The 112,672-nt window shown below is 71.2% G+C and carries 112 protein-coding genes and 1 pseudogene (1 of these 113 cut by a window edge); 46 read left to right on the forward strand and 67 right to left on the reverse strand.

The window, feature by feature from the left end:
• Positions 1-305: 305 nt before the first annotated feature.
• The 5 genes from B0I31_RS08205 to B0I31_RS08225 form a co-directional block, all read right to left on the reverse strand.
• On the reverse strand, positions 306-1,460 hold the full coding sequence (locus B0I31_RS08205) for a sensor histidine kinase (protein WP_425444358.1): 1,155 nt from the start codon (positions 1,458-1,460) through the stop codon (positions 306-308).
• Positions 1,457-2,143 carry a response regulator transcription factor gene (locus tag B0I31_RS08210; protein WP_073895327.1) on the reverse strand — a complete coding sequence of 229 codons (687 nt, stop codon included), beginning with the start codon at positions 2,141-2,143 and terminating at the stop codon, positions 1,457-1,459. Before B0I31_RS08210 ends, B0I31_RS08205 begins: the two co-directional genes overlap by 4 nt.
• 133 nt (positions 2,144-2,276) lie before the next feature.
• Complete coding sequence (gene dxs, locus B0I31_RS08215; RefSeq protein WP_106614755.1) at positions 2,277-4,175, reverse strand: 1-deoxy-D-xylulose-5-phosphate synthase; 1,899 nt, start codon at positions 4,173-4,175, stop codon at positions 2,277-2,279.
• Between the two features lie 74 nt (positions 4,176-4,249).
• Positions 4,250-5,479 carry a class I SAM-dependent RNA methyltransferase gene (locus tag B0I31_RS08220; RefSeq protein WP_106614756.1) on the reverse strand — a complete coding sequence of 410 codons (1,230 nt, stop codon included), beginning with the start codon at positions 5,477-5,479 and terminating at the stop codon, positions 4,250-4,252.
• Positions 5,476-7,485, reverse strand: coding sequence for an APC family permease (locus B0I31_RS08225; protein ID WP_106614757.1), 2,010 nt, complete (start codon positions 7,483-7,485; stop codon positions 5,476-5,478). The genes B0I31_RS08220 and B0I31_RS08225 overlap by 4 nt, the downstream gene beginning before the upstream one ends.
• Here B0I31_RS08225 and B0I31_RS08230 point away from each other — a divergent pair.
• Together B0I31_RS08230 and B0I31_RS08235 are read left to right on the forward strand one after the other, a co-directional pair.
• Positions 7,394-8,230 (forward strand): potassium channel family protein, encoded by an 837-nt coding sequence (locus B0I31_RS08230; RefSeq protein WP_425444354.1) that lies wholly within the window; start codon positions 7,394-7,396, stop codon positions 8,228-8,230. The genes B0I31_RS08225 and B0I31_RS08230 overlap by 92 nt on opposite strands.
• Complete coding sequence (locus B0I31_RS08235) at positions 8,230-8,886, forward strand: potassium channel family protein (protein ID WP_106614758.1); 657 nt, start codon at positions 8,230-8,232, stop codon at positions 8,884-8,886. Before B0I31_RS08230 ends, B0I31_RS08235 begins: the two co-directional genes overlap by 1 nt.
• Positions 8,887-8,961: 75 nt before the next feature.
• On the opposite strand, the gene B0I31_RS08240 is transcribed toward B0I31_RS08235, so the two are convergent.
• Together B0I31_RS08240 and B0I31_RS08245 are read right to left on the reverse strand one after the other, a co-directional pair.
• On the reverse strand, positions 8,962-9,726 hold the full coding sequence (locus B0I31_RS08240) for a DUF3159 domain-containing protein (protein WP_106614759.1): 765 nt from the start codon (positions 9,724-9,726) through the stop codon (positions 8,962-8,964).
• On the reverse strand, positions 9,723-10,100 hold the full coding sequence (locus B0I31_RS08245) for an OB-fold nucleic acid binding domain-containing protein (RefSeq protein ID WP_106614760.1): 378 nt from the start codon (positions 10,098-10,100) through the stop codon (positions 9,723-9,725). Before B0I31_RS08245 ends, B0I31_RS08240 begins: the two co-directional genes overlap by 4 nt.
• 105 nt (positions 10,101-10,205) lie before the next feature.
• Here B0I31_RS08245 and B0I31_RS08250 point away from each other — a divergent pair, with 105 nt between their 5' ends.
• Positions 10,206-10,889, forward strand: coding sequence for an alpha/beta fold hydrolase (locus tag B0I31_RS08250; RefSeq protein WP_106614761.1), 684 nt, complete (start codon positions 10,206-10,208; stop codon positions 10,887-10,889).
• Here the strand turns inward: B0I31_RS08250 and B0I31_RS08255 are convergent.
• A complete protein-coding gene (locus B0I31_RS08255; RefSeq protein WP_106615371.1) occupies positions 10,886-11,518 on the reverse strand; it encodes a DUF3710 domain-containing protein in 633 nt (210 codons plus the stop codon). The two genes, B0I31_RS08250 and B0I31_RS08255, sit on opposite strands and share 4 nt — an antisense overlap.
• A 5-nt stretch (positions 11,519-11,523) precedes the next feature.
• Positions 11,524-11,991: a dUTP diphosphatase gene (gene dut, locus B0I31_RS08260; protein WP_106614762.1), complete on the reverse strand. Its 468-nt coding sequence runs from the start codon at positions 11,989-11,991 to the stop codon at positions 11,524-11,526.
• 24 nt (positions 11,992-12,015) lie between these two features.
• On the opposite strand from dut, the gene B0I31_RS08265 reads away from it, so the two are divergent.
• Positions 12,016-12,480: a DUF3093 domain-containing protein gene (locus tag B0I31_RS08265; RefSeq protein ID WP_245949762.1), complete on the forward strand. Its 465-nt coding sequence runs from the start codon at positions 12,016-12,018 to the stop codon at positions 12,478-12,480.
• Between the two features lie 167 nt (positions 12,481-12,647).
• Here B0I31_RS08265 and B0I31_RS08270 read toward each other — a convergent pair whose 3' ends face one another.
• The gene (locus B0I31_RS08270) at positions 12,648-12,947 is read right to left on the reverse strand and encodes a DUF4193 domain-containing protein (protein WP_053717171.1); all 300 of its coding nucleotides are present in this window, start codon (positions 12,945-12,947) and stop codon (positions 12,648-12,650) included.
• Positions 12,948-13,377: 430 nt separating this feature from the next.
• Between B0I31_RS08270 and cei the strand changes: the two genes are divergently transcribed.
• On the forward strand, positions 13,378-14,091 hold the full coding sequence (cei, locus tag B0I31_RS08275) for an envelope integrity protein Cei (protein WP_106614764.1): 714 nt from the start codon (positions 13,378-13,380) through the stop codon (positions 14,089-14,091).
• A 193-nt stretch (positions 14,092-14,284) separates the two neighbouring features.
• Here the strand turns inward: cei and B0I31_RS08280 are convergent, their stop codons facing one another.
• Positions 14,285-15,085, reverse strand: coding sequence for an inositol monophosphatase family protein (locus B0I31_RS08280; protein WP_106615372.1), 801 nt, complete (start codon positions 15,083-15,085; stop codon positions 14,285-14,287).
• Positions 15,086-15,180: 95 nt separating this feature from the next.
• On the opposite strand from B0I31_RS08280, the gene ppgK reads away from it, so the two are divergent.
• From ppgK to B0I31_RS08305, 5 genes are all read left to right on the forward strand, one after another.
• Positions 15,181-15,942: a polyphosphate--glucose phosphotransferase gene (ppgK, locus tag B0I31_RS08285; protein WP_106614765.1), complete on the forward strand. Its 762-nt coding sequence runs from the start codon at positions 15,181-15,183 to the stop codon at positions 15,940-15,942.
• A 170-nt stretch (positions 15,943-16,112) separates the two neighbouring features.
• Positions 16,113-17,441, forward strand: a complete 1,329-nt coding sequence (locus tag B0I31_RS08290) for an RNA polymerase sigma factor (RefSeq protein ID WP_211363475.1) — start codon at positions 16,113-16,115, stop codon at positions 17,439-17,441.
• A gap of 181 nt (positions 17,442-17,622) precedes the next feature.
• On the forward strand, positions 17,623-19,116 hold the full coding sequence (locus B0I31_RS08295) for a vanadium-dependent haloperoxidase (RefSeq protein ID WP_106614766.1): 1,494 nt from the start codon (positions 17,623-17,625) through the stop codon (positions 19,114-19,116).
• A gap of 415 nt (positions 19,117-19,531) precedes the next feature.
• The gene (locus tag B0I31_RS08300) at positions 19,532-19,711 is read left to right on the forward strand and encodes a DUF7455 domain-containing protein (RefSeq protein WP_015800348.1); all 180 of its coding nucleotides are present in this window, start codon (positions 19,532-19,534) and stop codon (positions 19,709-19,711) included.
• Positions 19,712-19,850: 139 nt separating this feature from the next.
• Positions 19,851-22,004 (forward strand): tetratricopeptide repeat protein, encoded by a 2,154-nt coding sequence (locus tag B0I31_RS08305; protein ID WP_146173781.1) that lies wholly within the window; start codon positions 19,851-19,853, stop codon positions 22,002-22,004.
• Here the strand turns inward: B0I31_RS08305 and B0I31_RS08310 are convergent.
• The 5 genes from B0I31_RS08310 to B0I31_RS08330 form a co-directional block, all read right to left on the reverse strand.
• Positions 21,897-23,069 carry an ROK family transcriptional regulator gene (locus B0I31_RS08310; protein WP_106614768.1) on the reverse strand — a complete coding sequence of 391 codons (1,173 nt, stop codon included), beginning with the start codon at positions 23,067-23,069 and terminating at the stop codon, positions 21,897-21,899. The two genes, B0I31_RS08305 and B0I31_RS08310, sit on opposite strands and share 108 nt — an antisense overlap.
• A gap of 1 nt (position 23,070) precedes the next feature.
• Entirely contained in the window at positions 23,071-24,498 is a 1,428-nt protein-coding gene (locus B0I31_RS08315; protein WP_106614769.1) for a sugar ABC transporter permease, read from the reverse strand.
• A 35-nt stretch (positions 24,499-24,533) separates the two neighbouring features.
• Positions 24,534-25,307 carry an ATP-binding cassette domain-containing protein gene (locus B0I31_RS08320; RefSeq protein WP_106614770.1) on the reverse strand — a complete coding sequence of 258 codons (774 nt, stop codon included), beginning with the start codon at positions 25,305-25,307 and terminating at the stop codon, positions 24,534-24,536.
• A gap of 122 nt (positions 25,308-25,429) precedes the next feature.
• A complete protein-coding gene (locus B0I31_RS08325; protein WP_106614771.1) occupies positions 25,430-26,566 on the reverse strand; it encodes a sugar ABC transporter substrate-binding protein in 1,137 nt (378 codons plus the stop codon).
• 179 nt (positions 26,567-26,745) lie between these two features.
• Positions 26,746-28,458, reverse strand: a complete 1,713-nt coding sequence (locus B0I31_RS08330; protein ID WP_106614772.1) for a DEAD/DEAH box helicase — start codon at positions 28,456-28,458, stop codon at positions 26,746-26,748.
• Between the two features lie 186 nt (positions 28,459-28,644).
• Between B0I31_RS08330 and B0I31_RS08335 the strand changes: the two genes are divergently transcribed.
• Positions 28,645-29,793, forward strand: coding sequence for a YihY/virulence factor BrkB family protein (locus tag B0I31_RS08335; protein WP_106614773.1), 1,149 nt, complete (start codon positions 28,645-28,647; stop codon positions 29,791-29,793).
• A gap of 22 nt (positions 29,794-29,815) precedes the next feature.
• On the opposite strand, the gene B0I31_RS08340 is transcribed toward B0I31_RS08335, so the two are convergent.
• A complete protein-coding gene (locus B0I31_RS08340) occupies positions 29,816-30,064 on the reverse strand; it encodes a DUF3039 domain-containing protein (RefSeq protein WP_106614774.1) in 249 nt (82 codons plus the stop codon).
• A gap of 31 nt (positions 30,065-30,095) precedes the next feature.
• Between B0I31_RS08340 and B0I31_RS08345 the strand changes: the two genes are divergently transcribed.
• Both B0I31_RS08345 and B0I31_RS08350 read left to right on the forward strand, forming a co-directional pair.
• Positions 30,096-31,004 carry a pseudouridine-5'-phosphate glycosidase gene (locus tag B0I31_RS08345; protein WP_106614775.1) on the forward strand — a complete coding sequence of 303 codons (909 nt, stop codon included), beginning with the start codon at positions 30,096-30,098 and terminating at the stop codon, positions 31,002-31,004.
• Positions 31,001-31,894, forward strand: a complete 894-nt coding sequence (locus B0I31_RS08350) for a carbohydrate kinase family protein (RefSeq protein ID WP_106614776.1) — start codon at positions 31,001-31,003, stop codon at positions 31,892-31,894. Before B0I31_RS08345 ends, B0I31_RS08350 begins: the two co-directional genes overlap by 4 nt.
• Here the strand turns inward: B0I31_RS08350 and B0I31_RS08355 are convergent.
• The gene (locus B0I31_RS08355; protein ID WP_106614777.1) at positions 31,876-32,190 is read right to left on the reverse strand and encodes a DUF3099 domain-containing protein; all 315 of its coding nucleotides are present in this window, start codon (positions 32,188-32,190) and stop codon (positions 31,876-31,878) included. The two genes, B0I31_RS08350 and B0I31_RS08355, sit on opposite strands and share 19 nt — an antisense overlap.
• A gap of 83 nt (positions 32,191-32,273) precedes the next feature.
• On the opposite strand from B0I31_RS08355, the gene B0I31_RS08360 reads away from it, so the two are divergent.
• The 4 genes from B0I31_RS08360 to B0I31_RS08375 all read left to right on the forward strand — a co-directional run bounded on the left by B0I31_RS08360 (position 32,274) and on the right by B0I31_RS08375 (position 37,038).
• The gene (locus tag B0I31_RS08360; RefSeq protein WP_106614778.1) at positions 32,274-33,767 is read left to right on the forward strand and encodes a PucR family transcriptional regulator; all 1,494 of its coding nucleotides are present in this window, start codon (positions 32,274-32,276) and stop codon (positions 33,765-33,767) included.
• A gap of 166 nt (positions 33,768-33,933) precedes the next feature.
• A complete protein-coding gene (locus B0I31_RS08365; protein WP_106614779.1) occupies positions 33,934-35,421 on the forward strand; it encodes a DUF7782 domain-containing protein in 1,488 nt (495 codons plus the stop codon).
• Positions 35,418-35,843 (forward strand): D-aminoacyl-tRNA deacylase, encoded by a 426-nt coding sequence (dtd, locus tag B0I31_RS08370; RefSeq protein ID WP_106614780.1) that lies wholly within the window; start codon positions 35,418-35,420, stop codon positions 35,841-35,843. Before B0I31_RS08365 ends, dtd begins: the two co-directional genes overlap by 4 nt.
• Positions 35,844-36,045: 202 nt before the next feature.
• A complete protein-coding gene (locus B0I31_RS08375) occupies positions 36,046-37,038 on the forward strand; it encodes a sigma-70 family RNA polymerase sigma factor (RefSeq protein ID WP_106614781.1) in 993 nt (330 codons plus the stop codon).
• A 191-nt stretch (positions 37,039-37,229) separates the two neighbouring features.
• Here B0I31_RS08375 and B0I31_RS08380 read toward each other — a convergent pair whose 3' ends face one another.
• Entirely contained in the window at positions 37,230-38,150 is a 921-nt protein-coding gene (locus B0I31_RS08380) for a phosphotransferase family protein (RefSeq protein WP_106614782.1), read from the reverse strand.
• A gap of 103 nt (positions 38,151-38,253) precedes the next feature.
• On the opposite strand from B0I31_RS08380, the gene B0I31_RS08385 reads away from it, so the two are divergent.
• Positions 38,254-39,912, forward strand: coding sequence for a fumarate hydratase (locus B0I31_RS08385; protein WP_106615374.1), 1,659 nt, complete (start codon positions 38,254-38,256; stop codon positions 39,910-39,912).
• A 12-nt stretch (positions 39,913-39,924) separates the two neighbouring features.
• Here the strand turns inward: B0I31_RS08385 and B0I31_RS08390 are convergent, their stop codons facing one another.
• Positions 39,925-40,113 carry a DUF397 domain-containing protein gene (locus tag B0I31_RS08390; RefSeq protein WP_106614783.1) on the reverse strand — a complete coding sequence of 63 codons (189 nt, stop codon included), beginning with the start codon at positions 40,111-40,113 and terminating at the stop codon, positions 39,925-39,927.
• Positions 40,110-40,958, reverse strand: coding sequence for a helix-turn-helix domain-containing protein (locus B0I31_RS08395; RefSeq protein ID WP_106614784.1), 849 nt, complete (start codon positions 40,956-40,958; stop codon positions 40,110-40,112). Before B0I31_RS08395 ends, B0I31_RS08390 begins: the two co-directional genes overlap by 4 nt.
• 107 nt (positions 40,959-41,065) lie before the next feature.
• Between B0I31_RS08395 and B0I31_RS08400 the strand changes: the two genes are divergently transcribed.
• Entirely contained in the window at positions 41,066-41,320 is a 255-nt protein-coding gene (locus B0I31_RS08400) for a hypothetical protein (protein WP_106614785.1), read from the forward strand.
• Between the two features lie 4 nt (positions 41,321-41,324).
• Here the strand turns inward: B0I31_RS08400 and B0I31_RS08405 are convergent, their stop codons facing one another.
• The 6 genes from B0I31_RS08405 to B0I31_RS08430 form a co-directional block, all read right to left on the reverse strand.
• The gene (locus tag B0I31_RS08405) at positions 41,325-42,638 is read right to left on the reverse strand and encodes a jacalin-like lectin (protein WP_106614786.1); all 1,314 of its coding nucleotides are present in this window, start codon (positions 42,636-42,638) and stop codon (positions 41,325-41,327) included.
• 86 nt (positions 42,639-42,724) lie between these two features.
• On the reverse strand, positions 42,725-43,249 hold the full coding sequence (locus B0I31_RS08410; protein ID WP_106614787.1) for a hypothetical protein: 525 nt from the start codon (positions 43,247-43,249) through the stop codon (positions 42,725-42,727).
• Between the two features lie 85 nt (positions 43,250-43,334).
• A complete protein-coding gene (locus B0I31_RS08415) occupies positions 43,335-43,814 on the reverse strand; it encodes a hypothetical protein (protein ID WP_106614788.1) in 480 nt (159 codons plus the stop codon).
• Positions 43,815-44,037: 223 nt separating this feature from the next.
• A complete protein-coding gene (locus B0I31_RS08420) occupies positions 44,038-45,159 on the reverse strand; it encodes a hypothetical protein (protein ID WP_245949765.1) in 1,122 nt (373 codons plus the stop codon).
• Between the two features lie 14 nt (positions 45,160-45,173).
• Positions 45,174-46,430: a glucarate dehydratase family protein gene (locus B0I31_RS08425; protein WP_106614790.1), complete on the reverse strand. Its 1,257-nt coding sequence runs from the start codon at positions 46,428-46,430 to the stop codon at positions 45,174-45,176.
• Positions 46,427-47,329 carry a 5-dehydro-4-deoxyglucarate dehydratase gene (locus tag B0I31_RS08430; protein WP_106614791.1) on the reverse strand — a complete coding sequence of 301 codons (903 nt, stop codon included), beginning with the start codon at positions 47,327-47,329 and terminating at the stop codon, positions 46,427-46,429. The genes B0I31_RS08425 and B0I31_RS08430 overlap by 4 nt, the downstream gene beginning before the upstream one ends.
• Before the next feature lie 735 nt (positions 47,330-48,064).
• On the opposite strand from B0I31_RS08430, the gene B0I31_RS08435 reads away from it, so the two are divergent.
• The 5 genes and pseudogenes from B0I31_RS08435 to B0I31_RS41615 form a co-directional block, all read left to right on the forward strand.
• Positions 48,065-48,847 (forward strand): IclR family transcriptional regulator, encoded by a 783-nt coding sequence (locus B0I31_RS08435; protein WP_073895339.1) that lies wholly within the window; start codon positions 48,065-48,067, stop codon positions 48,845-48,847.
• A gap of 25 nt (positions 48,848-48,872) precedes the next feature.
• Positions 48,873-49,694, forward strand: coding sequence for an NAD-dependent epimerase/dehydratase family protein (locus tag B0I31_RS08440; protein WP_106614792.1), 822 nt, complete (start codon positions 48,873-48,875; stop codon positions 49,692-49,694).
• A complete protein-coding gene (locus B0I31_RS08445; RefSeq protein WP_106614793.1) occupies positions 49,691-51,187 on the forward strand; it encodes an aldehyde dehydrogenase (NADP(+)) in 1,497 nt (498 codons plus the stop codon). Before B0I31_RS08440 ends, B0I31_RS08445 begins: the two co-directional genes overlap by 4 nt.
• A 508-nt stretch (positions 51,188-51,695) precedes the next feature.
• Positions 51,696-52,433, forward strand: coding sequence for a GntR family transcriptional regulator (locus tag B0I31_RS08450; RefSeq protein WP_106614794.1), 738 nt, complete (start codon positions 51,696-51,698; stop codon positions 52,431-52,433).
• 51 nt (positions 52,434-52,484) lie between these two features.
• Positions 52,485-52,606, forward strand: a pseudogene (locus B0I31_RS41615) (succinate--CoA ligase subunit alpha); the annotation flags it as partial.
• Between the two features lie 6 nt (positions 52,607-52,612).
• Here the strand turns inward: B0I31_RS41615 and sigJ are convergent.
• The 7 genes from sigJ to B0I31_RS08490 all read right to left on the reverse strand — a co-directional run bounded on the left by sigJ (position 52,613) and on the right by B0I31_RS08490 (position 59,395).
• Positions 52,613-53,548 carry an RNA polymerase sigma factor SigJ gene (gene sigJ, locus B0I31_RS08460; protein ID WP_106614795.1) on the reverse strand — a complete coding sequence of 312 codons (936 nt, stop codon included), beginning with the start codon at positions 53,546-53,548 and terminating at the stop codon, positions 52,613-52,615.
• 10 nt (positions 53,549-53,558) lie between these two features.
• The gene (locus B0I31_RS08465) at positions 53,559-54,749 is read right to left on the reverse strand and encodes an NAD(P)/FAD-dependent oxidoreductase (protein WP_106614796.1); all 1,191 of its coding nucleotides are present in this window, start codon (positions 54,747-54,749) and stop codon (positions 53,559-53,561) included.
• Between the two features lie 108 nt (positions 54,750-54,857).
• A complete protein-coding gene (locus tag B0I31_RS41620; protein ID WP_181320063.1) occupies positions 54,858-55,160 on the reverse strand; it encodes a fatty-acid--CoA ligase in 303 nt (100 codons plus the stop codon).
• 781 nt (positions 55,161-55,941) lie between these two features.
• A complete protein-coding gene (locus B0I31_RS08475) occupies positions 55,942-57,135 on the reverse strand; it encodes an ABC transporter permease (RefSeq protein WP_106614797.1) in 1,194 nt (397 codons plus the stop codon).
• Positions 57,128-57,793, reverse strand: a complete 666-nt coding sequence (locus B0I31_RS08480; RefSeq protein WP_106614798.1) for an ABC transporter ATP-binding protein — start codon at positions 57,791-57,793, stop codon at positions 57,128-57,130. Before B0I31_RS08480 ends, B0I31_RS08475 begins: the two co-directional genes overlap by 8 nt.
• Positions 57,790-58,809 carry a peptidoglycan-binding protein gene (locus B0I31_RS08485; protein ID WP_181320064.1) on the reverse strand — a complete coding sequence of 340 codons (1,020 nt, stop codon included), beginning with the start codon at positions 58,807-58,809 and terminating at the stop codon, positions 57,790-57,792. Before B0I31_RS08485 ends, B0I31_RS08480 begins: the two co-directional genes overlap by 4 nt.
• Before the next feature lie 115 nt (positions 58,810-58,924).
• Positions 58,925-59,395 carry a hypothetical protein gene (locus tag B0I31_RS08490; RefSeq protein ID WP_106614800.1) on the reverse strand — a complete coding sequence of 157 codons (471 nt, stop codon included), beginning with the start codon at positions 59,393-59,395 and terminating at the stop codon, positions 58,925-58,927.
• A gap of 106 nt (positions 59,396-59,501) precedes the next feature.
• Here B0I31_RS08490 and B0I31_RS08495 point away from each other — a divergent pair, with 106 nt between their 5' ends.
• Both B0I31_RS08495 and B0I31_RS08500 read left to right on the forward strand, forming a co-directional pair.
• The gene (locus B0I31_RS08495; protein ID WP_181320065.1) at positions 59,502-60,158 is read left to right on the forward strand and encodes a response regulator transcription factor; all 657 of its coding nucleotides are present in this window, start codon (positions 59,502-59,504) and stop codon (positions 60,156-60,158) included.
• Positions 60,158-61,288, forward strand: coding sequence for a sensor histidine kinase (locus B0I31_RS08500; RefSeq protein WP_106614801.1), 1,131 nt, complete (start codon positions 60,158-60,160; stop codon positions 61,286-61,288). Before B0I31_RS08495 ends, B0I31_RS08500 begins: the two co-directional genes overlap by 1 nt.
• Here the strand turns inward: B0I31_RS08500 and B0I31_RS08505 are convergent.
• Positions 61,266-61,442: a DUF397 domain-containing protein gene (locus B0I31_RS08505; RefSeq protein ID WP_106614802.1), complete on the reverse strand. Its 177-nt coding sequence runs from the start codon at positions 61,440-61,442 to the stop codon at positions 61,266-61,268. The two genes, B0I31_RS08500 and B0I31_RS08505, sit on opposite strands and share 23 nt — an antisense overlap.
• The gene (locus B0I31_RS08510) at positions 61,439-62,386 is read right to left on the reverse strand and encodes a helix-turn-helix domain-containing protein (protein ID WP_245949766.1); all 948 of its coding nucleotides are present in this window, start codon (positions 62,384-62,386) and stop codon (positions 61,439-61,441) included. Before B0I31_RS08510 ends, B0I31_RS08505 begins: the two co-directional genes overlap by 4 nt.
• Before the next feature lie 111 nt (positions 62,387-62,497).
• On the opposite strand from B0I31_RS08510, the gene B0I31_RS08515 reads away from it, so the two are divergent.
• The 6 genes from B0I31_RS08515 (at position 62,498) to B0I31_RS08540 (ending at position 67,737) form a co-directional block, all read left to right on the forward strand.
• Positions 62,498-63,832: an AAA family ATPase gene (locus B0I31_RS08515; RefSeq protein WP_106614804.1), complete on the forward strand. Its 1,335-nt coding sequence runs from the start codon at positions 62,498-62,500 to the stop codon at positions 63,830-63,832.
• Complete coding sequence (locus B0I31_RS08520; protein ID WP_073895196.1) at positions 63,829-64,569, forward strand: HNH endonuclease; 741 nt, start codon at positions 63,829-63,831, stop codon at positions 64,567-64,569. Before B0I31_RS08515 ends, B0I31_RS08520 begins: the two co-directional genes overlap by 4 nt.
• Before the next feature lie 81 nt (positions 64,570-64,650).
• On the forward strand, positions 64,651-65,643 hold the full coding sequence (locus tag B0I31_RS08525; RefSeq protein WP_106614805.1) for an ATP-binding cassette domain-containing protein: 993 nt from the start codon (positions 64,651-64,653) through the stop codon (positions 65,641-65,643).
• The gene (locus B0I31_RS08530; protein ID WP_106614806.1) at positions 65,640-66,443 is read left to right on the forward strand and encodes an ABC transporter permease; all 804 of its coding nucleotides are present in this window, start codon (positions 65,640-65,642) and stop codon (positions 66,441-66,443) included. The genes B0I31_RS08525 and B0I31_RS08530 overlap by 4 nt, the downstream gene beginning before the upstream one ends.
• 98 nt (positions 66,444-66,541) lie before the next feature.
• On the forward strand, positions 66,542-67,093 hold the full coding sequence (locus tag B0I31_RS08535) for a hypothetical protein (RefSeq protein ID WP_106614807.1): 552 nt from the start codon (positions 66,542-66,544) through the stop codon (positions 67,091-67,093).
• Entirely contained in the window at positions 67,090-67,737 is a 648-nt protein-coding gene (locus B0I31_RS08540; RefSeq protein WP_106614808.1) for a hypothetical protein, read from the forward strand. The genes B0I31_RS08535 and B0I31_RS08540 overlap by 4 nt, the downstream gene beginning before the upstream one ends.
• A gap of 81 nt (positions 67,738-67,818) precedes the next feature.
• Here the strand turns inward: B0I31_RS08540 and B0I31_RS08545 are convergent, their stop codons facing one another.
• The 5 genes from B0I31_RS08545 to B0I31_RS08565 form a co-directional block, all read right to left on the reverse strand.
• A complete protein-coding gene (locus tag B0I31_RS08545) occupies positions 67,819-68,145 on the reverse strand; it encodes a hypothetical protein (RefSeq protein ID WP_106614809.1) in 327 nt (108 codons plus the stop codon).
• 237 nt (positions 68,146-68,382) lie between these two features.
• Positions 68,383-69,156 carry a GntR family transcriptional regulator gene (locus tag B0I31_RS08550; protein ID WP_106614810.1) on the reverse strand — a complete coding sequence of 258 codons (774 nt, stop codon included), beginning with the start codon at positions 69,154-69,156 and terminating at the stop codon, positions 68,383-68,385.
• 58 nt (positions 69,157-69,214) lie between these two features.
• Positions 69,215-70,048: a glutamate ABC transporter substrate-binding protein gene (locus tag B0I31_RS08555; RefSeq protein ID WP_106614811.1), complete on the reverse strand. Its 834-nt coding sequence runs from the start codon at positions 70,046-70,048 to the stop codon at positions 69,215-69,217.
• 135 nt (positions 70,049-70,183) lie between these two features.
• Complete coding sequence (locus B0I31_RS08560; RefSeq protein WP_106614812.1) at positions 70,184-72,847, reverse strand: bifunctional acetate--CoA ligase family protein/GNAT family N-acetyltransferase; 2,664 nt, start codon at positions 72,845-72,847, stop codon at positions 70,184-70,186.
• A gap of 4 nt (positions 72,848-72,851) precedes the next feature.
• Positions 72,852-74,027 carry an acetoin utilization protein AcuC gene (locus tag B0I31_RS08565; protein ID WP_106614813.1) on the reverse strand — a complete coding sequence of 392 codons (1,176 nt, stop codon included), beginning with the start codon at positions 74,025-74,027 and terminating at the stop codon, positions 72,852-72,854.
• A 162-nt stretch (positions 74,028-74,189) separates the two neighbouring features.
• Here B0I31_RS08565 and B0I31_RS08570 point away from each other — a divergent pair, with 162 nt between their 5' ends.
• Positions 74,190-74,810 (forward strand): DUF3558 domain-containing protein, encoded by a 621-nt coding sequence (locus B0I31_RS08570; protein ID WP_106614814.1) that lies wholly within the window; start codon positions 74,190-74,192, stop codon positions 74,808-74,810.
• Between the two features lie 50 nt (positions 74,811-74,860).
• Here the strand turns inward: B0I31_RS08570 and B0I31_RS08575 are convergent, their stop codons facing one another.
• Positions 74,861-75,697, reverse strand: coding sequence for a sulfurtransferase (locus B0I31_RS08575; RefSeq protein ID WP_106614815.1), 837 nt, complete (start codon positions 75,695-75,697; stop codon positions 74,861-74,863).
• A gap of 61 nt (positions 75,698-75,758) precedes the next feature.
• On the opposite strand from B0I31_RS08575, the gene B0I31_RS08580 reads away from it, so the two are divergent.
• The 4 genes from B0I31_RS08580 to B0I31_RS08595 are packed head-to-tail and all read left to right on the forward strand — an operon-like array spanning position 75,759 to position 80,668.
• Entirely contained in the window at positions 75,759-76,451 is a 693-nt protein-coding gene (locus B0I31_RS08580) for an iron-dependent transcriptional repressor DtxR (RefSeq protein WP_106614816.1), read from the forward strand.
• Entirely contained in the window at positions 76,448-77,608 is a 1,161-nt protein-coding gene (galK, locus tag B0I31_RS08585; protein WP_106614817.1) for a galactokinase, read from the forward strand. Before B0I31_RS08580 ends, galK begins: the two co-directional genes overlap by 4 nt.
• Positions 77,609-77,653: 45 nt before the next feature.
• Positions 77,654-78,616: a UDP-glucose 4-epimerase GalE gene (gene galE / locus B0I31_RS08590; protein ID WP_106614818.1), complete on the forward strand. Its 963-nt coding sequence runs from the start codon at positions 77,654-77,656 to the stop codon at positions 78,614-78,616.
• A complete protein-coding gene (locus B0I31_RS08595) occupies positions 78,617-80,668 on the forward strand; it encodes an alpha/beta hydrolase family protein (RefSeq protein ID WP_106614819.1) in 2,052 nt (683 codons plus the stop codon).
• 371 nt (positions 80,669-81,039) lie between these two features.
• Here B0I31_RS08595 and B0I31_RS08600 read toward each other — a convergent pair whose 3' ends face one another.
• The 4 genes from B0I31_RS08600 to B0I31_RS08615 form a co-directional block, all read right to left on the reverse strand.
• Positions 81,040-82,086 (reverse strand): DUF4192 domain-containing protein, encoded by a 1,047-nt coding sequence (locus tag B0I31_RS08600; RefSeq protein WP_106614820.1) that lies wholly within the window; start codon positions 82,084-82,086, stop codon positions 81,040-81,042.
• Positions 82,087-82,202: 116 nt separating this feature from the next.
• Positions 82,203-82,970, reverse strand: coding sequence for a M23 family metallopeptidase (locus B0I31_RS08605; RefSeq protein WP_106614821.1), 768 nt, complete (start codon positions 82,968-82,970; stop codon positions 82,203-82,205).
• A 129-nt stretch (positions 82,971-83,099) separates the two neighbouring features.
• Positions 83,100-83,612 (reverse strand): M23 family metallopeptidase, encoded by a 513-nt coding sequence (locus B0I31_RS08610; protein ID WP_106614822.1) that lies wholly within the window; start codon positions 83,610-83,612, stop codon positions 83,100-83,102.
• A gap of 92 nt (positions 83,613-83,704) precedes the next feature.
• Positions 83,705-85,546 (reverse strand): Xaa-Pro dipeptidyl-peptidase, encoded by a 1,842-nt coding sequence (locus B0I31_RS08615; RefSeq protein ID WP_106614823.1) that lies wholly within the window; start codon positions 85,544-85,546, stop codon positions 83,705-83,707.
• Positions 85,547-85,705: 159 nt separating this feature from the next.
• Here B0I31_RS08615 and add point away from each other — a divergent pair, with 159 nt between their 5' ends.
• Positions 85,706-86,707, forward strand: coding sequence for an adenosine deaminase (add, locus tag B0I31_RS08620; RefSeq protein WP_106614824.1), 1,002 nt, complete (start codon positions 85,706-85,708; stop codon positions 86,705-86,707).
• Here add and B0I31_RS08625 read toward each other — a convergent pair.
• Together B0I31_RS08625 and B0I31_RS08630 are read right to left on the reverse strand one after the other, a co-directional pair.
• Complete coding sequence (locus B0I31_RS08625) at positions 86,664-87,827, reverse strand: MFS transporter (protein WP_106615376.1); 1,164 nt, start codon at positions 87,825-87,827, stop codon at positions 86,664-86,666. The two genes, add and B0I31_RS08625, sit on opposite strands and share 44 nt — an antisense overlap.
• Complete coding sequence (locus B0I31_RS08630; RefSeq protein ID WP_106614825.1) at positions 87,827-88,723, reverse strand: alpha/beta hydrolase; 897 nt, start codon at positions 88,721-88,723, stop codon at positions 87,827-87,829. Before B0I31_RS08630 ends, B0I31_RS08625 begins: the two co-directional genes overlap by 1 nt.
• 71 nt (positions 88,724-88,794) lie before the next feature.
• Between B0I31_RS08630 and B0I31_RS08635 the strand changes: the two genes are divergently transcribed.
• Positions 88,795-89,661, forward strand: coding sequence for a LysR family transcriptional regulator (locus B0I31_RS08635; RefSeq protein ID WP_106614826.1), 867 nt, complete (start codon positions 88,795-88,797; stop codon positions 89,659-89,661).
• Positions 89,658-90,878, forward strand: a complete 1,221-nt coding sequence (locus B0I31_RS08640; protein WP_106614827.1) for a 6-phospho-beta-glucosidase — start codon at positions 89,658-89,660, stop codon at positions 90,876-90,878. Before B0I31_RS08635 ends, B0I31_RS08640 begins: the two co-directional genes overlap by 4 nt.
• On the opposite strand, the gene B0I31_RS08645 is transcribed toward B0I31_RS08640, so the two are convergent.
• From B0I31_RS08645 to B0I31_RS08660, 4 genes are all read right to left on the reverse strand, one after another.
• Positions 90,866-91,498: an endonuclease V gene (locus tag B0I31_RS08645; protein WP_106615377.1), complete on the reverse strand. Its 633-nt coding sequence runs from the start codon at positions 91,496-91,498 to the stop codon at positions 90,866-90,868. The genes B0I31_RS08640 and B0I31_RS08645 overlap by 13 nt on opposite strands.
• Positions 91,495-92,427 carry a DUF3500 domain-containing protein gene (locus B0I31_RS08650; RefSeq protein ID WP_106615378.1) on the reverse strand — a complete coding sequence of 311 codons (933 nt, stop codon included), beginning with the start codon at positions 92,425-92,427 and terminating at the stop codon, positions 91,495-91,497. The genes B0I31_RS08645 and B0I31_RS08650 overlap by 4 nt, the downstream gene beginning before the upstream one ends.
• Before the next feature lie 9 nt (positions 92,428-92,436).
• Complete coding sequence (locus tag B0I31_RS08655) at positions 92,437-92,877, reverse strand: hypothetical protein (protein ID WP_106614828.1); 441 nt, start codon at positions 92,875-92,877, stop codon at positions 92,437-92,439.
• 67 nt (positions 92,878-92,944) lie between these two features.
• Positions 92,945-93,595, reverse strand: a complete 651-nt coding sequence (locus tag B0I31_RS08660) for a maleylpyruvate isomerase family mycothiol-dependent enzyme (RefSeq protein WP_106614829.1) — start codon at positions 93,593-93,595, stop codon at positions 92,945-92,947.
• 62 nt (positions 93,596-93,657) lie between these two features.
• Between B0I31_RS08660 and B0I31_RS08665 the strand changes: the two genes are divergently transcribed.
• Positions 93,658-94,188, forward strand: a complete 531-nt coding sequence (locus B0I31_RS08665; protein ID WP_219910647.1) for a CGNR zinc finger domain-containing protein — start codon at positions 93,658-93,660, stop codon at positions 94,186-94,188.
• Positions 94,189-94,227: 39 nt separating this feature from the next.
• Here the strand turns inward: B0I31_RS08665 and B0I31_RS08670 are convergent, their stop codons facing one another.
• From B0I31_RS08670 to B0I31_RS08700, 8 genes are all read right to left on the reverse strand, one after another.
• A complete protein-coding gene (locus B0I31_RS08670; RefSeq protein WP_106614831.1) occupies positions 94,228-94,656 on the reverse strand; it encodes a CBS domain-containing protein in 429 nt (142 codons plus the stop codon).
• Between the two features lie 100 nt (positions 94,657-94,756).
• Positions 94,757-95,926: an MFS transporter gene (locus B0I31_RS08675; RefSeq protein ID WP_106614832.1), complete on the reverse strand. Its 1,170-nt coding sequence runs from the start codon at positions 95,924-95,926 to the stop codon at positions 94,757-94,759.
• Positions 95,923-96,462, reverse strand: a complete 540-nt coding sequence (locus tag B0I31_RS08680; protein WP_106614833.1) for an NADPH-dependent FMN reductase — start codon at positions 96,460-96,462, stop codon at positions 95,923-95,925. Before B0I31_RS08680 ends, B0I31_RS08675 begins: the two co-directional genes overlap by 4 nt.
• A gap of 49 nt (positions 96,463-96,511) precedes the next feature.
• The gene (locus B0I31_RS42520; RefSeq protein WP_106614834.1) at positions 96,512-99,151 is read right to left on the reverse strand and encodes an ATP-binding protein; all 2,640 of its coding nucleotides are present in this window, start codon (positions 99,149-99,151) and stop codon (positions 96,512-96,514) included.
• Between the two features lie 35 nt (positions 99,152-99,186).
• A complete protein-coding gene (locus tag B0I31_RS08690) occupies positions 99,187-99,378 on the reverse strand; it encodes a hypothetical protein (RefSeq protein WP_106614835.1) in 192 nt (63 codons plus the stop codon).
• Between the two features lie 32 nt (positions 99,379-99,410).
• Complete coding sequence (locus B0I31_RS40475) at positions 99,411-99,563, reverse strand: hypothetical protein (protein WP_181320066.1); 153 nt, start codon at positions 99,561-99,563, stop codon at positions 99,411-99,413.
• Positions 99,564-99,736: 173 nt separating this feature from the next.
• Positions 99,737-100,066, reverse strand: coding sequence for a hypothetical protein (locus B0I31_RS08695; protein WP_219910648.1), 330 nt, complete (start codon positions 100,064-100,066; stop codon positions 99,737-99,739).
• Between the two features lie 31 nt (positions 100,067-100,097).
• Complete coding sequence (locus tag B0I31_RS08700) at positions 100,098-100,796, reverse strand: EcsC family protein (protein ID WP_106614836.1); 699 nt, start codon at positions 100,794-100,796, stop codon at positions 100,098-100,100.
• Between the two features lie 48 nt (positions 100,797-100,844).
• Between B0I31_RS08700 and B0I31_RS08705 the strand changes: the two genes are divergently transcribed.
• The gene (locus B0I31_RS08705; RefSeq protein ID WP_146173783.1) at positions 100,845-101,936 is read left to right on the forward strand and encodes an Rv2629 family ribosome hibernation factor; all 1,092 of its coding nucleotides are present in this window, start codon (positions 100,845-100,847) and stop codon (positions 101,934-101,936) included.
• A 57-nt stretch (positions 101,937-101,993) separates the two neighbouring features.
• On the opposite strand, the gene B0I31_RS08710 is transcribed toward B0I31_RS08705, so the two are convergent.
• The 4 genes from B0I31_RS08710 to B0I31_RS08725 all read right to left on the reverse strand — a co-directional run bounded on the left by B0I31_RS08710 (position 101,994) and on the right by B0I31_RS08725 (position 105,262).
• Positions 101,994-102,842, reverse strand: coding sequence for an amino acid ABC transporter permease (locus B0I31_RS08710; protein WP_106614838.1), 849 nt, complete (start codon positions 102,840-102,842; stop codon positions 101,994-101,996).
• Positions 102,839-103,513: an amino acid ABC transporter permease gene (locus tag B0I31_RS08715; RefSeq protein WP_106614839.1), complete on the reverse strand. Its 675-nt coding sequence runs from the start codon at positions 103,511-103,513 to the stop codon at positions 102,839-102,841. The genes B0I31_RS08710 and B0I31_RS08715 overlap by 4 nt, the downstream gene beginning before the upstream one ends.
• A gap of 70 nt (positions 103,514-103,583) precedes the next feature.
• Positions 103,584-104,471, reverse strand: a complete 888-nt coding sequence (locus tag B0I31_RS08720; RefSeq protein ID WP_106614840.1) for a glutamate ABC transporter substrate-binding protein — start codon at positions 104,469-104,471, stop codon at positions 103,584-103,586.
• Positions 104,472-104,533: 62 nt separating this feature from the next.
• A complete protein-coding gene (locus B0I31_RS08725) occupies positions 104,534-105,262 on the reverse strand; it encodes an amino acid ABC transporter ATP-binding protein (protein ID WP_181320118.1) in 729 nt (242 codons plus the stop codon).
• Between the two features lie 161 nt (positions 105,263-105,423).
• Between B0I31_RS08725 and B0I31_RS08730 the strand changes: the two genes are divergently transcribed.
• A complete protein-coding gene (locus B0I31_RS08730; RefSeq protein ID WP_073886595.1) occupies positions 105,424-106,095 on the forward strand; it encodes a response regulator transcription factor in 672 nt (223 codons plus the stop codon).
• Positions 106,096-107,475: a sensor histidine kinase gene (locus tag B0I31_RS08735; RefSeq protein WP_106614842.1), complete on the forward strand. Its 1,380-nt coding sequence runs from the start codon at positions 106,096-106,098 to the stop codon at positions 107,473-107,475.
• Between the two features lie 18 nt (positions 107,476-107,493).
• Here B0I31_RS08735 and B0I31_RS08740 read toward each other — a convergent pair whose 3' ends face one another.
• Positions 107,494-108,417, reverse strand: coding sequence for a YVTN family beta-propeller repeat protein (locus tag B0I31_RS08740; RefSeq protein WP_106614843.1), 924 nt, complete (start codon positions 108,415-108,417; stop codon positions 107,494-107,496).
• Positions 108,418-108,676: 259 nt separating this feature from the next.
• Entirely contained in the window at positions 108,677-109,624 is a 948-nt protein-coding gene (locus B0I31_RS08745) for a TAXI family TRAP transporter solute-binding subunit (protein ID WP_245949767.1), read from the reverse strand.
• 57 nt (positions 109,625-109,681) lie between these two features.
• On the opposite strand from B0I31_RS08745, the gene miaB reads away from it, so the two are divergent.
• Positions 109,682-111,148 carry a tRNA (N6-isopentenyl adenosine(37)-C2)-methylthiotransferase MiaB gene (miaB, locus tag B0I31_RS08750; RefSeq protein ID WP_181320067.1) on the forward strand — a complete coding sequence of 489 codons (1,467 nt, stop codon included), beginning with the start codon at positions 109,682-109,684 and terminating at the stop codon, positions 111,146-111,148.
• The gene (locus tag B0I31_RS08755; RefSeq protein ID WP_106615380.1) at positions 111,148-111,624 is read left to right on the forward strand and encodes an Rv2732c family membrane protein; all 477 of its coding nucleotides are present in this window, start codon (positions 111,148-111,150) and stop codon (positions 111,622-111,624) included. The genes miaB and B0I31_RS08755 overlap by 1 nt, the downstream gene beginning before the upstream one ends.
• A gap of 431 nt (positions 111,625-112,055) precedes the next feature.
• On the opposite strand, the gene B0I31_RS08760 is transcribed toward B0I31_RS08755, so the two are convergent.
• Positions 112,056-112,672, reverse strand: the 3' portion of a protein-coding gene (locus B0I31_RS08760; protein WP_106614845.1) for a DUF349 domain-containing protein. The gene runs 718 nt beyond the window's last position; 617 of the gene's 1,335 nt are visible here — the last part of the coding sequence; the start codon falls outside the window, past its right edge; the stop codon is at positions 112,056-112,058.

A 112,672-nucleotide genomic window follows, 5' to 3' on the forward strand; every position in this document is an offset into this window, starting at 1 on the left:
AGTTGTCCAGTAACAATCTCAAAGGAAACCTCTTGACGAGGTTCATAAATTTACTGGCTATTCGGCACGCTGTTGAGTTCTCAAAGAACACGCGCTCACCGTCACTCGTCACCGGGAGGTGATTCGATCTGGGGCTTGATGTCCGCCGCGCTCCGTTCCGGTCTCTCTCCGGCCCGTTCCGCGCTGGCAGAGAGAAAGTTACACCCCGCCCAACGCGGAGACAAATCGGGGGTCCGGAGGCACGTCTTCGCAGGTAGTACCCCCTGAGGCGACCCTCAAACCGGATCATGTGTGATCGGGACCACTCAGACGAGTTTTCCGTGCGGCGTGGACGGCAGGTGGACGGCCACCGAGAGCCCTCCGCCGGGCACCGCCGTGGCGTGCACCTGACCCTCGTGAGCTGCGACGGCAGCCCGCACGATGGACAGTCCGAGCCCCGTGCCGGTGCGCGCGGTCCGGTCGCTGCCACCTCGCCGGAAGGGCTCGAACAGCTCCTCGACCCGGTCCGGCGCGACGACCTGCCCGGACGACGACACCCGCAGCAACGTCCACTCCGGGCCGCCCTCGGTGCGCACCTCGATCCACCCACCGGGCACGTTGTGCCGCACGGCGTTCTCCAGCAGGTTCCCCGCGATGCGCTCCAACAGGGCGGGGTCGCCCACGGCGGGCGCCGGGGCGGTCAGGAAGGACACCCGCAGCTGGCGTTCCTCGGCCTCGTGCCGCGCGGCCCGCCACGCGGACTCGACCACGGCGTTCAGGTCCACCGGCTCGCGCACCGCCAACCCGAATCCATCGGTGCGGGCGAGCAGCAACAAAGCGCTGACCAGCTGCTCGGCCCGTTCCGTCGCGGCACGCACCACCCCCGCCATGCGGCGCAGCTCGGCCTCGTCGGCGTCCGGGTCGGAGAGGGTCACGTCCAGTTCCGTACGGATGACGGCGAGGGGCGTGCGCAGTTCGTGGGAGGCGTTGGCGACGAACCGCCGTTGCGACTCGAACGCCGCCTGCAACCGGTCGAGCATCTCGTCGAACGTGTCGGCCAGCTCGGCGACCTCGTCCCGCGGCCCGTCCAGGCGCAGCCGCTCACCGAGGGACTCGGCGGACAGGCGGCGGGCCGCGTCGGTCACGTCGTGCACGGGCTGCAGGACGCGGCCGGTGATGGTCCACGCGAGCAGGGCGGCCGCGGCCACCACGCAGAGGAACGCGATCGACCCGGACCGCAGCACGTCGTCCCGCGCTTGTTCGCCGAGCAGGTCCACCAGCGCACCCGCGTCGACCTCGCGGCCGTCCACGATGACCGTGCTGCCTTCGGCGAAGCGGGGCGAGGAGGCGATGACCCGGCCGACGAGCAGCCAGCCGAGCAGGAGCAGCAGGCCGCTGACGAACGCGACCAGACCGGTCGCGAGGAGGGTGAGCCGCGTCCTCAGCCCGGGTCCGCGCCTGCGGGCCAGCTCAGAGTTCAGCGTGGGCCTTCTTCGGGGAAACCCGCCGTGGGCACGCGGTAGCCGGAGCCGACCACCGTGTCGATGATGCCGGGTTCGCCGAGCTTCTTGCGCAGCGTCATGACGGTGACGCGGACGGTGGTAGTGAACGGGTCGGCGTTCTCGTCCCACACGCGTTCCAGCAGCTCCTCGCTGGAGACCACCGAGCCCTTGGCCGCGAGCAGCACCTCCAGGACCCCGAACTCCTTGCGGGTCAGCTCCACGGGCTGGCCGGCGCGGCGCACGGTGCGGCGGGCGGGGTCGAGTTCGACGTCACGGGCGGTGAGCAGCGGCGGCGTGGCCGGGGTGGCGCGACGGGCGAGGGCGCGGACGCGGGCGACCAGCTCGGGGAACGCGAACGGCTTGGCCAGGTAGTCGTCGGCGCCGAGGGAGAGCCCGGCGACGCGGTCGTCCACGCCGGCGCTCGCGGTGAGCATCATGACCCTGGTCAGGGCGCCGGAGCTGAGGATCTCCTTGCACAGCTCGTCGCCGGACATGCCGGGCAGGTCGCGGTCGAGCACGACCACGTCGTACCGGGTCACGGTCGACTTCTCGTGGCCGGTCTCGCCGTCGTAGGCGACGTCCACCGCCATGCCTTCGCGCCGCAGGCCACGCGCGATCGCGTCGGCCAGTGGCACCTCGTCCTCGACTACCAGGATCCGCACCCCACAAAGGTGCCACACATCCCTGAGAAGGTGCTTAGCGTGAAGCTGTCGGTGGGCTGTCGACGCCGGCTCGGCGGGACGACACGAAGCCCTCCCCTTGCGAGGAGGGCTTCGTGTCCCGCCGGCGGGCGGGTTACTTCTGGACGGCGGCGTCCTCTTGGGCCGGCTCGGACGCGACGACCCATTCGGTGATGCGGCGCGAGACGTCCTGGGCGGTCAGCCCGATGTCGGTGAGGACTTCGGCGCGTTCGCCGTGGTCTTGGAACTTCTGGGGGATGGCCAGGTCGCGCAGCGGGGTGTCCACCGAGGCGTCGCGCAGGGCGGCGGCCAGTGCCCAGCCGAAGCCGCCGTGCCTGCCGTTGTCCTCGACGGTGACGACGAGGCGGTGGTCGGCGGCCAGGGCGACCAGGTCGTTCGAGACGGGGAAGACCCAGCGGGGGTCGACGACGGTGACGCCGATGCCCTGGTCGGCGAGGCGTTGGGCGGCGGCGAGGCCGAGTTCGCCGAACGCGCCCACGGTGACGAGGAGGACGTCGGAGCCGGAGCGGTGGAGGACGTCGACCGCGCCGATTCGTTCGAGGGCGGGTAGGTCCGGGCCCACGGAGGCCTTCGGGTAGCGCAGGACGGTGGGCGCGTCGGAGACGCGGACGGCTTCGCGGAGTTCTTCGCGCAGCGAGCCGGCGTCGCGGGGGGCGGCCACGCGGATGCCCGGGATGAGGCCGCAGATGGACAGGTCCCACATGCCGTGGTGGGAGGCGCCGTCCGGGCCGGTGATGCCGGCGCGGTCGAGGACGACGGTGACGCCCTGCTTGTGCATGGCGACGTCCATCAGGAGCTGGTCGAACGCCCTGTTGAGGAAGGTGGCGTAGATGGCGACCACCGGGTGCATGCCGCCCATGGCGAGGCCGGCGGCGGAGGTCATGGCGTGCTGTTCGGCGATGCCGACGTCGAAGCAGCGGTCCGGGTAGAGGCCCGCGAACTTGTCCAGGCCTGTCGGGCCGCGCATGGCGGCGGTGATGGCGACGAGGTCGGGGCGTTCGCCGCCGAGGGCCGCCAGTTCGTCGGCGAAGACGTGGGTCCAGGTGCGCTTGGACGGGCCGATGTTCTCGCCGGTGATGGGGTCGATGACGCCGGTGGCGTGCATCTGGTCGGCCTCGTGGTTCTCGGCGGGTGCGAAGCCGTTGCCCTTGCGGGTGACGGTGTGCACGATGACGGGTCCGCCGAAGGACTTGGCGCGGCGCAGGGCCGACTCGAGGGCGGTCGTGTCGTGGCCGTCGACGGGGCCGATGTACTTGAGGCCGAGGTCTTCGAACATGGCCTGCGGGCTGAGCGCGTCCTTGATGCCGCGCTTGGCGGCGTGCAGGGCCGCGTAGACGGGCTTGCCGACGATCGGGGTGCCCTGGAGGGCGTTCTTGCCGCGTTCCAGGGCGCGCTCGTAGCCGGGCTGCAGGCGCAGTGACGACAGGTGGTCGGCCAGGCCGCCGATGGTGGGCGAGTAGGAGCGGCCGTTGTCGTTGACCACGATGACCACGGGGCGGTCGGTGCCGGAGGCGATGTTGTTGAGCGCCTCCCAGCACATGCCGCCGGTCAGGGCGCCGTCGCCGACGACCGCGACGACGTGCCTGCGCTGGCCGGTGAGCTGGTAGGCCTTGGCCAGGCCGTCCGCGTAGGAGAGGGCGGTCGAGGCGTGGCTGTTCTCCTCGACGTCGTGCTCGCTCTCGGCGCGGGAGGGGTAGCCGGAGAGGCCGCCCTTCTGGCGGAGGGTGTCGAAGCCCTCGCGGCGGCCGGTGAGGATCTTGTGCACGTAGCTCTGGTGACCGGTGTCGAACACGACCGAGTCGTGCGGCGAGTCGAACACCCGGTGCACGGCCATGGTCAACTCGACCACACCGAGGTTGGGCCCGAGGTGCCCGCCGGTCCGGGAGACCTTGTCGACCAGAAAACGCCGGATCTCTTCGGCGAGCACGACCAGCTCGTCCGGCCCCAACCGTTTCAGATCCGCCGGTCCGTGCACGGATTCCAGCAGCGTCACTCGCTCCACCTCGCCCTGTGGTTCGGGTCCCCGATTCGTCCGGTCAGTCTACGGACCACGGACTGAGACGGCTTTCAGCGAGCGGGCTCCAGGAGGGCGATGCACTCGACGTGGTGCGTCATCGGGAACGCGTCGAACGCCCTGAGCTGGGCCAACTCGTACCCGTGCTGGGCGAACGAGGCGATGTCGCGGGCAAGAGCGGCGGGATCGCACGCGACGTAAACCACACGAGCGGGTCGGCTGCGGGCGATCGCGGTCACGACGACCTTGCCCGCGCCCTTGCGCGGCGGGTCGAGGACGACGACGTCGGGTGGCAGGTCGGTGAAGTCGGGTGAGCCGAGCACGTCCTCGGTGCGGCCCGCGTGCCAGCTGATGTTGGGGTGGTCGGAGAGGTTGAGCTTGCCGTCTGCGACGGCGCCGTGCGACGACTCGACCACGGCGACCGAGCCGTTGGGCCCCACCTGGTCGGCGAGCACGGAGGCGAACAGGCCGACGCCGCCGTAGAGGTCCCAGGCGCGGTCGCCGGGGCGGCAGTCGGCCCAGTCGCCGACGACCTTGGCGAAGGTGTCCGCGGCGGCCGGGTGGACCTGCCAGAAGCCTTCGGAGCGCAGGTTCCAGGTGCGGCCGGCGGCCAGTTCGGTGGCCGTGCCGCTGCCCTGGCGCAGGCGGGACGGTCCGGGCACGGGACGGCCGCGACGGAGGACCGGTGGGCCGATCTCGGTCAGGTGCGTCCGGCCGCCCGCGTCACGGGTGACGACCAGCTCGGACTTGGCCGGCCAGGTGCGGTCGACCACGGTGTCCAGGGCGTTCGGGACGGCGATCACGCAGTCGTCCACCGGGATGACCTGGTGGCTGCGGTGGGCGCGGAAGCCGGGGCGCCCGTCCGGGCCGACGGCCAGGCGCATCCGGGTGCGCCAGTCCTCGGGGCCGCCGGGCAGGTCCTCGACGATGACCTCCCAGTCGAGCTTGGCCAGCCGGTGCAGCTGTTCGCTGACCACGGCGGCCTTGAGCTCGCGCTGGGCCTGCCAGGAGGCGTGCTGCCAGTCGCAGCCGCCGCAGAGGCCGGGTCCGGCGAACCGGCACGGCGCCTGCACGCGGTCCGGTGACGCGTCCAGGATCTCGACGGCGTCTCCCCGGCAGAAGGAGCCGCCGGTGTCCTCGGTGATCCGCACGACCACCCGTTCGCCGGGCAGCGCGTGCCGGACGAAGACGACGCGGCCCTCGTGCCGGGCCACGCAGTGCCCGCCGTGGGCGACCGCGCCGACCTCGACCTCGATGAGCCGCTGCTTCCAGGTCGCCGTCACTTGCCGTCCTTCTCCTGGCCGCGGTTGTCCAGGCCGCGGCGGATCGCGCCGGGCGCGATCACGTCGTCCTTGTCGGTCACCTTCGAGGATGAGGCCAGCTGCCACGGCACGCTCGTCACCATCACGCCCGGCTGGAACAGCAGCCTGCCCTTGAGCCGCAGCGCGCTCTGGTTGTGCAGGAACTGCTCCCACCAGTGGCCGACCACGTACTCGGGGATGAACACCGTCACCACGTCGCGCGGGTTGTCCGTGCGTACCCGCCTGACGTAGTCCAGGACCGGTTTGGTGATCTCCCGGTAGGGCGACTCGATCACCTTCAGCGGCACCTTGAAGTTCTCCTTCTCCCACTCCCGCACCAGGCGACGGGTGTCGCCGTCGTCCACGTTCACGGTGACGGCCTCCAGGATGTCCGGCCGGGTCGCCTTGGCGTACGCCAGGGCCCGCAGGGTCGGCATGTGCAGCTTGGAGACGAGCACCATGGCGTGGTTGCGGGCGGGCAGCAGCTTCTGCCGCTCCTGCTGGCGCAGTTCCTCGGCGACCCGGTCGTAGTGCCGGCGGATCGCCGTCATCAGGGCGTAGAGGGCGGCCATCGCGGCGATCGCGATCCACGCGCCCTTGGTGAACTTCGTGATCAGCACGATCACCAGCACGGAGGCCGTCATCGCCAGGCCGAAGGTGTTGATGGACTGCGACCGGCGCATCCGGCGGCGCGCGGTCGGGTCGGTCTCGGTGGCGAGCAGCCGGTTCCAGTGCCGGATCATGCCGGTCTGGCTCATCGTGAACGACACGAACACGCCCACGATGTAGAGCTGGATGAGCTTGGTGACTTCCGCGTCGAACGCGATGACCAGCACGATCGCCGCCCCGGCGAGGAACACGATGCCGTTGCTGAACGCCAGCCGGTCGCCGCGGGTGTGCAGCTGGCGGGGCAGGTAGCGGTCCTGGGCGAGGATCGAGCCGAGCACCGGGAAGCCGTTGAACGCGGTGTTCGCGGCCAGCACGAGGATCAGCGCGGTGACGGTGGTGATGAAGAAGAACCCGACCGGGAAACCCTCGAACACCGCTCCCGCGATCTGGGCGATCATCGTCTTCTGCTCGTAGCCCTCGGGCGCGTTGACCAGCTGGTGCGCCGGATCCTCGGCCATCTTCACGCCGGTGAGCTGGGCCAGCACGATCAGGCCCATCAGCATCGTGACCGCGATCAGGCCCATCATGAGCAGCGTGGTCGCCGCGTTGCGCGACTTCGGCTTGCGGAACGCCGGCACGCCGTTGCTGATCGCCTCGACGCCGGTGAGCGCCGCGCTGCCCGACGAGAACGCGCGCAGCACGAGGAACACGAACGCCAGGCCCATCAGGTGGTCGTCCTCGGCCCGCAGCTCCAGCCCGGCGCTCTCGGCGCGCATCTCGTCGCCCATGAGGAAGCCGCGGACCAGGCCGTAGCCGATCATGCCGAGGACGCCGACCATGAACGCGTAGGTCGGGATGGCGAACGCGCTGCCGGACTCGCGGATGCCGCGCAGGTTGATGGCGGTGAGGAGGACGATCGCGGTCACCGCGAACTCCGCCTTGTGGGTGGCGACGAACGGGATGGCCGAACCGATGTTCGCCGCCGCCGCCGAGATCGAGACGGCGACCGTGAGGATGTAGTCCACGAGCAGGGCGCTCGCCACCGTGAGACCCGCTCGGCGGCCCAGGTTGACCGTGGCGACCTCGTAGTCGCCGCCACCCGAGGGGTAGGCGTGCACGTTCTGCCGGTAGCTCGCCACGACCGTGAGCATCACGACGACCACGGCCACGCCCACCCACGGCGCGAGCGCGTAGGCCGACAGACCCGCCACCGACAGCACGAGGAAGATCTCCTCGGGGGCGTAGGCCACGCTCGACATCGCGTCCGAGGCGAACACCGGCAGTGCTATGCGTTTGGGCAGGAGGGTGTGGGCTAGGCGATCGCTGCGGAAGGGCCTGCCGACGAGGAGGCGCTTGGCCGCGGTTGCGAGCTTGGACACGGGTCGACAGCGTAAGGGGTCAGGTCCCCTGGTCGGAGTAATCGTGGGTAGGTTCTCCGTAGGCGTCGTTCAGGAGGCTTTCGTGCACGTGGTGATCATGGGCTGCGGCCGGGTGGGCTCGTCCCTGGCCAAGGCACTCGAACGCCTGGACCACCAGGTCGCGGTGATCGACAAGGACGCGCAGGCGTTCCGCAGGCTCGGCCACGACTTCCACGGCCAGCAGGTCGTGGGCAACGGTTTCGACCAGAAGGTGCTGATCGAGGCCGGGATCGAGCGGGCGGGCGCGTTCGCGGCCGTGTCCAGCGGCGACAACTCCAACATCATCTCGGCGCGGGTGGCGCGGGAGACGTTCGGGGTGGAGGCGGTGGTCGCCCGGATCTACGACGAGAAGCGCGCCGCGGTGTACGAGCGGCTCGGCATCCCGACCGTGGCGACCGTGCCGTGGTCCACCGACCGGTTCCTGCGGATGCTGCTGCCGGAGGGCACGGCGACGGCGTGGCGCGACCCGTCCGGCACGGTCGCGGTGCTGCCGCTGGAGCTGCACGAGGACTGGGTCGGGCGCACGGTGCGCGACCTGCAGGAGGCCACCGGGTGCCGGGTCGCGTTCGTGATGCGGTTCGGCACCGGGGTGCTGCCCGACTCGAAGACCGTCCTGCAGGCCGACGACCAGGTGTACGTGGCCGCCCTGTCCGGCACCGTGACCGACGTGGCCGCCGCTGCGGCCCACGCGCCCGAGGAGAGCTAGTGCGTATCGCCATTGCTGGGGCCGGCGCGGTGGGTCGTTCCATCGCGGCCGAGTTGGTGTCCGACGGGCACCAGGTGATGCTGATCGAACGCGACCGGACCCACTTCGAGCCGCACACCGTGGAGCAGGCGGAGTGGGTGCAGGCCGACGCGTGCGAGCTGTCGTCGTTGGAAGACGCCGGGATGCAGCTGTGCGACGTGGTGATCGCCGCGACCGGTGACGACAAGGTCAACCTGGTGGTGTCGCTGCTGGCGAAGACCGAGTTCGCGGTGAGGCGCGTCGTGGCCCGGGTGAACGACCCGGCGAACGAGTGGCTGTTCACCGAGTCGTGGGGCGTGGACGTGGCCGTGTCGACGCCGCGCATCCTGTCCGCGCTGGTCGAGGAGGCGGTCACGGTCGGTGACGTGGTGCGGTTGATGACGTTGCGCCAGGGTCAGGCCAACCTCGTGGAGATCACCCTTCCGGGTGACACTCCGCTGGCGGGGTCGCCGGTCAACGGCTTGGCCCTGCCGCGCGACGCCGCGCTGGTGACGATCCTGCGCGGCGGCCGGGTCATCGTGCCCACGCCGGACGACACCCTGGAGGGCGGGGACGAACTGCTCTTCGTGGCAGCGGCGGACGTGGAACGCGAGATCCGTTCGGCCTTGGGGTACTGAGTGCGGTGAAAGCAGGGGTCCCCGGGGGAACCCCTGCGAAGCACCTCGGAGCCGACTGGGTGCCGCTGACCTGGACTACCGGTCCTCGGCCCGAGCAGGCGCGGGGCGGTGGTCGGTGGAGGCGTCGAGCATCTGGTCGTAGATGTTCGGCTCGCCCTCGGCCTCGGCCTGGGCGCGGAGGCGTTCCTCGGCTGCCCGGTTCTCTTCCTCCTCGCGGGCGAGAGCGGCCTTGATGCGCTTGTCCGAACGGCGCACCGCCCACACCGTGGCGACGAGGGCCACGGCCATCAACGGGTAGCCCATGGCCAACCGTGCCGCCGCCAGCCAGCCCACCGACGCCTCGTCGTACAGCCACCGCTGCACGACGAACCGCGAGCAGAACACCAGCGCCCAGACCAGGGTGGCGATGTCGTAGTCGCGGACGTTCGCCTTGTCCTTGCGCCACGCCGTGCCCTGGCCGTTGAGGAACGACCAGATCACGCCCGCCAGAGGCCACCTGACCAGGATCGACGCGATGAACACGCCGCCGTAGACGAGGCTCTGCCAGATGCCGAACAGGAAGAAGCCCTTGGCGTCACCGGTCCGGTAGGCGATGAACGCGGCGATGCCGACGCCGAAGACCGCCGAGACGGCCGGCTGGATCGAGCCCTTGCGCATGGCCAGCACGATGCCGATCACGACCGAGAACCCCAGCGCGCTCCAGATCGCGGGCATGAGCCCGGCGAACGCGTTGACCAGCACGAACACCACGACCGGCAACGAGGAGAACAGCAGGCCGCTCACGCCGCCCATCTGCTCGAGGAGGGTGGGCTGCTTCTCGGACTCGTTCACTGATGTCATGAAGCGTTCTGCAACTCGTAGTAGGGGTTGTAGAGCACCTTGCGACCGTCCCGCACGGCGATCCGGCCCTTGGCCTTGATGGTGCGCCCGGGCTCGATGCCGGCGATCCGGCGACGGCCCAGCCAGACCAGCGTCACGCCCTCGGTACCGTCGTACAACTCCGCCTCCAGCGTGGCCGCGGCGTCACGGGGGCACAGCTCGACGCTGCGCAACCGACCCAGCACCGTGACCTCCTGCCCGGACTTGCAGTCGCACGCGCGGATGGCACCGACGGCCTCGGCTTTTCGGGACAGGTCGTCGGCGTCCAACTCGCTCACGTCGGTGGTCAGCCGACGCACGAGGCGGCGCCAGTAGCCACCCCCAGTACCAGTCATCCCCGACTCCTGGAATGCGCGGGGCCTCGACGACGAAGCCCGTCCAACAGCCAGCGTAACCGGGTACACCCGACCGGGTATCCGACTGGGGGAGGATGTGACGTCATGAAATCGTCACGCGCAGTTCTGCTGCCGGGCACCGCGTCCGACGAGGTGTTCGTCGCCTCGGTGTTCGCGAGCCCCTTGGCCGAGGCGGGGTTCACGCTGGTCGCGCCCGCGTCACGGGGCGTGCGTGAGCACTTCGAGGCGTTGGACGCGGCCTGGGACGGCACTCCGCTGGTCGTGGGAGGCGTGTCGCTGGGCGCCCACGTGGCGGCGGCGTGGGCGGTGCGGCACCCCGAGCGGTGCGCGGGGGTGCTGGTGGCGTTGCCCGCCTGGCACGGTCCCGCGGACGGCGCGCCGGCGGCGTCGGCGGCACTGGCCAGCGCGTCGGTGGTGGAGGCCGAAGGCGTCGAGAGCGCGCTGACCGGCGTCGACGGGTGGCTCGGCGGCGAGCTGCGGCGCGCGTGGCCGCGTTACGGCTCGCGGCTCGCGGACGCGCTGAGGGAGGTGGCCGGGTCGACGGCGCCGACGTTGGCCGAGCTGGGCGGGCTCACCGCGCCGGTGGGGGTCGCGGCCTGCACCGACGACCCCATTCACCCGTTGGACGTCGCCCGGGAGTGGGTTGGCGCACTCCCCCGTGCCGCTCTGCGCACGACGACGCTGGCGGCGCTGGGCGCGGACCGGGAGTCCCTGGGCCGCGCCGCACTCACCGCGTACCTCTCCGCCTCGGCGGAGGCGAGGGTCTAGCCCTGCTGCTGGGCCTGCGCCTGGATGTGCCGGGCGATCGCCTCGGGCAGCTCGATCGGCAACGGCGTGCGCACCGGCATCGGCTGCTCGCCCCGCGCCACGACCGTGTCCCGCAGCAACGCGTAGAGGGCGTCGGTCGCCTTGACCGACTGCTCCTCCGTGGGCGCCGCCGCGATGCCGCGCAGCATCCACCGCGGCCCGTCCACGCCGACCACCCGCAGGTGCACCTCGTTGTTGCGGGCGGTGATCTCCTCGCCCCAGTCGCCGTTCTCCCGCAGGATCCGGAACCCGTCCGACTTGAACTGCGCGATCATCTCGCCGCTGACCTCGGGCCACAGGCGGTCGGACTTCGGCGCGGCGAACGCGCTCACGGTGAGCTGGCCGACCGTCGTCAGCAGGTGCACCGCCCGCACCGCGCCCGCCGGGTCCATCTCGACCTGCAACTGCGCGCCCTCGGGCACGGGCAGCCGGATCGAGCCGAGGTCCAGCCGGTTCAGGCCGTCGTTCGGGGCCTGCGACGAGTCGAACGGCCCGTCCTCGGGCTCCTCGACGCCGTCGAACTCGACCTCGGGTTGCGCCGTCCCCCGGTTCGCGGAGTGCCTACCGCGCTTGCGGCGCCTACCGAACATCGCCTTCACCCCTCCGTCCGGGCGAGCACGTCGTGCCCGCCTGTAGAGCCGTAGCCGCCCGCACCCCGCACGGATTCGGGCAGCTCGTCGACTTCGCGGAACACCGCGTGCTCCACCTTCTGCACCACCAGCTGGGCGATCCGGTCACCGCGCGTCAGCACTACGGGCTCGCGCAGGTCGTGGTTCACCAGGCACACCTTGATCTCGCCCCGGTAGCCCGCGTCGATCGTGCCCGGGGTGTTGACCACGCTCAGCCCGACGCGCGCGGCCAGGCCGGAACGCGGGTGCACGAACCCGGCATACCCCTCCGGCAGCGCGATCGCGATACCAGTACCTACCACCGCGCGCTCCCCCGGTTCGATCACCACGTCGGTGGTGGTCACCAGGTCCGCGCCGGCATCACCCGGTCGGGCGTAGGCCGGGGGCGGCACGGCAGGATCGAGCCGGGACAACAGGACCTCGACGCTGGGCACGGCGCGCGAGACTACCCTGGTGGCGTGAGCGAGACTGCTGTGACCGCCCCGATCGCGTTCCGCGAGCGGTTGTACGTGCCCTGGTGGGGTTGGCCGTTGCCGCTGGCCGCGGCCGTGCTGCTGGCCGCCGAGATCCACATGGGCTTCCCCGGCGTGCGGTCGTGGCTGCCGTACGTGGTCACCGTGCCGCTGGCGGTGCTGCTGATCGTGCGGATGGGGTCGGCGAAGGTCGAGGTGTCCGGCGGCGAGCTGCGGGTCGGCTCGGCGCACGTGCCGCTGGAGCTGCTCGGCGAGGTCGAGGTGTTCGACGCGAAGTCCAAGCGGAAGGCGATGGGGCCGAACCTGGACCCGATGGCGTTCGTGACGCACCGCGGGTGGGTCGGGCCGATGGTGCGGGTCGAGCTGCGGGATCCGGCGGACCCGACGCCGTACTGGCTGTTCAGCGTGCGCTCGGCGGAGAAGTTGGCGGCTGTGCTGCGCGATCGGTGAACTGCCGCCGGTGTGGTGCCAACGGGGACTGGGCGCCACCCCGGCGGTGGGGGTGAGCGCCCAGGTCTGGTCGTAGGTGCTGGTTCGGTCGTGCGGTGGAGCCGGTGGTGCGGTGGAGCGGTCGTTCGGTGGAGCTGTCGTGCGGGTTCGTGCCCGGTGGACGCGCCTCAGGCGCAGTCGCGGCAGATGTACTGGCCGTTGACTTCCTCGGCCAGCCTGCTGCGGTGGTGCACCAGGAAGCACTTCGAGCACGTGAACTCGTCCGCCTGCTTCGGCAGGACCTTGAACGTCAGCTCCTCACCGGACAGGTCGGCGCCCGGCAGCTCGAAGTTCTCGGCGGTCGCGTCCTCGTCGATGTCGACGACCCCGGACTGCGTTTCGTTGCGCCGCGCCTTCAGCTCCTCAAGGGAGTCCTCAGCGAGTTCGTCCGCCTCGCTGCGACGCGGTGCGTCGTAGTCGGTCGCCATACTTCTTTCACCCCTGCGGTCAACGGAGACTGTTCGTGTCGCTGGTTAACGCACCAGCGCCCCTATTTGTGCCCTCCGTCCCCAGTGACGGAGGTCTCGCTCGTGCGGCCGGGCGCCAACCCCCTGTTCGTCGACGCTTTCCGGTGTCCGGCGGTGCGCGGAGCGCCGAGAGGGTAGCTCATTGATCGGGGGGTCGCGCAGCGGGTTCCCCCTAATTGAGCAGACGGGTGACAGGCCCTTCCCACGCTGGCCAGATAGGCTTGGACGCGCATCACCCACCCGGTGCTCCCGTGTTCCGCTGCCCGACGAGGGCGTTGACCGTCCGCGACCGGGTGATTGCGCCGCGCTACACCCACGCCCGAGACGCGGGACCGGGGGGCGCGGCATAGCCTGATCACTGTCAGCACCAGGCCAGGGGAGGTCGACGGACGTGGGACCCGGTACGGGGAGCAGCGGGTCGTCGCGGTACCGGAAGCGGAGGCCGTTGCCGGCGCTCATCCTGTTCCTGGTGCTCGCCGTGACGGCAGTCGTCGTGTGGAACCGCGTGCTGTCCGAGGCGGGTGACGTGGACGCGGCGATCAAGTGCAACCCGCCCGGCGGGATGCCGACATCGGGTGCGGCCGCCGCGCCCGCGGCCGAGCCGGCGCCCGCGTTGGGCACGGTGCTCGGGCACGACGCGCTGGACCGGACCGACCCGGTGCCGGTCGGCCAGGTGCAGTTCCGGGTGTTCAACGCGAGCACGCAGCGCAACCAGGCGCGATTCGTGGCGACGACGTTGGTCGACCTGGGGATGAAGCAGGCGGCCGAGCCGGGCAACGACCCGGTGTACCCGGCGCAGGACATGACGTGCCGCGGCCAGATCCGGTTCGGTGCGCCCGGTGCCGGTGCGGCGCGGACGTTGAGCCTGGTCGAGCCGTGCCTGGAGCTGGTGCGCGACGAGCGGCAGGACGCGACGGTGGACGTGTCCATCGGGCAGAAGTTCAGCGAGGTGAAGCCGAACAGCGACGCCCGCAAGGTGCTCGACCAGCTGACGGAGTGGGCGATGCAGCAGCCGGAGCAGCAGGGCGGCCAGGCCGCCGAGGGCTCCACGCCGCTGTCGCTGAACGCCGACAACCTCAAGGGCGCCCGCGACATCCAGTGCTGACCGGCGCCTCGCGAGCCGGTTGTCCATCAGCCGCGAAGTTGTCCACAGCCCCACCCGCGGCGGGGGCCGGCTGTCGGTCCTCCGTGGTTGGATCGAATCCAGGGGTCCCCCTGCGCGGGGGACCCCGGCGACGGCTCTGGACGAGCGGTGAGCGCCGTTCGGACGCGGCGAGCCCAGGTCAGGTGAGCCCAGGTCAGACTTTGCCGAAGCCGCACTCCACCAGGGCGGTGAACAGGGCGTCGGCGATGCCCGGTGCGGCGGCGAAGGTGGCGTCCGCGCCCAGTTCCGGAGCTTCACCCGGCAGGTGGACCACGGCGCCCGCCTCCGACGCCAGCAGCGCACCCGCCGCCCAGTCCCACCGACCCAGGGTGTGCTCGGCGTAGGCGTCCAGCCTGCCCGCCGCCACGGCGCACAGGTCCAGCGACGCCGCACCGGCCCGCCGCATGTCCCGCACCCTGGTCGCCAGGCCCGCCCACGCGTCCGCCTGCCGCTGCCGCCGCTCCGCCCGGTAGGCGAAGCCGTAACCCAGAAGGGACAGATCCAATCGGGTGGCGTCGGACACCTGGAGCCGCCGGCCGTCCAGCCACGCCCCACCGCCCCGCGACGCCGTCCACACCCGGCCGCTGACGGGTTCCACCACGGCACCCGCAACGGACGCCCCGTCCACCTGGGCGGCCACCGAGACGGCGTAGTGCGGGATGCCGTAGAGGTAGTTCACCGTGCCGTCGATCGGGTCGACGACCCAGGTCAGGCCCTCGACGGCGGCACTGCCGCCCTCCTCCTCCCCGATCACCGGCTCACCGGGCCGCAGCTCGGCCAGCCGGGCTCGGACGAGCTGCTCGGACGCGCGGTCGGCGGCGGTCACCACGTCGGTGGCGCTGCTCTTGGTGTCGACATCGGTCACGGCGGCTTCGCGCATGGTCACGGCCAGCTCACCGGCCTCGCGGGCCACGAGCACGGCGACGTCGACCAATGAGCGCGGATCGAAACGCAACTGTTCCTCCTGCGTCACTCTCACGGGACTATCGGAGAACTGCAGGCTAATGTCTGCGGCCACGGTTACTGAATCGAGTAGGAAGGGCCACGGGGATGGGCATGACCCGCGGGTTCGGCGTGGACATCGGCGGTTCCGGCATCAAGGGCGGGCTCGTGGACCTCGAAGCGGGGGCACTGGACGGTGAGCGCCTGCGCATCACCACGCCCCAGCCGTCGACCCCGGACGCGGTCGCCGACGTGGTCGCCGAGATCGTCGAGAAGTTCAACTGGGACGGTCCCGTGGGCGTCACCCTGCCGTGCGTGGTCAAGCACGGTGTCGCGCACTCCGCGGCCAACGTGGACAAGGCGTGGATCGGCACGGACGCCGCCGCCCTGTTCGCCGCCCGGCTCGGCAGGCCGACCGACCAGGTCGTGGTGCTCAACGACGCCGACGCCGCCGGTATCGCCGAGATGCGGTTCGGTTCCGGTGTCGACCGGGACGGCCTGGTGGTGCTGCTGACGTTCGGCACGGGCATCGGCAGCGCCCTGTTCCTGGACGGCAAGCTCGTCCCCAACACCGAGTTCGGCCACCTCGAGGTGGACGGCCACGACGCGGAGAAGCGCGCGGCGGCCTCGGTGAAGGAGGACAAGGGCCTGACCTGGGCCGAGTGGACGCCCCGCGTGTCCAGGTACATCAACGTGCTCGAGGACCTCATCTGGCCGGACCTGGTGATCGCGGGCGGCGGGGTCAGCAAGAAGGCGGAGAAGTGGCTGCCGCTGCTGGAGGTGCGCACCGAGGTGGTGGCCGCCGCGCTGAAGAACGACGCGGGCATCGTGGGCGCCGCCGTGGCCGCCGCGCAAGGCCTCCGGCACTGATTTACGCAGCGTTCCACCTGCGAGAACGCGTGCCGGACCGGCTCGGAACACGCCGGGGCGCAACGGCACGCGATTCTCGTCGTTACAATGGAACGGTGCCCCGCTGACGAACGATCCGGCGGGGGATCCCCCGTACTCAGGCGACCGAGGTTCGCGCCCTTCGGTCGGCCTTGATCGACAGTCGCGAAAGGGCGTACGTGGCAGCCGCGAAGACGACTCAGGCAGCTAAGGCTGACGCCGAGGAGACGCCCAAGGCCACCTCGGCGAGGAAGGCCCCGGCGAAGAAGCCGGCGGCGAAGACCGCCGCGGCGGGGAAGACGGCCACGCGGGCGCCGCGCAAGACGGCCGCCAAGGCCGCCGCTGCCGCGCCTGGCAAGGTGAAGAAGGACGGCGAGGAGCCGGAAGACCTCGAAGGCGCTCCAGACGCCGAAGACCTGGTCGACGACGTCGAACTGATCGACGAGCCGGTCGAGGAGGAGCCCGCCGAGGAAGAGGCCAAGCCCGGCGAGGGCGACTTCGTCTGGGACGAGGAGGAGTCGGAGGCCCTGCGGCAGGCCCGCAAGGACGCCGAGCTCACCGCCTCGGCCGACTCGGTCCGCGCCTACCTCAAGCAGATCGGCAAGGTCGCCCTGCTCAACGCGGAGGAGGAGGTCGAACTCGCCAAGCGCATCGAGGCCGGCCTCTACGCCGCCGAGCGGGTGCGCCGCGCCGAGGACGAGCAGGAGAAGCTGACCCCGCAGATGCGCCGTGACCTGCGGTGGATCGTGCGGGACGGTGAGCGGGCCAAGAACCACCTGTTGGAGGCCAACCTCCGCCTGGTGGTGTCGCTGGCCAAGCGCTACACCGGTCGTGGCATGGCGTTCCTGGACCTGATCCAGGAGGGCAACCTCGGCCTGATCCGCGCGGTGGAGAAGTTCGACTACACCAAGGGCTACAAGTTCTCCACGTACGCGACGTGGTGGATCCGCCAGGCGATCACCCGCGCGATGGCCGACCAGGCCCGCACCATCCGCATCCCGGTGCACATGGTCGAGGTCATCAACAAGCTGGGTCGCATCCAGCGCGAACTGCTCCAGGACCTGGGCCGCGAGCCCACCCCGGAGGAGCTCGCCAAGGAAATGGACATCACCCCGGAGAAGGTGCTGGAGATCCAGCAGTACGCCCGGGAGCCCATTTCGCTGGACCAGACGATCGGTGACGAGGGCGACAGCCAGCTCGGTGACTTCATCGAGGACTCCGAGGCCGTGGTCGCGGTGGACGCGGTGTCGTTCACGCTGCTGCAGGACCAGCTGCAGTCGGTGCTGGCGACGTTGTCCGAGCGCGAGGCGGGTGTGGTGCGGCTGCGGTTCGGCCTCACCGACGGCCAGCCGCGCACGCTGGACGAGATCGGCCAGGTCTACGGGGTGACCCGGGAGCGGATCCGGCAGATCGAGTCGAAGACGATGTCGAAGCTCCGGCACCCGTCGCGGTCGCAGGTGCTGCGCGACTACCTGGACTGACAGCCAGACTTGAGATCACTCTCCGCCAGGACCCCCTCGACCGTTCGGTCGAGGGGGTCTTGGCCTTCTTGACCGTTCTTCACCCGATCGGATGATGCTGGCGATCACTCTCGGTGGTGTCCTGGTAGTGGCGCAGCCGCCGGGGGGCGGCATGGGGACGCGCCGACACAGGGGGAAGTCCATGAGTGAACGTCGCACTGAAGCACGCCTGTCGCGCCTGGCCTCGGCCGACGCGCTGGACCGGCTGCCGTGGCCGGAGCACGTCAACAACGGCGAAGAGGGCGACTACCCGTACGTCGCCAACTACAGCAAGGGCCTGCCGCACGACGAGGTGGGCGAAGTGCGCCCCGAGGCCTACAACACGCTGCTGAGGGCCCTGGCCACCGGCCGGGCCGAGGACTTCGAGCGCATCCCGCTCGGCCGCGGCGTGAAGCTCACCAACCCGCAGTCCGGCCTGGCGTTCGACCTGGAGGGCCCGGACCCGCAGTCGCTCGCCATGCCGCCCGTGCCGCGCATCGACAGCGCGCGGCACTCCGCCGAGGCGGTCGAGCTGTACTGGATGGCCCTGACCCGGGACATCCCGTTCACCGCCTACGACGAGCACCCGTTGATCGCGCAGGCGGCGGACGAGCTGTCCCGGTTGAGCGACTACCGGGCGCCGAAGGTCGACGGCCGCGTCACGCCCGCCACGATCTTCCGCGGCTCCACGCGCGGCGACCTGCGTGGGCCGTTCCTGTCGCAGTTCCTGCTGCGTGACATCCAGTACGGCACGCTGCGCATCCCGCAGCTGCACGACACCGTGCGGCCGGAACGCGACTTCCTCACCGACTTCGAGGCGTGGCGCGCGGTGCAGGAGGGTGCGAGCACCCGGCCGATCAAGCGGGACCAGGTGAACCGCCGATACCTGCGCAACGGCCGTGACGTGGCCAACTACGTGCACTTCGACGCGTTGTACGAGGCCTACCTCAACGCGGCGCTGATCCTGCTCGACCTGGGCGCGCCGGTGGACGCGGGCAACCCGTACCACTACTCGGCCAACCAGATCGGGTTCGGCACCTACGGCGCGCCGCACCTGCTGTCGCTGGTGACCGAGGTGGCGACGCGGGCGTTGAAGGCGGTGTGGTTCCAGAAGTGGTTCGTGCACCGCAGGCTGCGGCCGGAGGCGTTCGGCGGCCGGGTCCACGCGCACCTGGCCGGGCTGCGCGAGTACGACATGATCGACCGCGAGGTGCTGGACTCCGAGGCGGTCAAGCTCAGCTACGAGAAGCACAACTCGTACCTGCTGCCGCAGGCGTTCCCGGAGGGCTCGCCGACGCACCCGTCGTACGGGTCGGGTCACGCGACCGTCGCCGGGGCCTGCGTCACGGTGCTGAAGGCGTGGTTCGACGAGTCGTGGGCGCTGCCGGACCCGGTCGTGCCCAACGCGGACGGCACGGCCCTGGTGCCCTACACCGGCGGCGCCACGCTCACCGTGGGCGGCGAGCTGGACAAGGTGGCGGCGAACGTCGCGACCGCCCGGAACATGGCGGGCGTGCACTGGCGGTCGGACTTCACCGAGTCGGTGCTCCTGGGCGAGGCGGTCGGCATCGGGGTGCTGCGCGACCACGTCCGGGTCAACCACGAGGACGCGTCGTTCGGCTTGACGCGGTTCGACGGGCGGCGCGTGACCATCTGAACGGGCGGTCGAACGGCCCGTGAACCGGACGGATCATGTCCGGATCGTGGAACTCGGTGCCGTGTTCGCTCTGGGCTGACCAAAGTGTTACCCGTCACACCGACCGGTTCCGTGAACCCACCTTCTGGAGCATCGGGGGTGCGTCGAACGCCGTATTCGCAGGTCGGAAATCCGTTGCCACGACAGCGGAACGTGAGCACGGGCGGATCGAACCGGTGGAACCGGCAGGTTCCGAGGACCCGGGCGCCGGGTAAATGACGAGTGACGCGGGTCGCCACGACTCAGGGAACACTGACTTACGCCCGCGCGTCTGCAAGAGTGGAAGCAGCGAACACGGCGCACCCGCCAGATGCGAAGTGGTCGCAGCTAGGTGTGAGGGCACCGATCCCCGGTGCCGGGACGGAGGGAGATTTCCATGACTACGACGCTCACCCGCCCCGCGTTGACCGCTGCCGACCGCTGCGACCGCTGCGGGGCTGCTGCCCAGGTTCGCGCCGTGCTCCCCTCCGGGGGCGAGTTGCTGTTCTGCGGGCACCACGCCCGTGAGCACAGCACCAAGCTGCGCGAACTCGCTGCCGAGCTGCAGCAGGGCTGAACACCACGAGTCCCGGCGGGGACTCGTAGCACCCTAGCCGTCCGGGGCGGGGATCCGACGAGGATCCCCGCCCCCCTCATTTTTCCGCGACACACCTGCCGTGCCGGCGGCGATACTCCGTGTGACGGAGGGAGTGCCGGTGGATCCCGAACGGCCGCGGGCGGCTTCGGCCGCGTTCGACGTGCACGACAACCAAGGCGTGCAGATCGGCGACGGCAACACCCAGCACCTCCACCTGCCGCCGCCGGCACCGGTGCGGTGGCCCGTGCGGGTCGGTGTCCTGCCGCCGGTCGCGGACCGGTACCAGCACCGGGAAGCCGAGGCTCAGCTCGCCGAGACGTCCGTCGTTCTGTCCGGTTTGGGCGGTGTGGGCAAGTCCCAGCTGGCGGCACGGCACGCGCACACCGCGTGGCGGGACGAGTCGGTCGACCTGGCGGTGTGGCTCAACGCCGTGACGCGGGCCGCCGTGATCAGCGGCTACGCCGACGCGGCCGAACGGGTGCTGCGCGATCCCAAGACCACCGCGGAGAAAGCGGCTGCGGCGTTCCAAACGTGGCTCAGCTCGACCGATCGCCGGTGGCTGATCGTCCTGGACGACGTGCAGGACCCGGCCGATCTCAAGGGTTTGTGGCCGCCGGACACGCCGACCGGCCGAGTGGTGGTGACCACCCGCCGCCGTGACGCCGCGCTGTCCCGCGAGGATCGCCGGTTGATCGAGGTCGGCGTGTTCACCGAGGCCGAGTCACTGGCCTACCTGACCGCGAAGCTGCCGGGTCACGGACAACTCCGCGACCTGGCGGACGACCTGGGCCACCTGCCGCTGGCGTTGGCGCAGGCCGCCGCCTTCATCGCGGACAAGCCACTGCTCACCGTCGCCGACTACCGAAACCGCTTGGCGGACCGCCGCCGCACGCTGGCCCAGGTGATGCCGACTGCCGACGAGTTGCCCGACGAGCACCGGGACACCATCGCCGCGACCTGGTCGTTGTCGATCGAACGCGCCGACAGCCTTCGCCCCGAAGGCCTCTCCCGGCCGTTGCTGGAGATCATCAGCTTGCTCGACCCGGCGAGCACCCCCGTCGCGGTGCTCACGCGGGACAACGTCCTGGCGCACCTGGAGGTGGACGCGGACGAGGTCGGCGACGCACTGGCCTGCCTGCACCGCCTCAGCCTCATCACCCTCGACGCGAAGACCGTCCGGGCGCACGCGCTCCTGCAACGCGCCGTCCGAGACACCATCGAGCCCGAGCGGCTCACTCCCCTGGCCCACCTCGCAGCGGACGCGCTCCTGCTCACCTGGCCGGCGTTCGCGACCGACAGCGCACTCGCCGCGGCACTCCGCTCCGGTGCGATCGCGCTGCACGTCCACACGACACCAGCGCTCTGGGGCACCGAGGGACACGCGGTCCTGTTCAAGACAGGTAACTCCATGGGAGAGGCGGGACTCCTGGCCGACGCCATCGCCTACTTCCAAGACCTGCGGCGACACGCGGAACACCATCTCGGGCCTGATCACCGCGACAGCCTTCATGCCCGCCACGAAGTCGCACACTGGAACGGACAGGCGGGTAGCTACGCCGAAGCCGTCCCGGAATACGAGCAGCTGGTCACGGCGTCCACCCGGATCCTGGGGCCCGACCACCGGAACACGCTGATCGTCCGGGAGAACCTCGCCTCCTACCGGGCCAAGGCCGGTGACATCACGGGCGCGATCACGGACTTCGAACGACTGCTCGCCGACCGACTCCGAGTCTTGGGCCCTGACGACCCCGACACCCTCGCGGCCAGGCACAACCTGGCCGGATGGCGCGCCGAGGCGGGTGACCGCGCGGAGGCGGTCGCGGAGTTCGAACGGGCGGTGGCCGACCACCTCACGTTCGTCGGACCCGACCACCCGCGGACCCTCCTCGCCCGCAACAACCTCGCCGCTTGGCGAGCAGCGGCAGGCGACCACGCCCGTGCCATCACCGATCTCGAACAACTGGCGGACGACCAGCGTCGGGTCCTGGGGCCCGATCACCGCGAGACCCTGTCCACCCGCCACCTCCTGGCCGATTGCCGCGCGACGGCGGGCCAGGTCCGAGCCGCGCTCACCCTGCTCCGTCACCTGCTCGGCGATCAGCTCCGGGTTCTCGGTCCCGATCACCCCGATGTCGCACGCACGCGGACGACCATTCGGAAGCTGTCAGATGTCGCCCAGGACGGGCTCGAAGGCGAGTTCGGCGGCGCCGATGAGCTTGGCGTCACGGCCCAGCGGGGACGAGACGATCTTGGTGCCGCCGACCGCCCGTGAGACCAGGGACCGCTTCTGCACCGTGCGCCGCAGCTGGTCCACCAACGTCTCCGGCAGGGCGGTGAACAGGTCGCCCAGCACCACCAGTTCCGGCCCGAGCATGTTGACCACGGTGACCAGGCCCATGGACAGCCACTCGGTGAACTCGCCCAGCCGGTGCGCGACGCTGTCCGGCGAACCGGCCAACGACCGCAGCTCCGCCACCACCGTCCCGCGCGGCGCGTCTTCGGGCAGGGCCAGGGCACGGCACAGCGCCGCCTCGCCCACCTCGGTCTCCCAGCAGCCCTGGCAGCCGCAGTAGCAGCGCCGACCGCCGGGCCGCACCACCATGTGCCCCAGTTCGCCGACGTAGCCGCCGGTGCCGCGCAGCGGCTGGCCGCTGGAGATCACGCCGCCGCCGATGCCGACGTCGGCGGAGATGTAGACCATGTCCGACGAGCCGCGGGCCGCGCCGCGCACGTGTTCGGCCAAAGCGCCCAGCTCGGCGTCGTTGCCGACCTGGACGGGGACTTTGAGCACCGACGACAGCCGTTCACCCAGCGCCACGTCGGTCCAGTGCAGGTTCGGCGCCTCGTGCACCAGACCGTCCGCGCGGCGCACCACGCCGGGCACGGAGACGCCGACACCGACCGCTTGCACGTCCAGCTCGTCGGCCAGGAGCTTGGCCGAGTCGGCGACGTGCGTGATCACCTCGCCGGGGTCGCGGGACCGGTGGTGCAGGTTCCACGAGTCCCGGCCGAGGATGTCACCGCCGAGGCCCACCATGGCCATCGCCACCTGCTCGACGCGGATGTCGATGGCCATCACCACGGCCGCGTGCGGCTGCGGCAGCACGAGCAGGGACGGGCGGCCGGCGCCGGAGCGCTGCGCCGGCACGCGTTCGGCCACCACGCCGGACTCGGCCAGGCCGTCCACCAGGGCTTTGATCGTGCTGCGGTTGAGGCCCAGCTCAGCCGCCAGCGAAGCCCTGGTGGAGGGCCCGTCCACGTGCAGTCGGCGCAGCAGCGCCGTTCTGTTGTGCCTTCTTACCTCGTCGGGTCGGGCTCCCGCGGTCGGTGTGCTCACGTCAGCGGGCGGCGGTGGCCGCCCGGCGGCGGGACAGCGCGTCGACGCTCGCGGCGAGCAGCAGGACCAGGCCGGTCACGATGAACACGACGGCGGCGGGCTGCTTGAGCAGGCCCATGCCGTTCTGGATGATCGCGAGCACCGCGCCACCGATCACCGCGTCCCGCATCTTGCCCTTGCCGCCGAACAGCGACGTGCCACCGATGACGGCCGCGCCGACCGCCATGAGCAGGGTGTTGTCGCCACCGGCGTTCGGGTCGACCGAGCCGACCTTCGAGGAGTAGATGATCGCGCCCACGGCCGCCAGGGAGGAGGCGATCACGAACACGCTCATCCGGATCTGCGCCACGTTGATACCGGCGCGGCGGGCGGCTTCCTTGTTGCCGCCGACTGCGTAGACGTGCCGGCCGTAGCTGGTGCGTTCGAGCACGAACGTGCCGATGACCAGCAGCACGAGCACGATCGGCACCACGAACGGCACGCCGGTGATCACCACGAGGCTGCTCTGGGAGCGGTTGAGCGTCAGGGCGTAGGTGGCCACCGCGGCCAGCAGCACGACCGTGCCCACCTTGGCCAGCACCATCGGGGTGGGCAGCGCGACGAGGCCCTTGCGCAGCCGGCTGAAGTGGCGGATGAGCACGACGGCGGCATAACCACCGGCGCCGAGCACGAACAGCGCCCAGGAGCCCGCGGTGCTGAGGTTGCCGTTGGCGACGCTGAAGATCACGTCGTCGCGCAGGCCGAGCGTGCCGCCCTGGCCGATGAACTGCAGGATCACGCCGCCCCAGGCCAGGAACAGCGCCAGGGTCACGACGAACGACGGGATGCCGACGCGGGCCACCAGGTAGCCGGTGATGCAGCCGATCGCGGTGCCGACGCAGACGGCCAGCAGCATCTCGACCCACGGGTTCGGCGGCACGCCGATCATCGCGATGGCCAGGGCCACCACCGACAGCGCGGTGCCCGCCCAGATCCGCATCAGCGCGGCGAGCACGGCGGCCAGCGCCAGCATGCCGCAGAACAGGTAGAAGACGGTGTCGCCCATGCCGCCGAGCAGGTTGCCGCCCTTGACCAGGTGCAGCGCCATCACCGAGGCGCACACGCCGGACGCGGTGCCCGCGGACAGGTCGATCTCGCCCAGGAGCAGCACGAACACCAGGCCCATGGCGATGGTGACGATGCTCGCGCCCTGCTGGAGGAGGTTCGCGATGTTGCCCAGGGTCAGGAAGCTGTCGGCGAGCGAGCTGAACACGATCAGCAGCACGACCACGCCGAGCAGCGCGGGCAGGGAGCCCAGTTCGCCGCCGCGCAGGCGGGCGAAGTAGTCGCGCACCGCCTCGCCGGTGGACTGGGAGGTGGTGTCGATGCCGAAGTCGGAGATCGCGCCCTGGGGTGCGTCCGGGGACGTCTCGCTGGTGGTGTTGGTCATGCTGCGTTCCTCGTCGTGGGAGCTCTGGCGCGGCATCAGATGGTCGCGGTTTCGGGTCGGGCGATGCCCAGGTCGCCGGAGCGGCCCGCGGTGATCAGCTCGACGACCTGACCGTGGGTGACGTCCTTGGTGTTGACCTCGGCGGCCATCCGGCCCAGGTACAGGCACGCGATGCGGTCCGCGACCTCGAACACGTCGTTCATGTTGTGGCTGATCAGCACGACGCCCAGGCCCTGCTCGGCGAGCCGGCGCACCAGGTCGAGGACCTGGCGGGTCTGCGCGACGCCCAGCGCCGCGGTCGGCTCGTCCAGCAGCACGACCTTGCTGTTCCACAGCACGGCCTTGGCGATCGCCACGGTCTGCCGCTGACCACCGGACAGCGACGCGACCTGCGTGCGCACCGACTTGACCGTGCGCACCGACAGCGAGGTCAGCGTCTTGCGGGCGGCCTGCTCCATGTCCGCCTCGTCGAGCATGCCGAACTTGCCGCGTTCCCGGCCCAGGAACATGTTCTGCACGATGTCGAGGTTGTCGCACAGCGCGAGGTCCTGGTAGACGACCTCGATGCCCAGGTGCGCGGCGTCACGCGGGCCGTGGATGTGCACTTCCTCGCCGTTGAACAGGACCTGACCGGAGTCGGTCGGGTGGATGCCCGCGATGCACTTGACCAACGTCGACTTGCCCGCGCCGTTGTCGCCGACGAGGGCGGTGACCTGCCCGGGGTGGACGTCGAAGTCGATGTCGTGCAAGACGTGCACGGGACCGAAACTCTTGTTGATGCCGCGCAGCTCGAGGATCGGCTCGCTCACTGGAATTCCTCCGTCTAACCCGTCTGAAGGGGGTCTGACCTGTTCTCAGGTGTTGCCCGCACAGGGGTGGACGCGCCGGAACGGGGTGCGTCTGGCACACCCCGCCCCGGCGCGAGCCTGGATTACTTGATGCCGAGCTCGGTGCAGACGGCGGCCAGGTCGGCGACGCAGATCTCCGTCGCCTTGACGAAGCCCGCGTCCACCACGGTCTTGACCTTGTCCTTGGTGATCAGCTGCGCGGGCAGCAGGACCGACTTGACGTCGCGGTTGCCGGTGGTGTCCTTGGTGACGCCGGTGGCCAGCTTGTCGGCGGCGGCCGTGTCGCCCTTGGCCAGCGCCGCGGCCAGCTTGGCGGTCGCGTTCGCCTGGTCGTTGATCGGCTTGAACACGGTCATGAACTGGTCGCCGCGCAGGATGGCCTGCAGGCCCTCCGGGGTGGCGTCCTGGCCGGTGACCGGGACCTTGCCGTTGAGGCCGTACTTCTTGAGCACGGTGATGATCGCGCCGGCGAGGCCGTCGTTCGCGGCCACGACGCCGTCGACCTTCTGGCCGTTGCCGGTCAGGATCTGCTCGAAGGTGGTGCCGCCCTTCTGGTTGTCCCAGTTGTCGATCGGCTGCGACTGGACCAGCTTCAGGTCACCCGAGGTGTACTTCGGCTTCAGCACCTTCTGCTGGCCGTTGTAGAACAGGGTGGCGTTGTTGTCGGTCGGGGCGCCCTCGATCTCGATGATCTCGGCGGGCTTCTTGCCCGGCGCCAGCGCGGCGAGGCCCTCCACGAGGCCCTGGCCCTGCAGCTCGCCGACCTTCTCGTTGTCGAACGAGACGTAGTACTTCGAGCTGCCGCCCAGGTTCAGCCGGTCGTAGTCGATGACCGGGATGCCCTGCGCCTCGGCCTTCTTCGCGACCGTCGCGCCGATCTCGCTGTTCGGCGTGGCGATGATCAGCACCTTGACCCCGGCGTTGATCATGCCATCGGCGAGCGTGGAGAACTTCTGCACGTCACCCTGGGCGTTCTGGATGTCCGCCTGGAGGCCCTCGGCCTCGAGCGCCTTCTGCAGGAGCGGCTTGTCGAAGCCCTCCCAGCGCGCGGAGCTGGCGGTCTCGGGGAGGATGACGCCGACCTTCGCGCCGCCCGAGCCGCTGTTCGTGTTGGTGTCCGAGGTGGTGCTGCTACCGCCGGACGTGTTGGCGCCACATGCCGTCATGGCCACGGCGAGGCCGGTGCCAAGGGCGATGAGAGCGAGGCTCTTGCTGCGCATCCGCCATCCCTTTCACGCAGGAGCGTAAATGTTGTGGCGCACAACGTATGCCCACACCCACGGTGACCGGAAGCACACTTGACCGGTAAAGTAGGCACGATGCGCTAACGGCGAGGTAACCGAACGGACATCTGACTACGCCTAATGCCGTAGTTCGTTACATCGGGTCACAACGAGGGTCACCACGAACGCAGCGTGGCGATCCGTTCCTCGAGCTGTTCGATGCTGGCCATGGCGGTCGGCGGGCCACCGCAGTACTCGCGCAGCTGGTTGTGGATCTTGCCGTGCGGCTTCTTCGTGCGGTGGTGGTGCATCGCCACCAGGGTGTTGAGCTCCTTGCGCAGCTGCGCCAGCCGTTCCTGCACGCTCGCCGGGCGGGTCGCGGCGGGCGGCGGCGGTGCGGCGACCGGGCGCTTGCTGGCCTCGACCAGCTGCTTCTCCTGCCGCTGACGCAGCAACGCGCGCACCTGGTCCGGCTCCAGCAGCCCCGGCAGGCCCAGGTACTCCTGCTCCTCGTCACTGCCCGCGAACGCCGCCGTGCCGAACGACGAGCCGTCGTAGATCACCTGGTCGAGTTCGGCCGAGGCACCCAGCGCGGTGAACGCCTTCTCCTCCTCGCCGGGCTCGTCCTTGACCTGGTTGGCCTGGGAGAGCAGCTCGTCGTCCCAGCCGTCCTTCTCCCGGTGCGGCTTGCCCAGCACGTGGTCGCGCTGCTGCTCCAGCTCGCTGGCCAGCCCCAGCAGGACCGGCACGCTGGGCAGGAACACGCTGGCCGTCTCGCCCTTGGCCCTGGCCCGCACGAACCGGCCGACTGCCTGGGCGAAGAACAACGGCGTCGAGGCGCTGGTGGCGTACACGCCGACAGCCAGCCGCGGCACGTCCACGCCCTCGGACACCATCCGCACGGCGATCAGCCACCGGTCGGTCGAGGCGGCGAACTCGGCGATCCGGCCGGACGCCTTCGGGTCGTCGGAGAGCACCAGGGTCGCGTCGTGGCCCGTGGTGCGCTTGAGGATCTCGGCGTAGGCCTTGGCCACGGTCTGGTCGGTGGCGATCACCAGCCCGCCCGCGTCCGGCATGCCGCCCTCGCGCAACTGGGTCAGGCGCATGTCGGCGGCCTTGAGCACCGAAGGCATCCACTCGCCGGTCGGGTCCAGCGCCACCCGCCACGCCCGCGCCGTCTGCTCCTGCGTCAACGGCTCGCCGAGCCGGGCGGAGAACTCCTCGCCCGCGCTCGTGCGCCACTGCGCCTCACCCGAATAGGCGAGGAAGATCACCGGCCGGACCACGCCGTCGCGCAACGCGTCCGAGTAGCCGTAGGAGTGGTCGGAGCGACTGCGCTGCACGCCGTCCGGGCCCGGTTCGTAGCTGACGAACGGGATCGGCGAGTCGTCCGAGCGGAACGGCGTTCCGGTCAGGCACAGCCGGCGCACGGCGGGCGTGAACGCCTCCCGGATCGCGTCACCCCACGACTTCGCGTCGCCGCCGTGGTGGATCTCGTCGAGCAGCACGAGGGTCTTGCGGTTCTCCGTGCGCACCCGGTGCAGCATCGGGTGCGCCGCGACCTGGGCGTACGTGAGCGCGACGCCGTGGTAGTCGCGGGAGGTCACCGCCATGGTGTTGCGGAAGTTCGAGTCGATCGCGATGCCCGCCTCGGCCGCCGCCTGCGCCCACTGGTGCTTGAGGTGCTCGGTGGGCGTGACGATCGTGACGGCTTCGATCGTGCGGTCGGCCAGCAGTTCCGCCGCGACGCGCAGGCCGAACGTGGTCTTGCCCGCGCCGGGCGTGGCGACGGCCAGGAAGTCCTTGGGCTTGGCGGCCAGGTACTTCGTCAGCGCGCGGCGCTGCCAGGCGCGGAGGGGACGGGTCGTGGCGACTTGCGGTTGCGACAACCTCGAACCCTTTCTGCGCTGATCAGCGGCGGTGCCGCGGGGGCCGTGCGACCGGTGGTGCGGTCGTGGTGCGGGGGTGGACACGCAAATGCCCTCGCTGCGGTTGACCGTCGAGGGCATCGACAGCCTACCCGCTGCGCCCGCGACGCACGGTGGCCGATGCCGCGAAATCACCCGGCATGCACCATGCTTGATGTTGCGATGGGTTCGCCGAGGGACGACACAGCACGCAGCGCGGGTCGCAAGGGACCCCTGCGCCTGTTGGCGCGCACGTTGTCCAAGGCCTGGGACGGCAGCATCTTCTCCGAGGCGGCCGAGGCGGCGTTCTGGCAGGTCCTGTCGTTCCCGCCGCTGCTGCTGGGGTTGCTGGGCAGCCTCGGGTACCTCGGCGACTGGTTCGGGCCGGAGGTCGTGAGCGCGGTCAAGGACCGGATCATCTCCACCTGCCGGACGATCTTCAGCCAGGACGTGGTCAACGGGGTGATCGTGCCCACCGTCGACCAGATCCTCACCACCGGCAAGGGCGAGATCGTCTCGGTCGGCTTCCTGATCTCGCTGTGGGCCGGGTCGTCGGCGATGTCGTCGTTCGTCGACGCGATCACCGCGGCGCACGACCAGTACGGCGTGCGCAACGAGGTGTGGCAGCGGATCTTCGCGCTGCTGCTCTACATGGCGAGCCTGGTGCTGCTGATCATCGGCCTGCCGGTGCTGGCGCTGGGCCCCGACCTGCTGCCGCAGGTGTTCCCGGACTCCTGGCAGCCGACCATCGAGTCGTGGCTGAGCGCGTTCTACTACCCCGGCATCGCGGTGCTGCTGGTGGTGGCGCTGACGACGCTGTACAAGCTGTCGCTGCCGAACAAGCTGCCGTGGCACCGGCTCGTGCCGGGCGCGGTGCTGGCGATGGCGGTGTTCCTGCTGTCGTCGATCGGGCTGCGGCTCTACATCCAGTGGATCACGACCACCGGGTACACCTACGGCGCGCTCGCGACGCCGATCGCGTTCCTGCTGTTCGCCTACCTGATCGGGCTGGCGATCACGCTCGGCGCGTACTTCAACAGCGCGATGCAGGAGATGTGGCCGGCGAGGATGACGCGCCGCCAGCGGCGACGGTGGCAGCGGCTGGAGATCGAGCGGGCGGCCGAGCGGATCCGTTCGGACCAGGGCAGGCAGGGCCCGCCGCCGGGAGCCGAACCACCGGGCCGCGACCACACCGCGCCGTCACCCGCGGACACCCACCACACCGTGCCGTTGCCGGTGGAACGCCGGACGGCGCGCGAGACGCGGGTGAGCGGGCACGGGTCCGGCCCCGGCGGGTCGGTGCCGGGGCCTTCCTGACCTTCTCGACGTGCGGGGGGTCTTACTCGCCGCCACCCTTGGGCAGGCCGTCGTAGATCTTCTTGCATTCCGGGCAGACGGGAGAGCCCGGCTTGGGCGACTTCGTCACCGGGAACACCTCGCCGCACAGCGCCACCACGTGCGTGCCCATCACCGCGCTTTCCGCGATCTTGGCCTTCCGCACGTAGTGGAACATCTTCGGGGTGTCGTCACCGGTGGTGTCCGTGCCTTCCGGCCGGGTCTCCACATCGGGCAGAGTCTGCGTGCTCACGCGCCCAGGGTACCTGGGAAGATGGCACCTCGTGAGTACGCCGAGCGTCACCGACGAGGTCCGATCCGCCCTGGCCGAGAACCGGCCGGTGGTCGCGTTGGAGAGCACCATCCTGTCCCACGGGCTACCGCCCGGCCGCAACCGCGAGGTCGCCGAACGGCTCGAAGGCGTGGTGCGCGCCGCGGGCGCCGTACCGGCGACGATCGCCGTCCTCGGTGGCGTGCCCAGGGTCGGGTTGACCCCCACCGAACTGGATTTTGTCTGCGACCCAACAAATGACCTGGTGAAGCTGTCCCGGCGTGACCTGGGCGCGGCGTACGCGTTGAAGCGCGACGGTGCGACGACGGTCGCGAGCACGGCGGCGTTGGCGCACGCGGCCGGTATCGGGGTGTTCGCCACCGGTGGTCTGGGCGGTGTGCACCGGGGCGCCCGCGAGACGTGGGACGTGTCCGCCGACCTGGACGTGCTGGCCACGACGCCGGTGCTGGTGGTGTGCTCGGGCGTGAAGTCGATCCTGGACATGGGCGCGACGCTGGAGCTGCTGGAGACCCGTTCGGTGCCGGTGGTCGGCTTCGGCACGGACCGCTTCCCCGCGTTCTACCGGCGGGAATCGGACTTCGGCGTGCCGTGGCGGGTCGACTCGGCCGCGGACGCCGCGGCCGTGGTGGCGGCGCACCGGACCGTGCCGGGCTCGGCGGGCGTGCTGCTGGCCAACCCGATCCCGGCCGACTTCGAGATGGACGCCGAGCTGCACGAACGGCTGCTGGCGGAGGGCCTCGAACTGCTGCGTGAGCGCAACGTGCAGGGCAAGGAGGTCACGCCCGTGCTGCTGGAGCACTTCCACACCGCCAGCGGCGGGGTGAGCCTGGACGCCAACGAGGCCCTGGTCGTGTCGAACGCCTCCCTCGCCGCGGCGGTGGCCGTGGAGCTGGCGGCGTGAGAGGCGGGATCGTGGTCGTCGGCGACGCCGGGCTGGACGTGGTGGCCCGGCACGCGGGCCCGATCGTGCACGGCGGCGACTCGCGGGCGTCGGTGACCATCGAGCCCGGTGGCGCGGGTGCCAACACGGCGGTGTGGCTGGCCGCGTGCGGCGCGTCACCGGTGCTGGTGGCGCGCGTCGGCGCGGACTCGGCGGGACGCCAGGTGCACGCCGAGCTGACGTCGGCCGGGGTGCGGTGCGCGTTCGCCGTGGACCCGGAGGCCGCGACGTGCTGCGTGGTGGTGCTGGTGGACGAGACCGGCCAGCGCAGCATGCTGCCCGACCGGGGCGCGAACGCCCGCTTCTCCCCCTCCGACCTGGACCAGGGGTTGCTGCGTGACGCGGCGCACCTGCACCTGTCGGGGTACGTGCTGCTGGACGCGTCGTCCCGGCCCGCCGGGTTGGCGGTGCTGCGCGCGGCCCGGGAGGCGGGGTTGACGACCTCGGTCGACCCGCAGTCGTCGGCGTTGATCTACGACGGGTTCCTGGACGACATCCGCGGTGTCGACCTGCTGCTGCCCAACACCGAGGAGCTGGTGGCGCTCACCGGGTCCGCGGAGCCCGCGTCGGCCGCCGCGCTGCTGGACGTGGTGGGCGCGGTGGCGTTGACGTCCGGTGCGGACGGCGCGAGCTGGGTCGACTCCGAGGGCGTGGTGTCGGTGCCCGCGGAGGACGTCGAGTGCGTGGACTCGACCGGTGCCGGTGACGCGTTCGACGCCGGGCTGCTGGCGGCGTGGCTGTCCGGGGCGTCACGGCGGGACGCGCTGCTCGGCGGGGTGCGCGCGGCGGCCCGGGCGGTGTCGGCGGTCGGCGCGCAGCCGACTCAGCCGGCTCAGCCTTCGATGACGTGATGCGGGCGTGACTCGATCGCGCGGTGCTCCTTGACGAGACGGCTGGCCTTCTCCGCCTTGCGGGGAGGCCGGTCGTTCGCGATCAGCACGGCCATCCACGGCAGCGGCACCGACAGCACGATCAACGCCAGGGCCAGCCACCAGGTCTGGTAGAAGACCATCGCCAGGATGAGGCACGGGATGCGGGCGCCCATCATGATCGCGTACTTGCGCTTGCGCGCGGCGTGCTGCTCCTCGTAGGAGGGGGCCGCTTCGGTGATGAGCACCGGTGTGCCGTCGCGCTCGGGACTGACCATGCCTCCATAGTCCCACCGCGCCGGTCGGACCGACAGTGTGCGTTGCGCCGCCCGTTGGCGGTGGTGACCCTACGATCGGCGGTGTGGTCGCCCTTGATCGACTGGTCGACGTGCTGGGCAGCCTCGGCACGCACCTGAGCTGCGCGCCGCGCGGGCGGGACGTGGAGTTGCGCGGGGTGGCGCTGCACGACCCGGCGGAGCACACGACGGCCGCGGCGGACGACGTGCTGCTCGGGTTGGGCGTGCCCACGCCCGCGGCGGCGGCTCGGTTGGTCGGTTCGACCACGGCGGCGGCGGTCGTGCTGCACGGGGCGCCGCCGTTGGACGAACGGGTGCTCGCGGCGGCGAAGAAGTCCGGGGCGGCGGTGCTGTTGGTGGACCCCTCGGTGCCGTGGGGGCAGTTGGCGAACGTCGCGCAGACCCTCGTGCTGGGCGGGCAGGGTTCCGGTGACCTGTTCGCGGTGGCGGACGCGATCGCGGCGGTGGTCGGCGGGCCCGTGACGATCGAGGACCAGCAGTCGCGGGTGCTGGCGTACTCGTACCGGCAGCAGGGCGTCGACCCGGTGCGGGTGGAGACGATCCTGGGGCGGCGGGTGCCGGAGGAGGCGTGGCAGGCGCTGGACGCGTACGGCGTGTTCACGCACCTGGCGCGGTCCGACGAGCCGCTGTTCGTCCCGAAGCTGACCGACCAGCTGGGCGGGCGGCTGGTGGCGGCGGTGCGGGCGGGCCGTGAGCTGCTGGGTTCGGTGTGGGTCGAGGTGGAGCACCCGGTGGACGCGGCGCGCGAGGCGGCGCTGGTGGACGGCGCGCGGACGGCGGCGTTGCACCTGCTGCGGGCGCGGGCGTCGGCGGACCTGGAACGGCAGGCCGAGGCGGACCTGGTGATCGAGGCGCTGGACTCGGGGCTGCCCGCGAACCTGGCCCGGCTGGGATTGCCGTCGACCGACCTGCGGGTGATCGCCGTGCAGGCGCACGCGGGCGAGGGTGAGCACGGGGCGGCGCTGCTCGCGTTCTCCCGGGCGACGGCGGGTTTCGGCTGGTCACGGCCCGGTCGGTCGGCGTTGTTCGGCAACGTGCTCTACACCGTGCTGCCGTGCGGGGACGACCCTTCGGCGGCGGTGGACTGGGTGCGGGCGCTGGGGCGCGAGCTGCCCGCTGAGGCGGTCGTGCTGGCCGGGGTCGGCGGGCGGGCGGACGCCGCGTCACTGCCCGCGTCCCGCGGTGAGGCCGACGAGTGCCTGGCCCTGTCCGGTGGCGAGCCCGTGGTGTACGACCAGGCGTGGGCGCGGGTGTTGCTGCGGCGGTTGGCGGCGGTGGCGGAGGCCGGGCGGTTGCCGTCGCGCGGGCCGGTGGCGGACCTCGTGCGGCACGACGCCGAGCACGGCACGCAGTACGCGATGACGCTGCGTGCGTGGCTGGCGGCTCAGGGGGACGCGCGTGAGGCCGCACGGGTGCTCTCGGTGCACCCGAACACGCTGCGCTACCGGCTGCAGCGCATGGCGGCGGTGACGTCGCTGCCGCTGGACGACCCGGAGCAGCGCCTGGCCATGGCCATCGCCCTGGCCATCACACCCTGAACGTTGAACTCACCTGCTCCGAACGTTGGACTCTCGCGGCCTGAACGTTGGACTCTCGCGAGAGTCGTACGTTCAAGTCGCGAGAGTCGTACGTTCGGAATGGGTGAGTTGAGCGTTCGGGTGGGTTGGTAGGGCGCGGGAGGGTGGGGCGCGAGACGATGGCGGCGTGCTCCCTGATCTTTCTGCCGACCTGACCGCACGGCTGCGCGAAGCGTTCCGGGCCGCCGACTACGACGCCGACGGGGTGGTCGACGCGCTCGGATCCCAGGCCCACGCGGCGCTGGGCCGGGGCGAGCCCGAGGCCGCCCGGCGGGCCACCCGGGACGCGGGCGCGCTCGGCACGCTGGTCCGCCTGTTCCTGCTCGGCGACACCGAGCCCGAGGCCGCCGTGCGGGCGGCCCTGCCGGACGTCGACCTGGACACCGCCGTCAAGGCCGAGGTGCTGCGCGGTGACGGCGACGGCCTGCGGGCCGGGCTGGACATCCGCCCGTACGGCGACGACGAGGGCTCCTGGTGGGTCATCGCCGACCAGGACGCCGACCAGCGCGGCGGGCCGGTCCCGGCCGACCACGTGCTCGGCGTCGGCCACGCGTCCATCAGCCTCGCCCGCGCCACGTCGCGCCGCCCGGTCGGCACCCTGCTCGACCTGGGCACCGGCTGCGGCGTCCAGGCCCTGCACGCGAGCCGCCACGCCGAGCGGATCACCGCCACCGACCTGTCCGAACGCGCGCTCGCCCTGGCCGCGGGCACGTTCCGGCTCAACGAGGTCGACGTCGAACTCCGCCAGGGCGAGTGGTTCGGCCCCCTGCGCGGACGGCGGTTCGACCAGGTCGTCTGCAACCCGCCGTTCGTGGTCGGCCCGCCCCGGGTCGACTACGTCTACCGCGACTCCGGCCTCGCCGGTGACGACGCCAGCGCCCTGGTCGTGCGCCAGATGCCGGCGTTCCTCAACGAGGGCGGCGTCGGCCAGCTCCTGGCCTCCTGGCTGCACCGCAAGGGCGAGGACTGGGCCGACCGGGTCTCCGCCTGGCTGCCGCGCGGCGGCGTGGACGCCTGGTTCGTGCAGCGCGACGTCGCCGACCCCGCCCTCTACGTCGGCACGTGGCTGCGTGACGCGGGCGTCGACCCGCGAAGCTCCGAAGGCCGGGCCAAGGCTGCCGCCTGGCTGGACTGGTTCGCCGAGAACGACGTCGAGGGCATCGGCTTCGGCTTCGTCACGCTCCGCCGCACGGACACCGAACACGCCGAGGTGGTGTGCGAAGACCTCCGCCACGCCTTCGACGACCCGCTGGGCCCCGAGTCCGCCGCCTGGCTGGACCGGGTCGCCTGGCTGCGCGCCACCGGCAACGACCAGCTCCTGCGCACCCGCTTCACCGTGCCGGAGACCGTGCTGCTGGAGGAGGTCTCCTCCCCCACCGACGAGGGCTGGGAGGCGGTCGTGCGCCGCTTGCACCGCGTGGACGGCCCGGGCTGGCAGCAGGAGCTGGACGAGACCGCGGCGAAGCTGCTGGCGGGTTTCCGGGGCGCGCTGCCGCTGGAGGACCTGGTGACGCTGCTCGCCTACGCCCACGACCTGGACGCGGACGCGTTGGCCGCGGCCGCGCTCCCGATCGTCCGCGACCTCGTCCGGCACGGCATGGTGGTGCCCGCGTGAGAGCTGTTGTGGCACGCGTCACAGAGGCTTCGGTCACCGTGGACGGCGAGGTCGTCGGCGCCATCGACGAACCGGGCCTGCTGGTGCTGCTCGGCATCCACGTGGACGACGACGCCGACCAGGCGCACGTGATGGCCCGAAAGCTGCACGAGCTGCGCGTCCTGAGGGACGAGCAGTCGTGCGCCACGACCGGAGCACCCCTGCTCGTGGTGAGCCAGTTCACACTTTACGGAGAGACGCGGAAGGGGCGGCGGCCGTCGTGGACCGCCGCCGCCCGGCCCGAGCGGGCTGAGCCGTTGGTGACGGAAGTGGTCGCGGAACTGCGCCGGAAGGGTGCCCGAGTACAAACGGGACGGTTCGGCGCGATGATGTCGGTGCGGAGTGTGAACGACGGCCCGTTCACCGTGTTGGTCGAACTCTAGATCCTTCTCAGGCAATCCTCAGGATTCGCGGCGCAACCGCTGTGACGGCAGTGACGTCTTCAGGTCGTGGGAAGCGGGAACCATTTCGCTCCGGTTCGCGTTTCCCCCAGTGTCAGACACCGAAAGGTGAGCCGCGCAACGCAGCGCGGAGCGTGCGACACGACCGCACTGCCAGCCCGCGACACAAGGGGGAGGGAGCTCCATGACCGTCCCGAAGCTCCTCGACCGTCAGGTCGGGAACGAGACGACCACCACGAGCGCCGAGTTGGACCTCGACGCCCAGGGACCGGCCGCAGACCTGGTTCGGGTGTACCTGAACGGGATCGGCAAGACAGCGCTGCTGACCGCGGCGGACGAAGTGGAGCTCGCCAAGCGGATCGAGGCGGGTGTCTTCGCGCAGCACAAGCTGGAGACGCACCCGGAGCTGCCGGACGAGCGCCGGCGTGAACTGCGCGCTTTGATCCGCGATGGTCACGTGGCAAAGAACCACCTTCTCGAAGCGAATCTCCGGTTGGTCGTTTCGCTGGCGAAGCGATACACCGGTCGCGGAATGCCGCTGCTCGATCTGATCCAGGAAGGCAACCTGGGCTTGATCCGCGCGGTGGAGAAGTTCGACTACACCAAGGGCTTCAAGTTCTCGACCTACGCGACCTGGTGGATCCGCCAGGCGATCACGCGGGGAATGGCGGACCAGGGTCGCACGATCCGGCTGCCCGTCCACCTCGTGGAGCAGGTCAACAAGCTCGCCCGGATCAAGCGCGACCTGCACCAGCAGTTGGGCCGCGAGGCGACCAACGAGGAGCTGGCCAAGGAGTCGGGCCTGTCGCCGGAGAAGGTGGTCGACCTGCTCGACCACGCCCGCGACCCGGTGAGCCTGGACATGCCGGTCGGCACCGAGGAGGACGCCCCGCTGGGCGACTTCATCGAGGACTCCGACGCCACGGACGCGGAGAGCGCGGTCATCTCCGGCCTGCTGCAGGACGACCTGCGCCGGGTGCTGGCCACGCTGGACCCGCGCGAGCAGGCGGTGATCCGGCTGCGCTACGGCCTGGAGGACGGCCAGCCGCGCACCCTGGACCAGATCGGCAAGCAGTTCGGGCTGTCGCGGGAGCGGGTGCGGCAGATCGAGCGCGAGGTCATGTCGAAGCTGCGGCAGGGCGAGCGGGCGGCCAAGCTGCGGGCCTACGCGAGCTGACAGCCGGACCCGATCGATACAGGGTCCACCCAGCGGGAAGTCACCGCTGCGCGGGATTGACTTGTGACGTCTGTCACGGCACGGTCGTGCGTTACACGAGCCAAGCGACACCTCCGCCCCATTACGCGGAGGTTGTCGCACGCTGAGGAAGGTCGGGGCGGTCGGGGGCCGGCCCGGCCTTCCGCATTTCGCTAGAGCCCGAGGTACTCCGCGAGCTTCTCGCGGAAGAACCGCACGTGCGCCTCGCGTTCCTCACCGGCATAACCGCGCGGCACACCTTCCACGATCATCACCAGGCACAGGTACGCGCGGTAGAGCGCGATCCGGGTCTCCTCGGCCTCGGTGAACCCCTCGATCCCGTAACCGGCCTGGTAGTCGTCGTCCAGGTCGCTGAACAACGCCACGGTCGCGATCTCCGCCAACGGGTCGCCGAACAACGCCCGCTCCGGGTCGATGATCCCCTCGACGTGACCGCCGGCCAGGAAGATGTTCGCCTCCCACAGGTCGAAGTGCACGAGCACCGGCTCGGTGACCTCGTCCAGCAGGTGCGCGCGGGCCGCGAAGGCCGGCCGCACGTCCGGCAGCTCCACGCCGAACCGGTCCGCGTCGGCCAGCACCGCGTCCACCATCGCCGTGAACGCCTCGCGCCACGTCGCCCCGTTCGGCCCCTGCACGTAGCCGAACACGTCACCGGTGATCCGGTGCAGCTCGCGGACGATCGTGCCCAGCTCACGGCGCAGCGCACCGTGCTCGGCATCGGTCAGCCGGTGGCGCGCGGCCGACCACGGCTCGCCCCGCAGCGCCGTCATCAGCAGGAGGTCGTCCTCGTGCAGCAGGACCTCCGGCACCGGCAGGCCGTGCGCCGCCATCAGCTCGAACGCCAACGCCTCCGTGCGCATCAGGTCCCGCTCGTAGGTGAGCAGCGGGACGTCCGGCGGCGGCGCGACCTTCAGCACGGTCTCGCGACCGTCCGCCGCGGTGAGCCGGTAGGCGGTGTTGAACATGCCCTCCGTCAGCTCGACGTGCGCGGCGAGCGGCACACCGAGGACGCGGCGGATCAGTGCATCGAGTTCGGCCGCGGAGAGCCGGCGCTTGGTGAGGCTGTCGACCACGACGCGAATCACATCACGCGTGGCGGGACGCGGGGCCGCGATCGGTATAAGTTCGGCGGAACCCGAAGCGCGCAAGGGAGCCCGCGACGTGACCTCGTCGAACCTGTTGGGACCGACGTTCCAGTACACCGACGTCCTGCCGCTGGCCAAGGACAACCACACCGACTACCGGCTCGTGACGCCGGACGGCGTGTCGGTGGTCGAAGCCGCCGGTCGGACCTTCCTCCAGGTCGAGCCCGCGGCGTTGACGCTGCTGGCCAAGGAGGCGATCCGGGACATCCAGCACCTGCTGCGCCCCTCGCACCTGGCCCAGCTGCGCGCGATCGTGGACGACCCCGAGGCCAGCGGCAACGACCGGTTCGTCGCGATGGACCTGCTGCGCAACGCGTGCATCTCCGCCGGCGGCGTGCTGCCCATGTGCCAGGACACCGGCACCGCCATCGTGATGGGCAAGCGCACCGAGTCCGTGCTGACCGGCGGCACCGACGCGGAGGCGTTGTCGCGCGGCATCTTCGAGGCCTACCAGGAGCTGAACCTGCGGTACTCGCAGATGGCGCCGGTCAACTTCTGGGACGAGAAGAACACCGGCACCAACCTGCCCGCGCAGATCGACCTGTTCACCGCGCCCGGCGTGGAGCCGAAGTACGAGTTCCTGTTCATGGCCAAGGGCGGCGGATCGGCCAACAAGACGTTCCTGTACCAGGAGACGAAGGCGCTGCTGAACCCCTCGCGGCTGGCCAAGTTCCTGGACGAGAAGCTGCGCTCGCTCGGCACGGCCGCGTGCCCGCCGTACCACCTCGCCGTGGTCGTCGGCGGCTTGTCGGCGGAGCAGAACCTCAAGGTCGCCAAGCTCGCGTCCGCCCGCTACCTCGACGGCCTGCCCACCGAGGGTTCGGCCGCGGGGCACGCGTTCCGGGACGTCGACCTGGAGCAGCAGGTGCTGGAGCTGACCCGGAACTTCGGCATCGGCGCCCAGTTCGGCGGCAAGTACTTCTGCCACGACGTGCGCGTGATCCGGCTGCCCCGGCACGGCGCGTCCTGCCCGGTCGGCATCGCGGTGTCGTGCTCGGCGGACCGGCAGGCCAAGGCGAAGATCACCCCCGAGGGCATCTTCCTGGAGCAGCTGGAACGCGACCCGGCGCACTTCCTGCCCGACGTGACCGGCGAGGACCTGTCCGACGAGGTCGTGAAGATCGACCTGACCCGGCCCATGGCGGAGATCCGGGCGACGCTGTCGGCGTTGCCGGTGAAGACCCGAGTGTCGCTGACCGGGCCGTTGGTGGTGGCGCGGGACATCGCGCACGCCAAGATCAAGGAACGGCTGGACGCGGGCGAGCCGATGCCGCAGTACCTCAAGGACCACCCGGTGTACTACGCCGGACCGGCCAAGACGCCCGAGGGGTACGCGTCCGGGTCGTTCGGGCCGACGACGGCGGGCCGGATGGACTCCTACGTCGAGCAGTTCCAGGCCGCCGGCGGGTCGCTGGTGATGCTGGCCAAGGGCAACCGGTCCAAGCAGGTGACGAACGCGTGCGCCACGCACGGCGGGTTCTACCTGGGCTCGATCGGCGGACCGGCGGCGCGGCTCGCCCAGGACTGCATCCGCAAGGTCGACGTGCTGGAGTACGCCGAGCTGGGCATGGAAGCGGTCTGGAAGATCGAGGTGGAGGACTTCCCGGCGTTCGTCGTGGTGGACGACAAGGGCAACGACTTCTTCGCCGAGACCTCCGCCCCGACCCTCCAGATCTCGTTCCGGAAGTAGCTCCTACCGGCTTTACAGGTCGAACACGCCGAGCTTGGCGCCGCGCGTGAAGAAGTCCCACTCGCCGTAGGTGAAGCGCTGTGGGACTTCTTCAGGCCGGTTGCTGTTGCGGACGAGCACCTCGTCGGCCGTGCGCATGACCTCGACGCAGTTCGAGCCGCCGCCGCTGAACTTCGTCCACTCGTCGAGCTTCAAAGTCATGTGGTCTCCTCCGTGATCCGGGTCAGGAGTTCACGGCTTTCTTCCACTCCCGACGCCTTCGCACGAGTGTGGTCGAACCAGCGGGTCGCCCTCTCCACGTGGTTGGCACCGTCCTCGAAGTGGTCTCCGAACGGGGTGTCGACGCTGACCAGCGACGGCATCCCGTTGGGCAGCCGGAACAACGTCAGCGTAGTGCCGGTCAACGCGTGCGCCCCCGCGCCTTGCGGCATCACCTGCACCACGACGTTCTCCAGCTCGGTCAGCGCGAGCACGTGCTTGAGCTGGTCGCGCATGACCTCAGGGCCGCCGATGCCGGCGCGCAACGCAGGCTCCGAGACCACCGCCCACAGCTTCAACGGCGGCTTGCGATCGGTCAGCAACGCTTGCCGTTCCAAACGCAGTTGGAGGTTCTTCTCCAGGACCTCGCCGCTCAAGCCGATCCCGGTCATGAGCGCACGCGTGTAGTGCTCGGTCTGGAGGACGGCGGGGAGCAGCTCGAACGACGAGTAGAGAGCCTCGGTGGCGATGGCCTCGACGTCCAGGATGCGGCGCAGCCAGGGCTGGATCGTGCCGCCGATCTTGCTCTTGGGCCTGCGGCGGTGGGCCTCGGAGTTGAGCGTGAGCAGGTCCTCGCGGGTCGCCTCGTCGGCTTGGTAGAGGTCGAGGAGCTTCTCCAGCTCGGCCTGCTTGACGCCGCTGATCGCGTTCTCGATGTTGCTGATCTTGGTCAGCGTGCAGTGCAGCACCTCCCCGACCCTTTCCCTGGGCACGCCCGTCTCTTCGCGCATGCGGCGCAGCGTGGTGCCGATCTGGATGCGGGCGGCACTGCGGTGTGGGCTGGTCATCGCTCTCCTCGATCATCACCCGATCGGGACTTGTACACATCGTGTACGTACGAGATAGTCGTCCCGAATTCGGAGAGTATACAACCATGAGCGAGGAGTGAGTGCGGATGGGGTCGCGTTTCTACCAGGTGAGCTTGATCGAGACGTCCGGGACCGGCGTGTACTTCCGGACGATCACGCGGGAACTCGTGGACGGGAAGGAGGGTCTCCACGCGTGGATGGTGCGGATGCTGCAGGACCACCGGTGCGACCTGGGCCTCTACGTCGGCGAGACGGGCACGCTCGTCGCGGATGAGGACCAGGTCGACGCGGACCTGTGGCTGGCGTGGGACGGGGTGGCCTCGTTCTCGACCGCCGAGTGAGCGCTCAGCCGCTCGTGTAGATCACGCCGAGCTTGTCGATCTCGGCACCGGCACGGCCCGTGAAACCGGCGATGCGCCACCCCGCCGGGGCGGTGAAGGTGACCTGGTCGGCGGTGGGCGTGCCCGCGGTGACGGCTCGGCCGAGGTTGGTGGTGATGCGGACGGAGAAGATCCGGGTGCGGCCGTCGCGCCGGCCTTGGGTGAGCGTGGCGGTCGTCAGGTGCTCGCCGGGCTGGAGGGTCAGCGTGGTGGGTGTGCCGCCCGTGCCGCCGTGGGTTCGGGTGGTGCCGTCCGCGAGCGTGAGCCCGACCCGGTCGAGGCGTGCCCCGCCGCTCACGGTCACCTGGCGCACCGTCGTGCCCGGGTCCACGGCGTCGACGTCGGTGAACGGGGTGCCGTGCGGGCCGCCGAACTGGTCGCTGAGCCGGAGGTGGTCGGCGAGCCGCCAGGTGAAGTCGACGGCGTGCGGGTAGTGGTCGGACAGCGGTTCACCCTCGGCGTCGAGGAAGGAGGCGTGGTCGTTGCGGTAGGCGGTGGCGGTGAGGTCGATGGCGGCGTTGTCGCGGTAGAGGACCTTGTCCACGACTTCACACGAACTGGTGACGTTCTGGGGGTCGCACACCAGCGCGGGTGCGCCGGCCGCGGGTTCGACGCCGCCCTTGATCAGCTCGACCCAGGCGTCGGTGAGGCCGTTCGGGTGGACCAGGTCGCGGATGTTGTCGCCCGTGCGGGTGTAGCGGGTGTTGGTGTCGCCCATGATGATCACGGCGTTGCCCGCGGAGTTCCGGGTGACGTACTCCGACAACTGGGTGATGTTCGCGCGGCGGGCGGCCAGGTCGGCGTCCGTGCTGCCGGCGTTGGCGTGGACGTTGTAGAGGTCGACGTACACGCCCTCGGCGAGGCGGAGGCGGGCGAACGTGAAGCCCTTGGGGGTCAGGCAGTCCGTGCCGTTGCAGCGGTTCCACTTGATCCGGGTGAAGTCGCTGTACGGGTAGGCCGAAAGGGTGTTGAGGCCGTCGCCGAACGGCACTCCCCCGCTGGTCGGCGTGCGGTGCGGGTGGTTGTCGGCGGCGTAGAGGGCGGCATGGTAGTTGAAGTCCTCCTGGACGTTCACCACGTCGTAGTCCCGGATGCGGGCGCCGATGAGCGGGGTGTTCTCCGCCGGGTTCGAGCCCGACAGCGGTTCGGGGAGGCCGGCGACGTTGTAGGTCAGCACGGAGAACCGGCCGCTGACGTCGGCGGACGCGGTCGGTGTCACCAGCGTGGTGGCGCCCGCTGCCGCGAGGACGGTGCCGAGGAGTCGGAGGAGTCGTCTCACGTCACCTGAGTGTGGCGATCGGGGCGCGGCCGGGGAACCGTTGATGCGAATCTTTTTCAGGTGTTCACCCGGTCAGCGCGCCCCCGTCACGCTGTTTCTTCGCGGGCCTCCAGGACGATGCGGCGTGAGCCCAGAGGGGCGTCGAGGGTGACGTTCAGCGGGACGGAGCGCAGTTCCTGGGTGCACAGGACGCCGGTGGGCGGCGGGTAGTGGGTCGTGACCAGCGTGATCAGCACCTGGTCGCCGGACTGGGCGGCGACCTCGGCGCTTGCCGTCTTGCAGCCGCCGGCGAGGCCCAGCACCTGCACCGTGCGGCCGTCCGCCGAGGTCGACGCCTTCTTCTCATAGGTGTCCGGGAGCGTGCTGCCGTCGATCCGGGCGGCCGGGACCTCGGTCGGACCGCCTTCCAGCGGAGCGGGGGTGGTCTGCGGCGGCGGGGCGGTCGGCTGGGGCTCGCCGGTGGATGACAACGTTGTCGGAGCAGACGTCGAACCCGTCGTGGTCGTGGTGGTGACGGACGACTGGCCCAGCGGCGGGTTGTCGGTGGTCGTGCCGGTGCACCCCGCGAGCGCGAGCAGGGCGAGGGCGACGGCGGCCTTGACGTTCCTCATAGCTGGAGGACGGTACTCGGGGCCGTGAGGTTGCAAGGGGAGGTGCCCGGCCGACCGGGGCACGGCCGACCGGGCACCAGGGGGATTACTTCTGGTCCTGTCGGGTGCTGAGGACGACCGTGCGGTCACCGAGCGGCGCGTCGAGCTTCGCGGTGAGCGGCGGGTAGCGGATGTCCATCGTGCAGACCGGCTGGTCGAGCGGCGTGGTCTCGACCAGCACCACCTTCACCAGCTGGGCGTTCTGCTCGACGATCTCGACGCTGGCCTTGCCGCAGCCCGCTTCCTGCGCGATGACGCCGAGCACGCTGCCGTCACCCTCGGTCCACGTGGTGGTGGGGTTGCCCTCGGGGACGGCGGTCGCGTCGACCTTGGTCTTGGGCACTTCCTTGCCACCCGGCGGCACGGGGCTCTCGAACTCCGGCTCCTCGGCGGAGGGTGAGGTCGGTTCGGCCGACGTGGTCAGCGTCGGCCCACCTTCGCCAGGACCGACTGGCGTGGACGTTGCGCAGGCGGCGAGCACGACCAGCAGCACACCCGCGCCGATAACGGTTCCAAGGCTTCTCATGCACCGAGGACGGACCAACCCGCCTCCCGGGTTGCCCCCCCGTTCTTCACAGTTACCCAACCCAGTGAACCGAGAGTCCAACGTTCAACGCGCGAGAGTCCAACGCTCACGACCCCTGAGTTCAACGCTCGCACCGACCGTGCGGTATGCCGAGTGTTGAACTCAGGTGTGTTGAACGTTGGACTCTCGCGGCGTGAGCGTTGGACTCTCGCGTTTGCGGTGGTTACTGGAGGGATTTGGTCAGGCCGGTGATGGCGTGGCGGAGGGCATCGAGGCGGGCGGAGGAGGCCAGGCCCGCGTGGTACAGGTGGAACTCCTGGACGCCGGCCTCCGCGTAGGCCAGCCACTCCCCGAGCAGCTCGTCGCCGTCCGCCGGCTTCGGCGGCAGGGCCAGCACGTACGCGGCAGTGCGCACGTCGGCTTCGGCACGCAGGGCGCGGATCGCGGGCAACGACGCCTCCACGCCAGGCCAGCACGTCAGGGTGAGGACGTCCACGTCGGCGTCCACGCCCCCGGCCACCGTGGCGAACGGCCCGGTGCCCCACGGGTCGGCCGTCGCGTGCACGGCGATGCGCGTGGACGGCGACGTCGACCTGATCAGGCCCACCAGCTCACGCCGGAGCGAACGGGACAGGTCGGTGCGCACCGAGCGCACGCTGTCCGCCTGAGGGCCCAGAGCCTCTTCGACGCTGGTGGCTGCGTTGTCGACCCCCGCACGCACCAGCGCGCGCAAGCCCTCGGCATCGTCGTAACGCCGTACGCAACCCGCGCAGAAGCACAGCGACAGCAGCTTCTGCTGCACGGCCGACCAGTCCGCGCCATCGGTCTTCTCGTGGTGCCCACCGTGGAAGAACCCCAGCGGCCCGCACGCCTCCAGCACGATCCCGTCCGGCCGCCCCTGCTCCAGCACCTCGGACACCAACGTCCGCGCGTACTCGACCACGTCGTCGTTCGACGGGCACAGCGCGTACGGGTACAGGTCGCCGAAAGCGTTGCGCACCGCCACGTCCGGGTGAGCGTCGCCCAACCGACTGCTGTGCGTCAGCACGGTCCACGCGTACACCGGCAACCCGGCGGAACGCAGGGCGTCGGAGGCCGCGGTGTAGGAGTCCGGACCGTCCATCCAGGACGGTTCAGCGGGCACCAACCGCTTGCCCCGCCACGCCTCCGCCCGCACGGGCAGGTAGAACGCCGCGTGCCGCGCGTCCACCATCCGACGCGAAGGGTGGAACGGCGTCGCGGCGCGCACGGTGTGGTACGACGCGGCGAGCGCCACGGCGTCCACACCCAACGACGCGACCCGTTCGACAGCGGCCGGGTCGCCCACGACATCCCAGGGGTACAAGTGCGCAACGGTGGTCACCACCGGGGGCGCTTCCTCTCGTAAGACGGGTCGTGCTTCTGCATGTAACCGGTGTCATCGCGCTGCACGAGGCCGCACGTCCGGTAGTTCTCCGCCAGCCGTGCCAACGCGTCACGGTCCAGCTCGACACCCAGCCCCGGCGCGGTCGGCACCGGCACCGCCCCGTCCACGAACGTGAACGGCGTCGTGATCACGTCGTCGGCGACGTTCCACGGGTAGTGCGTGTCGCACGCGTAGTTCAGGTTCGGCGTGGACGCGGCGAGGTGCGTCATCGCGGCCAGGCTGATGCCCAGGTGCGAGTTGGAGTGCATGGACAGGCCGATGCCGAACGTCCGGCAGATCCCGGCCAGCTCCTTCGACCGCGACAGCCCACCCCAGTAGTGGTGGTCCGACAGGATCACCTGCACCGCGCCCACCTCCACCGACCGGGCGATGTGCTCGAACGCGATCACGCACATGTTCGTCGCCAACGGCATCGGCGCACGTGCCGCGACCTGCGCCATCCCGTCGATCCCGGGCGCCGGGTCCTCCAGGTACTCGACCACGCCGTCGAGCTCCTCGGCGACCTTCAGCGACGTCTCGGGCGTCCACGCCGCGTTGGGGTCCAGCCGCAGCGGGTGGTCCGGGAACGCCTCGCGCAGCGCGCGGATCGCCTCGATCTCCTGCTCGGGCGGGTACACGCCGCCCTTGAGCTTGATCGAGCCGAACCCGTGCCGCTCGACGAGCACCCGGGCCTGCGCCACGATGCCCGCCGGGTCCAGCGCCTCGCCGAACTCGTCCGGTTCCGCGCCGGGGTGGCCGGCCCACTTGTAGAACAGGTACGCGCTGTACGGCACGGCGTCGCGCACCGCGCCGCCGAGCAGGTCGCTCACCGGGCGGCCGAGCGCCTTGCCCCGGATGTCCCAGCACGCGACCTCGAACGGCGAGAACACCCTGTCCACAGTGGACTCGACGGTCAGCGGCCCGGTCAGCCCGTGCCGGTCGGACCCGGCCTCGCCGCCCAGCGCGGTCGCGATGCGGGAGTGCATCTCGTTCAACGCGTGCACGTCCAGGCCCACCAGCGCGGGCGCGGCCGTGCGCATCCGGGTCAGGTGGCCGAGGTCGCCGTAGCTCTCGCCGAGCCCCGAGATTCCTTCGTCGGTGTGCACCTCCACGATGGTGCGCAGCGCCCACGGCTCGTGCACGCCCACCGAGTTCAGCAGCGGCGGGTCTCGGAAGGCGACCGGGGTGATGGTGATGTCGGTGATCTTCATGCGGCCAGGCTCCGACCGGCGGCGACGACCTTCTCCAGTTCCGCCACGTGCTCGGGCGTCGGGTCGAGCAGAGGAGCGCGGACGCCGCCGACGTCGAGCCCGGTGGCCCGGACCGCCGCCTTCACCAGTGACACGGCGTAGCCCGGCACCTTGTCGCGCAACTCGACCAGCGGCTTGTAGAACTCCAACAGGTACCGGTTGACCAACGCGGCGTCACCGTTGCGCACGGCGTGGTAGAAGCCGAGCGAGATCTCCGGCGCGAAGCAGAACACCGCCGACGAGTACAGGTCCACGCCGATGCCCCGGTACGCGGGCACGGTCAGCTCCGCGGTCGGCAGGCCGTTGAAGAACTGGAACGGCTTCTCGACCGCCGACCGCACCGCGAGCACGATGCGGTGCAGCAGGTCGATGTCGCCGAGCCCGTCCTTGAACCCCACCACGGTCGGCAGCGACGCGACCTCGACCGCCGTCTCCGGCGTGAAGATCGCGTTGTTGCGCTGGTAGACGATCAGCGACAGGTCCGACGCGCCCGCCACCTCCGTCACGTACCGGACCAGCCCCTTGGCCGGGTTGGTCACCAGGTACGGCGGCAGCAGCAGCAAGCCGTCCGCACCGACCCGCGCCGCGGCCTGGGCGATCCGCTTGGCAGTCGGCAGCGGGCCGCCGACGCCCGCGAACACCGGCACCCGCCCGGCCGTCGCCTCGACCGCGACGGCCACCGCCCGTTCGACCTCCGCCGGCTCCAACGCGTGGAACTCGCCGGTACCGCAGGCGACGAACACGCCGCCCGCGCCCGCCGCCACCCCTCGCTCGACGTGCTCGGCCAGCACGTCCTCCGCGAGCGCGCCGTCCGCGTCGAACGGCGTCACCGGGAAGAACAGCACCCCATCCAGTTGCATACCCAGACCTTCATCCCTTGATCGCTCCGGTGGTGATCCCACGCAGGAAGGACATTGCGTTTCCTCGCGCGGCAGCGCACAGGCGGCGAGCGCGCTGACGACGAGGTGGAGCAGCAGGGGCACCATCGGCGCTGATGAGCGAGTCCCCGCCGACGTGGCAGTGGTTCGGGAGCGGTTCCGTGGGGCGGCACCGACGTCGGCGCCGCCCCACGGGGTGGGCAGCGACGGCACCGCCGCCACTAGCCGTCGCCCCCACGTCTCGGAGGGTGTCGACCGGGGTCACCGGGCCACCCTGGGTGAATGGACGGGCCAAGTCCAGGTGTTGCGCAACCCCGGGCGTTCGCGGGGGTTCACCGGTTCGGCGCAGGCCTCCGCAGGCCCGCCGCGGGCGGGGTCGGCGTCGGCGCGGAGCCACGCGCCGGGAGACTTGACGCGGAACTCGGGTGGCCTCGCGGCGCGGTGCGTCCGGGCCGGTGGCGGCACGTGGCGGTGCACCGCTCCGCTCGACGACCGGTACCCGCAGGTCGAGTGCGTGATGGGACCCGCAACGGTCACTACAGCGACGGCCGTGGCGCACCGGCGGGAGAGTGTCATGGACGGCGACTCCTGTTCACGGCCGTACTGTTCATATATATGAATTGCGGTCGTACTTGTGAACGTGTTGGCCGGACTGTAAGAATCGGCGCAGCGACGTGTCAAGTGCGTGTTGCCGGAACGTTTCCCGTGGAGGACTTGGTGACTGGACCCGCGTCACCCGCTCGGCCGAACGCGGTCAAGTCGGCCGATCGGACTGTGGAACTGCTCGAAGTGCTGTCGGCGTCGGACCGCCCGCTGACCCTGACCGAACTGCACCGCGAGCTGAGCTACCCGAAGTCGAGCCTCTACATGCTCTTGCAGACGCTCGTCGCCCGGGGCTGGGTGGAGCTCGACCCCACCCGCGGCACGTACGGCATCGGCGTGCGCGCCCTGCTCGTCGGCACGTCGTACCTCGACCACGACCCGGTGGTGCAGGTCGCCATCCGGGTGATGGAGCAGGTGCGCCGCGAGATCAACGAGACGGTCCACCTGGCGCGGTTGGACGGCGCGGACGTGGTCTACCTGGCCAGCCGCGAGTCCGAGCACCACCTGCGCGTGGTGTCCCGCGTCGGACGGCGGCTGCCCGCGCACTCCACGTCGCTGGGCAAGGCGCTGCTCGCCGCGCGCACGCCCGCCGAGGTCGACGCGATCCTGCCCGCCCGGCTGACGCCGTTGACGCCGAACACGATCATCGAACGCCCGGCGCTGCACGCGCAGCTCGCGGGGTTCCGCGCGGTCGGGTACGCGCACGAACGCGAGGAGAACACGCCCGGCCTGGGCTGCTTCGCGGTCGCGCTGCCCTACCGCAACCCGGTGCTCGACGCGATGAGCTGCTCGGTGCCGCTGGGCCGGCTCGACCCCGACCACGAGCGCCAGGTCGTCGAAGCGCTGCTGCACGCCGCACGCACGATCACCGAACTGCTGCGCCAGTTCGGCCGCTGATTCCGTTATCGCGAAAGGGCTCGACGTGACCGCACGAATCCTGATCACCGGCGCCGCCGGCATAGTCGGCACGCTCATGCGCACCCGGCTGGCCGCGCCGGACCGGACCCTGCGCCTGCTCGACATCGCGCCGCTGCCCGCCGCCGAAGACGGTGAACGGGTCGAGTTGGTGACGGCGTCGGTGACCGACCAGGCGGCGATGGACGAGGCGTGCGCGGGTGTCGACGCGGTGATCCACCTCGGCGGGCACAGCCTGGAGCGGCCGTGGGCGGAGATCCTGGACGTCAACATCAACGGCACGCACGTGGTGCTGGAGGCGGCGCGGCGGGCCGGGGTGTCCCGAGTGGTGCTGGCCAGCTCCAACCACGCGGTCGGGTACTACGAGCGTTCGGCCGGTGAGGCGGGCGACTACCTGTTCCCGAAGCCGGACACGTACTACGGCGTGAGCAAGGTGGCGTTGGAGGCGTTGGGCAGCCTGTACGCGTCGCGGTACGGGATGGACGTGATCGCGATCCGGATCGGGTCGTGCTTCGAGAAGCCGCGGGACGCGCGGATGCTGTCGACGTGGCTGTCGCCGGACGACGGCGCACGGCTGTTCGAGGCGTGCCTGTCGGCGCCGTCGCCCGGGTTCCGGGTGGTGTGGGGTGTCTCGGACAACACGCGGCGGTGGTTCTCGCTGGCCGAGGCGGAGGCGTTGGGGTACAAGTCATCCGATGACTCCGAGGTGTTCGCTTCGGAGATCCTGGCCGGTGGCTCGCCGGATCCCGATTCGCCCGCCCTGACGCACCTCGGTGGCGTGTGGTGCACGCCTGAGTTCGACACCGCGGTGAAGGAGGCCGGTCGATGAGCGGGAGCGTGCAGGGGTACAACCCCCGGACCGGTGAGCCGGTGGGTTCGCCGGTGCCGGAGACATCGGATGTCTCGGTGGACTCGCTGGCTCGTGCGGCCGAGGCGGCGTTCCCGTCGTGGTCGACGATGCCCGCGGTGGAGCGGGCTTCGGTGCTGGACGCCGTGGCGGATGCGCTGGACGCTTCGTCGGACGCGTTGGTCGAGGTCGCGGAGGCCGAGACGGCGCTGGGCGTGCCGCGGTTGACGACGGAGCTGAAGCGGACCACGAACCAGTTGCGGCTGTTCGGTGGGGTGTTGCGCGAGGGCAGCTACGTCGAGGCGACGCTGGACTCGGCGAACCCCGACATCATCCCGCCGCGCCCGGTGCTGCGGCGCATGCTCCGTCCACTCGGGACGGTCGGGGTGTTCGCGGCGTCCAACTTCCCGTTCGCGTTCTCGGTGGCGGGTGGCGACACGGCGTCCGCGCTGGCCTCGGGGTGCCCGGTGATCGTGAAGGCGCACCCGTCGCACCCGGGGACGTCGGCGGAGACCGCGCGGATCGTGGCGTCCGTGGTGCCGGTGGGTGTTTTCGGCATCGTGCACGGGCAGGAGGCCGGTGTGGCGCTGGTCAAGCACCCGGCGATCAAGGCGGTCGGCTTCACCGGTTCCACGGTGGGCGGTCGGGCGCTGTTCGACCTGGCGAGTTCGCGGCCCGACCCGATCCCGTTCTACGGCGAGTTGGGCAGCGTCAACCCGACCGTCGTCCTGCCCGAGGCCGCCGCGGCCCGGCCTGAAGGCTTCGCGGCCGAGTTCGTCGGCTCGCTGACCCTCGGCGTCGGCCAGTTCTGCACCAACCCCGGCCTGGTCTTCGCGCCGGAGTCCCTGGTCCCCGCATTGTCCGACGCCGTGTCGTCCGCGGTGGGCGGCCCGATGCTGAACGAGCGCATGTGCGACGCGTACCGGTCGGGCACCGATGGCTTGGCCTCGTCGGGGCTGGCCTCACTGGTCGCCGAGGGCACCGCGCCGACCGAGGGCTGGAGCGTCCCACCGCGCCTCTTCCAGGTGCCGCTGGCGACGTTCGCGGACAACCTGGAGAAGCTCACCGAGGAGCACTTCGGCCCAGCGGCGATCGTGGTGACCTACACCGATCCCGCCGACCTGGCGTCCGTCCTGCCGCACCTCCCGGGAACCCTCACCGGCACCGTGCACGCCGCCGAGTCCGAGCACGAGCCCGCCGCCCGCGTCGCCGAGTCACTGCGGCCGGTCGTGGGTCGGCTGATCTTCAACGGCTGGCCGACCGGCGTCGCGGTGGCGTGGGGAATGCACCACGGCGGCCCCTGGCCGGCCACCACCAACCCGCTGCACACGTCCGTCGGGGCCACCTCAATCCGCCGCTGGCTCGCACCGGTGACCTACCAGTCCTGGCCGGACCCCCTGCTGCCCGCCGAACTGCGCAACGACAACCCGCTGGGCATCCCACGCCGGGTGGACGGCGTGCTCGGGACCCACTGACCGATCGCCAACCGCCGGGCCGCCGCGCCCCACACGCCGCCGGCCCCGCCCCGCCCACGCCGCTGGGCGGGGCCGGCCAGGCCACTGTGCGAGGCCCGGCCGGGCCAGGCCACCTGGCGGTCCCGTGCACGCCACTGGGCGCGGCCGTCCACGCCGCTGAGCGGGAGCCAGCCAGGCCGCTTGGGCGAGGCCGGTCAGTCCGCTGGGTGGAACCCGGTCGTCCACGGCGGACCGGTCCGCCGTGGACGACCTCCACGCCGGCGCGGTGCAGTGCCGCTCCGACGTAGGCGCCGATGACTCCGGCTCCGAGAACTGCGACTTTCATGACGTCCCTCGCCTTCACCTCAATTGCATACAGTATGTTGTATGAAGTACGCGAGCGATAGCCCATGTGAGGGCCGCCGTGCCACCGACAGGCACCTGACCGGTTGAGCCAGATTGCTTATTGCATACGAAAATCTGTATGCTGAGATTCGGGCATTCTCGACACCTGCCCGAGGAGGCGACCGTGAGCCAGCCCGACGCGCCGCTGATCGGCGCGGGAAACACCCGCCGTGCGGCCCGCGACTCGCTGAGCAGCGCCGCCGCCCGGAAGGTCGAACGGCCCGCCCCGTTGCGCCAGGCCGTCTACGAGGCCCTGCTCGACCTGATCGTCAACCGAACCCTCAAGCCCGGGCAGCACCTCGTCGAGATCGAGCTCGCCGAACACCTGGGCGTGAGCCGCCAGCCGGTGCGCGAAGCGTTGCAGCGCCTGCAGACCGAGGGCTGGGTCGACCTGCGCCCGGCGCAGGGTGCGTTCGTGCACACGCCGACCGACGAAGAGGCCGACCAACTCCTCTCCGTGCGCAACGTCCTGGAGACCTACTCCGCCCGGCTGGCGGCCGAGCGCGCCACGCCGGAGGACGTCAAGCAGCTCCGGAAGCTGCAGAACGAAGGCGTCGCCGCGCTCAAGGCCAAGGACGTGGAACGGGTCGTCGCCGCGAACGCCGCACTGCACGCGTTCATCACGCAGCTGTCCGGCAACACCGTGCTGGCCGAGATGATCACCACCGTCGACCGCCGGGCCCGCTGGTACTACGCACCGCTCGCGCTGACCCGCGGCGAGGACGCGTGGACCGAGCACGCCGACATCATCGACGCCATCACCCTGGGCGAGCCCGCAGAGGCGGCCAGGGTGATGAGCCACCACACGGAGCGCACCCGCACCGCCTACCGCGAGCACCGGGACGCCACGCAGCCGAAGTGATCGGGACTACCCGCCCCGATCCGCGCAACGCCTGACTAGGTCCAGCTCACGGGCGCGATCGTGTCCGGCTCGGCGGGCACCGCGCAGGCCAAGAGGCAAGTCCTGGAAGCGGCGGGCGGGTCGGCAGGACGCCCGGTGAGACGGCCCGCCTGCTGCGGGAGCTGCTGACCTGACCCCGGTCACCACGAGTCGATGAGCGAGTCGTCGTGCCCGCGCCGCCGCCACTGCTCCGTGATGCGGCCGAGCCGGGACGGGGCGGCCATGCCGCGCAACATCGCGATCCTGCCGTCCCGGACCTCCAGCGCCACCACGCCCACGACCCGGTCGTCCACCACGGCGATCATGGCGGGTGACCCGTTGACCACGCCGGCGTGGACGGCCAGGGAACCGCCGAGCAGCCGCCGCTTCGCCGTGGACGGCTTGAACAGAGCCCGCGCGACGGCGGCGACCCGCTCGCGGTTCGGGTACTGCAGCAGCTTCTCGGCCAACCCGGCGCCATCGGAGAGCGCGGTCGCGTCGTCGGTCAGCAACGCCACCAGCCGCTCGGTGTGGCCGGAGGACGAGGCGGCGAAGAACGCTTCGACGATCCGGCGTGCGGCGGCCCGGTCCACCTCACCGGAGTTGCGCCCGGCGGCGACGTGCCGCCGGGCCCGGTGGGCGTGCTGCTGGCTCGCGGACTCGGTGATGTCCAGGATCCCGGCGATCTCGGCGTGGCTGTAGGAGAACGCCTCGCGCAGGACGTAGACGGCCCGCTCGACCGGCGACAGGCGTTCCAGGAGCATCAGCACCGCCAGGGTCACGGACTCGCGTTGCTCGAAGGTGTCCGCCGGGCCCAGCATCGGGTCGCCGTCCAGGAGCGGCTCGGGCAACCAGGCGCCGACCGCGCGCTCCCGCCGCGCCTTGGCCGAGCGGAGCCGGTCGAGGGACAGGTTGGTGACCACTTTGGTCAGCCACGCCTCGGGCACCTCGATGTGGTCGTGGTCGGCGGCCTGCCAGCGCAGGAACGCGTCCTGCACCGCGTCCTCCGCGTCGGCGGCCGAACCGAGCAGGCGGTACGCCAACGAGGCCAGCCGGTCGCGGCTGGCCTCGAAGCGCTCCACGGTCGCGGTGTCCATGGACGCCAGGCTAAGCAGTGACCGCTCCGGTCACGGGGTCGGCGGCGGTCGACAGGCGGTGCCTGCGGGTGGGCATTCCGAAGGTCGGGTAGCTCACGCTCAAGGCGGCGGTCCGGAGGATGGCCGCCTTGAGCCATGCCGCCGAACGACCGCCCAGCGCCCAGGACTTCGACCGCGCGGTGCCGTCCACCGCCTGGATGATCGCGTCCTTCCGGCCGAGGCTGATGTGGTTGCCGACGTACGGCAGGGACTTCGTCGGCACCTCCTTGCCGGTCAGGTCACCGATGATCGAGGCCATCGCCTGCCCCACGGTGTACCCCGCCGAAGCGCACGACATCGGCAGCGGCAGGCCGTTGTCCCCGATGGTGTGGACGGCGTCGCCGGCGGCGTAGACGTCGGGGTGCGAGACCGACCGCATCCGGCGGTCGACCAGGACCTGGCCGTTGTCGGCGACCGCGAGCCCGCTGGCCGCGGCGATCGGGTGGACGGCGAAACCCGCCGCCCAGACGGTCGCGTCGGCGGCGAAGACCCGGCCGTCCGCGGCGACCGCGCCCGTCCCGTCGACGCGGACGACGGTGCTGTGCTCGTGGACCTCGATGCCGAACCTGTCGAACGCCGCCAGCAGGTGGCGACGGGCCTTCCGACCCAGCCACCCGCCCAGCTCGCCTCGGGTGGCCAGGGTGACCCGGAGACCGGGCCGGGACTCGGCGATCTCCGTGGCGGCCTCGATCGCGGTCAGGTTGCCGCCGACGACCAGCACCTTCCCGTCGCCGCCCAGCTCGTCCAGGCGGCGGCGCAGGCGCAGCGCCGCCGGCCGTGCGGCGACGTGGAAGGCGTGCTCGGCCACACCGGGGACGCCGTGGTCGGCGACCGTGCTGCCGAGCGTGTAGAGGAGGGTGTCGTAGGGCAGCGAGTCGGTGCCCTTCCCGTCGACCACCGTGACGGTCCGGTGCTCGGCGTCCACCTCGGTGACGCGCGCCAGCCGCAGGCGGATTCCGGTGCCCGAGAAGACCTCGGCCAGCTCGTAGCGGCGCAGGTCCTGGCCGGCGGCGAGCTGGTGCAGGCGCAGCCGCTCGACGAAGTCCGGTTCGGCGTTGACGAGGGTGATCTCGACGTCGTCGGGGTGCAGGCGGCGGGCGAAGTTTCCAGCGGCGAAGGCCCCGGCGTACCCGGCGCCGAGGACGACGATGCGGTGCGGCATGTTCGTGCTCCTGTCTGGTTGCTCGCCCTCTGAACGGGACGGCGAGCCGATCCCTGACAGGGTTCGACCGTGACGTGGATCACCCCGGGTAACCGGGAAGGACGTCCGCTACGTCGCCCACCTGGGCGGCGGCCTCCACTTCGCCACCGCCATCAACGGCGAGTTCGGCTGGTAGCGGTCAGCGCAGGCGGTGGCGGCCCGCGCAGACGTTCGTCGACGTGCCGCGCAGGAAGCCGCCAGGGTCATGCCGACCTCCGCGGCCAGGTCGAAGTCGTCACCCGGCGTGCGCATGGTCACCGACAGGGCCTTGCCGTCGACCCGGATCTCCAGCAGCTCCTCCACGGTGGGGGTGTCCGCGCGGGCGTCCGCCACGCCGTCCACCACCCGCACGACCCGCCGGCTGCTCGTCACCCGTCCCTTGTGGACACTCCTCGTCTCGGCACAGCGCGGTGCACTCGGCCAGCAGGCGGCGCAACTGGGGTCCCTGGACCCGGTGGCACTGGCGGCGGCCAAGCTGGTCGGTTCCTGACCCGTGCTGTCGCGGTGGCCGGTTCCCGCGGACACGGTCACCCCGACAGCACGGCCGACCTCTGATGGATCGCGGCCACAAAGGGGGGTCGTCAGCCGAGGGCGTGCCGACTGGGTGAGCGCTGCCCGGAGTCCAGCCTCGGTGGGGGCCAGGCGCGATGGCTCGGCGGCGAAGCGCCTAGGACTCCGTGCGGCGGCCGATCACCTCCACCAGACCGACTTCACGCAATGCCGCGAGCAGCACCGACAGCTGGTGCGCGGTGCCCCGGGCAGCAGGTGGGTGGCCGCCATGATCGCGGCGTCCAAGACGAACGCCGGTACAGTTCGGCGAACCTCTCGTCCCATCGCTCCCGGTGTGCCTCGAAGGTGGTCGGCGGCTCCAGACCCGGCGGGGCCAGGGCGTCTTGGACCACGGCCAGGTAGCGGCCGGCCAGGCGCAGGGCCGGCGACCGCCCAGGTCGCCGGTCAGCGCGGCGACCAGCTCGGACCGCGCACCTCGTGGTCGAGGCGGCCGAGAGGTGGCGCTACCGACGTGCCCGAGGCGATCGGGGTCGGACGGTAGACGTCGTAGTGGTTGGTCATGTGGTTGATATCGCGGAGGGCCTGTTCGGCGGTGCTGCCGAAGCTCAGCGGAGCCCGCTTTGCGCGGAGTCGGACCGAGAGGTCATGGGGTTGCCAGGGCTTCGGTCGGGGAGAGGCGGCTGGCCCTGATCGCCGGGTAGAGGCCCGCGAGGGTGCCGATGACGGCCGTTGCGGCGATGCCGCCCAGCGTCGCCCAGGCCGGTACCACCGCGGGCCAGTCCTGGTAGGTGGCGTAGGCCGTGGTGACCAGGACGCCCAGGACCGCGCCCGCCGCACCTCCCAGGGCGGAGAGCAGGAGCGATTCGGTCAGGAACTGGGTGCGGATCTGGGATCTGGTGGCGCCGAGCGATCTTCGGAGGCCGATCTCGGCTCGGCGTTCCAGTACCGAGATGACCATGGTGTTGGCCACTCCGACGCCGCCGACCAGGAGGGCTACCGCGCCCAGACCGAGGAGCAGGGCGTTGAGGGTTTCGTCGGTGGCCTGTTTGGCGGCCAGGGCGTCCGAGGGCCGGGAGACCTCCACTTCGTCCGGGTGTTCGGGGTTGGCGGTGGCGGCCAGGTTGGCTTGGACGCTGTGCACCGCGTCCTCCCTGGCCCTGGCGTAGACCGTCGTCGGGTAGCCGTCGAAGCCCAGGTGTTCCCGGGCCACCGGCCAGCCGACCAGTGCGGCGGTGTCCAACTCCGGGGCCAGGGGCGCGGGGTGCAGGACGCCGACGACGGTGAACCACTCGCCGCCCAGGTGCACGGGTTCGTTCGGGGCGGCGACACCCAGCCGTTCGGCGGCTTTGTGGCCCAGCACCACGGCCGGGTAGCGGGCCGTGGCCTCGTTGAGGAAGACGCCTTTCGCGACCGTCGCGCCGACCGTGGCCAGGAGGTCGGTCCTGGCGGCCAGGACCGCGATGCCACCGGACTGGGTCTGCGGGATGCGGTCGTTGCGGTAGACGTGGGCGTCCACGACCTTGCCGGTCGCGGTGGCGGACAGGACCGGTGCCATCCGGCCGATCATGCCCACCGACTCGGTCGGCAGGTGGGCCTGCTCGCCGAACAGGGTCTGGCCCGGGCCCGCGGTCAGCAGGTTCGTGCCCAGCGCGGCGAGGCGGCGGTCGAGGTCTTCGCGGCTGGAGGTGGAGACGCCGACCACCGAGATCATCGCGGCGATGCCGATCGCGATGCCCAGCGCGGACAGCACGACCCGCGTGGGCCTGGCCCGCAGGCCCACGCCACCCACCCGCAGCACGTCGGCCGGTGAGAGGCGGGCCGGTCGCAGGTCACGCATCGCCCACCACCCGACCGTCGCGCACGTCCACCCGGCGCGGGAGGGTCGCGGCGACTTCCTGGTCGTGGGTGATGACCAGGACCGTGGTGCCCGCCTCGTGGAGGGAGCGCAGCAGCCGCAGCACCCCTTCGCCGGACTTGGAGTCGAGGTTGCCGGTGGGCTCGTCGGCCAGCAGCAGCGCGGGCCGGCCCACCACGGCGCGGGCGATCGCCACGCGTTGCCGTTCACCGCCGGACAGCTCGTGCGGGCGGTGGGTGAGCCGGTGCCCCAGGCCGACCGCCTTCAACGCCTCCACGGCACGTCGGCGCCGCTGCCCGACGCCCACGCCCGCGTAGAGCAGGCCATCGGCGACGTTGTCCACTGTAGACATACCAGTCGACAGGTGGAATTGCTGGAACACGAACCCGATCACGCTCGCGCGCAGGGCGGACAAGGCCCGGTCCGAGAGCTCGCGGACGGCGTGCCCGTCGATGCGCACCTCGCCGCGCGTCGGCCGGTCGAGCGTGCCGATGAGGTTGAGCATCGTCGACTTGCCGGACCCGGACGGGCCCACGATGCCGACCAGCTCGCCGCGCCCGATGGTGAGCGACACGTCCCGCAGGGCGACCACGCCCTGGTACTCGCGACCGACCTCCCGCAACTCCACGACCGGTGTCATCGCGGCACCCCCACTTCCACACCCTCGGCGATGCCCTCGCCGGTGACCTCGACCTGGCCGGCGGCGAACAGGCCCGTCTCCACCGGCAGGTACGTCGTGACGCCGTTCTCGACCACCTGCACGCCGTACTCACCCTCGCCGAGGGACACCAACGCGCCCACCGGCACCGCGAGCACACCTTCCTTGCGCTCGGACACGAGCAGGACGTCGACCGGGGCCGAGTCGAAGCGGCCCAGCGCACCCTGGTCGGCCACCGACACCACCACCTCGACCGTGGTCGTGGGTGTGGCGCCCGGTTGGGCCGGACCGCTGGTGGCGACGGTGCCCACCGACTCGACCACGCCGTCGACGGACTTGCCGTCCGGCAGGACGACGGTCGCGGAAACGCCCTCGGCCACCAGGTGCTGCTTGCCGACGTCGAGCGGCACGACGACGACCCGCGTGGTGCCCGTGCAGGTGAGGACCGGGCCGGTGGCACGACTGCCCGGCTGCGCCTTCAGCTCGGCCACCCGCACCTCGCCACCGGTGACCACGACGTCCGTCGCCTGCACCGCTCCCGTCTCCGGCACACCCAGCGCCTGCTGCCACGCGCGCACCGCCGTGGCCGTGCCGGTGGTGTAGGACTCGTCCACGGTGAACCCGCCGTAGCCGAGCGCCTGCAGGTTCTCCTCCAACTGCCGGACGTCCCCGCCCGTGGCGCCCGGGGACAGTGACCGGTAGGCGGGTGTCGCACCGAACAGCAGCACAACTGGCCGGTCATCCACCTCGTACACCGCCTGGCCACGCCCGATGACCGCACCCGGTGCGGGGAGCCAGGTGACCGTGCCCTGCGCGCCGACCGGCACAGGCACGGCACTGCCGTGGCTCAACGTGCCGGCGACCCGTTCGGTGCGGGTCAACGTCGTGGCCACCACCTTCGCCGTGGCCGGCGGCAGGTCCGCCGAGCTCGCCGGCACCGGGTCGGCGCCACCCAGGCCCAACGCCGCGACACCGCCGACACCCAGCACGACCGTCACGCCCACTCCCCACAGCACCCGCCCGCGCCCGCTCACCGGACCGACCCGCCGACTCGGCCCGACACACATCCGCTCATCGGGTGAACTCCAGCCGAGTACCGCCATCCGAGCGCGCTCATCGACCCAGCTCCGGGAGCTTCTCCCGGCACGCGTCCAGTGCCGCGCGGAACGCCGGGCTGTTCCGGTCGATGGAGCCCAGGCCGCTCAGCTTGCCGCCGTTCGGGTCCGGATCCGGGACGTCCACCCCGTTGTCCCGCATGCACTGCGCGAAGACGCGCAACTGCTCCAGCTTCTCCGGGTCCAGTTCGGACAGATCACCGCCACCGGGCAGGAAGGCCCGGCACGCCTCGCGGGCGCGGTCGAAGTCCGGGTCGGTGCGATCAACCTTGCCGAAGCCGCCCGATTTGCCGCCCGGCTCGGGGTCCGGCACGTCCACCCCGTTGTCCCGCATGCACTTCGCGAACTCGCGCGACCGCTCCTCCTGGCTCATCGCCGCGCTCGACGACGGCGCCGCCACCCCCTCACCACCCGTACCGCACGCGGTCAGTGCCAGAGCCAGGGCGGCCAGCACGATGCTGCGTCGCATGTTCCCTCCTTCGTTCGTCGGGAACAGTCGACCAGCGGCGCCATAACCGGCGCGTAACCGAAACTGCTTATGCGGAGGTTATGACCCCCGGCGCACGATGGACCCCATGCGCATCCTCGTGGTCGAAGACGAACCGACGCTGGCGTCGACCATCGCCGAGTGGCTGCGCCGCGAGGCGTTCGCCGTCGACGTGGTGCACGACGGCGACTCCGCGCTGGAGCACCTGTCGGTCAACGCCTACGACGTGCTCGTGCTCGACCGTGACATACCGCGCGTGCACGGCGACGTCGTGTGCCGCCGGCTGGCCGACTCGGGCGCCGAGACGCGGATCCTCATGCTCACGGCCGCCGCCGCGGTGCGCGACCGGGTGGAGGGGCTGGCCCTCGGCGCGGACGACTACCTGCCCAAGCCGTTCGCGTTCGTGGAGCTGTCCGCGCGCGTGCACGCGCTGCTGCGCCGGGTGCGCCCGCCGAACCCGCCGGTGCTCGAACGGGCGGGGCTGCGGGTCGACCCGGCCCGTCGCCAAGTCACCCGAGCGGGTGAGTTCATTCCCTTGGCCAACAAGGAGTTCGCGTTGCTGACCGAGCTGGTCCGGGCGGAGGGCGCCGTGGTGGCCACCGAGCACCTGCTGGAGAAGGTGTGGGACGAGCACATCGACCCGTTCACCAATACGGTGCGGGTCACCATGATGAAACTGCGGCGCAAGCTCGGTGAACCCGCGCTGATCGAGACCGTGCCCGGCGTGGGCTACCGGATCCCGTGATGATCGGGCGGTGGAGCATCCGGGGTCGGTTGACCGCGCTCTACGGCGGGCTGTTCCTGCTCGCCGGCGGCGCCCTGCTCGCGGTCACCTACCTGCTGGTGTGGCAGAGCCTCAACGGCAGGCTCCAGCCGTTCAGCGACGTGACGAGCCTGCGCCAGCTGCGCGAAGCGTCCTCCGACGCCGTGATCGAGGCCATCCGCACCGCTCAGGTCCGCTACCGCGACGAAGTCCTGGGATCTCTGCTCACCCGGGGAGGCCTCGCATTGCTGTGCGTGGCCGCCATCGCGGTGGCGTTCGGGTGGCTGCTGGCGCGCAGCGCGTTGCAGCCGGTGCACCGCATCACCGAGGCCGCACGGCGGATCGCGGCGGGCCAGGGGCTGCACGAGCGGATCCCACCGACCGGGCCGCGCGATGAGGTCTCCGAGCTGGCCGAGACGTTCAACGCCATGTTGGAGCGGCTGGACCGCGCGTTCGACGGGCAACGCCGGTTCGTCGCCGACGCGTCCCACGAGATGCGCACCCCGCTGGCCGTGAAACGGGCGCTCATCGAGGTGTCGATCACCCGACCGGGTGCCTCGGCGGACGCCAAGCAGCTCGGCACCGAGCTGCTCAAGGTCAACGCGCGCCACGAGCGGCTGATCGACGGCCTGCTCACGTTGGCCGACAGCGAGAACGAGCTCACCGAGCGCACCAAGACGTCGGTCTCCGACATCGCCGAGCACGTGCTGCTGCAGTCGCGGATAGCCGCCGAGCGGGCGGGCGTGGACCTGCACCACGAGATGGCGCCGTGCGAGGTCGTCGGCGACCCGGTGCTGCTGGAGCGCCTGGTGCGCAACCTGGTGGACAACGCGATCAGGCACAACCACCGGGGCGGGTGGGTCGACGTGAACGCCGGACCGGGTGTCCTGGCCGTGGCGAACACCGGTCCGAAGATCGAGCGGTACGAGGTGGAAGGGCTGTTCCGGCCGTTCCGCAGGCTGGACCGGGCCACCACGACGGGCGAACGGGGCTTGGGACTGGGGCTGTCGATCGTCCGTGCCATCGCCGCCGCCCACGGTGCGACGGTGACCGCGACACCGGGGGCGGACGGCGGGTTGGCGGTGACGGTCAGGTTTGCCGAAGTGCCGTGAGGAACGCCCGGAACGGGCGCTCCCCAAAGGTCAATCTGGGTCCTGGCCGTTTGCTGTCCCTGACGCTGGTCGTGCTCCGTCCCACGGCCAGCTCGACGCAGTTGTTCCCCGCGCCGGAGTAGGTGCTCTTGCGCCACGTCTTGTCGTTGTTCATGTGTCCTTCAGTGCGGTTGCCAGTTTTCTGATCAGCGAAGCCGACTCCTTGGGCGACAGGGCGACCTCGCTCACCATTTCCTCGAAGTGCAGCAGGTACTTCTGCACGTCGGCGCGATTGTCCACCCACTTGCCACCGCCCGCGTACTCCAGGTACACGGCCGAAGGATCACTGTCCTCGAAGCGGAGTGCGGTCGCGCCACCACCGGACATGGTTCCGTGGGCACCGGCGCCGAACGGAACCACTTGGATGGTGATGTTGTCCTGCTTGCCCTTCTCAAGCAAATGCGACAACTGCTCGCGCATGACTGTGGGATTGCCGACGATTCGGTGCAGGGCGGCCTCGTCGATCACCGCGTGCAGCCGTAACCCGGGCAGCCTGCGCTGCCGGTTCGCCAGTGCCGCGGTGACCTGCTCCACCGACACCGACGAGTCCATGAAGCGCTGACCCGCGAGCCGGATCGCCGCCGCGTAGGCGGGTGTCTGGAGCAGTCCCGGGATGACGATCATCTCGATGGTGCGCACCTCCGTGGCATCCGCCTCCTGCCGGGCGTAGGTCCGCGCCTCCGGGGTGAACGCGGCCGCGTACACCAGGCGGGTGCCGTCCTGCTTCGCGTCCTCCCACAACGCTTCCGCCTCCCTCCGTTCGGCATCGGTCGCGCCGTAGAGCCCGAGCAGCGCGCCCAGTTCGGTCCAACTCGGACTGATGTACCCGTTCTCCATCCGCGACAGCGTCGACTGCGTCTTCCGCGTCAGCGCGTGGTAGTCGATCTCGGTCTTGCCCGCCCGCTTGCGCAAAGCGTTGAGGAACTGCCCCAGCTTGCGCTTGCGTCGGGTTTGGACGGCTGCCATGCGGATCTCTCCTCGCTGGAAAAGAACTGCGAACACCCTAGTGCGGTTCCGCAGCCCGCTCTCTTTCACTCGATCGAGCGCCAAAAGGTGCATATTCTCCCCCTCACTCGTCCCCCGTCGGTTACCCCGCGGGCGGGGGCGGGCACCCGCGGGACGTGCCCGACGATCTGGACGGGTGATCAGCGCCGACTAAAGTCTGGCCACATGTACATCTCGCAGGTCCGGCTGCGGAACGTCAAGGGGTTCCACGGCGCCCGCGAAGTGGATCTCAAGCTCACCGCGCCCGGCTGGACGGTGATCGCGGGCCGCAACGGGTCGGGCAAGACGTCGCTGCTCAGGGCGATCGCGCTGGCCGTCAGCGGTCCGGCGGTGGCCCGCAACCTGGTACCCGACTTCGAGAACTGGGTCACCGCGGGCCAGCGGGAGGGCGTGGTCCAGGTCCAGTTCACCCACGACCGGCGGGTGGAGAAGTTCGGCAAGGGCCGCCCGCCCGAGGGCAGGCTGTGGGCCGGCCTGGGCTGGACGATGCCGGACGAGGAGAGCCGCCCCACGCACCGGGGCCTGCAGCCGTCGCTGAAGGAGAAGCTGGAGGGCAGCAAGACCGCCGCCCTGCGCGGACCGTGGCAGGACAACCCGACCGGGTGGTTCTGCGCGGCCTACGGCCCGTTCCGGCGGCTCGTCGGCGGCGCGGGCGACGCGCAGCGGCTGATGCTCAGCCACGGCCCGGTGTCCCGGCTGGCGAGCCTCTTCCACGAGGACGCGTCGCTGGCCGAGGGCGTCGGCTGGCTCATCGAGCAGCACCTGAGGTCGCTGGAGCGCAGGCCGGGCGCGGAGGAGCTGAAGACCGTCGCGCTCGGCGTGCTGTCGGACGGCCTGCTGCCCGACGACTACCGGATCGAGGGCGTCGACTCCGACGGCCTGTGGGTGGTCAGCGGCGGGCACCGGTTCCCGCTGCGGGAGATGAGCGACGGCTACCGCACCGTCGCCGCGCTCGTGGTGGACCTGATCAAGCAGATCCACGAGTCGTACGGCGACCTGAAGACCACGCCCACCGCGCACGGCCTGGCCCTGACCGCGCCCGGCGTGGTGATCATCGACGAGGTGGACGCGCACCTGCACGTGTCGTGGCAGAAGCGGATCGGCGGCTGGCTCAAGGAGCACTTCCCGAACATCCAGTTCATCGTCACCACGCACAGCCCGTACCTGTGCCAGGCCGCCGACCCCGGCGGGCTGATCCGGCTGCCGGGACCGGACCAGCAGGAACCGCCGCGGGTGGTCGACCGGGAGCTCTACGAGCGGATCGTCTACGGCAGCGGTGACGACGCGGTGCTCTCGGAGCTCTTCGGCCTGGACACGCCCTACTCCGAACGCGCGCAGGAACTGCGGGCCGAACTGGTGGACCTGGAGGTCGCGGTGATCGGCGGCACGGCCGACGCCCGCGCGGTGCGCCGCTACGAGGCGCTGCGGGCGTTGCTGACCAGCTCACCGGTGGCCCGCACGCGCGAGGTCGCCGCACGGCTGGAACGCGACGGGACGTGATCCGGCTCGTCCGGCCCGCGCTGCCCGCCGAACTGGCCGCCCGGCTGCCCGAGCTCACCGAGGAGATCGGCAACGCCACGCACCGCACACGGACCGCACGCGCGTTGTGGAAGCGCGCCGTCGTGCGGCGGAACGTGCACGCGCCGTTGCGGCGGTTGTTGGAGGACATGGCGCCGGGCTATCAGCGGTGCATGTACTGCGGTGACAGCCAGGGCACCGACATCGACCACTTCGAGCCGCTGTCGCTCAACCCGCTGCGCACGTTCGACTGGCTCAACCACCTGCTGGCCTGCTCGACGTGCAACAGCAACCTCAAGCGGGACCGGTTCCCGGTGGCCGAGGACGGCACGCCGCTGCTGGTGGACCCCACCACCGAGGACCCGTTCGACCACCTCCTGCTCACACTGTCACTGGGCGTGTACGTGGCGCGCACGGAGAAGGGCGAGGCGACGATCGACGTGTGCGGCCTCAACCGGCCGGTGCTGACCCAGGGACGGGTGCACGCGAGGCGGGTGGTGCTGATGTGCCTGTCGCGGTGGACGGCCGGGCGGGCGCGGGACGCGGCGGACGAGATGCGCGAGGCAGTGCTGACCGTGCGGGGGCAACCGTTCGCGGACGTCTGCCAGGCGATGCTGCGCCTGGCGCGGTCACCGGGCGCGGACCTGGTGTTCGAGGAGACGCCCTGGGCCTTGGCCGTGCTGAGGGACGAGGAGCTGCGGACGCAGTTGCTGGCCTGAGGCCGCGTCACCTGGAAAGGCCCCGCACCGGTTTGGGAAATCCACCTGAAATTGTCGGACCCCCGGTACATCATGGCCCGCATGGCAGACGCAATCGTGGCCGAGGGACTGGTCAAGCGCTACAAGTCGGTGGTCGCTCTCGACGGCCTCGACCTCGTGGTGCCCGAAGGGACCGTCATGGGCCTGCTCGGGCCGAACGGCGCGGGCAAGACGACGACGGTTCGCGTGCTCACCACGCTGCTGGAGCACGACGAGGGCACCGCCACCGTCACCGGGCTGGACGTCATCGCCGACGCCAAGGAGCTGCGCCGCCGGATCGGGTTGTCCGGCCAGTACGCGGCCGTGGACGAGAACCTGACCGGGTTCGAGAACCTCGACATGGTCGGCAGGCTCTACCACCTGGGCAAGAAGCGCAGCCGGGAGCGGGCGCGCGAGCTGCTGGAGCGGTTCGACCTGGTGGAGGCGGGTGACCGGGAGGTCAAGGGTTACTCGGGCGGCATGCGCCGGAGGCTGGACCTGGCGGGCGCGCTGGTGGCCAAGCCGAGGGTGCTGTTCCTCGACGAGCCGACCACGGGCCTCGACCCGCGCAGCCGGCTCGGCATGTGGGACGTGATCTCCGAACTCGTGGCGGGCGGCACGACCCTGCTGCTCACCACGCAGTACCTGGAGGAGGCCGACCGGCTCGCGGACAAGATCGCGGTCATCGACCACGGCAAGGTCATCGCGCTGGGCACCTCGAACGAGCTGAAGGACCAGGTCGGCGGTGAACGGCTGGAGCTGACGCTGGGCTCCGCGCAGGACGCGGAGACGGCGAAGGCGGCGCTGACGCCGCTGGCGATCGCGGAGATCAGCCGCGACGAGCGCGGGCACCGGCTGACCGTGCCGGTGGCGGGTGGTGCCGAGGTGCTGGTGGACGGCATCCGGAGGCTGGACGCCGAGTCGGTCAAGGTGCTCGACATCGGCCTGCGCAGGCCGACGCTGGACGACGTGTTCCTCTCGCTGACCGGACACGCGGCCGAGAACGACGGCGCCGACGAGAACGCCGAAGAGAAGCAGGGGGAGCAGGGGAAATGAGCGCGTTCACGGAGGCGTTGAGCGACGGCGCGGTGGTCGCCAAGCGCAACCTCATCAAGGTCAAGCGGGTCCCGGACCTGATCGTGGGCTCGACGTTGGCGCCGATCATGTTCGTGCTGTTGTTCGCGTACGTGTTCGGCGGCTCGATCGCCATCCCCGGCCTGGACTACCGCGAGTTCCTGATGGCGGGGATCTTCGCGCAGACCGTGGTGTTCGGCGCGTCGATCACCGGCAGCGGGCTGGCCGAGGACATCAAGAAGGGCGTGATCGACCGGTTCCGGTCGCTGCCGATGGCGCGGTCCGCGGTGCTGATCGGGCGCACCACCAGCGACCTGGTGAACAACGTGATCGTCATCGTGGTGATGTCGTTGACGGGCCTGATCGTGGGCTGGCGGATCCACTCCTCGCCGCTGGAGGCGCTGGCCGGGTTCGGCTTGCTGCTGCTGTTCGCCTACGCGGTGTCGTGGGGCATGGCGATCGTCGGGTTGATGGTGCGCAGCCCCGAGGTGTTCAACAACGCCTCGTTCATCGTGATCTTCCCGTTGACGTTCATCGCGAACACGTTCGTGCAGGAGAGCAACCTGCCCGGACCGCTGAAGACGTTCGCCGAGTGGAACCCGGTGTCGGCGGTGACGGCCGCGGCACGTGAGCTGTTCGGCAACACCAACCCGATGGCGCCGCCAGCGGACGTGTGGCCGTTGCAGCACCCGGTGCTGATGACGTTGATCTGGGTGGTTGTGTTCCTGGTGATCTTCGTGCCGCTGGCGATCCGGCAGTACCGCAAGGCGGTGTCGCGCTAGGCCAAGCGCAGCAAACTCGTTCTTGTCAAGAGCCGAACAGGTTTCGGATCGACCGCACGACGGGTAGCCGGTGGACAACAGAGCCCGAGGAGGCGCAGATGTCCACCGGCACCACTATCGGCGTGATCGTCGTCGTGCTGGTCGTGCTGGCCGCGATCGCGGTGCTGCTGAAGTTCGTCATGCAGCGCAAGAGGTTGCGCTCGAAGTTCGGCCCCGAGTACGAGCGCGCCTTGGAGCGCAATGGCAGCCGCATGGCGGCGGAACGGGAGCTCGCGGAACGAGAACGCGAGCACTCGAAGCTCCAGCTCCGCACGCTCGACCCCACGACGCGCGACAACTACGCCCGCACCTGGACCAGCGTCCAGGAGCAGTTCGTCGACGAGCCGACCCAGGCCGTCGGCCAGGCGGACCACCTGATCACCGACCTGATGGCCGAACGCGGCTACCCCACCGAGGGGCACGAGCGCCGCGAGGAGCTGCTGTCGGTCGAGCACGCCCGCACGCTCGACCACTACCGGCAGGCGCGCTCGATCGTCGAGCGCCAGGAGCGCGGCGAGGCGACGACCGAGGACCTGCGCACCGCGATGGTCCACTACCGCACCGTGTTCGAAGACCTGCTGGGCGACCACCGGGAAGGGGCGCGGTCATGACCGAGCAACGTCAGCACCTCACCACCGAGGACTTCGCCGAACGCCCGCCGCTCGACCGCGAGCCGCACGGCGGCCACCAGGTCGAGCGGGACCCGGTCGAGCAGACCCCGGCCGACCGCGACGTCGCGGAGCCGAACCTGACCGACCAGGAGCGCTTCGACCGGGAGCCCGTGCCGACCGACGAGCCCGCCACGCACGACGAGCCGTCCGCGCACGAGCAGCCCGCCGGCTACCACGAGTCCGGCTACCACGACTCCGGTCTGCACGAGCCCGACGCGCAGGAGCCCGACGCGCACAGGTCGGTGCACGAGTCCGGCGCGCAAGACGGGCGTGAAGCGCCGGTCGAGCTGTCCGCGGCCGAGACGACGGCGGGCGACGCCCCGCTGTTCACCGACGACGACGCGGCCGACTACCAGGCCGAGTGGCGGGCGCTGCAGGCCGACTTCGTCGACGACCCGCGCGAGGCCGTGCAGCGGGCCGACGAACTGGTCGCCCAGGTGATGCAGACGCTGGCCACCACGTTCAACGAGCACAAGCACGCGCTCGAAGAGCAGTGGCAGCGGGGCGACGAGGTGCAGACGGAGGAGCTGCGGCAGGCCCTCAAGCGCTACCGCACGTTCTTCGACCGGCTGCTGTCCGTCTGACCAACACCGAAGTGGGGACTCCCCGTTGTGCGTCTGGCGACCCAGGTGCACAACGGGTGAACCCATGTCCGGCCCCGGAGGTCACCCGGGCAGTTCCCGGATCTCCATCTCCAGCACGTCGATCTCGTCGCTGATCGCCTCGTCCAGCATCCGGTCGAGCAGCTCGGAGCAGTCCGACGACCCGAGGCCGAACCGGGGCACCTGCTCCCACCACACCGCCGGGTTGTTCCAGAACGAACCGGAACCCTGGTCGACGCCTTCGAGGCAGCGCAGCCGCGAATCGTCGTCCGGCAGTCGGCGGACGTAGTCGATGAACCTGGCCAGCGCGTTCGGGTTGATCACCGGTACCGCGCCGTACCCGCGCAGGCAGTCCTCGAGCTCCGTCAGGAACTCCTCTTTGAACGTCATGGCGCCACCCCCGCTTCCCCCGCTGCGTCGCGGGTGAGGAGGACTCACGTCCCAGGGCACCAACGGTACCGCCGCCGGGGCACGGAGAACTTGCTGCCAATGGGCGGTTCCAGGGCAAGATTCGCTAACGGTCGGGCGGTCGCACCGTGACCGGGACACCCGCCGGACGTCGGATGACCGGACAGTCCTCAGTGGACGGTCGACCCGGGACGCGCGACGGTTACCACGACGTGACCTTCACTCCGCGCGCAGCCGCGCCATGAAGCTGAACCGGTCGCCCCGGTAGAGCGAGCGGACGCGCTCGATCGGCTCGCCGACGTTGTCATGGGACACGCGGTGCAGCAGCAACATCGGCAGCGCCGGGTTCGTGCCGATCAGCAACGCCTCGCGCGGCGTCGCCAGCACCGTCTCCACCCGTTCCTCGGCCTCGGCGAACACCACGCCCAACCGGTCGGCGAGGCACGCGTACAGCGACGTGGTCGGGTCGAACACCTCCAGCAGCGTCGGGAACCGCGCCTCGGACAGGTAGGTCGACTCCAGCCCGATCCGCTCGCCGTCCGCCAGCAGCACGCGTTCCAGGTGGACGACCGGGTCGCCACGCCGGATCCGCAGGTCCCGGGCCAGCACGTCGTCCGCGGGCAGGTGCTCGACCGTGATCACCCCGCGCGACGGGTCCACGCCCTGCCGTCGCATGCCCTCGGTGTAGCTGAGCAGCGACAGCGGCTGCACCAGCTTCGGCGGCGCGACGTAGGTGCCGCTGCCCTGGCGGCGTTGCAGCTTGCCTTCGAGCACCAGCTCCCCGACCGCCTGCCGCAGCGTCACCCGCGACACCGCGAACCGCTCGGCCAGCTCCCGTTCCGACGGCAGCGCCGTGCCCTCGCCGAGGGCGTCGACGAGCCACAGCAGTTCGGTCTTCACCGCGTAGTAGCGGGGGATGCGGCCGTGTTCGGGGATACCGGCGCGGACCGGCCCGTCCGCGCGGTACTGGGGCACGTAATGCGAGGCATGCACGCGACGAGCCTACGGGGCGGTCCGGGCCGGTCAGACCGCTAACGGGGTGGGTCCCACGTCACGACGCGAGCTCCGGCGGGTCCGGGATGGCGTAACCGGACGCACCCACGTTGGCCTCCAGCGACTTGCGCCATTCGCCGGTGTCGATCATCTTCCGGACGGCGGCGGTGACCTTCGCCCTGCTGGTCGGGTCACCCTTGCGCATCCCGATGCCGTACTCCTCCTTGCTGAACGGCCGGTTGACCACGCGCAGCAGCTCGGGGTTCTGCGCGGCGTACCCGGCGAGGATCACGTCGTCGGTCGTCATGGCGTCCACCTGCTCGGCCAGCAGCGCGGTGACGCAGTCGCTGAAATTGGGATATTCCACGAGTTGCACGGACTGCGCGAACTGGTCTTTCACGTACTGCGCCGAAGTGGTGTTCGCCACCGAGCACAGCTTCAGGTTGCCGGAGTTGAGCGATTCGGGCCCGGTGATCCGCTCGTCGGTCAACCGGACCAGCAGGTCCTGCCCGGCCACGAAGTACGGGCCGACGAAGTCGATGACCTCCTTGCGCTTGTCGGTGATGGAGTAGCTGGACACGACGAGGTCCGCGGCGCCGCTGGTGAGCAGCTTCTCGCGTTCCGACGGCGTCGCCTCGGTGAATGTGATGCCGGATTCCTCGACACCCAGTTCTTTCGCAACATAACGGGCCACGTCGACGTCGAAGCCGCGGTACGCGCCGTCCAATCGGCGCACACCGAGCCCCGGTTGGTCGTACGCCACGGCGATGGTCAGCTCGTTGGAGCTGTCCGCCTTGCCGGCGACGGTCGTGTCGTCACCGGTGGAGCACGACGCGAGGACAAGCGCGGCGGAACACGCGACCACGAGGGCGCGCAGCGGTGCCAGAGCCATTCTTCCCCTTTTCGGGAGCTTCCTCGGGATGCCGGAAACCTAAGCGGCTCAACGGACTTGGTCCAGAGCCAGGGGGAAGATAGGGGACACCTGATCGGTCAAGGGTGACGGTTGTGTATCGAGACCGTGACCGCGCTAACGCGCACCGCCGGGTGACCGCAGCCGCCGGGGACCGGTGTCGTGCCGGGACGGCGGCGGTCCCAGCGTGACCCGGGCGCTGCTGACGTACGCGCCGGCGGCGCTGGCCAGCACGGGTTCCAACGTCAGCTCCCGCACCTCGGGCAGGTCCTCGGCGAGCGCGGCCAGCCGCAGCACCAGGTCCTGCAACGCGGGCAGGTCCGCCGGCTCGTCACCCCGGTACCCGGCCAGCAGCGGCGCGGCCTTGGGCGCGCGCACCAGCGCCGCCGCGTCGGCGTCGGTCAGCGGGACCGCGCGGTAGGCCCGGTCCCCCAGCAGGTCGCTGACCAGTCCCGACAGCCCGAACGACACCAGCGTGCCGAACGACGGGTCGTCCTGGAGGCCGAGCACGCACGAGATGCCCTTGGGCGCCATGCGCTGCACGTACACGTCCGGCCGGTCGGCCATCCCGGCGAGCATCGCGTACGCCGTGCGCACGGCCTCCTCGCCGGACAGGTCCAGCCGCACGCCGACCAGGTCGGTGCGGTGCCGCAGCCGGTCGTCGGTGGACTTCATCGCCACCGGGTAGCCCAGCTCCCCCGCCGCGCGCACCGCGTCGTCCGCCGACGTCACCACGCGGAACGGCACGACCTCGACGCCGTAGCACGCCAGCAGCCGCACGGTGGTCTCGTCGTCGAGCGTCCGTTCGCCGTCCAACTCCTGGGACGCCACGATGGCGTGCGCCGCGACGGGGTCGATGCCCTCCGGCCGGACGAACGTGCCCTGCGGCGCGGACCGCCAGCGCGCATAGCGGGTCGCACGGGCCAACGCGAGCACAGCGCGCTCCGGACTCGGGTACGACGGCACGGAACCCCGTCCGGGCGCGCCACCGGGTCCGGGCACCGCCAACTCGGCGGGCACGCCCTCGACGGCCAGGAACGTCGACGCGATCGGCTTGGTCCGCCCGCCCTGCTCCACCACCTCGCGCAGCGCACGGGCGAACGACGTGCCCGGCACCGCCAGCGGCGGCACGAACACGACCACCAGCGCGTCCGCGTCCGGGTTCTCCAACGCCTCCTTCACCGCCGCCGCGAACGCCTCCGGCCCGGCCTGCGCGCCCACGTCGACGGGCTCGCCGGCCAGCTCCAGACCCTGGGCCAGCGCGGTGTCCGCGGCCAGCAGCCCGATCGCGGTCGAGTTGCCGACCACGGCGACCCGCGGCCCGGCGGGCAGCGGCTGGTGCGCCAGCAGCAGCGCGGTGTCGAACAGCTGCGCCAGCGACTCCACCCGGATCACGCCGGCCTGCTCGAACAGCGCCTGCACGCTCGACTCGTCCACCGGCACCGACGTCGCCGCCAGCGCGGGCGTCACGGCGTGCCGACCGGACTTCACCGCCACGATCGGCTTGGTGCGGCCGAGCCGCCGGGCCAGCCGGGCGAACTTGCGCGGGTTGCCGAACGACTCCAGGTACAGCAGCACCACGTCGGTCGCCGGATCGGTCTCCCAGTACTGGAGCAGGTCGTTGCCGGAGACGTCCGAGCGGTTGCCCGCGGAGACGAACGTGGACAGGCCGAGGCCGCGTTCGGCGGCGGTGGCCAGGATCGCGGTGCCCAGCGCGCCCGACTGGCAGAAGAAGCCGGTGCGGCCGCGGGCCGGGAGGTTCGGCGCCAGGGTGGCGTTGAGGCGCACGCCCGCGTCGGTGTTCAGCACGCCCAGCGCGTTCGGGCCGACCACCCGCATGCCGTGCGCCCGCGCCTCGGCGGCGAGCCTGCGTTCCGCGCTCAACCCGCCCGGACCCGTCTCGCCGAACCCGGACGTGACCACGACCAGCGTTTTCACGCCCTTGGCCAGGCAGGCGTCCATCACCTCGTCCACACCCGCGGCGGGCACCGCGACGACCGCGAGGTCCACGTCGTCCGGGATCTCCAGCACGGACGGGTAGGCACGCACCCCGCGCACCGACCGGTGCTCGGCGTTCACCGGGTACACCGGTCCGGCGAAGTCGGCGGCGAGCAGGTTCGTCAGCACCGCGTGCCCGATCTTGGTCCGGTCGGTGGACGCGCCGATCACCGCGACCGACTTCGGGTGCAGCAGGTTGTGCACGCTGCGCGCCTCGGCGGCCTGCTCGCGGGCCCGCGCCACCTCCACCGACTCCTCGGTCGGGTCGATGTCGAACTCCAGGTGCACCACGCCCTCCTCGAACGCGCGGCTCACGCCGTAGCCCGCGTCCCGGAAGATGCGCACCATCTGCCCGTTCTCCGCGAGCACCTCGGCGGTGAACCGGCTCAGCCCCCGTTCGCGCGCGGCGGCGGCGAGGTGCTCCAGCAGGATCGAGCCGAGGCCGCGGCCCTGGTGGGCGTCCTCGACCACGAACGCGACCTCGGCCGACCCGCCGTCACCGAGCCGGTCGTAGCGGCCGACGGCCACGATGTCGTCGCCGAGCAGCGCGGTGAACGCGACCCGGTCGGTGTGGTCGACCGTGCTGAAGCGTTCGAGGTCGCGCTTGGGCATCCGCGGGTAGGGGCCGAAGTAGCGGTAGTAGCGGGTCCGCTCGGACAGCCTGCCGTGGAACGCGAGCAGCTTCTCCGCGTCGTCGGGCGTGATCGGGCGCAGGTGGACCGTGCCGCCGTCGCTGAGCACGACGTCGGCCTCCCAGTGCCTCGGGTAGTCGAACGGGTTCACGCCGTCAGTCCCTCGGGTCGTCGGGGTCCAGGCCGTGCAACGGGAACACCGCGCGCCGCGTCTGCATGACCGCCACGTCCACGGGGGTGTCGAGCTGGCCGCCCCACGGCTCGAACGCGGCGTCGGCGTCGTCGGACATCGACACCGGCAGCGGCCAGTTCGGCGCGATGGTGGAGGCGTGGGCGACCCAGTCGGCGGGCAGCGGGGTGTTCGGGTCGACGTCCCGGTCCAACACGGTGGCCAGCAGGTGCGTCCAGCTGCGCGGCACGACCCGCAGCAGCTCGTACCCGCCGCCGCCCAGCGCCAGCCAGCGGCCGTTCGCGGTCTCCTCGGCCAGCTCGCGCAGCCGCCGGTAGATCGCGCGGTGCCCGTCCACGGTGAGCGCCAGGTCGGCCAGCGGGTCCTCGCGGTGCGTGTCCACGCCGCACTGCGTGACCAGCAGTTGCGGCCCGAACGCCCGCAGCAGGGACGGCACGGTGGCCTCGAACGCGCGCAGCCAGTCCCGGTCGCCGGTGCCGGGCGGCAGGGCCAGGTTCACGCTCGTGCCCTCCGCGCCCTCGCCACCCAGCTCGGCGGGCCGACCCGTGCCCGGCCAGAGGCTGAGCGGGTTCTGGTGGACCGAGACCGTGAGCACTCGGGGGTCGTCGTAGAACGCGGCCTGCACGCCGTCGCCGTGGTGCACGTCGGTGTCGAGGTAGGCGATCCGGTCGAAGCCGTGGTCCAGCAGCCACGAGATGGCCACGGCGCAGTCGTTGTAGACGCAGAACCCGGCCGCGTGGTCGCGCATGGCGTGGTGCAGCCCGCCCGCGATGCTCACCGCCCGGTCCGCCTCGCCGGCGGCGATCTTGCGCGCCGCGGCCAGCGAACCGCCCACGACCAGCGCGGACGCCTCGTGCATGCGGGAGAACACCGGGTTGTCCGCGGTGCCGAGGCCGTGGCCGACGTCCCAGCCCGCCATCGGCGCGGCCCGCACGGCGTTGAGGTAGGACGGCTCGTGCACGCGTTCGATCTCGTCGTCCGTCGCCGGGTCGGGCGCGACGAGCTCCACGCCGTCCAGCACGCCGAGCGCGCGGGCCAGCCGGACGGTCAGGTCCAGCCGGACGGGGTTGAGCGGGTGGTCCCCGCCCAGGTCGTAGCCGAGGAAGGACTCGTCCCAGACAACGGCGGCTTCCTTACCCATGTCGGCAACCTAACCCACCCGGCCGGCGGTGGCGTGATCACAGCTTGGTCGACCCCGGCGTGCGGAGGACCCGCGTGGACTTAGAGTCTGCCGTGACGAGGCGGGCCAGATTGCGGCCATCGAGGATGGAACCCCGCACGTCGGAACGGGGTCAGAGAACACATGCACCTGCGACGAGTCCCCGCCCTGACCACTGTGCTGGCCTTGGCGCTCACGCTCGGCCTGTCGGCCTGCGCCACCAAGGTCGTCGGCAGCCCGGTCGCCGCGGCGGGCGGGTCGACCGGTGAGAAGACCACCTCCGGCAAGCCGTCGTCGACCAAGGCCTCCTCGCCCAAGGCGTCGTCCGAGAAGGCGAGCGCGCCGAAGACGACCGAGGCCGGGCAGCCGTCCGGCGACGTCAAGATCACCACCAAGAAGAAGACCGAGGGCTACGAGGACTGCGACATCCTCACGCCCGAGGAGGTGGCGGCGGCCATCGGCGCGGCCAAGGGCGGCGAGAAGGGCTGCGTGCAGAGCACGGAGAACCCGTTCGCGGTGGTGCTGTTCATGGTCACCTTCGCCGAGTACGAGGGTGAGGCGCGGACCATCGAGGTCGGCGGCAACACCGCGTACGAGGTGAAGGAGAAGGGCGGCGACTGCACGGTGCTGGTCATGCTGACCGACGACCCGGAGGAGATCACGCCCGCGTTCCAGGCGACCGTGACGCCGATCGACGAGATCGAGCCGTGCGAGATCGCGCTCAAGCTCGCGACGAAGGCCTTCGAGAAGATCCCCAACGCGTAGGGAGTTGTCGAGAACGGCCGGTCGGGTGCTCCGACCGGCCGTTTCGCGTGTCAGCCCGTTTCGACGGGACGGGCGGGGTCGGAAGACCACTGCGACCACGAGCCCGCGTAGAGCGGCGCGGGCCGGTCCGGGGTGGTGACGCCGGCCACCTCCAGGGCCAGGACCACCGAGGACGCCGTGACGCCCGACCCGCAGTAGGCGGCGACCGGGCGGTCGGACGTGACGCCGAGGGCCTCGAAGCGCTCGGCGAGCGCCGTGGCGGGCAGCCAGCGGCCCTCCGACGTGTGGCCGGAGGTCGGCGCGTTGAGCGCGCCCGGGATGTGCCCGGCCCGCGGGTCAACCGGTTCGGTCTCGCCCCGGTACCGCTCGGGGGCGCGGGCGTCGAGCAGGACGCCGGACGCGGTGAACGCGGCGGCCTCGTCGGCGTCCAGCACGGGCATGGCGCCAGGCCGCACCGCGATGTCACCGGGAATGGGCGTGGGCGTGTCGGCGTTGACGGGACGGCCCTCGGCGGTCCACGCCGCGAAGCCGCCGTCCAGGACCGCCGCCTCCGGGTGGCCGGCCCACCGCAACAGCCACCACGCGCGGGCGGCGACGGAACCGTCACCACCGTCGTACGCCACGACCGGGTGACCGCGGCGGACACCGGCGGCCCGCAGCACGGCCTGCAGGGCGACCGGGTCGGGCAGCGGGTGGCGGCCACCGGCGCCGGGCGGCGAGGACAGCTCGGTGTCGAGATCGACGTAGACCGCACCGGGAACGTGCGCGACCTCGTAGTCTTGACGTCCCGGTGGTCCGCCCAGTCGCCAGCGGACATCGAGCACGACGGGTGGTTCGGCCCCGTTCAGCGCGGAGGCCAGGGCTTCGGTGCTGATCAGTGGATGCACGGCACCATCCTGCACCCGTGACCGGCCGACTAGCATTGACGCCATACGAAGGGGAGCGGGTGTGAACGAGCTCATCGACACTACCGAGATGTACCTCCGCACGATCTACGAGCTCGAAGAAGAGGGCGTAGTGCCGCTGCGTGCGCGGATCGCCGAGCGGCTGGCGCAGAGCGGTCCGACGGTCAGCCAGACGGTCGGGCGGATGGAACGCGACGGCCTCGTCATCGTGGCCGACGACCGCCACCTGGAACTGACCGAGCAGGGCCGCAACCTGGCCATCGCGGTCATGCGCAAGCACCGGCTCGCCGAGCGCCTCCTGGTCGACATCATCGGCCTGGAGTGGGAGCACGTGCACAGCGAGGCGTGCCGCTGGGAGCACGTCATGAGCGAGGCCGTCGAGCGCAAGCTGGTCAAGCTCCTGGGCAACCCGACCACCTCGCCCTACGGGAACCCGATCCCGGGTTTGGACAAGCTGGGCGACGGCGAGCCCGCGCCGGCGGCCGAGTCGGACCTCGTGCGCGTGGACGAGGTGGCCCGGCGCGGCGGCGGTCGCGTCGAGGTGCGCCGGATCGCCGAGCACGTGCAGCTCGACCCGGACCTGATGGCCGAGCTGAAGGCGGCCGGCGTGGTGCCGGGCGGCACGGTCGAGATCGACTCGCTGGGTGGCGCGAAGGTCATCCAGGTGCGCGGCAACGGCACGGTCGCCGAGCTGGACCCGGCGGTCGCGCACGCCGTCCTGGTGCAGGCCCGGTGAGTCCGGCGCGGCGCGCGATCGCCGCGTTCACCCGGTTGCACGGCACGGCGCCGAGCGGTGTGTGGTCCGCGCCCGGTCGGGTGAACCTGATCGGGGAGCACACGGACTACAACGACGGTTTCGTGCTGCCGTTCGCGTTGCCGCACCGGACCGCGGTGGCCGCGTCACCACGGGACGACGGTCGGTTGCACGTGGCCACGCTGGGTGACGACGGTGCCGTGCAGCAGGCCTCGCCGGTGGCGGTGGCCGAGTTGGAGCCGGGTGCGGTCGGTGGTTGGGCCGCCTACCCGGCGGGTGTGGCGTGGGTGCTGCGGGAACAGGGCCTGACCGGTGGGGCGAACCTGGTGATCGCCGGCGACGTGCCGGCGGGCGCCGGGTTGTCGTCGTCGCACGCGTTGGAGTGCGCGGTGGCGTTGGCGTTGTTGGGGCTGGCGGGGCGGGCGGTGGACGACCTGCCGCTGGTCGCGCGGTGGGTTCAGCGGGCGGAGAACGAGTTCGTCGGCGCGCCGACGGGTCTGCTGGACCAGACCGCGTCGCTGTGCTGCGCCGAGGCGCACGTGCTGTTCCTGGACGTGCGGTCGTTCGAGTCGGAGCAGGTGCCGTTCGACGCGGCCGCGCACGGGTTGGAGGTGCTGGTCATCGACACGCGGGCCAGCCACTCGCACACCGATGGCGGCTACGGCGCACGGCGTGCGGGCTGTGAGAAGGCGGCGGAGATGCTGGGGGTTCCCGCGTTGCGGGACGTGGACGTGAGCGGGCTGGATGCGGCGTTGGGCCGGGTGTCGGAGGAGCTGCGGCCGCTGGTGCGGCACGTGGTGACGGAGAACGAGCGGGTGCTGGCGGCGGTGGAGCTGCTGCGCGGCGGTCGGCTGGCGGAGCTGGGGCCGCTGCTGGACGCGTCGCACGCGTCGCTGCGTGACGACTACCGGGTGTCCGCGCCCGAGCTGGACGTCGCGGTGGACGCGGCGAAGGCGGCAGGCGCGTTGGGCGCGCGGATGACCGGTGGCGGCTTCGGCGGGTCGGCGATCGCGCTGGTGCCGGTGGAGCGGCACGACGAGGTGGTGCGGCAGGTGCTCGCCGCGTTCGCCGGGCGCGGTTGGACCACGCCCAGGACGTTCACGGCGGTGCCCTCGGCGGGTGCCGGTCGGGATCACTGATGGTCCAGCGGAAGATCTTGGTCTAGTCGAAAGCGGGGATGCAGGGTGAAGTTGCTCGTCACGGGCGGTGCCGGGTACGTGGGCAGCGTCTGCGCCGCCAGGCTGGTCGAGTCCGGGCACGAGGTGGTGGTGCTGGACGACCTGTCCACCGGGCACGCGGACGCGGTGCCGGACGGCGTGCGGCTGGTCGAGGCGGGCATCGACGACGCGATCGGCGACGTGCTCGCCGAGGGGTTCGACGGTGTGCTGCACTTCGCGGCCAAGTCGCTGGTGGGCGAGTCCATGGTCGATCCCGCGAAGTACTGGCACGGCAACGTGGTGACGTCGCTGCGGCTGCTGGACGCGATGCGCGAGCACGGCACGCCCCGACTGGTGTTCTCGTCCACCGCCGCGACCTATGGCGAGCCGGACCAGGTGCCGATCGCGGAGACCGCGCCGACCAGGCCCACCAACACCTACGGCGCGACCAAGCTCGCGATCGACCACGCGATCACGTCCTACGCCGCCGCGCACGGCCTGGCGGCCGTGTCGTTGCGCTACTTCAACGTGGCAGGCGCGTACCGGCGGTTCGGCGAGCGCCACGGCGTGGAGACCCACCTGATCCCGATCGTGCTGCAGGTCGCGTCCGGCCGGCGTGAGCGGGTGCAGGTCTACGGCGACGACTGGCCCACCGAGGACGGCACGTGCGTCCGCGACTACATCCACGTGGTCGACCTGGCCGACGCCCACCTGCGGGCGCTGGAGCACGCGGCGGCGGGCGAGCACCGCATCTACAACCTGGGCAACGGGCTCGGCTTCTCGGTCAAGCAGGTCATCGACGCCTGCCGCGAGGTGACCGGCCACCCGATCCCCGCCGACGTGGCGCCGCGCCGGGCCGGTGACCCGGCGGTGCTGGTGGCCTCCAGCGAGAAGGCCCGCACCGAGCTGGGGTGGAAGCCCGAGCGGGTGGACCTGGCCGGCATCGTGCGCGACGCGTGGGACTTCACCCGGTCACAACAGGGGGCGTGAATGGCAGGCAAGATCACCGAGGCCGCGTTCGGGGACCTGACCTCGTTCACCGAGATGCCTCGGCTGTCCGGGCTGGCGCTGTCGCCGGACGGGACGCGACTGGTCACCGTGGTGGCGACGCTCTCGCCGGACGGCAAGGCGTGGCAGGGCGCGCTGTGGGAGGTCGACCCGACCGGTGAGCGTCCCGCGCGGCGGTTGACCCGGGGCGGCAAGGGCGAGTCGGCGCCCGCGTTCACGCCGGACGGCGCGCTGCTGTTCCTCTCGGCGCGGCCCGACCAGGAGGCGAAGCCCGCCGACCGCGACAAGAAGGACAAGACCGCCCTGTGGCTGCTGCCGCCCGTGGGCGAGGCGCGTGAGCTGTACCGGCCCGCCGGCGGGGTGTCGGAGTTCGCGGTGGCCCGGGACGCGGGCACCGTGCTGCTCGCGGCGGGCGCGCACCCGACCGTGGAGTTCGGCGAGCAGGACGAGGAGCACCGCAAGGCCCGCGAGGACGCCGGGGTGACCGCGATCCTGCACGAGTCGTACCCGGTGCGGTACTGGGACGCCGACCTCGGGCCCAGCTTCCCGCGGCTGCTGGCGACCACGTCTCCGGTCGACCTGGAACGCGCGCCCATCGACCAGTCGTCGGACCTGGTGGACCTGACGCCCAACGCCGCGTCCCGGTTGGACGACTCCCCCGCGATCAGCCCGGACGGCCGGTGGGTCGTGCACACCGAGGGCGTGTCGGTGAGCGCGTCGTACGGCAAGCGGGTCCGGCTGCGGCTGACGTCGACGGACGGTGCCACGGACCGCGTGCTGGCCGACGTGGACGGGCACTCGTTCCTGCAGCCGGTGTTCCTGCCGGACTCGTCGGGTGTGATCGCGGTGCGCGCGTTCGACTCCACGCCGGACCGGCCGTGGACGAACACGTTGGTGCGCATCGACCTCGAGTCGGGTGCGGTCGAGGAGCTGGCGGCGGACTTCCCCGAGGAACCCGACCACCCGGTGGTCGGCCCGGCCGGTGACGCGGTGTACTTCACCAGCAGCCACCGGGGTCACCAGCCGATCTGGAAGCTCGACCTGACGTCCGGTTCGGTGGTGAAGCTGACCGCGTCCGGTGCGTACACCGACGTGCGGATCAGCCCGGACGGCGCGTCGGTGTACGCGTTGCGCAACGCCTGGGACCACCCGCCGCAGCCGGTGCGGCTGTCGGCGTCCGGTGTGGACCAGCAGGCCGTGCCGCTGCCCGCGCCCGGTGCGGTCGAGTCGGTGCCGGGGACGTTGATCGAGGTCGAGACGGTGGTCGAGGACGGCCGGACCGTGCGGGCGTGGCTGGTGCTGCCTCGCGGCGCGTCGGCGGAGCGGCCGGCGCCGTTGCTGCTGTGGGTGCACGGCGGGCCGGTGATGAGCTGGAGCGGGTGGAGCTGGCGCTGGAACCCGTGGCTGATGGCGGCGCGGGGCTACGCGGTGCTGCTGCCGGATCCCGCGCTGTCGACGGGGTACGGGTACGACTTCGTGCGTGCCGGATGGGCTTCGTGGGGCGGTAAGCCGTACACGGACCTGATGGCGATCACGGATGTCGCGGTGCGGCGGGACGACGTCGACGACTCCCGGACGGCCGCCATGGGCGGGTCGTTCGGCGGGTACATGGCGAACTGGATCGCCACGCGGACCGACCGGTTCAAGGCGATCGTGACGCACGCGTCGTTGTGGCACTTGGACGCGTTCACCGGGACCACCGACGACTCGTACTACTGGATCCGGGAGATGGGCGACCCGCTGCGGCAGGAGGACACCGTGCGGGCGAACTCGCCGCACCTGCGCGTGGCGGACATCAAGACGCCCATGCTGGTGATCCACGGTGACAAGGACTACCGGGTACCGATCGGCGAGGGGCAACGGCTTTACTTCGACCTCGTGCGGCACGGTGTGCCGGCGAAGTTCTTGTACTTCCCGAGCGAGAACCACTGGATCCTCACGCCCGGCAACGCCAAGGTCTGGTACGAGACCGTGTTCGCTTTCTTGGCGGAGCACGTGCTCGGTGAACCCTGGCAGCGGCCGGATCTGGTGTAGGCGGAAAGATTGAGGGATTGAAAGAATAAAAACCGCAAAAGCATGTCCTCGCCGGACGGGCAGATCAGCAGGATGACCCCGACTACGCCGTGATCTCCTGTTGCGTTGTGGGTCCGGGTTTCGTGTCATCCCACCGACCTCCCTCCGGGCTACCACACGCGCCAAGGGGGCCGTTCCAGCCCAACGCGCCGGTCGTGCCGAAAGGTGCCCCCTTGACACGTGCGGTAGGGCAAAGCCAGGTCGGCGGGATGACCCGAAGCCCTCCTTTTGTGAGAGGGAAGTGCGTTGTAGTTGCACACGCCCCGGCGCCGCTCGACCCCGCGCCCGATGGCGACCCACGAACGTCTCACTGGGTCTTCTTGTTGTTGGGTTCAGTCTTTTTGCATCGTGAGTTTGTTGGGGTTGGCAGGTGGGGTGGCCCAGTCGGTGGCGGCTACTTGTTGGGCCAGGTTGCGAATTTGGATTGGGGGGAGGCCGGAGTTCAGGGCGGCTCGCAGGAGGCTGGTCAGGCGGTGGCCTGGGTAGGCCTCTTCGGCTCGGTCCAGGGCCAGGTAGGCGAGAGGGCCGTTGCCCTTGATGTAAGCGGAGAAGGCGAGGAGGGTGGCTGGTTCGGCGCGTTCCGGGGCCGGGCACGCCCTGGTCAGTTCGGTCCACAGGGCTTCGGCGCTGTGGGCGTGGTCGCTGGTGCAGTAGACCAGGCTGGCGTCCCTCGTCAGCGGGTTCGACAGGGCGTGGGCCAGGTCGGCTACCTCCTCGTCGGTCAGCGGGCGTTTTCGGGTGCCGGCGCGGAGGACCTCGGCGTGGATCAGGTCTCGGTGGCGGGTGGGGACGATGTCGTCCGGGTGGGGGAACTCGGCGGACAGGCGGTTGAGCAGGGTGGTCCGGCGGGACAGGGCGGCCGGTGGGTCGGGGGTCAGCAGGTCGGCCAGCGCCTGGCGGCTCGGGTAGGTGACGTGGCCGTCCGCCGCCGACGCCGCGGCGAACGCCGTGCTCGACGGGTCGGGCACGAGGCCGGTGGTGCCCACGTCGTGGTAGTCGAACCAGCGCTCGCCCTTGGCCGTCGCACGCGTCCACACCGCCAGCAGGAGCGGCACGTCGGCCTCGTGGAGGGCGTCGTCCAGCTCGTCGACCAACGCGTCGTGCGGCAGGTCCTCGGGCGGATCGCCCGACCCGCCGCCGATCACGACGACCACCGCGTCGTCACCGCGGCACCTGGCCAGCGGCGCGATGAGCCGGTCGGCCACGCGGTGCGGCACGCCGGGCGGCGGCAGGTCGGCGCGCAAGGTCATGGTCACGTCGTGGTCGCGCACCACCAGGACCACGACGGAATCGGACGGGTGGAAGCCGAGCAGGTGCGGCACGGCGGCGATCAGGTCGCCCGGGTCGCGCAGGCGGGTCGGTGGCAGGAGCTTCGTCATGGGTCCGACCTTGGCCGAAGGTGGTGCCGGTCGGCCGGCGGCGGAACGCGATCTGTGGACAACTCGGAAAGGGCCGCTCCCACCGAAGTGGGAGCGGCCCGGCGACCTGCGGGAACTCAGCAGCTCGGTGCCACTTGACCGTCCGAACCTGTGTACACGTAGGCATCGGAGATGTACCCCGAGCCGATCTTGTCCCACAGGTTGGTGGTGCCGTACTTGCCGGTGATCGTCTCACCGCGCGCCTGGCAGCTGATCGTCACCGTCGCGCCGTTGGCCACCGAGCCCACGGCCGCGTACTGCGTGCCGGGCCCCGACCGGATGGTCACCGACGCACCGCTGTCGGTGCCGACCGTGCCGGTCACGCTGGTGCCGCACGAGTTGCGGCTGGTGTAGCTGCGCGTGCCCCAGTAGTAGATCTGCGTCCCGTTGAACCTGATCTTCTGGTCGACGCCGTTGAGCCTCTGCTCGTAGTGCAGGTGCGGCCCGGTGGACCCACCGGTCGTCCCCACGCTGCCGATCCGCTGGCCGATCCGCACGGACTGCCCGACCGACACGGCCTGCGCGGACAGGTGCGCGTACCGGGTGCGCCAGCCGCCGCCGTGGTCGATCTCGACCCACCGCCCGTAGCTGGTGCTGCCCTCGTTCGCGACCCGCGTGACGCTGCCCGCCGCCGACGCGACCACCGGGTCGCCGTCGTCGTTCGCCCGGTTGAAGTCGACCGAGTTGGCGGGGCTGTGGTTGGTGCGGGTCTGGCCTTCCCACACCTGGTTGCACGGGAACGGCATCTGGAAGTTCGGCGCCGCGGCGGCCTCGCCCTGAGTGAGGGCGAGGCCGATCAACGGTGCGACCAGTGCCGTGACGAACGCGCGGCGGGTACGGCTCATCTGCCACCTCCTTGACGACTGGGGGTGGTCATCCGACCACGCGCAGCCGCCTTAGTGGAAGACTTACCAGGTGTTGAGTTAGTGAATTACTTCCTAACCAACCGAACGGCGCAACGAACCGTAGCCCACTCAGCAGTTGCGACTGGTGTAGTTGCGGGTGCCCCAGTAGAAGATCTGCGAGCCGTTGAACACGATCCGCTGCGCCACGCCGTTCAACTGCTGCTCGAAGTGCAGGTGCGGCCCGGTCGAACCGCCGGTCGAGCCGACGTCGCCGATGCGCTGACCCCGCGTCACGGCCTGGCCGACGCTCACCCGCTGCGCGGACAGGTGCGCGTACCGGGTGCGCCACCCACCGCCGTGGCCGATCTCGATCCACCGGCCGTAGCTGGTGCTGCCGGTGTTCTCCACGCGGGTCACCGTGCCGCCGGCGGACGCCACGACGGGGTCGCCGAGGTCGTTGGCGCGGTTGAAGTCCACCGCGTTGGCCGGGCTGTGGCTGGTGCGGGTCTGCCCCTCCCACACCTGGTTGCACGGGAACGGCAGCTGGAACGCGGGCGCCGCGACGGCCTCGCCCTGCGTGAGGGCGAGGCCGATCAACGGTGCGACCAGTGCCGTGGCGAACGCGCGGCGGGTACGGCTCATCTGCCACCTCCTTGACGACTGTGGCGGAGATCCGACCACAACCGCACCGGTCAGTGGAAGAGTTTCGAAGTAGACGCTGCGTGAATTACTTTCTAACCCACCGATCGGCGCAACGCGGTGACGCCGCCGACCACGGGCAGTTCCAGCACCGTCGACGTCAGGTCGACCGACAGCCCCGCGCCCGGCCGCGGCCGCAGCGTGTAGTCGTGGTCAGAAGAGATCAGCACGAATTCCACCCGGTGACCAGACGGGACCACGTAGTCGTTCGGCTCCAGCTCCACCTCGACCCGGTACTGCCTGCCCGGCTCGATCGGCTTGGTCCGCGACGGCGACACCCGGTTCTGCGGGTCGGTCCACCCCCGCGTGATCACGTGCGACGTGCCGTCCGGCGCCCGGTCCACCAGCAGCGCGGTCACGTTGGCCGCCGGCCGGTCGAACGAGATCGCCAGGTCGACCCGGGCGACACCGGAGAACCGGACCGGCGCGGTGGTCGGCGCCGTGGTGTAGGAGAGCCGGTTGCCGGAGGCGGGCAGGTCGACCAGGTCCTCGGCGAGCTTGGACGCGTCGTCGCGCAACGACTCCACCACCGCGTTGCCGGGCACGGACTCGAACCGCAACGCGCCCTTGGCGTTGCCGCCCGCCCACGGGTACACGCGCGCGGTCGACGTGCCGGGAGCGGGCCAGTCGGCCTCGTCCACCCAGGTGGTCTTGTCCTCGCGCTGGATCGTCGCCTTGGGCTCGCGCTCGATGCCGTTGTCGACGCCGTACAGGTAGTGGCTGAACCACTTGTTGATCGTGCGCCGCCACTCGACCGACCGCAGCGTGTCGGGGTCGGTGTGCCCGGCCTGGTGCAGCCAGATCTTGTGCTCGACGCCGTGCCGCCGCAGCGCCTCGTACCACTGCGCGACGTGCTTGACCTTGACGTTCCAGTCGCTCAGCCCGTGTACGGCCAGCACCGCGGCCCGCACCTTCGAAGCGTCCTTGACGTAGTTGCGCTCGTCCCAGAACTCGCTGTAGTCGCCGGTCACCCGGTCCTGGCGGGCGGCCACGTCGGCGATCACCGGCTTGCAGACCTCCCGGTCCTCGCGCGTGTAGACGTACTCCGCCAGCACGTCGAGGTCCTCGCCCTGGAACCCGCCGGGCGCCACCACCGCGCCGTCTGCCCGGTAGTAGTCGTACCAGCTGGAGATGGCCGCGATGGGCACGATGGCCTCCAGGCCCTCGACCCCGGTGGCGGCGACGGCGTTGGGCAGGGTGCCGTTGTACGACACGCCCATCATGCCGACCTTGCCGGTGGTCCACCCCGCCACGACGGGTGCGCCCGCCGCGTCACGGGCCGTGGTGCGGCCGTTGAGCCAGTCGACCACGGACTTCGAGCCGACGGTCTCGTTGTGCCCGCCCGAGGTGGGGCAACCGGACGACTTGCCGGTGCCCAGCGACTCGGCGTACACCATGGCGAAGCCGCGGGAGAGGAAGTAGTCCTCGTAGCGCCCGGACCGGATCGGGGCGGGGTTGGGCCCGACCGCGGCGGCGATCCGCTCGTCCGCCTGCGCCTTGAGCAGCGACCCGTCGCGCTTGTCGTAGCCGCCGCGGCGGTTCGGCACGTACAGCTCGACGTCGACGCCGTGGTTGGCCACGTCGTTGCCGCCGGAGAAGTACGGGCTGTTGAAGAACACGACCGGCACCTTCAGCCCGCGGTCCGTGGCCTTCTGGCGCACGACCTCGGTGTAGACCTCGTCGTCGTGCCCGTCGCGGTCGCTGTCGACCGGCGCGCGCACCCACACGCTCTCGCGCACCACGTCCTTCGGGTCGAAGACGGGTTGCGCCTCGCCACCGACGAACACCGGGCCCTCCGCCGCGGCCTCGGCCACCGCGGGCGTGAGCCCCAACGCGACCAGAGCGGCGAGCACCGCGGCTCTCCGTGCACCCTTCACGACCGAACCCCCATCATGTGTAGGACAGGTTTGCGGCTGACCCTCCCCCGCGCCACAACCGGTGTCAAGCACGCCCACAGTCCACAGTGGACGTCACCCGAAGACCCGACGAACGGCCCCTTGACCAGCGGCGGAGACCTGTGCAGACTCGCCGGGGCCATGCGTGACTTCATCGCCGCGCTGCCCAAAGTGGAACTGCACGTCCACCTCGTCGGGTCAGCCTCCCCCGCCACCGTCCTCACCCTCGCCCGCCGGCACCCGCAGCGCGGTGTCCCGACCGACGAGGCCGACCTGCTGCGGTTCTACGAGTTCACCGACTTCGGCCACTTCATCGACGTCTACGCGGCGGTGAACGACCTGGTCACCACGGGCGACGACGTCGCCGTGCTGGTGCTGGGCCTGGCCGCGGAGCAGGCGCGGCGCAACGTCCGCTACGCCGAGGTGACGGTGAGCGCGACCAGCCACCTGCGGGCGGGCATCGCGCCGGAGGAGCTGGACGAAGCGCTGACGACCAGCCGCGAACGGGCGAAGGCCGAGCACGGCGTCGAGCTGGCATGGGTGTTCGACATCCCCGGGGTGTGGGACCGGGACTTCGGCCTGACCAGCGCGAAGTACGCCGTGACGCACCGGCCGCCGGGCACCGTCGGCTTCGGCCTGGGCGGGTTCGAGGCGGACGCGCCGCGGCGGGCGTTCCGGGAGGCGTTCACCATCGCCCGGGACGCGGGCCTGCACTGCGTGCCGCACGCGGGTGAGACCACCGGCCCCGACCAGGTCCGGGAAGCGCTGGACGACCTGCACGCCGAGCGGATCGGTCACGGGACCAGCGCCGTGCGCGACCCGGAGCTGCTGCGCCGGCTGGCCGCGGAACGGATCACGCTGGAGGTCTGCCCCACCTCGAACCTCCGCACGGGCGCGGTGAAGGACGTCGGGGACCACCCGTTGCCGAAGCTCCTCGACGCGGGCGTGCCGGTCACCCTGGCCACGGACGACCCCGGCATGTTCCACACCGACCTGGACCGCGAGTACCTGCTGTGCCACGAGGCGTTCGGCCTGGGCAAGCCGGAGCTCGCGGAACTGGCCCGCACCGGGGTGCGGGCCAGCTTCGCGCCGGAAGACCTCAAACGGTCACTGCTGGCCGAGATCGACGGGCTCGGCCACTGACACCGCTCGCCACCGCCACGCCGAGCGCGGCCAGCGCCATGGCCGCGCCAACCCAGTTGGGCGAGGTGTAGCCGAGCCCGGCGTCGATCGCCACGCCGCCCAGCCACGCGCCCGCCGCGTTGCCGAGGTTGAACGCGGCGATGTTCGCCGCCGACGCCAGCGCGGGCGCGCCCGACGCCTGCTCCAGCACCCTGGCCTGCAACGGCGCCACGGTCGCGAACCCGAACACGCCGAACACCGCGATCGTGACCGCCGCGGGCACCGCCCACTGCGCGGTGAACACGAAGACCACCAGCACCACCACGAGCAACCCGAGGAACGCGTACAGGCTGGGCATCAACCGGCGGTCCGCCGCACGCCCGCCGATCACGTTGCCCACGCACAGCCCGGCACCGAACAGCACCAGCAACCACGTCACCGCACCCGGCGAGAACCCGGCCACCTCGGTCATCATCGGCGCGACGTAGGTGAACGACGCGAACACCGCGCCGAACCCGAGCGCCGTCGTCACCAGCGCCAGCCACACCCCCGGCCGCCGGAACACCGCCAGCTCGCCGCGCAGCCCGGCCGACGCGGGCTGCGGCGGCACCAGCGCCACGATCCCGACCAGCCCGGCCACGCCCAGCGCCGTCACCGCCCAGAACGTCGACCGCCACCCGAACGCCTGCCCCAGCGCCGTGCCCGCGGGCACGCCGAGCACGTTGGCCGCGGTCAGCCCGGTGAACATCATCGCGATCGCCCGCGCCCGCCGGTCCGGCGCGACCAACCCGGCCGCCACCACCGAGCCGACGCCGAAGAACGCGCCGTGGCACAGCGCGGCGACGACCCGTCCCGCCATGAGCAGGGCGTAGTCGTCGGCCACCGCGCACACCAGGTTGCCGAGGATGAACAACCCCATCAGGCCGACCAGCAGCTGCTTGCGCGGCAGCCGCGACCCGCCCGCGGTGATCAGCGGCGCACCGACCACGACGCTGAGCGCGTAGCCGGAGACCAGCAGCCCCGCTGACGGGATCGACACCCCGAGATCGCCCGCCACCTGCGGCAACAGGCCCACGATCACGAACTCCGTGGTCCCGATGCCGAACGCGCCCACGGCCAGCGCGAGCAACGCGGGCGGCATCACCGGGCACCGAGCCAGGTCCGCAGCTCGCCCAGCAGCACGCGGTACTCGTCCAGCACACCGTCCATCAACACGAACGGGTGAATCGTGCCCTCGAACTCGCGCAGCACCACCGGCACGCCGGCCGCCGCCAGCTTCGCCGCGTACCGCTCGCCGTCGTCACGCACCGGGTCGTGCCCGGCGATGGCCACGAACGCGGGCGGCAGCCCGTCCACCGACGCCCGCAGGGGCGCGGCCAGGTCGGAGACCGGTGCGGAGCCGAGGTAGTGCGACCAGAACCAGCGCATGGTCCCCGTCGACAGCGCGTAGCCGGCCGCGTGGTCCACATAGGACCGGGTGGTGAAGTCGACGTCCAGCGCCGGCACCACCAGCACCTGGAACGCGAGCCGGTCGCGGGCCTTCAGCGCCACCGCGGCGGCGAGGTTGCCACCCGCGCTGTCACCCATCACGCCGATCCGCGCCGGGTCGACGTCCACCGACGCCGCGTGCTCGACCAGCCACGCCGTGGCCGCGTAGGAGTCGTCCAGCGGCACGGGGAACGGGTGCTCCGGCGCCTTCTGGTAGTTCACCGCGAACACGGCGTGCCCGGTGGCGTTGGCCAACACGCGCAGCGCCACGTCGTAGATGTCGAGGTTGCACGTCACCCAGCCGCTGCCGTGCAGGAACACGATCGCGGGGAACGGTCCGTCGCCCTCGGGGTAGTAGATCCGCGCGGGCAGGTCGGCTGTCGGGCCGGGCACGAACAGGTGCGCGACGCGGGCCACCGGCTCCGGCGCGCCCTGGAACGCCAGGAACCCCCACTGCGCCTGCCGTGCCTCGAAGACGGTCAGCTCCTCCAACGCGGGCGCGCCCGCCAGCTTCTCCAGCACCGAGCGCGCCTGTTCGTTCAATGGCATGAGCCGATCATCCGACCACTAGCACTGATAAGTCCAAGGCATGTTCTTTCTCGAACTCATAAACTGAGGTCATGACGTTGCGGCAATTCGAGTACCTGGTCACGGTCGTGGACGAAGGCTCCTTCACCCGGGCCGCCGAACTGCTGCACGTCACCCAGCCCGCCCTCTCCCACCAGATCGCCGCCTTGGAACGGGCAGTGGGCGCGCGCCTGCTGGACCGGCTGCCCCGTGCCGTCCGCCTCACGCCCGCCGGTAGGGCCTGGCTGCCGCACGCCCGTGCCGCGTTGGCCGAGGCGGAGCGCGCGCTCACCGCCGCACGACGCACGGCGGGCGTGGAGTGCGGTGAACTGCGCGTGGCCACGCTCTACTCGCTCACCCTCGGCGTGCTGCCGCCGGTGCTCAGGTGTTGGCGCGCGGAACACCCGGACGTGCGGATCCGCCTGTTCGAGCACCGGCACGCCGACGAGCTGCGAGAGGCGATGGCCGAGGGACAGGCCGACATCGCCCTCGGCCCCGAGCCGGTGAACTGGGTCGGCTTCCAGCAGCGGCTCGGCGTGGAGGAGTTCGTGATCGTGCTGCCGCCCGACACGCCCCACCGCGAACCGATCGACCTGCGCGCGCTCGCCGACGTCGGATGGGTGCACTACGCGCCGGGCAACGGGCTGGCGGACCTGGTCGACGCGGCGTGCGCGGACCGGGGCTTCCAGCCGGGTGCGGCGGTGCGCACCGAGCAGACCGCGGCGGCGCCCGTGCTGGCCGCGTCCGGGCTCGGACCCGCCCTCGTGCCGCGCAACATCGTGCCGGAGACGTTCGACGGCGCGGTCCTGCGCACCGATCCCCCGGTGCGCCGGACCCTCGTCGCGTACGCGCACAAGAGCCCGGACCCGCTCGCGTCGGCCTTCGTGACGCTGCTCGCCGAGGCAGGATGGGACGCATGAAGCTGGTCATCCTGGGCGGCGGCGGCTTCCGCGTGCCGCTCGTGCACAAGGCGTTGGACGAGCACATCAGCCAGGTCGTGCTGCACGACGTGGACGCGGACCGGCTGGACCGGATCCGGCACGTGCTGCGGGACGGTCCACCGGTCACCGCCACCACGGACCTGGACGAGGCGTTGCGCGGCGCGGACTTCGTGTTCTCCGCGATCCGGGTCGGCGGCCTGGCCGGGCGGGCGGTCGACGAGGAGGTCGCCCACCAGCACGGCGTGCTCGGCCAGGAGACCGTGGGCGCGGGTGGCATCGCTTACGGGCTGCGCACCGTGCCGGTGGCGGACGCCATCGCGCGGCGCATCGCCGAACTCGCGCCGCACGCGTGGGTCGTCAACTTCACCAACCCGGCCGGGCTGATCACCGAGGTCATGGCCCGGCACCTGGGCGAGCGCGTGATCGGCATCTGCGACTCGCCGCTGGGCCTGTGCCGCCGCGTCGCCAAGGCGCTCGACGTGGAGAACGCGACGTTCGACTACGCGGGCCTGAACCACCTCGGTTGGTTGCAGGGCGTCCACCTGGGCACGGAGAACCTGTTGCCCACCCTGCTGGCCGACGATGCGGCGCTGACGAGCTTCGAGGAAGGCCGGTTGTTCGGCGCGGAGTGGTTGCGCGCGTTGGGCGTGATCCCCAACGAGTACCTGCACTACTACTACTCGACGCGTGAGGCGTTGGGCGACAGCCGCGGTGCTTTCCTGCTCGGCCAACAACAACGCTTCTACGACGGTGACGTGGACTGGGAGACCACCCGACTGGAACGTGAAGCCACGTACATGGCTCAGGAGCGCGAGCGCGACAGCGTCGAAGGCGGCGGGTACGAGCACGTCGCCATGGCGCTCATGCGCGCCATCGCGGACAACGAGACCACAACTCTGATCCTCAACGTGCCCAACAACTCCACACTGTCCACACTGGACGACGACGCGATCGTGGAGGTGCCCTGCGAGGTGGACGCGACGGGCGCGCGCCCGCTGCCGGTGAGCCCGCTGCCCGACCACGCGGCCGGTCTCGTCACGTCGGTCAAGGCCGTGGACCGGCTGATCGTCGAAGGCACCCGGTCGGCCGCGCTCAAGGCGTTCGCCCTGCACCCGTTGGTCGACTCGGTCGCCACCGCGAAGAGCCTGCTGGACACCTACGTCCGGCGGCACCCCGAGCTGGCCTACCTGAGCTGAGCCCGGCCCAGCGAGTCGGCACGCCGGGTCGTCTCCGGCAACCGCGTCACGCACAGCCGCAACACCTCGGCGCACGCCCGGTCGAGGTCGATGCGGTGCCCCACGGACACGAACACCGGCTTCACGCCCTCGCGCGTCCGCAGCGCCCGCCCCACGACCTCGCCGTCGTCCACGAGATCGGTGTGCGCGCCGCGCACGTCGTCCGGCGGGTCGAACCGGCCCATGGGCGTCTTCGCCACACCCACGCTCGGCAGGTCCGCCAACACCCCGAGGTGGCAGGCCAACCCGAACCGCCGGGGGTGCGCCAACCCCTGCCCGTCGCACACCAGCAGGTCCGGCCGCACGGTCAGCTCGTCCATCGCCTCCAGCAACGACGGCAGCTCCCGGAACGCGAACAGCCCAGGCACGTACGGGAACTCCGCCTTGCCCGCCACCACGACGGAGTCCACGGTCTCCAACGTCTCCGCGTCCAGCACCACGATCGCCGCCGCCAGCCGGTCGTCGTCGGCGTAGGACACGTCGAGCCCGGCGACGTGCCGCACCACCAGCCCGGGATCGGTCACGGTCGACACGCGCGGCCGCAGCCGTTCCTGCTCGGCGACCGCCTCCTCGGGCGTCACCGGTGCCACACCGAGGCGCGGTGCGCGGCCAGCAGGTCCTCGCCGAAGTCGCCCGACCGCCGCCGCCACACCGAGTGCGCGTGGTTGGCGTCGTTGTCGGTGTTGTCGTACTCGATCAGCAGGTCCGGTCCCTGGATCCGGTAGTAGTGCCCCGCGCCGCGCTTGTCCGACCCCTCCCACGAGAAGTGCAGCCGGTCGAGGTCCAGCGCGTCGAACTCCTCGTCGGCCAGGTCGCCGGTGAGCCGGTCGAGGTAGTAGCGGACCAGCCCGACGAGCAGCCCGCGTGACGCCCGGTCGAGCTGCGTGGGCGTGACGCCGACCGGGTCGAGGTCGCCGACGCGGCGCGCGTTGCCGGTCTTCAGGTCCGGCGGCGGCGTGTCGGCGACCACGGCCAGCCCCCGGGCGGTGCGGCCCATCCGGTCCAGCAGCTCGCGGGCCAGCTCCTCCTCCAGCCGCAACGGCTGCAACACCGTGCGGCCCCGGTAGGTGGTGCGCGCCGGGTGGGCGCCGAGGAAGAACGGGGTGGCCGACACGCGTCCGTCCGCCACCACCACGCTCACCGACAGGTGGTGCCCCTCGACCCGCCAGCCCCACGGCTCGTCACCGGGCTCGCCCAGCAGCACGGTCCAGTAGTCGCCCTGGTGCCGGTCCCGGGTGCCGCCTTCGCGGTCGTCCAGCACGTCCTCCAGCGCCATGATGGCGGTCGTCTGCGCGTAGGCGTGCGGGCTGAGCACGCACGACAGCAACCGGTGCACGGCTTTGCGCTGGTCACGGGCGAGATCGCCGTAGACGACCCCCGGCCGCGCGCCCGGCGTGTACGCCCACGCAGTGCGCAGGTCGTCGGCCATGGTCCCCACCGCCGTCGCGCGCTGCCCGTCGTCCAACAGGTCGAGGAAGCCCTTGGTGGCCTCGGCGATCTCGTGCAGCATCACTCGAACTTATCCGCCTTGAGGTCGCGGAGCAGCAGGTGGCAGTCCCGCGGTGAGCCGCCGTCGCGCGTCGACGGCCAGCAGGGCGATCGGCAGGACGACGGCGAGCGCCAGCGTCACCACGTTGCCGACCTGGTCGACCACCGGCATGTGGTCCAGGTGCCCGAGGTGGAACACCAGGTGCGGCACGGCGAACACCAGGTAGGACACGAGGATGGCGCGGGCGAGCAGCAGGTTCGTCGCGGCGAACGCCAACGCCACCGCGAACCCCAGGTTGAGGCTGCCGAAGTCGCGCAGCAGGTGCTCGTTGAACGGCGGGAACATCGCCACCCAGTGGTGGCCGGGCGCCGGGAAGCCGTCGTAGAAGCCCTGCGGCGCGACCAGCGCCCAGCCGCCGACGCCCGCCTGCACGGCGGCCAGGAACCACAATCCGATGCGGAGGAAGGTCATGCCCCTCGGACGACGAAGGCCGCCGAGGTGTGACAGGACCCTCCGGCCCTGGCGTCGCCCGAACGGCTTACGGCCAGGGCTTGAGCTCGGGCCGGTCACCGGTGATCGGCCCGTCCGGCTCACGGCCGGCGAGCCACGCGACCAGGTCGGTGCGCGAGCCGGTCAACGTCACGTCCTCGCCCTCTCCGACCGTCCACGTGCGGTCGGGCGCCCGGAGGGTGAGCCGGACGCCGTCCGGCACGCGTGCCGACAGGAAGTCCACGGCGTGGTCGCAGAACTCCGGCGACCACGTGACCGGGCCGAGGTCGAGGTCGCGGGTGTGGATCTCGACCTCGCGCCAGACGCCGTAGGCGGTGCCGACGAGCGTGCCGTCGCGGTAGAAGACGGGGGTGTCCCAGTCGCGGACGTCGTCCCAGGCCTTGGTGAGCCGGGCGACGGCGTCGGCGATCGCGGCCCGGTGTTCCCCGGCGGTCCGGCCGGCGGCAGCCTCGATCGCGGCGTCCCGCGCGGGCCGCCCACCGGTGTAGGGCTCGACCTTCGTGCCCTCCTGCTCGGCCTGGCCCGCCAGCGCGACCGTGACGTTCGCCAGGTGGGCGAGCACGTGCCCGCGCGTCCAGCCGGGCAGCACCGAAGGCTGAGCCACCTGCTCGTCGGTGAGGTCCTCGATCACGGCGGCCAGCCTGCGGTGGGCGTCCAGCGCGTTCGCCTGGATCGTCACAGCTCCCCCTAATGGTCTGTCGACTCAAATGCGTTAGGGAACCTACCACTAGACTCGCCGGGGTGGCACTGGCGTTGGAGTTCGCGGGCACCGTCCGGCACGACGGGCACGGCGGGCTCACCGACGACCTGGCCACGCCGGAGGGCTTCACCGCGTGGGCCGGGCTGCGGGCGGACGAACCGCTGCGCCGGCGGGCCGTCGAGCTGCGCTGGGCCGTGCGATCGCTGTTCGCGCACGCGGCACAGGCCCACGAGCGCATGGACACACCGCACCTGATGGAGTTCGAGCGCGCGCTGGAGATCGTCAACGAAGCCGCCGCGCGGGTGCCCCGGGCGGCGCAGTTGGAGTGGGACGGGCAGCCGCGGCTGCGCTACCTGGACTCCGCCGACGACGGCGACCGCCTGCTGGCGACGTTGGCGACGGCGGCGATCGAGTTCCTGGCCAGTGGCGCGCGGGCGGACCTGCGCGCCTGCCCCGCGCCCCGGTGCGTCCGGTACTTCGTCAAGGCGCACCCCCGGCAGGAGTGGTGCAAACCGTCGTGCGGCAACCGGGCCAGGGTCAGCAGGCACTACCACCGGGGCCGCGACGCGTGAGACCGCGCGGGCACCCGGGGGCACCCGCGCGGCCGGTGGTCAGCCCTGCACGATGTACGCGGTCAGCTGGTCGTGGTCTTCCTGCAGCTGGTTGATCCGGCTCTTCACCACGTCGCCGATGCTGACGATGCCGACCAGCTCGCCACCGTCGACCACCGGCACGTGCCGGATGCGCCGTTCGGTCATCAGGACGGTGAGGCTGTCGACCGAATCACGCGGGGTGCAGGTGAACACCTCGCTGGTCATGATCTCCGACACCGGCGCGGACAGCAGCTCGCCGCCCCGGTCGTGCAGCTTGCGCACGACGTCGCGCTCGGACACGATCCCGGAGATCCCCTCGGGACCGAGCACGACCATCGCGCCCACGTTGTGCTCGGCCAGCGCGGCGACGAGGTCCGCCACCGACGCTCTCGACTCCACCGTGGCCACGGCCGAGCCCTTGTTGCGCAACACGTCAGCGATCCTCATGGGCGCCTCCCGATCTCCGCCAGAGCCGGTGCTACCCAGCTCAGGCTAGTTCGCCGGGCACGTGATCGGCAGATCCGCGCACGATGAGAGCACTGCGCCGTCACCGCACCTTCAGCTGCGCGGCGGTCAGCAGCACGCCCAGCGCGGTGATCGCGACGAGCACCGCGACGGTCTGCCCGAACCCGCCCAGCGCCGCGCCCAACGCGGGCCCGACCGAGAAGCCCACCGTGCGGACCAGCGTCGTCACGCCTCCGGAGGTGCCCATCAGCTCCGGCGGGGTCCGCTCCAGCAGCACCGCCGCGTGGGGTCCGGCGAACAGCCCGTGCCCGATCCCGATCACCGCCAGCCGCCACGCGAGGTCCCACGGATCGTCACCCGCTCGGAGCAGCAGCACGGTACCGATCAAGATCACGCCACTGCCCACGAGCGCGACCACCCGGTACCCGCAGCGGTCCGCGATCACGCCCGCGATCGGCGACAGCACCGCCATGCCCGCCGACAACGCCAGCAGCACCAGCCCCACCGTCCGCGACGGCAGGCCAACCAACACGTAGGGCACGACGAAGTTCAGCGCGCCCACCCCCGCGACGATCAGCGGCAACGCCGCCAACGGCAGCGCCAGCGACGGCCGCCGCAGCACGCGCGCACCGTGCACCAGCGACTCCACCACCAGCCGTCGACCCGGCCACGGCAGGCCGCGCCCGTCCGCCGCGATCCCGCGCCGGCCCACCAGCACCGCGACCGCCACCACCGGCAGGTTGACCAGGAACACCGACCGCCAGCCGAACAGGTCGGTCAGCAGCCCGCCCACCGCGGGCCCGGCCACACCGCTCAACGGGATCAACGTGAGCACGATCCCCATAGCGCGCGCTCGGTGCTCGGGACGCACGTTGGCCGCGATGATCGGCATGGTCACCGCGCCGATCAACGCGCCGAACGCCCCTTGCAGCGCCCGTCCCACCAGCACCACCTCGGCGTTGGGCGCGATCGCGATCAGCAGGCTCGTCGCACCGAACCCGCCGACCGACAGCAGGAACGCGGGCAGGTGCCCGGCCCGGTCCAGCCACCGCCCCGCCGGGAGGCTCAACGCGATCAGCGGCAGGTTGTAGGCCAGCAGCACCCACTGCGTCACCGTGGGACCGGCGCCGAGGTCCGCGCCCAGCACCGGCAGCGCGACCGCGACGGCGGTGAGGTCGAGCGCCGCCAGCACGACGCCCGACGAGACCGCCAGCACCGCGCCCCACCGCGTCCGCGCCAGGACGGCGGTCACACGACCACCCGACCGGCCAGTTCCGCCAGCGACCCGGCCAGCGCCGCGCGCAGCCCGTGGTCGAGCAGGCGGTCGTGCTCGTCGAACTGGCGGAACGCGTGCCCGACCGCCACCGGCACGCCCAGCACCGACGCACCGGCCGCGGCCAGCACCCTCCGCAGGTCCCGCTGCGCCGACGCGGCGCCGTGCGGGCTCGGGCTCGCGCCGACCACGGCGACCGGCTTGCCGGTCAGCACTCCCGCGCCGTGCGGCCGGGACGCCCAGTCCAGCGCGTTCTTCAGCTGGCCGGGCACCGAGCCGTTGTACTCCGGCGTCGCGATCAGCAGCGCGGTGGCCGACGCGACGGCCTCCCGCAGCGCCGCGACCGCGGCCGGCACCGGGCCGTCCTCGGTGTCCTCGTCGAACGGCGGCACCGACGCCAGGCCGTCCCACAGCGCCAAGCGCACCCCGTCCGGCAACTCGTGCCGTGCCGCGGCCAGCAGCCTCCGGTTGACCGACTGCCCGCGCAGGCTCCCCGCGATTCCCAGGATCTCCATGCCGTCAACGGTCGGGCTAAGGCACCCCGCCGGGCATCGGGCACGAGCCCTATTCGAACAGCCTCAGCCGGTGCGCGGTCGCCGCCGCCTCCACCCGGTTGGACACGCCGAGCTTGCCCAGGATGTTCGACACGTGCACGCTCGCCGTCTTCACCGAGATGAACAGCCGTTCGGCGATCTCCCGGTTGGCCAGCCCGTCGGTGACCAGGCGCAGGATCTCCACCTCGCGCGCGGTGAGGCCGAACCGGGCCCGCTGCGACCCGCCCTCGCCGGTCAACGTCACCCGCGCCCGTCGCGCCAGGTCGGCGACCCGGTCCCGCAACGGCGTCGCGCCCAGCCCTTCGGCCAGCTCCGCCGCCCGGCGCAGCGCGTCGGCGTCCCGCGTTTCGGACGCCAGCCCGAACAACGCCTCGGCGTGCCACAGCGGCTGGCCCAACGCCTCCCACGCCTCGACCGCGGCCCGCCACTCGCCCCGGCACGTCGACGCCCACGCGGCCTGCACCGGCCCCGCCACCGGCAGCTCCGGCACCGCCACCCCGAGCCGCGCGCCCACCGCGGCCAGCGGCCAGGAGAACCGGGACGCGATCCGCGCGTGCGGCAGGTCGAACGCGGCCCGCACCACGGCCGCCGCCTCCTCCGCGCGACCCCGCGCCACCCGCACCTCGGCCTCAAGCCGCGGCAGTTGCAGCGGGTCCTGGATGAACGGCGTGTCCGCCAGCTCGCGGGCCCGGGTCAACGCCCACTCGGCCCGGTCCACGTCGCCGCGGCGCACGTCCACGAACCCCGCCAGGCACAGCAGGTGCGCGTGGTAGACGGCGGGCGGCGCGTGGTCGAGGGCGTGGTCGACGCACTCCAGCGCCTCGTCCCACCGGCCCGCCGCGATCAGCGCCCTGGCCAGGTCGACGGCGTGCGAGGCGCCCGCGGACCGCGCCAGCCCCAGTTCCCGCGCGGTCCGCAGGCCGAGCCGGGCCAGTTCCTCGGCTTCCGCGATCCGCCCGTACGCCTCGTTCAGCGACGACTCGCAGTGCAGCGCGCGCAGCCGCACGCGGTGCGCGGCGACGTTCTCCGCGATGGCCCTGGCTCGCCGGAGCCGGGGCAACTGCGCGTCCAGGTCACCCAGCCGGGCGTCCAGCACGGCCAACGTGATCAGCGCCGCGGCCTCGGACGGGTCGTCGCCGGCGTGGTGGGCCGCGCCCAACGCCTCCTCGGCGACCTCACGTGCCTCGTCCGGGAGCGGCACCGCCATCAGGCGGGCGGCCAGCGAGTTGAGCAGGTAACCCCGGATCGGGTGACCCTCGGGCGCCAGCCGCACGGCTTCCCGGTGGTCCGCCGACGCACCGGGCCTGCCCAGCTGCGCCCGCAGCCGACCGCGTTGCTCCAGCACGGCCGCGTACCGGATCCGCTCGACCTCCGGGTCCAGGTGTGCCAGCAGCTCGCTGGTCAGCTCCTCGCCGCGCTCGTGCTCGCCCGCGCGGCTCGCCGCCTCACCGGCCGACTCCAGCACGGTGAGCCGGTCGACACCGAGGTGCGAAGCGTTGTCCCACAACGACAACACGCGGTCCAACATGGCCAGCTGCTCGGCGTAGGCCAGCGCCCGGCGGGCCACGCCGGCGGCCTCCCACGCGGCGGACACCGCGCCCGCGACGTCACCGGCCGCGTACCGGTGGTGGGCCAGCTCGGCGGCGGCCGAACCCGGCAGCGCGGCGGCGTACCGCGCGTGCAGCTCGACCCGTTCGCCGGGGAGCAGCCGCCGGTAGACCGCGTCGCGGATCAACGCGTGCCGGAACGCGTAGCCGTCACCGTCCACGACCATCACCCCGCCGTCCACAATGGACCGCATCGGCGTGACGTCGTGTACCTTGCCCAGCAGCTCATGGGAAACGCTCCGCCCACCGACCGCAGCGGCACGCACGAGCGCGACGGCGTCCGGCGGCAGCCGTTCGACCCGGCTGAGCAGCAACTCCTCCAGCGACAGCTCCGCCGCGCCGTCCACCAGCGCCTCGACGAACAGGGGGTTGCCCTCGCTGCGCCGGAACACCGCGAGCGCGGACACCGGATCCGGTTCCGCGCCGAGGATGCCGCGCAGCTGGGCGCGCACGTCCCGGGCGGACAGCCGGGGCAGCTCGAACCGGCGCACCCACGGCACCCGGCTCAGCTCGGCCAGCAACGGTCGCACCGGGCCGCCCAGCTCGTCGGACCGGTAGGTCACCACGACCAACGACCGCGGCACGGCGCGCTGGTTGCGCACCAGGAAGTCGAGCAGGTCGCGGCTGGAGCGGTCCAGCCAGTGCGCGTCCTCGACCACGAGGACCACGGGCCGTTGCTCGGACAGCCTGGCCAACAACGACAGCACGCCCTCGAACAGCCTGGGTCGCGCTTCGTCGCCAGTCGGCTCGGTGTGGGAGGTGGGCAGCAGCGGTGCGAGGTCGGCGCGTTCGGCGTCCGCCACCGCGACACCGCGCAGCGCCGCGACGAACGGCGCGAACGGCAGCCCGTCCAACTCGACGCAGCCGCCCAGCAGCACGGTGGCGTCGAGACCGGCGGTGAAGTCGTCGAGCAGCCGGGACTTCCCGACGCCCGCCTCACCGCCGACGAGCACCGTCGCGGGCGCGTGGTGGAACGCGCCCGCGAGGTGCCCGAGTTCGGCCGACCGCCCGACCAGCTCCGGGCTCACCAGGTGTGCGCTCATGGCGCACCGGAGACTAGTCGGGCGGCGTCGGCCTATCAGCCGCCGCTGGTGCGCCGGAACACGCGTCGTCCCACGAACGTGTTCTGGTGCGGGCGGCCGGGGATCTTGTTCACGCCGTCGTTCTTCTGGGCGTGACCGCGGCGGGCCGCGCGGTTGAGCGGAACGGCGGTCTGCTCCGGCTCCGCCTGCTCGACGTCGTCGGCCTGCGGGGTGTCCTGGTCGGTCATGTTTGCCTCCTGGGGTGTGGCGAAGTCGCTGGTCAGCGACGCCGCATGGCGTACTGGCGCGGGTTGGCGACAGCTCGGCCACCGCCGAAGCGCGGGTGCACCGCGCCGTTCGAGCGGGCGCCGCGGCGTGCGGCGCGGTTGGTCGGCTGACCGTCGTGTGGTGGTTCGTTGCGCATGGTGGGCATGCGATCGCCTCCTCGGTGTTCGAGGCGTGCAAAGGGCTACGACCCGTGATGCGACACGGTCGTGAGAAGAGCCGCTGGGGCCACCAGGAGAAGAGCGCGGCACGGCCCGAGGCCGGTGCGGCGCTGGAGGAAGAAGTCCTCAGAGGTAGATCTGGAAGAACATGGTCATGACGTTAGCCTGCTTCACGCCGCGGCGCCAATCCTTTTCCCCGACCGGTCCGGACCTCGTCCGCCGCGACCACGTCACGGCGGGCGTCATCGCCAGTGCGGCGGCCGGGAACAGTGCCCCGAGCACGAGCCAGCCCGCCACTCCCCCGCCGAGCACCAGCGTGGAGCAGCAAGAGGCCAACGGTGCGCGCGACGGCCGTGCCCGTGCCGTAGAAGCCCTGGTACTGGCCCTGCTTGCCGGCCGGTGCGAGGCCGAACCCGATCTCCCACGAGCCCGCGCCGTGCAGCATCTCGCCGACGACCTGGAGCCCCGCCGCCGCGACGAGCACCGCCACCGCCACCCGCGCGGTTCACTCGATGTGGTCGTTACTCGCTGATGTCGACGATCTCGCCGTCGATCACGGTGCCTTCCACGACCGCCGGAACGTCCTCGCGCTCGGTGAAGAAGCGGGAGGCGAAGGCGCCCACGGCGCGCGTCGTGACGGCGTCGAACGTGCCACCGATCACCCCACCCACCAGCGGCACGCCCTTGGCCAGGGTGACGGTCGCCTTGCTGGTGCCGTACTTGGCCAGCAGGGTGAAGCCGACCCGCTTGTTGATCTCGCGGATGAGCTGGGCGGGGATGCGTTCGATCAGGTTCATGGTGAGCCTGGAGCCCACCTTGATGCCCGCCTTCTTCAGCAGCTCGCCACCGGCGTTGCCGAGCAGGCACACCAGGATCGCGGTCTGCACCTCGTCGCTGTCCAGGTCGTGCCCGTGCACGGCGGCGATCGAGGCGATCAGGTGCGTCTGCACCAGGTAGGACGCGGTCAGGTTGGCGGGCAGGGTGACCGGCAGCGTGATCAGGCCGCCGACGTTCGTGGCGAACCCCTGCACCCCCGCCGCCGCCACGTGCGTCCGGATCAGGTGCTTGATCGCCTCCTCGGGCGTCAACCCCTTCTCCAACGCCTCCACGGCCATCTGCCGGGCGCCCTTGAACGGCCCGAACCCGTTGATGCCCACCTTGAGGAGGTGGTCAACGGCACTTTGCTGCACCCTGGTGATCGCACCCGGTTCGTCCACCATGCCACCGAGGTTACGCGGCGGCCGATCGGGTAGCCGTGGCCCATGGACATGTCTTCGTTGGGAGAGCTGGTCAGGCAACGCGGCCCGTTCGCGTCGGTCTACCTGGACGCCTCGCACGACACCGAGGACGCGGCCAAGGCCATGGAGCTGCGCTGGCGCGGGGTCCGCGAGGAACTGGCCCGGCAGGGCGCGGACGACGCGACGCTCGACGCGATGCAGGAGGCGGTGCTGTCGCCGGTGCCGGGCAGGTCCGGCCGGGCGCTGGTCGCCGCGCACGGCAGGCTGCTGCTGGACCGGGTGCTGCCGCGTCCGCCCGCCGTGGAGACCGTGCGCTGGTCGGACCTGCCGCTCCTGCTGCCGCTGGCGACCTGGATGGAGCCCTCGGTGCCGCACGTCGTCGTGCTGGTCGACCGGGCGGGCGCGGACCTGCACGGGTACGACGGGTGCGGTGAGCGGGCGACCGAGGTGCACGACGAGGTGCGCGGCGAGGAGTACCCGCTGCACAAGGTCCGCAGTGGCGGCTGGTCGCACCGGCGGTTCCAGAACGCCGTGGAGGAGACGACCAGGCGCAACGCGGCACTGGTCGCCGCCGAGGTGGACCGGCTGGTGACCGACCTGGACGCCCGGCTGCTGGTGCTGGGCGGCGAGGTGCAGGCGCGGGCCGAGGTGCGCGAGGAGCTGAGCCCGCGCTGCCGCGACGTGCTGATCGAGGTCCAGGGGGCGACCCTGGCCGAGGGCGCCGACGACGCCGCGTTCGACCAGGCCGTGCGGTCGCTCGTGACCCAGTACCAGTTCGACCTGGACAACGACGTGGTGGAGGAGTTCACCGCCGAGGCGGGCCGACCGCACGGCCGCGCGGTGCAGGGCCTGGCACCGGTGGTGGAGGCGTTGCGCGAGGCGAAGGTGGCCGCGCTGCTGGTGTCGGACCCGGCGCTCGGCGACCGCACCGTGTTCTCCGGCGACGACCCCGCCCAGGTCGCGCTGAAGGAGAACGAGCTGCGCGGACTCGGCGTCGAGCACGTCGGCGAGCACCGGGCCGACGAGGCGCTGGGCACGGCCGCGGCGGCGACCGGAGCGCAGATCGTCGTCACGGACGCCACCGGCCTGCGCGAGGGTGTCGGCGCCCTCTTGCGCTACTGACGCCGAACGGCTGGTCGGAGCGCCACGCAGGACGCTCCGACCAGCCGTTCGTGGTGCTCAGACCGCCGCGGCGACGACGTCCTCGGCCGGGTTCTTCTCCAGCTCGATGACCTTCTTGTCGCGCCGGCTGCGCTTCTCCAGGTACGTGGCGAGCCACGTGAGCAGCAGGCACATCGAGATGTAGAGCGCGGCCACCACGATCGTGACCGGGATCAGCGGCCGGCCGAACTCGAAGTAGCTGCCGATGTCGCGGGCGAAGTCCAGCAGCTCGTCGTAGGTGATGAGGAAGCCGAGCGCGGTGTCCTTGAGCAGCACTACGAGCTGGCTGATGATCGCAGGCAGCATCGCCCGCACCGCCTGCGGCAGCAGCACGTTCGTCATCACCTGCGTCTTGCGCATGCCCACCGCGTAGGCCGCCTCGCTCTGCCCGCGAGGCAGGGACAGCACGCCCGCGCGGAACACCTCGGCCAGCACCGAGCCGTTGTAGAGCGTCAAGCCGAGCACCACGGAGTACAGCGGCGGACCGGGCGACACGCCGTAGTGGAAGACGAAGATCAGCACGACCAGCGGCACCGCGCGGAACAGCTCGACGACCAGCATCGACGGCACGCGGATGATCTTGTGGTCGGAGAGCTGGCCCGCGGCGAACACCGCGCCGAAGACCAGCGCGAACACCGCGCCGAGTCCGAACGCCTTGAGCGTGTTCAGCAGCGCGTCGACCAGGCTCAGCTGGATGTTCACGTACTCCAGCCACGACCACTTCTTGCCCTCGAACTGGCCGGTGGCGGCGAACCGGTAGAGAACGAAGCCGATCAGGCCGGCCACCACCACGATGGTGAGGGCCGCGTAGAGGCGGTGGCGCAGCCGGGCGCGCGGCCCGGGGACGTCGAACAGGACCGAGCTCATCGGGCGATGCTCCACCGCTTCTCAAGGCTGCGCTGCAGCAGGGTCATGGGGATCACGAGCACGATGAAGAACGCCGCGACCCACAGCAGGCCGATCAGCTGGTTCTCGCCTCGCTCGGACAGGTTGAGGCTGATGGAGCCCGCCTGGAACACCGAGAAGCCCGCCGCGATGGTGGTGTTCTTCAGCAGCGCGATCATCGTGCTCATCATCGGCGGCACGACCGCGCGCGTCGCCTGCGGCAGCACCACGGAGCCCAGCATCTGGCCGAACGTGAGCCCCAGCGCGCGGGATGCCTCCGCCTGGCCGACCGGCACGGTGTTGATGCCCGAGCGCACGACCTCGCACACGAACGCCGCCGTGTAGAGGATCAGCGCCATGAGGGCCGCGCTGAAGTAGTAGCTGGCCGCCGAACCGCCGAACGTGTCCGCGTTCACGATCTCGAGCAGCGGGAACGCCAAGGCGAAGAAGAAGAACACCAGGGTCAGCGGCGTGTTGCGGATCAGCGTCACGTAGGTGGTGCCGATCGCCCGCATCACGGGGACCGGCGCGACCCGCAGCATCGCCAGGATCGTCCCCAACACCAGCGACCCGACCGCGGAGATCAGGAACAGCTCGACGGTGTTGAGGAACCCGGGCCCGTACAGGTCGAGGTTGTCGAGCAGGACGTCCATCGGCTTCCTCGGCTAGGTGGGTGTGGTGCGGCCGGCCGCCAGGACATCGACGGCCGGCCGCGGAGCTGGATCAGTAGCGCTCGAGCACGGGCTTCTGGGCCGTGGAGCCCGACTTGCCCAGGGTGGCGTCGTAGGCCTTCTGCCAGTCGCCGCCGCTGATGGCCGCGTCCAGGATGTCGTTGACCTTGTCGCGCAGCGCCTTGTCGTCCTTGGGCAGGCCGATGCCGTAGGGCTCGTTCGAGAACGGCTTGCCGATGACCTTCAGCGTGGTCGGCGACTGCGAGGCGTAGCCCTTGAGGATCGCGTCGTCGGTGGTGACGGCGTCGACGGCGCCCTGCTCCAGCTGCTCGACGCACAGCGAGTACGTCTGCAGCTCGACGATGTTCTCCGGCTCGGTCAGGCCCTCGGACTTGACCTTCTGGATCGGCGTGGAGCCGGTCACCGAGCAGACCTTCTTGCCCTTGAGCGTCTCGGGGCCGGTGATCTCGTTGTCGTCCTTCTTCACCAGCAGGTCCTGACCGGCGGTGAAGTACGGGCCGGCGAACGCGACCTGCTGCTTGCGCTTGTCGTTGATCGTGTAGGTGCCGACGTAGTAGTCCACGTCACCGTTGATCAGCGCCTGCTCACGACCGGCCGAGGGGATCGCCTTGTAGTCGATCTTGTCGTCGGCGAAGCCGAGCTTGGCCGCGACGAGCTTCGCGATCTCGATGTCGAATCCGTTGAACTTGCCGCTGGTCGGGTCCTTGTAACCCAGGCCGGGCTGGTCCTCCTTGACACCGATGACGACCCGGCCGCGGTTCTTCATCTTGTCGAACGTCGGCGAGCCGTCGACCTTCACGTCGGTGGCGACCTGCTGAGGGGGCGCCGTGCCCGTGTCGCCGGGGCCACCCTCCTTGCCGCACGCGGTCAGGGCGAGGCCGCCGGCCAGCAGCGCCACCGCAAGGGTGCGAACCCTCATCGTCTTACTCCTGCTCTTCTTCGGTAGAGCGGCGCCAGGCTCAGCGCCGCGGTCGTGGGACTTCAGTGGGTCAGGATCTTGCCAAGGAAGTCCTTCGCGCGGTTGGACTTCGGCGCGGAGAAGAACGACTCCGGCGTCGAGTCCTCGACGACCTCGCCGTCGGACATGAAGATCACCCGGTCCGCGGCCTTGCGGGCGAAGCCCATCTCGTGGGTGACCACGAGCATGGTCATGCCCTCCTTGGCCAGCGTCGTCATCACGTCCAGCACCTCCTGGACCATCTCGGGGTCCAGCGCGGAGGTCGGCTCGTCGAACAGCATCACCTTGGGCCGCATCGCCAGGGCGCGGGCGATCGCCGCGCGCTGCTGCTGCCCACCCGACAGCTGGGCGGGGTACTTCTCCGCCTGGTTCGCGATGCCGACCCGCTCCAGCAGCTCCATGGCCGTCTTGCGGGCCTGGGCGGTCGGGGTCTTGCGGACCTTCACCGGCGCGAGCATCACGTTGTCGACGATGCTCTTGTGGGCGAACAGGTTGAACGACTGGAAAACCATGCCGACGTCGGCGCGCAGCCGGGCGAGTTCCTTGCCCTCGGCGGGCAGCGGCTGGCCGTCCACCTCGATGACACCGGACTCGATCGGCTCCAGCCGGTTGATCGTGCGGCACAGCGTGGACTTGCCCGAGCCGGACGGCCCGAGCACCACGACGACCTGCCCCTTCGGCACCTCGAGCGTCACGTTCTTGAGCACGTGCAGAGGTCCGAAGAACTTGTCCACGCCCGCCATCCGGATCATCGGCGGAGCAGGAGTGGCGGCGGTCATCAGTCCTCCAGTAGGGGTTCCTGAGCGATGGCGGAAACCTAGGTGTGAAGCACCACACCAGTCCAGGCGGTTGAGCAAGACTTAGGGTCTCAACTCTGTCACAGGGTGGCGACACTTATCGGGGAGGCTCCACGGTGCGGGTGCTGTTGGTCGAGGACGACGACCGCGTGGCAGAAGCGCTGGTGCCGGCACTCACCCGGCGCGGTTTCACAGTAGACCGGCAGGCAACCGGCCGGGGGACACTCGATCGGTTGACCGGGGTCGACGTGGTGCTGCTCGACCTGGGTCTGCCCGACGTCGACGGCGTCACGTTGTGCCGGCACATCCGCGCGGCGAGCGACGTGGCGATCATCGTCGTGTCGGCCCGCGGCGAAATCGACGACCGCATCCTCGGCCTGCACGCCGGCGCGGACGACTACCTGGTCAAGCCCTACGACGTGGGCGAGCTGGTGGCCCGCGTGCACGCGGTGCGGCGGCGGCGCGGCGACCCGGTCGGCGTGGGCGGCACCGGCACGGAGGTGTTCGAGGTCGCCGACGTGCGGGTCGACCTGGGCCGGCACGAGGTCACCGTGGCGGGTGAACCGGTGGCTCTGTCGCGCAAGGAGTTCCAGGTGCTGGCGCTCGTGGTGGCGGCGGGTGGCGCGGTGTGCACCCGGGAGCGCATCCTGGCTGAGGTGTGGGGACGCACCTGGGCGGGTGCCAACCGGACGCTGGACGTGCACGTGGCGACGTTGCGGACCAAGCTCGGGCGTCCTTCGTTGCTGGAGACGGTGCGCGGTGTCGGGTACCGGTTGAGCGGGGGCTGAGTGCGGTCGCGGCTGCTGGGCATCGTGTTGACGCTGGTCGTGCTGGTGCTGCTCGGCCTCGGCGTACCGCTGGGTCGCGGCGTGGCCCAGGCCGAGCAGCAGGAGATGTTCCTGGACCGGCTCACCGACACCACGCGGTTCGCGTCGGTGGCGCAGCGGCCGTTCATCGACGACCAGCCGGAGGTGCTCAAGCCGGAGCTGCGCCGCTACCACGAGCTGTACGGCATCCGGGTGGCCCTGCTGGGGCGGGACGGGCAGGTGGTGGCCGCGTCGTCGGACGACGTGGACGTGACCTCGCCCGAGGTGGCCGACCTGGTGCGCGGCGCGCTGGCCGGTCGCCAGCCGGTCGCGCCGGAGGTGGTCATGCCGTGGGAGTCGACCGAGCTGGTGCTGGCCGAGCCGGTGCTGGAGGCGGGCGAGGTCCGGGGCGCGGTGGTCACGTTCTCGCCGACGACGAAGACGCGGGTCGAGGTGCTGCTGTGGTGGTCGGCGCTGCTCGGCGGCAGCCTGCTGGTGCTCGCGCTCGGCGTGTTCGTGGCGTTGCCGCTGGTCCGGTGGACGTTGCGGCCCGTGCGGCGGCTGGACGACGCGACCGGGCGGCTGCTGGCGGCGGTGGTGTCCGGGCAGCCCGTCGAACCGGTCGGCTCGTCGGACGGCCCGCCGGAGCTGCGGCAGCTGTCGCGGTCGTTCGACCAGATGGCGGCCAACGTCGGTGACGTGCTGGCGGCGCAGCGCGCGTTCGTCGCCGACGCCTCGCACCAGCTGCGCAACCCGCTGACCGCGCTCAAGCTGCGGCTGTCCAATCTGGAAGACCACGTGGTCGGCGAGGGCGCGGCGCACCAGGCGGCGGCGCTGGACGAGGCCAACCGGCTCAACCGGATCCTGGACGAGCTGCTGTCCATGGCGCGGGCGGGCGCCCAGTCGGTCGACCCCGTGCCGGTGGACGTGGACCGGGCGGTCGCCGGCCGCCTGTCGGCGTGGCAGCCCGCCGCCGCGGCCCGCGAGGTGCACCTGGTGCTCGACGGCGAGCCCGGCGGCACGGCGCTGGTGCCGCCGCGCGGGGTGGAGACCGTGCTGGACGCGCTGCTGGACAACGCGCTGAAGTTCACCTCGGACGGCACCCTGGTGCGCGTCGACGTGCGACGGAGGGACGGCGTGGTGCGGTTGTCGGTGGGTGACGAAGGCCCGGGGCTGGCACCGGACGAGCTGGACCGCGCCACGGACCGGTTCTGGCGCAGTCCCGCCCACCAGAACGTGCAGGGCTCCGGCCTGGGGCTCGCGCTCGTGCGGCAGATCGTGGAACGGGTGGACGGCACTGTGCGGCTGGAGTCGCCGGAGGGCGGCGGGCTGCGCGTGACCGTGGAGTTCCCCGCGGCGTGAGTCGGGACGTGACCGCGGTCAGGTCGTGACGGCCACGCCTTCGGGCCGGTCGCCCACGGTGAACGGGGCGGCGGGCTTGCCGCTCACGGCGTCGATGACCGAGACGGTGTCGGACCCCGTGTTGGTGATGTAGACGAAGCTGTCGTCGGGCGCGGCCCCGGAGCCCTCGGGCATGCGCTGGACCTTGACCACGTCGAGGGGTTTGCCGCCGGGCCCGAGGATGCTGACCGTGTCGGAGCCGGTGTTGGCGACGTGGACCCGGCCACCGGGTGTGACGGAAACGCCGAGGGGCGCGTTCCCGACCTTGGTGACCTCGGTGGGGCGGTTGCTGCCGGTGTCGATGACGGTCACCGTGTCGTCGCCGGTGTTGGCCACGTACAGCCGCTTGCCGTCGAACGAGAGGGCGATACCCGATGGGAAGACACCGACCGGGATGGTGTCCACCGGTGTCTGCGACCGGGCGTCGATGACCGTGACGCTGTCGCTGCCGTTGTTGGTCACGTAGACGCGGGAACCGTCTGGGCTGGCGACCGCGCTGTGCGGGAACCGCCCGACCGGGATGGTCTTCACCGGCGTGTTCGTCGCGGTGTCGACGACCGTGACGTTGCCGGAGCCGAAGTTCGTCACGTAGGCGTGCGTGGGTGTGGCCGCGACGCCGAAGGGGTTGGCCCCCACGGGCACGGTGGCGACCACGGCGAGCGACCGGGTGTCGATCACGGAGAGGGTGTTGGACGACTCGTTCGTGACGTAGACGCGGTGGCCGGACGGGTGCGCGCCGACGCCGGTGGGGTAGTCGCCGACCCCGATGGTGGCCGTCACCTTGCCCAGGCGCGTGTCGTACGCGGTGACGGTGTCGGAGCCGCTGTTGGCCACGAACACCTGAATGCGCGTCGGCCATCTAGGTGAGGCATCGAAACCGGTGCCGGCCAGCACGGCGAGCACCGCTACGGCGACTCCCGAACGAGGGAATCGCGATCGGGCAACGAACGAAGAAGACGCCGCTTAAATGCGCGCGCGTACCGAATTAACGGACATGAGCTCCCCGTATCGGCGTGGAACTTCGCACGGGACTCCGCTGGTCCCGCGCCTGCTGTCACACTAACGACCCAACGCGGAAAAGTGCCGCACGGGCCCGCGCTTGACCCCGACTTGGGCGAGCGCCCACGCCTGCGGATTCCACCGTAGGAATGACGCGAGGTCGTTAAACCTTTACGTCCCGGTAATAGCGCATGGCGCCGGGGTGCAATTCGATCGGAGTGGTCTCGATCGCCGAGCGGACCTCGATCGACCTGGCCACCGGGCTCGCCGCGACCAGGGCGGGCTGCGCCTGGAACAGGCCCCTGACCAGGGCTTCCGCCACGTCGTCCGACATCGTGTCGTTCACCAGCAGGAAGTTGCGCACCACCAGCGTGACGACCGGGCCGCCTTCGAGCCGGTAGGCCGACGCGGGCAGGGTCGCCGAGCCGTACACCGGGAAGTCCTGGCGCAGCTTCGGCAGCACGTCGCTCAGGTCGAGCATGCTCAGCCGCACCGTCGTGGCCAGCGTGGTGACCGCGGTCGTCGGCACACCGCCGGACCAGAAGAACGCGTCCAGCGCACCGTCGCGCATCGCGGCCGTGCTGGTCTCCAGGTCCATGTACTGGACTTTCAGGTCCCGCTCCGGCGAGATGCCCGCCGACGCCAGCAGCCGCTCCCCGATCAGCTTCACCCCCGAGTCGCGCGCTCCGACGCTCACCCGCAGGCCCTTCAGGTCGGCCAGCTTGGTCACCCGCAGGTCGCCGCGCACCACCACCTGGAAGTAGTCGTCGTGCATCCGGGCCAACGCGTACAGCTTGTGGCCCTCCGGACCCTTCTGCTTGTTCTCCGCCGCGTCCGCCGCGGAGAAGCCGACCTGCGCCTGGTTGGTCCGCAACCGGTCCAGGTTGTCCACCGAGCCGGCCGTGCTCGCCACCTGCGGACGCGCGATGCCCGGGTCCCGGGTCCACGCCTCGGCCAGCGCCGTGCTCAACTGGTGGTAGACCCCCGCGGGACTGCCGGCCGCCATGGTCAGCTTGACGTGGTCGAAGTCGTCACCGCACGCGCTCAACGACAGGGTGGCCAGGGCCAAGGCGGCCCCGACCGCGTGCAACCGCAGCAGCGTTCCCGACACCTGCGCATCGTCGCACGTCCACGCTCTACGCTGGACCCGACGGAAGGACTAGGTGCAGTGACTCGCAGTTACCAGATCCGCACGTTCGGCTGCCAGATGAACGTGCACGACTCCGAGCGCCTGGCCGGCATGTTGGAGGACGCGGGCTACACGCCCGCCGAAGGCGACGCCACACCGGACGTCGTCGTGTTCAACACCTGCGCCGTGCGGGAGAACGCCGACAACAAGCTCTACGGCACGCTCGGCCACCTCGCCCCCGCCAAGTCCGCGAACCCCGACATGCAGATCGCCGTCGGCGGCTGCCTCGCGCAGAAGGACCAGGGCGAGATCGTCAAGCGCGCGCCGTGGGTCGACGTGGTCTTCGGCACGCACAACATCGGCTCGCTGCCGGTGCTGCTCGAACGCGCCCGGCACAACCGCGAGGCCCAGGTCGAGATCCTGGACTCGCTGGAGACCTTCCCCTCGACGCTGCCCGCGCGCCGCGACTCGGCGTACTCCGGCTGGGTGTCGGTGTCGGTCGGGTGCAACAACACGTGCACGTTCTGCATCGTCCCGTCGCTGCGCGGCAAGGAGAAGGACCGCCGTCCCGGCGAGGTGCTGGCCGAGGTGCAGGCGCTCGTCGACGAGGGCGTCCTGGAGGTGACGCTGCTCGGGCAGAACGTGAACTCCTACGGCGTCGAGTTCGGCGACCGCTACGCGTTCGGCAAGCTCCTGCGCGCCACCGGCGGCATCGAGGGCTTGGAGCGGATCCGCTTCACCTCGCCGCACCCGAAGGACTTCACCGACGACGTCATCGCCGCGATGGCCGAGACGCCCGCCGTGTGCCACTCCCTGCACATGCCGCTGCAATCGGGCTCGGACCGCGTGCTCAAGGAGATGCGCCGCTCGTACCGGACCACCAAGTACCTGTCCATCCTGGACAACGTCCGGGCCGCCATGCCCGACGCCGCCATCACCACGGACATCATCGTGGGCTTCCCCGGCGAGACCGAAGAGGACTTCCAAGCCACTCTGGACGTCGTCCGCGAGGCCCGCTTCTCGTCCGCGTTCACGTTCCAGTACTCCAAGCGCCCCGGCACCCCCGCCGCCGACCTGCCCGACCAGCTGCCCAAGCAGGTCGTCCAGGAGCGCTACGACCGCCTGGTCACCCTGGTCAACGACATCGCCCACGAACTCAACCGCGAGCAGGTCGGCCGCAAGGTCGAACTGCTGGTCGCGTCGGGGGAAGGTCGGAAGGACGCCGAGACCCACCGGATGACCGGGCGCGCGCGGGACGGCCGCCTCGTCCACTTCACCCCGGGCGACGCCCACGTGCGCCCCGGTGACGTCGTGGAGACCGTCGTGACTTACGGCGCGCCGCACAACCTGATCGCCGACGGCCCGCTCCTGTCACACCGCCGGACCAAGGCGGGTGACCGTTCCGAGGCCGGTCTGAAGCCGAAGACACCGGGCGTGACGCTCGGTCTGCCGTCGTTCGGCAAGCCCGAGCCCCTGCCTGCGGTGGTCGGCGGGTGCGCGGTCTGATGAACGCGAACGAACCGGACGACCTGGCCAGCCTGCGGGAAGAGATCGACGGAGTAGGACGTTCGGCGGCCAAGCGCTTCGACCCCGGTGCCGGGGCGCTGACCATCGCCATCGCCGCGCTGGCGATCCTGGTGTCGCTGATCCTGCCTTGGACCGATGGGATCCAGGGCTTGCGCGTGCTGTTCGGTGAGGGCAAGGGGCTGCCCCAGCTGTTCGCTTACGCGGCTGTGGTGGTGGGGGTGCTGCTGCCTGCGTTGACGTTGGCCGTGCGGCGGTGGGCGTTGGCGTGGATCTGCGCGCTGGCTTCGTTCGCCGCTTCGGTGGCTGGGGTGTTGTCCATTTGGACGACCCAGACGACGACTGGTCACCACCCTGGGCCGGGGCCTGGGCTGGGGTTGATCCTGGCCGTGGTGGCGGTGGTGGTGTTGTTGGTGAAGTGGCTGAAGCTGGCTGCTTCCCGGCCGCCGATGCAGTGACGGCACGGAGATTCAAGCCCGAGGTCTGTGGTTTCGTTCCGGCTCGATTCCGGTCCCGTTGTGCATCCCGTGGGCATAGATACGCCTTCGAGCAATCCACTCAAGAGGGCGCTAAAGAAATGCTAATGCAGCCGGGCAGACCCAGCTAGGCCAGTGATGCCGCCCTGCCTGCACACATCGGACCGGAGCGGGACCGCAGAGGCCCGATTTTACATGGGGTTCGGGTGCTTTAGGCTGGTCGAAGCCGGCAGGCCTGGCGGGACGCTTTTCCCCGCCGGGCCTGCCGGCTTTGGCCTGCCTGGAGTACCCGTAAGGGGCCCCATGTCAAATCGAGCCGGACTTGATCATCGAGCCGGACTTGAGGAATCGACCCGCAGCTAAACCGCCGACTCCGACCGGACCGACCGACCGACCGGACCGACCAAATTCAATTACCGACTGGCCACGGCCTGCTCAGCCGCTGCCAACCACTCACGCCACTGCTTGGCCTGCGCCTCAGCCTGCTCGGCCCGCCGCTTGTCCCCGGCCGACCGCGCCTTCTCCGCCTGGGCCTCGAACTGCTCCACCCGCTCGCGGAACTGCGCGACCCGAGCCTCGGCCTCCGGGTCGGACTTGCGCCACTGCGCGTCGACCGCGCCCCGGACCCGCTCCTCGATCGTCCGGAGCTTTCCTTCCAGCTCCCGGACCCGCTCGCGCGGCACCTTGCCGATCGCGTCCCACCGCTCCTGGATCTTGTAGAGCTGCTGCCGAGCAGCCTCCAAGTCCACCGACGGGTCGATCCGCTCGGCTTCGGCGAGCAGTTCCTCCTTCAGCTTCGCGTTGGCCGAGAACTCGGCGTCACGCTCGCTGAACGCCTCCGACCGCTTGGCGAAGAACGCGTCCTGCGCGGCCCGGAAACGCTGCCACAACGCGTCGTCGGCCTCCTTGGGCGCACGCCCGGCGGCCTTCCACTCGACCATCAGCTCCTTGTACCGACCGGCCGTGGGGCCCCAGTCGTCGGACTCGATGAGCTTCTCGGCCTCTTCGACCAGTTCCTGCTTGCGGTTCT

The organism is Saccharothrix carnea (assembly GCF_003014735.1).
GTDB lineage: Bacteria > Actinomycetota > Actinomycetes > Mycobacteriales > Pseudonocardiaceae > Actinosynnema > Actinosynnema carneum.

Excerpts from the sequence above, each read along its gene's own strand:
- B0I31_RS08375 (WP_106614781.1), top strand. The coding sequence starts at position 36,046 with ATGACCGTCCCGAAGCTCCTCGACCGTCAGGTCGGGAACGAGACGACC.
- B0I31_RS08230 (WP_425444354.1), top strand. The coding sequence starts at position 7,394 with ATGCGTTTGGGCAGGAGGGTGTGGGCTAGGCGATCGCTGCGGAAGGGC.
- B0I31_RS08400 (WP_106614785.1), top strand. The coding sequence starts at position 41,066 with ATGGGGTCGCGTTTCTACCAGGTGAGCTTGATCGAGACGTCCGGGACC.
- B0I31_RS08505 (WP_106614802.1), bottom strand. The coding sequence starts at position 61,442 with ATGAACAACGACAAGACGTGGCGCAAGAGCACCTACTCCGGCGCGGGG.
- B0I31_RS08655 (WP_106614828.1), bottom strand. The coding sequence starts at position 92,877 with ATGACCTTCCTCCGCATCGGATTGTGGTTCCTGGCCGCCGTGCAGGCG.
- B0I31_RS08600 (WP_106614820.1), bottom strand. The coding sequence starts at position 82,086 with ATGACGAAGCTCCTGCCACCGACCCGCCTGCGCGACCCGGGCGACCTG.
- B0I31_RS08640 (WP_106614827.1), top strand. The coding sequence starts at position 89,658 with ATGAAGCTGGTCATCCTGGGCGGCGGCGGCTTCCGCGTGCCGCTCGTG.
- B0I31_RS08295 (WP_106614766.1), top strand. The coding sequence starts at position 17,623 with ATGAGTGAACGTCGCACTGAAGCACGCCTGTCGCGCCTGGCCTCGGCC.
- B0I31_RS08555 (WP_106614811.1), bottom strand. The coding sequence starts at position 70,048 with ATGGCTCTGGCACCGCTGCGCGCCCTCGTGGTCGCGTGTTCCGCCGCG.
- B0I31_RS08525 (WP_106614805.1), top strand. The coding sequence starts at position 64,651 with ATGGCAGACGCAATCGTGGCCGAGGGACTGGTCAAGCGCTACAAGTCG.
- B0I31_RS08595 (WP_106614819.1), top strand. The coding sequence starts at position 78,617 with ATGGCAGGCAAGATCACCGAGGCCGCGTTCGGGGACCTGACCTCGTTC.
- B0I31_RS08715 (WP_106614839.1), bottom strand. The coding sequence starts at position 103,513 with ATGGACGTCCTGCTCGACAACCTCGACCTGTACGGGCCCGGGTTCCTC.
- B0I31_RS08700 (WP_106614836.1), bottom strand. The coding sequence starts at position 100,796 with ATGGTGGACGAACCGGGTGCGATCACCAGGGTGCAGCAAAGTGCCGTT.
- B0I31_RS08650 (WP_106615378.1), bottom strand. The coding sequence starts at position 92,427 with ATGCTGCACGAGATCGCCGAGGCCACCAAGGGCTTCCTCGACCTGTTG.
- B0I31_RS08610 (WP_106614822.1), bottom strand. The coding sequence starts at position 83,612 with ATGAGCCGTACCCGCCGCGCGTTCGCCACGGCACTGGTCGCACCGTTG.
- B0I31_RS08495 (WP_181320065.1), top strand. The coding sequence starts at position 59,502 with ATGCGCATCCTCGTGGTCGAAGACGAACCGACGCTGGCGTCGACCATC.
- B0I31_RS42520 (WP_106614834.1), bottom strand. The coding sequence starts at position 99,151 with ATGAGCGCACACCTGGTGAGCCCGGAGCTGGTCGGGCGGTCGGCCGAA.
- B0I31_RS08605 (WP_106614821.1), bottom strand. The coding sequence starts at position 82,970 with ATGAGCCGTACCCGCCGCGCGTTCGTCACGGCACTGGTCGCACCGTTG.
- B0I31_RS08635 (WP_106614826.1), top strand. The coding sequence starts at position 88,795 with ATGACGTTGCGGCAATTCGAGTACCTGGTCACGGTCGTGGACGAAGGC.
- B0I31_RS08325 (WP_106614771.1), bottom strand. The coding sequence starts at position 26,566 with ATGCGCAGCAAGAGCCTCGCTCTCATCGCCCTTGGCACCGGCCTCGCC.
- B0I31_RS08625 (WP_106615376.1), bottom strand. The coding sequence starts at position 87,827 with ATGCCGCCCGCGTTGCTCGCGCTGGCCGTGGGCGCGTTCGGCATCGGG.
- B0I31_RS08705 (WP_146173783.1), top strand. The coding sequence starts at position 100,845 with ATGTCTTCGTTGGGAGAGCTGGTCAGGCAACGCGGCCCGTTCGCGTCG.
- B0I31_RS08245 (WP_106614760.1), bottom strand. The coding sequence starts at position 10,100 with ATGACTGGTACTGGGGGTGGCTACTGGCGCCGCCTCGTGCGTCGGCTG.
- B0I31_RS08425 (WP_106614790.1), bottom strand. The coding sequence starts at position 46,430 with ATGAAGATCACCGACATCACCATCACCCCGGTCGCCTTCCGAGACCCG.
- B0I31_RS08545 (WP_106614809.1), bottom strand. The coding sequence starts at position 68,145 with ATGACGTTCAAAGAGGAGTTCCTGACGGAGCTCGAGGACTGCCTGCGC.
- B0I31_RS08535 (WP_106614807.1), top strand. The coding sequence starts at position 66,542 with ATGTCCACCGGCACCACTATCGGCGTGATCGTCGTCGTGCTGGTCGTG.
- add (WP_106614824.1), top strand. The coding sequence starts at position 85,706 with ATGCGTGACTTCATCGCCGCGCTGCCCAAAGTGGAACTGCACGTCCAC.
- B0I31_RS08680 (WP_106614833.1), bottom strand. The coding sequence starts at position 96,462 with ATGGAGATCCTGGGAATCGCGGGGAGCCTGCGCGGGCAGTCGGTCAAC.
- B0I31_RS08570 (WP_106614814.1), top strand. The coding sequence starts at position 74,190 with ATGCACCTGCGACGAGTCCCCGCCCTGACCACTGTGCTGGCCTTGGCG.
- B0I31_RS08390 (WP_106614783.1), bottom strand. The coding sequence starts at position 40,113 with ATGACTTTGAAGCTCGACGAGTGGACGAAGTTCAGCGGCGGCGGCTCG.
- B0I31_RS08315 (WP_106614769.1), bottom strand. The coding sequence starts at position 24,498 with ATGACCAACACCACCAGCGAGACGTCCCCGGACGCACCCCAGGGCGCG.
- B0I31_RS08490 (WP_106614800.1), bottom strand. The coding sequence starts at position 59,395 with ATGCGACGCAGCATCGTGCTGGCCGCCCTGGCTCTGGCACTGACCGCG.
- B0I31_RS08250 (WP_106614761.1), top strand. The coding sequence starts at position 10,206 with ATGAAATCGTCACGCGCAGTTCTGCTGCCGGGCACCGCGTCCGACGAG.
- ppgK (WP_106614765.1), top strand. The coding sequence starts at position 15,181 with ATGGGCATGACCCGCGGGTTCGGCGTGGACATCGGCGGTTCCGGCATC.
- B0I31_RS08475 (WP_106614797.1), bottom strand. The coding sequence starts at position 57,135 with ATGCGTGACCTGCGACCGGCCCGCCTCTCACCGGCCGACGTGCTGCGG.
- B0I31_RS08510 (WP_245949766.1), bottom strand. The coding sequence starts at position 62,386 with ATGCACCTTTTGGCGCTCGATCGAGTGAAAGAGAGCGGGCTGCGGAAC.
- B0I31_RS08415 (WP_106614788.1), bottom strand. The coding sequence starts at position 43,814 with ATGAGAAGCCTTGGAACCGTTATCGGCGCGGGTGTGCTGCTGGTCGTG.
- B0I31_RS08240 (WP_106614759.1), bottom strand. The coding sequence starts at position 9,726 with ATGACATCAGTGAACGAGTCCGAGAAGCAGCCCACCCTCCTCGAGCAG.
- B0I31_RS08500 (WP_106614801.1), top strand. The coding sequence starts at position 60,158 with ATGATCGGGCGGTGGAGCATCCGGGGTCGGTTGACCGCGCTCTACGGC.
- B0I31_RS40475 (WP_181320066.1), bottom strand. The coding sequence starts at position 99,563 with ATGCCCACCATGCGCAACGAACCACCACACGACGGTCAGCCGACCAAC.
- B0I31_RS08720 (WP_106614840.1), bottom strand. The coding sequence starts at position 104,471 with ATGAGGGTTCGCACCCTTGCGGTGGCGCTGCTGGCCGGCGGCCTCGCC.
- B0I31_RS08670 (WP_106614831.1), bottom strand. The coding sequence starts at position 94,656 with ATGAGGATCGCTGACGTGTTGCGCAACAAGGGCTCGGCCGTGGCCACG.
- B0I31_RS08410 (WP_106614787.1), bottom strand. The coding sequence starts at position 43,249 with ATGAGGAACGTCAAGGCCGCCGTCGCCCTCGCCCTGCTCGCGCTCGCG.
- B0I31_RS08355 (WP_106614777.1), bottom strand. The coding sequence starts at position 32,190 with ATGGTCAGTCCCGAGCGCGACGGCACACCGGTGCTCATCACCGAAGCG.
- B0I31_RS08515 (WP_106614804.1), top strand. The coding sequence starts at position 62,498 with ATGTACATCTCGCAGGTCCGGCTGCGGAACGTCAAGGGGTTCCACGGC.
- B0I31_RS08445 (WP_106614793.1), top strand. The coding sequence starts at position 49,691 with ATGAGCGGGAGCGTGCAGGGGTACAACCCCCGGACCGGTGAGCCGGTG.
- B0I31_RS08540 (WP_106614808.1), top strand. The coding sequence starts at position 67,090 with ATGACCGAGCAACGTCAGCACCTCACCACCGAGGACTTCGCCGAACGC.
- B0I31_RS08725 (WP_181320118.1), bottom strand. The coding sequence starts at position 105,262 with ATGATCCGGATGGCGGGCGTGGACAAGTTCTTCGGACCTCTGCACGTG.
- B0I31_RS08755 (WP_106615380.1), top strand. The coding sequence starts at position 111,148 with ATGAACGCGAACGAACCGGACGACCTGGCCAGCCTGCGGGAAGAGATC.
- B0I31_RS08465 (WP_106614796.1), bottom strand. The coding sequence starts at position 54,749 with ATGCCGCACCGCATCGTCGTCCTCGGCGCCGGGTACGCCGGGGCCTTC.
- B0I31_RS08530 (WP_106614806.1), top strand. The coding sequence starts at position 65,640 with ATGAGCGCGTTCACGGAGGCGTTGAGCGACGGCGCGGTGGTCGCCAAG.
- B0I31_RS08270 (WP_053717171.1), bottom strand. The coding sequence starts at position 12,947 with ATGGCGACCGACTACGACGCACCGCGTCGCAGCGAGGCGGACGAACTC.
- B0I31_RS08255 (WP_106615371.1), bottom strand. The coding sequence starts at position 11,518 with ATGTTCGGTAGGCGCCGCAAGCGCGGTAGGCACTCCGCGAACCGGGGG.
- B0I31_RS08430 (WP_106614791.1), bottom strand. The coding sequence starts at position 47,329 with ATGCAACTGGATGGGGTGCTGTTCTTCCCGGTGACGCCGTTCGACGCG.
- B0I31_RS08710 (WP_106614838.1), bottom strand. The coding sequence starts at position 102,842 with ATGAGCTCGGTCCTGTTCGACGTCCCCGGGCCGCGCGCCCGGCTGCGC.
- B0I31_RS08565 (WP_106614813.1), bottom strand. The coding sequence starts at position 74,027 with ATGGGTAAGGAAGCCGCCGTTGTCTGGGACGAGTCCTTCCTCGGCTAC.
- B0I31_RS08690 (WP_106614835.1), bottom strand. The coding sequence starts at position 99,378 with ATGACCGACCAGGACACCCCGCAGGCCGACGACGTCGAGCAGGCGGAG.
- B0I31_RS08335 (WP_106614773.1), top strand. The coding sequence starts at position 28,645 with ATGCTTGATGTTGCGATGGGTTCGCCGAGGGACGACACAGCACGCAGC.
- B0I31_RS08630 (WP_106614825.1), bottom strand. The coding sequence starts at position 88,723 with ATGCCATTGAACGAACAGGCGCGCTCGGTGCTGGAGAAGCTGGCGGGC.
- sigJ (WP_106614795.1), bottom strand. The coding sequence starts at position 53,548 with ATGGACACCGCGACCGTGGAGCGCTTCGAGGCCAGCCGCGACCGGCTG.
- B0I31_RS08480 (WP_106614798.1), bottom strand. The coding sequence starts at position 57,793 with ATGACACCGGTCGTGGAGTTGCGGGAGGTCGGTCGCGAGTACCAGGGC.
- B0I31_RS08395 (WP_106614784.1), bottom strand. The coding sequence starts at position 40,958 with ATGACCAGCCCACACCGCAGTGCCGCCCGCATCCAGATCGGCACCACG.
- B0I31_RS08300 (WP_015800348.1), top strand. The coding sequence starts at position 19,532 with ATGACTACGACGCTCACCCGCCCCGCGTTGACCGCTGCCGACCGCTGC.